The following is a 114,415-nucleotide window of genomic DNA, read 5'->3' as shown; positions in this document are numbered from 1 at the left end:
TTGCCGTTCAGGTCCAGCACATACAGCTTGCGCCCGGCCACCAGCACCTGGTTGCCGTTCAGTTCCAGATCGCGCAGCGCGCCGCCGTCGATGCCGCCTTCCAGCGTCTTGCGCCACAGCTCGAAGCCGTTGCGGTCAAACTTCACCACGGCGGTTTCGGTCACGGCATAAATACTGCCGTCCGTGCCCAGCCGGGCCGCATAGGGTTTGTCGTAATCGCCCAGATCGGCCACGGCCTTCCAGATCACCTGACCGGTCAGCGTGTACTTGACCACCACCAGTTGATCCTGCGAGGTTTGCAGTGAGGAGGAAACCCCGACTGAAATCACCGCGCCCGCCGGGTCGGCCAGCACGCTGTGCACGCTTTCATAGCGGTCTTCCTGATCGTTGGCGGAGGCCCAGCTTTCCCACACCGGCGTCAGCTGGGCGGCAGTGCAGGCGGCCAGCACGGCGGCGATACCGGTCAGGACAGGAAGACGGGTCAGGGTGGACAGGCGCATGGATAATTCTCCGCGTGGCGTAAAGGGGTAAATCGCTGGCGGCTAATGTAGGGAAGCGCGGGTGATAGTTATACAACTGTTTTTGCGAAATGCCGCCAAGGTGCTTGGGAATGGCTGCCATCCTGCATCATTGTCGGACAATGTCCAAGATATTGGATTTGAAAGGAATATCTCTGAGCAATGCTCGCAGCTGTGGAGTAATTGCTCTATTTCCGAGCCGTTCCGGGTTATGATCAGGTCACGGCCTGCCGGACGGCCGCACTACGACAGAAGGGGAAGCGCCATGCGGCTGCGCGGGCTGACGGGGTTGGTGATGGCGGTGTGGACTTTTCCTGCTGCCGCCGATATCCACAAATGGGTGGATGCCCAAGGGCAGGTGCATTTCGGCGACCAGGCCCCGCGCAATGCCCGCAGTCAGGTGATTACGGTCACTCCGAATGTCTATGCCTCGCCGGATATCGACCGGAACCCGCCGGTCATCAGTACCCGTGGGGTGATCCTGTACAGCGCCTCGTGGTGCGGCGTCTGCCAGCGAGCGCGGGCCTATTTCCAGTCAAGGCATATGGCCTTCACCGAATACGATGTGGAAAACTCGGCCACGGGCCGCGCCGATTATGTCCGGCTGCAGATGCAGGGCGTGCCGGTCATCCTGGCCGGAGGGCGGCGGCTCAATGGTTTTTCCCCGGAGTCCTTTGAGATAATGATGAAAAGCCCGGGGCGCTGATCCGAATGCCGCCTCACGCGCCGACCGTACTCACGGCCCCGGCTTTATCCGCCCCATCCACGCCTGAAACCGTCCCTCCGGATCGTACTTCGCCCGAATCCGGTCCAGCTTCGCCAGCTTTTCATCCCGCATGAAGCGCGCCGGACGCCTGCCCAGGTTCTCGTCCGCCAGCTGGATGCCTTGTGAATGCGCCGCCATCGCGCCCATGCACCCGGTCGCCCAGTCTTCATGTTTCGCATCGTCCTCCGCCCGTTTCCATTCCCCGTACACCGCGAAATAGCGTTTCGCCTCCATCGAGAACACCATGTCCGGCCGTTCGGCGGGCGGCTGCCAGTTCAGCCACAGCGCATGGCTGGGCGCGGGCGGCAGCGTGTCGGCGACGCGGCGCAGGCCCGGCAGCAGGTCGTCGATCGGCGCGTCGGTCCACATGTTGTCGGCGCACCAGCGCATGCGGTCGGGGAAGTGGGTGAACGAGGCCCCGCGTGACATCAGCACCGTCGATACCGGCAGCAAGGGCAGCGTCAGGCTGGCCTTCGGCCGCAGCGGACTGTTGCGGATGAAGGACACCGCCTCCCGCGCTTCCTCCCAGCTGTCGGCCAGCACCGGCGCAATCACCTCGATACCCGGCGAGAAGATCCCCAGCGCCTTCGGCGTCAGCAGCATCTGGAATTCCACCGAGCGCGGCACGTTCGGCCCCACCGCATCGGCCCAGCGGAACACTTCTTCCAGATGCACCATGCGGAACACCTGGAACATCAGCGCCGTGACCTTGGGGTGCGGATACAGCCGCAGGTGGTAGCGCACCACCACCCCGAAAAAGCCCGGCCCCGCGCCGCGCGCCGCCCAGTAGAGGTCGGCGTGTTGCTGCGCGTTGGCATGCACCAGCGAGCCGTCGGCCAGCACTACATCCATCCCGATGACGCTCTCGCAAGCCAGCCCCAGCGCCCGCCCGTTCCAGCCGAAACCGCCCTGCAGCAGGTAGCCGCCCAGGCAGACATCCGGCGCGTGCGCCACCGGAAAGAACAGCCCGCGCTTCTTCAGCGCGATATCCAGATCCACGCTCCAGCAACCGGGACCGACGCGGGCGGTCATCGCCGCCTCGTCAATTTCGATCCGGTGCAGGCGCGACAGGTCGATCAGCAACCCGTCCGCGCGCAGGTGGTTCTGCGCCCAGCTGTGGCCGCCGGACACCAGGCTGATCTTCAGGGCTTCCCGCTGCGCGCGCTGCACGGCGGCGATCACATCCTCGGCCGTGTTGGCCTGCACATAGACCTTCGGCCGCACACCGGGGTCGCGGCCGCTGAAGCTGGTGGCCAGTACGGCGGCGTCGAAGCCGGGGGTGGCGCGTTCCCAGACCTTGCCGGGGTTTCGGTTGCGTTTCATGAGACTTCTCCTCGGGATAGTCACGGTAAACCAGTGTTGTCCGTCCCCTCTCCCATTGGGGGAGAGGGCTAGGGAGAGGGGGGACGGTCGCCATAGCGGGAGTCACCACGCGGCCACCGCCGAACCCTCTCCCGGCGCTGCGCGCCACCCTCTCCCAGACCTTGGGAGAGGGAAAAGCACTTGCAATGTTTAATGTCCGTGGCCGAAAGCGGCATACAGGGCGGGCAGGCGCTTGGCGAGATGGTTCATCTCCTCGGCGCAATGGATCAGCAGCGCCTCGGCATCGGCCTTGCCGGGCGCGGCCAGCCAGCCCAGCGCCCGCGCCGCCAGTTGACCGGCTTTGCCCGGCAGCCAGGGCAGCGACAGGTGGCGACCGGCAATCCAGAAGCGCGAGCGCATTTCGCAACCGCCCGGCACCGGCCGCAACTGGTGGATCATCCAGCTGGCGTCCACCGGCAGACCGGTCAGCCCGGCGCGGGCGCAGATCGCCACTTCGCCCTGCGCCGCCAGCCGGGCTTCGTCCAGACCGGCGTCGGCGGGGCGGATGAAGCGGATGGAGAAGCGGCGGCGCTTGCTGCCGATGAACTCCGTCACGTTCGAGGTTCGGCCGATGTAGCGGTCTTCATCGGGCAGGCCGTCGGCCCAGCCGACATGGACATGGGCTTGCGGGTGCCAGAGCTGGTAGCGCTGCGGGTCGTTGCCGTGCCAACCGAACCACCAGTCCCACATGGCGGGAGTGACGCCGGGCATGCTGGTCAGCACGAAGACATGCGCCGAGCCGTCCGCGCCCTGGCTGTAGCCGGTTTCGGCGCGGCCGTAGCCCGGTTCCAGCAGGGAGGGAGCGCTGTCGAGGCCGGGCAGCCAGTCATGCGGCAGCGGTCCGGCGGCCAGGACTTCGCGGACGTGGGCGGGCAAGGGGGCCATGACCGGGTCGTGGAAGTGGTCATAGCTGTTGGCGGAGGCGGTGTCGGTGGGGTATTGCGTCGGGGTGGAGAGGGTGGTCATGGTGGCGTCTCGTGCAATTAGGTCGGTTGGTATAATTAAATTATATCGAATGGTCTAATTTGTCACGGGGGAGGGGGTGCCGTTTGTCGGAAAGGGGGAGGGTAGTGTTTGGATATGCGGGGATTTTGTTTTGAAAGAAGGGATTAGTGTGGCATTGCAGTCAGATGCGATGCATGCTCAGTATCTTCAGATGGCGGACAAAAAGATCAGACCTGTATGGAAACCAGCTACCTCTTGGGGAAAACTATCCAGAATATATTTACTTATCCACTTAAAAAGCCTGGTCCCGCCTGGCAAAACGAGCTGACGACTTCGCTCTGCACGGACATGGTATTTTTAGAGCTTTCCGATGGAGTCTTGGTTGGCGTAGAGCCTTGTGAGGTGAGTATCGATGGTGAACGTTACCCCGCGCTTGGTCTGGCGCTGGAGCTTTGTGAAAGAAACGCAACGAGGCTGCCTCAATCGGACGGGCAGGTTATTGATATTGTGAGTCTAAATGAGGCTGCACCAATCCTTCCCCTGAAAGTGATCGGGATTAGTGAGTCAGATCCAATGGGTGAAGGGGCTATTAGCCAGATACGGATTGAGGGAGTGGCCCTGAGCGGGATTACTATACGGCACATTATGCCGCCGATTACGCTTGGAATAATCGTGGAGTCGGCACCCGTAGGATGGGTTGAGGCACGAAACCCATCATATTGATTTAACGGTGAAAAGATGGATTTCCTTCGTTAACCCATCCTACAAGGTAGCTTCAAACCAACGCCCCCATCACCCTGAACAAAATCTCCCCCTGCTCCTGCAGATACCCCTCCGACTGCACCTCCACCCCGAACACCTCCCGAATCACCTGCGTCTCCAGAAACGGGAAATTCATCATCCCCAGCATCAGCGGAATCACATGCTCCGCCGGGGGAACCGCCTGCGGCTGAGCGCTCACCGCCCGGAAGCTCTCGATCGCCAGTTGCGCCAGCCGGTAAGCAGGCAGCAGATAAGTCTGCAGCAGCCACTGCCAGCGCTCGCCGCCGCTGCCGCTCTCCTGGATCACGATCCGCGTCAGTTCCGGATAGCGCGCCGCATAGCGCACCAGTTGATGCGCCAGCAGCCGCAGCGTTTCCGGGCCGGACCCGGCGCTAAGCGTGGCGCGGAAGGCGGCCAGTTCGTGCTGCAAGGCCTCGAAGCCTTCGCTGACAGCGGCTTCCCACAGGGCGTCCTTCGATTCGAAGTGGTAATGGATCAGGGGCTTGGCCACCCCGGCGGCGGCGGCGATGTCGGCAATGCTGACTCCGGCAAAACCGGCGCGGGCGAATTCGCGCAGGGCGGCGGCGCGGATCAGGGCGTCGGCGTTGCCTTCCTCCTGCGAGGGGCGGCCGCGACGGCGTTTGGGGAGGGGTGTATCGGGTGAAGTCATGGTGAGTGCGGACAAATAGGGGCGGGTGCGCCGACCCCATTGTCCGTCCGGACGGCCGTCCGGTGTCAAGCCTTACATCTGGCTCTGGCAATAGTTCTGGATGCCGACCTTGCCGATCAGTTCGATCTGCGTCTCGATCCAGTCAATGTGTTCTTCCTCGCTGGCCAGGATGGCGGCGAACAGGTCGCGCGAGATGTAGTCGCCAACCTTCTCGGCATGGGCGATGCCGTCCTTCAGGTCCGGCACGGCTTTCAGCTCCAGCTTCAGGTCGCATTGCAGGATTTCTTCCACGTTCTCGCCGATCATCAGCTTGTCCATGTGCTGCATGTTGGGCAGGCCTTCCAGGAACAGGATGCGGTCGATCAGCTTGTCGGCGTGCTTCATCTCGTCGATGGATTCGTGGTACTCGTGGTCGCCCAGCTTGGTCAGGCCCCAGCTTTTCAGCATGCGCGCATGCAGGAAGTACTGGTTGATGGCGGTAAGTTCGTTGGTGAGCGCCTTGTTCAGGTAGGCAATGACCTGGCTGTCGCCTTTCATGGCGGTAACTCCGCAGTTGTCGGGAAGGGATGAGGCTAATCATAGCCCGTGGCGCCGGGCAGGCAACCCGGCGGGGAAGGAATTACGGTAACTGCGATTCAGGCGACGCGGGCGATGTCGATGGCGAGTTCGCTCAAGGTTTCATGGATGACTTCACGGGCGGCGGGGACGCAGCGGCCGCAGGTCTTGCCGACGCTCAGGCACTGGCTGACTTCGCGCAGCGAGCAGCAACCGTCTTCAACGGCGTTCTTGATCTGGGTGTCGGTGACGGCGTGGCAGATGCAAACGTACATGGGCGCTAATCCGCAGAAACGTAATGCGAATTATTATCAATAATGATTGGCGCGCCGTCAAGCCTGTAAAATGAACACCCCGACGGCCAGCAGCGTCATCACCGCAGCGATCAGCCACATCGCCCAACGCGGAAAGCCCAGCGCCTCGCCGTCATCGGCCAGTTCCGGCTCACCGGTGAAGCTCGGGTTGGTCACGACCTTCTTTTCCTTAACTTTCGGCGGTTTCGCCACCTTGGCCGACAGGTCCAGATGCACGCTTTGCCCGGCCATCTTCTTGCGGGCGTACTTGGCGATGTCGGCTTCGCGGGAATAACGGGTGGCTTCCCACAGCACCTGATAGGCCGGTTCCAGTTGCGACAGCAACGCGGGCACCACCAGCTGCGGTCCCTTGCCCAGCATTTCGTCGGAAGCACCCAGGAACAGCAGGAAGTGCTTCACCGGCCGGGAGCTGGCGTCGCAGCGTTCCGGATCGAAAAAGGCCAGCGCCAGCGCCGGGCTGCCTTCGTGGAAGACGGCCGCCGCCTTGACGATGCCCGCCTGGCCGATTTCCAGCCCCGGAAAGGCGGATTCCAGGATATCCAGCCACGAGGCCTGGCTGTTGGCCGGGGAGAGCAGGATCTGGTAACCGGCGTCGCTGCCGCAGGTCATCCAGACCAGTTGGCGGTCAACGTCTATCGGGAACTCAGGGCGCGGCATTCTGGTGTACTCGTGACAGGGGGGTGTAATAGAAACGGCGGTTTTCCTGCTTGCCCAGCGCCAGCTTCAGCAGGGCGTCGGCGGCCTTCAGGCTGTGGCCCTGCTCGCGCTGGCTGTCCAGTTCCTTCTGCAGTTCCTCGGCGCGGCCGCTCATCCAGGTTTCGACGCGGGCGAACAACAGGTCAGCCAGCTCGCGGGTGGGGCGGTCGGGCCACTTGGCCAGCCATTGCCGCGCCACGCCGAACAGCGCCTGCAGGGCGCCGCGGTCGGCGCTGCCCGCGAAGATGCGCTTCAGCAGGCCGGAGCGTTCGAAATGCTGCAGCTCCTTTTCCAGCAGCGAGCGCATCGCCAGCGGCGCGATCAGGTCCAGGCCGATGGTCTTGTTGATGTCGAGGATCTTCTGGCCGGTGCCCATCACCGAGGAGAACAGCAGGTAATTCATGCCGAAGGAAGGGCGGCCCGCTTCTTCCAGGCGCTGGCGCAGCGTGTCCAGCTGGTCGTGGGCGTAGCGGTTGACGAAGTCGGAGAAGTCGGCGGCGGTCAGGTTGTTGTCGAACAGGTCTGCCTTGCTCAGCGCCATCACCCACACCACGTCGCGCAGGTGGTGGCCCTTCTTACGGCGACGGCGGCTGTCGGTCTGGCGCAGCAGGTTGGAAATCTCGTTGGTCATGTGCGCCAGATGGGCGCGCAGGTATTTTTCACCGTTGCGGCGCAGTTCCGCGCCGTCGATCACCAGGAAGCAGACCTGGCTGTTGACCATGTGGCGCAGCGATTCGTCGCGCAGCTTCTGTTCCTTCTTGTCCATCGGCTCGCGTTCCCACCACTCGCCGGGATAGTCCAGCCACTGGATCTCCAGCGGCACGCCGTCGCATTCCTGCACGTGCATGTGGAAACGGAAGGCCTTGGCCTGCTTGATGGTGGCTTCGGGGAACTGGCCGCCCACCAGTCCCTGGAACAGCGCATTCAGGCGCTTGGAGTCGGAAGGATCGGGGGCGCTCAGGTAGTACTGGTGCTCCTTCTGCCAGCGGCTGCTGGCCATGTGCCCCAGATAACTGGCCATGAGCGTGGTCTTGCCGCTGCCCCGGCCGCCGAGGAAGGCGATTTTCAGGGTCTGCTGGGGTTTGTTGTTTTTGGCCATGTGCGGGCAACCCGGGGGTAAAAAGGGCGGTAGCGTTGCGGCGCGGGCGTTCAGGCCCCGCGCAAGCCGGTTAATGTGCCGTAGTTGCAGGCGGGTGACAAGGGGCGCGGGGGTCATCCGTTGCTGTCGACTTGGATTTTTAACCTTGCTCCGTTAAGGTCGGGCGCACAACCACGTTTGCAGGACGCCCTCCATGACCTTTTCCGGCCCCGAAACCGATCCCGACGCCCCGGTGGTGACGCGCGCGGAAGCCTTCCGCTTCTGGCTGAAGCTGGGGTTCATCAGTTTTGGCGGCCCGGCCGGACAGATCGCCATCATGCACACCGAGCTGGTGGAGCGCCGCCGCTGGATCAGCGAGAAGCGCTTCCTGCACGCGCTGAATTACTGCATGGTGCTGCCGGGGCCGGAGGCGCAGCAACTGGCTACCTATATCGGCTGGCTGATGCACCGCACCTGGGGCGGGGTGGTGGCGGGGGCGTTGTTCGTGCTGCCGTCGTTGTTCATCCTGATTGCGCTGTCGTGGGTATATATCGCCTTCGGGCACCTGCCGCTGGTGGAAGGCCTGTTCTACGGCATCAAGCCCGCCGTCACGGCGATTGTGTTGCAGGCGGCGCACCGCATCGGCTCGCGGGCGCTGAAGAACAACCTGATGTGGGGCATCGCCGGGGCGGCTTTCGTGGCGATCTTCGCGCTGCAACTGCCGTTTCCGCTGATTGTGGCCGGGGCGGCGCTGACCGGGTATCTGGGCGGCAGGCTGGCGCCGGACAAGTTCCGCGCCGGCGGCGGTCATGGCGCGGCGGACAAGCATTACGGTCCGGCGGTGATTGATGACCACACGCCGACGCCGGAGCACGCCCGTTTCAGTCGCGGCCGGCTGTCGTGGCTGTTGCTGGCGGGTCTGCTGCTGTGGCTGGGGCCGATGGCGCTGCTGTGCGGCTTGTACGGCTGGAACGGCACGCTGACGCAGATGGGCTGGTTCTTCACCAAGGCGGCGCTGCTGACCTTTGGCGGCGCGTACGCGGTGCTGCCGTACGTCTACCAGGGCGCGGTGGGGCATTACGGCTGGCTGACGCCGACGCAGATGATCGACGGACTGGCGCTGGGGGAAACCACGCCGGGGCCGCTGATCATGGTGGTGGCCTTTGTCGGTTTTGTCGGCGGTTATGTCACACAGGTCTTCGGGCCGGAGCAGCAATTCCTGGCCGGGGCGGTGGCGGCGACGCTGGTGACCTGGTTCACCTTCCTGCCGTCGTTCCTGTTCATCCTGATTGGCGGGCCGCTGGTGGAAGCGACGCACAACGACCTGAAATTCACCGCGCCGCTGACAGCGATCACGGCGGCGGTGGTCGGGGTGATCCTGAACCTGGCGTTGTTCTTCGGCTATCACGTGTTGTGGCCGAAGGGCTTTGACGGGGTGTTTGAATGGGCGTCGGCGGTGATTGCGCTGGCGGCGGCGGTGGCCTTGTTAAAATTCAAGCGCGGGGTGATGGAAGTGATCGCGGCGAGTGCGGTGGCGGGGTTGGCGGTGAAGCTGCTGGCGGGTCTGTAGGTCGGGTTTCAACCCGACAACAGCCTCCGATCGAAGGACATTGTCGGGCTGAAGCCGAACCTACAGGGGGATGAAGCCTCAGGGCGCCAGCCGCTCCACCTTCCAGCTATCACCCTCGCGCACATACACCAGCCGGTCATGCAGGCGGCTGGGCCGTCCCTGCCAGAATTCCACCTTTTGCGGAAGCACCCGGTAACCGCCCCAGTGCGCCGGGCGCGGCGGCGTGTCGCCAAATTGCGCCTGTACCGACTTCAGGGTTTCTTCCAGCACTTCGCGGCCGGCAATCACCCGGCTTTGCGGTGAGGCGTGCGCGCCGTAACGGCTGCCCAGCGGCCGTTGCTGGAAGTAGGCGTCGGACTCTTCCGCCGAGACTTTTTCCACCTTGCCCTCAATGCGCACCTGCCGTTGCAGTTCCAGCCACATGAACAGCATGCAGGCCTGCGGGTTGGCGGCCAGTTCCAGCCCCTTGCGCGATTCGTAGTTGGTGAAGAACACGAAGCCCAGGTCGTCGTATTCCTTCAGCAGCAGGGTGCGGGCGCAGGGCATGCCGTGGGCGTCGGCGGTGGCCAGGATCATGGCGTTCGGCTCGGGAATCTCGGCCAGCCGCGCTTCCTCGAACCAGCGGTGGAACTGGTCGAAGGGGTTGGCCTGCAGGTCCTGTTCGTCCAGGCGTTCTTTCATGTAGTCCTGGCGCAGGTGGGCGATGTTGCTTTTCATGGGCGGAAAATCCTTGGAGTTTGTAAGTCATTCTAGCGCTGTGCGCCGGAGGCTCCAATGCTACGGCGCAATTTGTTTCTTTCCGTTTCCCCGCGTTCTGGACTACGCTAAGGGCAGAACAAGAATTACGGATTCCGGCAACATGCAAGGCCTGCGCGGCATGAGGTTCTGGGTGGCATTCTGTCTGCTGGCGTTCCTGCACGGGCTTGCCATGGCGTCGCTTGTGCACGATGTCGCCGACCCGCAGTTGCGGCTGGGTCACGGCCTGCAGGTATTCGAGGACAAGTCGGCGCAACTGGACTGGCAGCACCTGCCGCCCGCCGGAGCGCAATGGCAGACCATAGACCGCGAAATTCCCCATTTCGGCTATTCCAACAGCGCCTTCTGGGTGCAGGCCCGGCTGCACAACGGCGCGGCATCCGTAACCCCGCGTCTGCTGGAAATCGCCTACCCGCTGCTGGATGACATTACCGTCCTGCTGGTGGATGCGGAAGGGCGGGCAGTGCAGCAATACCATTCCGGCGATGCCGAGCCCTTCAGTCACCGGGTGGTGAAGCACCGCTTGTTCCTGTTTCCGCTGACCTTGCAGCCCGGCCAGGATTACCGGCTGCTGGTGCGCGTGGAAAGCACCAGCGGCCTGCAGATTCCGCTGACCTTGTGGGAACCGCACGCCTTTCTCGATCACGACACCAACCGCCAGGCCGCGCTGGGCTTCTTCTACGGCGCCTTGCTGGTGATGGTGTTCTATAACCTGTTCATCTGGCTGTCGATCCGCGAGAAAAGCTACCTGTATTACGTTATCTTCGTGCTGTGCTTCTGCACGCTGCTGGCGACCCTGGACGGTTTCACCTACCAGTACCTGTGGCCCGACGCCGTATGGTGGAACGGGCGATCGGTGGTGGTGACGCTGTGTCTGGCGCTGGGCCTGAGCATGGTGTTCAGCAAGCATTTCCTGCATACCGAGCGCTACAACCCGTTCATGAACCGGCTGCTGTCGGGCTATGCGGTGGTGATGGCGCTGATGACGCTGGGCGGGCTGGTGTTCCCTTACCGCATCATGATCGTGATCACGTTGGTGCTGTCGATGGGCGTGTCGCTGACCGTCATCACCACCGGCATCCTCAACTGGCGGGCGGGCAACCGGGCGGCGCGCTTCTATGTGCTGGCCTGGGCCTGCCTGGCGTTCATGGTGGTGCTGTACGATCTCAGCCAGCTCGGCTTCATTCCCAAGTCCAGCCTGACCAATATCGGCATCCAGATCGGTGAATTCTGCGAGGTGCTGCTGCTGTCCTTCGCGCTGGCCGACCGCATCAATATTGCCCGGCAGGACCGCATGGACGCGCAGGACAAGGCGCTGGCCGAGGAGCGCCGCGCCAATGCCGAGCGCGAGGAACACCTGCGCACCAAGCTGAAGGCGCGCGACGAGGAAATCCGCGCGCGGCAGGCGGTGTACCAGGCGCAGTCGGAAAGCCGGGCGAAAAGCCTGTTCCTGGCGACGATGAGCCACGAGATCCGTACGCCGATGAACGGCGTGCTGGGCATGACCGAGTTGTTGCAGAACACCGACCTCACCCCGCAGCAGCAGCAGTTCGTGCAGGTGATCAGCGGCTCGGGCAAGGCGCTGCTCAACATCATCAACGACATCCTCGATTATTCCAAGATCGAGGCCGGGAAGATGGACATCGAACAGATCGACATGGATCTGGATAACCTGATGCTGGAATGCGCCTCGGTGTTCTCGCTGACGGCGGAGCAGAAACGGCTGGAATTCCTGGCCTTCGTTGACACCGACGTGCCGGTGTTCATCAATTCCGACCCGACGCGCATCCGCCAGATTTTGCTGAACCTGCTGGGCAACGCCTTCAAGTTCACCCAGAAAGGGCAGGTCAGCCTGCGCGTGCACCGGCTGGCGGAAAGCCGGGCGGGGCAGCCGGTGTTGCGTTTCGAGGTGGCGGATACCGGCGTCGGCATGGATGCCGACCAGCAGGCGCGGCTGTTCCATCCCTTCGAGCAGGCCGACAGTTCCACCACGCGCCGCTTTGGCGGCACCGGGCTGGGGCTGAGCATCTGCCACCATCTGGTGGGGTTGCTGGGCGGCGAGATCGGTGTGCGCAGCCGTCCGGGCGAGGGCTCCGCCTTCTGGTTCACGCTGCCGGTGACGCCCGCCAGCCCCGACTTCGTCCATGACCATCTGGTGCCGCTGACGGCGCTGCACGACCTGCGCATCCTGTTCGTGGACGATTCGCCCGACTTCGCCAACATGATGATGGAGCAGGCCGCCGCCTGGGGCATGAAGCCGGACTTCGCCCACAGCGGCGAGGACGCCCTGATCAAATTGCAGGCCGCCGCCGCGCGAGGCGAGCCCTTCGACATCGCCACCCTCGACATGCGCATGCCGGGCATGAGCGGCATGGAGCTGGCGCTGTGGATGACCACCGACCCGGTGCTGATGAAAACGCGCCGCATCCTGCTGACGGCCATGCGCGTCTATCCCGGCAAGGAGGAGCTGGCGCGGGCGGGGTTGAGCCTGGTGATCCAGAAGCCGACCTCGGCCTCGGTGCTGCGCGACGCCCTGCTGAAACTGCTGGGACGGCAGGAGGAATTCCGCTCGGAGACCGACCGCCGCAGCGATCCCGGCCGCTTCCGCGAATGGCTGGGCGGCAAGCATGTGCTGGTGGCCGAGGACAACGCCGTCAACCAGATGGTCATTGTCGGCATGCTGCGCAAGCTGGGCCTGACCAGCGATGTCGCCAACAACGGCCAGGAAGCGCTGGGACTGTACCGGGCCCGGCCCGCCAGCTATGACCTGGTGCTGATGGACTGCGAAATGCCGGAAATGGACGGCTATGCCGCCACCGAGGCGATCCGGCAGCTGGAACGGGAGCGCGGCATTCCGCCGGGGGTGATCGTGGCGCTGACCGCGCACGCCATGCGCGAGCAGCAACAGCAATGCCTGCAATCGGGCATGGACGACTTCCTCACCAAACCGCTGGAGCTGGAACGGCTGAAACAGTTATTGTTGCGGCTGTTCTGGAAGGAGCCGACTGCGCCGCCTTCCGATCTCTAGCCTGCCGGAGGAATTTCCATGCGTCTTCTTCACACCATGCTGCGCGTCGGCGACCTGTCGCGCTCGCTGGCTTTTTACACCCAGGTGCTGGGCATGCGCCTGCTGCGGCAACAGGATTACCCGGAAGGCCGCTTCACGCTGGCCTTTGTCGGTTACGGCGAGGAGCACGACACCACGGTGCTGGAGCTGACCCACAACTGGGATACCGCCGCCTATGAGATCGGTTCCGGTTATGGCCATATCGCCATTGGTGTCGAGGATGTTTATGCCGCCTGCGAGAAGATCCGCGCGGCGGGCGGCAAGATCGTGCGCGAGCCGGGGCCGATGAAGCACGGCTCCACCATCCTGGCCTTTGTGGAAGACCCGGACGGCTACCGCGTCGAGCTGCTGGGGCTGAAGTAAGCGGCGGATGCTGTCACAATAAGCAGCGGGCTTCCGGCCCGCCTTTGCTCATTCCAAGGAATCAAGAACATGAAGCTTCAAATCCTGAAATTGGCCGTGGTGGCCGGTCTGGCGTTTTCCCTGAGCGGTTGCTTCCTGACCAAGCTCGTAACCATGCCGATGCGCGTGGTCGGTTCCACACTCAGCACGGTGGGCGCGGTGACCTCGGTGGTGCCGGGCGTGGGCAACCAGGTGGATGCGACGCTGGAAAAGGGCGATGCCGCCATTGATGAAGCGGCCGATACCGTCGACAAGGTGCCGCTGTAAGCCGGACGGGCGGCTTCAGGCCAGGTCCAGCTTCATCAGCACTTCCACGGCCTGCAGCCGCTTGTTGACCCCCAGCTTGGCGTAGATGTTCTTGGTGTGGGTCTTGATGGTGCTGAGCGAGACGAACAGGCGCTCGGCAATCTCCTGGCTGGTGGCGCCGCGAATCAGGTGGCGCGCCACCTGCTTTTCCTTGCGGCTGAGGCGGAACACGTCGCCGACCATGCCGCACACCGCCAGGCCCGAGGCGTCGGTGCTAACGCTGCCGCCGCCCGTGCCGATCGCCAGCCGCCGTTTCAATCCCGCCGCCATGCCCAGCTCATGGGCCTGCCGCCGCGCACTGGCTGCCGCTTCCGTTTGCCCCAGCGCCGTCAGGGCGTCCGCCTGCGCCAGCCGGATATCGGTCATCGCCAGCCGCAGCCGTCGCGGTTCCGCCAGACTGACAAGACGTTCCAGCAACGCCAGCGCCTCGGCCGCCTGACCGCGCGCCAGCCATACCCTGGCCAGCATCCGGTACTCCGCCTCGCGTTCCGGCAGCAGCGCATCCAGCGGCAACGGCGTTTCTTCCAGCCAGTCTTCCAGCCGGTCGTGCCGACCCTGCAGCAGCCACAGCCCGGCCAGTTCGGCGGAGAGGGCGGGCAGTTCCACCACGAAGCGTCCCGAATAGCGCGCCAGCATGCCTTCCTGTCCCGGCGTCAGGCCGCCGTCCGGCTGACCGGCCAGCACCCGCGTCGTGGCCAGCAGCACCTGTCCCCAGGCATGCACGTACTGCATGAAGGCGGCGGCCGTCATCTCGACGCCGCGCGCCAGCAGGCGTTCCGCTTCGGCCAGATCGCCGTCTTCCAGCGCCAGTTCACCCAGCCCCAGATGCATCATGCCGACGGCGGGCAGCTCCTGCCAGCCCAGCGCCTCGCAATCGGCCAGCGTCTGCGTGTAAACCAGCCGCGCCTGCTGCGGACGTCCCTCGCGGAAATGGGTGCGGCCCAACCCCAGCGCCGCCAGGATCGGCACCATCAGGTTGCGGTTGGCGGCGGTAATGCGGGCGCAGCGCGCGAACAAGGGCTTGGCGGCGGTCAGGTCGCCCTGCACGTAATGACTGAAGGCGAGGGTGACCATGGCGGCATCGTGCAGCACCCGTCCCGGCGGCAGCGAGGCCAGTGCCTCCTGCACCGACGCCCGTACTCCGGCCAGATCGCCCGCCAGACAGCACTGGCACGCGCGGATCAGCGCCAGCTGCCCCCAGCGCGTGCGTTCCGGCGTGCCCGGGGTCGCCTCGCGGTGCGGCCACAACGCGGCGGTGGCGTCGCGCACATGCCGTTCCACCTCGGGCAGGTTGTCCATGGCCAGCACGCCCCAGGCGCAGGTCATCGACAGGCGCGGATGCCGCGCCAGCAGCTCCGGCGGCAAACGCCAGGCCCAGCCCAGCGCCGTCACGAACCGGCCCAGCGAGAACAGGTCGCCGCTGTGTTCTTCCATCAGCGCGGCGGCCTGCTCGAATTCCCCGGCGGCGATGGCGTGCTGCACCGCCTCGGCATACGCGCCCTGCGCGGCATAGGCCCGGCTGGCGCGACGGTGCAATTCCTGCAGCTGCTCCGGGTGCTGTGCCCGCAAGCGGCTTTGCAGCAGCGAGGCGAACAGGTGGTGGTAGCGGTACCACTGGCGGCGATGGTCCAGCCCCACCAGGAACAGGTTGCCGCGCTCCATCTCATCCAGCCGCTCGCGGGCGTTGGCCGCGCCGGTCACGGCCTCGCACAGCGGCGCGGAAAAGCGTTCCAGAATCGAGGTTTGCAGCAGGAAGTCCTGCATCTCCGGACTGCGGCTGCGCAGCACTTCCTCCATCAGGAAATCGGTAATGTGGCGGTCATCGCCCGCGAACTGGCGGATGAACCCGGCTTTGTCGGGATTGTTGTGCAACGACAGCGCCGCCAGCTGCAGGCCGACAATCCAGCCCTCGGTGCGCGATTCCAGCATCGCCAGTTGCGCGGGCGGCAGGTCCAGCTGCATCAGCGAATTGCAGAAGGTGGCGGTTTCCTCGCCGGTAAAGCGCAGGTCATCGGGACGGATTTCGTACAACTGTCCCTGCCCGCGCAGCCTCGCCAGCGAGAACGGCAGCTCGCAGCGCGAGGCCAGCATCAGGAACAAGCGCGGCGGCCGTTGCTCCAGCAGGCAGGCGATGGCGTCATGCACCGTCGGCTCGTGAATCATGTGCAGGTCGTCCAGCACCAGGCACAGCGGCTCCGGCAGGCGGCACAGCGGATTGATCAGCGTGCGCATCAGCCCTGCCACCGACGGCGGCTGGGTATTGGCCAGTCCCTCGGCGGTGGCCTGGCCGAAGCCGGGAAAACAGGTCTGGATGGCGGCGATGAAATGCTGCATGAAGTGCAAGGGGTCGTTGTCGCCGTCGTCCAGCGACAGCCAGGCCGTGGCCGCGCCGCTGTGGCGCGCCCATTCCGCCAGCAGCGTCGTTTTGCCGTAACCGGCGGGGGCGCAGGCCAGGGTAATGCGCGGCAGGCCGTCGGGCGCGCGCAGGCGCGGGCGGTCCAGCAACCGGGGCGGCCGGTCGGGAATGGTCATCTGGGTGGAAAGGATGTCGTCCATAGCCATCACGTTCTTTTCAGGGACCCGTCGTCTGTCCGCCCTGGGCTTGCAGGGGGACGCGCCGGTCCGGGCATTATTGTTGTTATGGTGGTTTTACAGGCTGGTCGCGCCTGTATAACACCGGCAACGCCCGCAGGCTTGCTAAAAAACGACAGGGGTTGGCGCGAATTAACCGGATGGAATGCATGTTTTCTGAACGGAGCGGCAACGGGGGCACATCGGCGACGACGGTGGTGCGGGCAGGATGGAAAGGCATCATCACATCAGGAAATTTCCGGCGGTTCAACAAAAAAAACGGGCGGCCAAGACGGACCGCCCGTTGACATGGGGGTAATGACCGACCCCGGTCAAACGGTTACAGGCCGGCGGCTTGCAGACGGTTGGCGTGGGCGCGGAACACCGACTTCGGGTTGCTCTCGAAGATGTTGACCAGGCCGAAGTAGCCGTTCACCGCATCCAGGTGGTTCATGCCGTAATCGGCGCGAATGACCTTGCCCAGGCGTTGCGAGCAGGTGCTGACCAGACCGTCATTGGCCTCGCCGCTGAAGGCAAAGGCCAGCGACAGGGTGCCGATGCCGGCGTCCAGCGGATCGAGCACGTTGGTCAACTGCTTGGCGCCGCCCCAGGAGTAGTAACGGATGCCGTTCACCGTGTACGCGCCTTCGCCGCAACCGCTGGGCACGCCCGCCGGGTACTTGCTGTTGAACTTGGTCAGGCCGGCCGTGGTCAGGCTGTCCAGCGCCGCCAGGGTGTCTTGGCTCAGGCTGGTGCTGCCGGTGGCGAAGCTGAGGATGGTGGAGAAGGCATTGGCCACGGAAGCGGCAATGGCTTCGGTGACGGTGCCCGCCGGGGCCACCTTGCGCACGATGTCGGCCACGCGGGAGCCCTTGTTAACGCCGTCCACGCTGGTGACGGAGGCAACCAGGTCCGGGCGCACGGCGGCGACATAACGCGAGGTGGGGCTGCCCTGGCTGTGGCCGATCAGGTTGAACTTGGGCGAACCGGACAGCGCCTTGAAGGTCAGCAGCTGGTTCAGCAGTTGTTCACCGCGCACTTCGTTGCTGTTGCCGGCGGAAACGGCGGGGATGTAGACCTTGCCGCCTTCGGCCGTGATGGTGCTGGGCACTTGATAGAAGTAGTCCGCGCCCAGGAAGTTCTTGAAGCCGAAGATGCCGTGCACTAGCACGATCGGGTACTTGGTGGTGGTGTATCCGGCGTTGGCGGCCGGGGCGAAGGCGGCGGTGACGGCCAGCGCGGCGGCGCAGGCGAGCTTGAGGCTGTTTTTCATGGTGTGTCCCTTGATGATGTTGTTGTTATGTCGGTGGACAGCCGGGGGCGTCTGGCCCCGCGTTGGCGCTGTCTCTCGGTGGGCGGAATTTCAGCCAAAAAGGGGGTGGGGCGGTATCGTCCGGGAGGGGGAAAAAGAGGGGGAAAAAAGGGGGGAGGTGGGGGTTAGTGCTTTATAGCGGCCAGCCGGTGGATGAATATGGTTAAAGTGGGCTTCTAAGCTGGGATTCAAATACAGCCCAGGTAGGGGCAATTTCTATAGCTGCCTTAGGCTCCATGCCAATGAAGGGCAGGCACACGACTGAACCTGTCGGTGAGATTGCAAACATTTCACCGCCACCACTCGATGCAAACCCAAAGTAGCCAGAGGCATATTCTGGAACCTGATACTCAGCGTTGAATGGCTCAAGCTCATCAAGTGCCCAAAACTCACAGTAATATGGATTTTCATCAAGCTCACAGAACATTGGTTTGCCAGTGTTCAGGTACTCCCTGAGGCCTCGAAGGGATGTCTGCATATCAGTGTTCCTTGTCCTGCTTTTGGTTGACGATGCTCATCGGTCAGTTTAGTTGGACACCCTAAACCACACTATACCTCGGCGCCTGCGGCAACCACCGCCTTACCAGCGACTCCGCCTGCACCGGCGAATCCTGCTCCAGCTTGCGCGCCAGATGCTGCGCCGCCTTCAGCATGCCCGCATCCCGCACCAGATCCGCCACCCGGAACCCCACCAGCCCCGTCTGCCGCGTGCCCAGCACCTCACCCGGCCCGCGCAATTCCAGATCCTTCTCCGCAATCACAAAACCGTCACTGGTGCTGCGCATGATCGCCAGCCGCTCCTGACCCATCGCCGACAACGGCGCGTGATACAGCAGCACGCAATAACTGACCGCGCTGCCGCGCCCCACGCGCCCGCGCAATTGGTGCAACTGCGACAGTCCCAGCCGTTCGGCGTTCTCGATGATCATCAGCGAGGCGTTGGGCACGTCCACGCCCACTTCAATCACCGTCGTCGCCACCAGCAGATCCAGCTTGCCGTCCTTGAATTCCATCATGATCGACTGCTTTTCCGCCGGTTTCAGGCGGCCGTGCACCAGGCCCAGTTTCAGGTGCGGCAGCAGCATCTGCAACTCGGCGAAGGTGGCTTCGGCAGCCTGCGCTTCCAGCTGCTCGGATTCCTCAATCAGCGTGCATACCCAATAGGCCTGCCGCCCCTGTTCGCAGTTGGCGCGCACGCGGTCGATCACTTCCTCGCGGCGGGTATCGGCCAGCGCCACGGTGGTGACCGGGGTGCGGTTGGGCGGCAGTTCGTCAATCACCGAGGTGTCCAGGTCGCCGTAGGCGCTCATTGCCAGCGTGCGCGGGATGGGGGTGGCGGTCATCACCAATTGATGCGGGCTGTAGCCGGTGGCCAGGCCCTTTTCGCGCAGCGCCAGCCGCTGGTCGACGCCGAAGCGGTGCTGTTCGTCAATGATCACCAGCCCCAGCTTTTCAAACTGCACGCTTTCCTGGAACAGCGCATGCGTGCCGACCACAATGCGCGCTTCGCCGGACTGCACCCGTTCCAGCGACAGCCGCCGTTCCTTCACACCCTGTTTGCCGCTCAGCCAGGCCACCGGCACGCCCAGCGCACAGAACCAGCGGCTGAAGTTGACGAAGTGCTGTTCGGCCAGGATTTCGGTGGGGGCCATCAGCGCCACCTGCCAGCCGCCGGTGACGGCATGGCAGGCGGCCAGCGCGGCGACCACGGTCTTGCCCGCGCCGACGTCGCCCTGCACCAGTCGCAGCATCGGGTGCGGTTTGCGCAGGTCGTTGGCAATCTCGTTCCAGACGCGGTGCTGCGCACCGGTCAGGCGGAAGGCCAGCCGTTCCAGCAGTTGTGCGGCCAATGGAGTTTCAAAGGGCAGGGCCGGGGCTTTTTGCGCGCGGATGTGATGACGGCGCTGCGCCAGGCTGACCTGATGCGCGGCCAGTTCCTCGAAGGCCAGCCGTTGCTGTGCGGGGTGCGTTCCCGACAGCAGTTGCTCGCGCGGGGTGTCGGCGGGCGGGTTATGCACGGTGCGCAGGGCGTCGATCAGGCGGTAGCGCAACTGCACGGCGTCGGGCAGCAGTTCCGGCAGCGATTGCGGACTCAGCAGCGTCAGCGCCTGCGCCACCAGTTGCCGCAGCTTGGCCTGGGTCAGGCCTTCGGTGGTGGGGTAGATCGGGGTCAGGCGGGCAGGCGGCAGCGCTTCGCCGGGCGTTACGCTCTGGTAGTCGGGGTGATAGATTTCCAGGCCGCTGGCGCCAAGGCGCGCTTCGCCGAAGACGCGCATGCGCTGGCCGGGGCGGAAGTGCTGCTTCTGCCCGGCGTAGAAGTGGTAGAAGCGCAGCGTGATCAGGCCGCTGCCGTCGGAGAATTTCACCACGAAGGAGGTGCGTCGGCCGGTGACGACCTCGGCGGCCAGCACGTCGCCTTCCAGCAGGGCGCTGCGGCCGATGGCCAGCCCGGCGATGGGGGTGATGTGGCTGCGGTCTTCGTAGTCGCGCGGCAGGTGGAACAGCAGGTCCTGCACGGTGCTGATGTCCAGCTTCGCCAGTTTCTGCGCCACGGCGTCGCCGACGCCCTTGAGGTGATGCAGGGCGGTATGGGCCAGGACTTCCATCAGACGGACCGGCTGCCGGGCACGGTCAGCGCGGCCAGGCCGTCCAGCAGCGCCTGCACCGCCTGCGGCCGGGGGAAGCGCCGCCGCCAGACGGCGATGATGTCGCGGCCGGGCGCGGGGTTCACGTCGATGGCGCAGAGGCTGTCATTGAGCAGGTAGGGTTCGCCAATGGCGGGGATCAGTGTCAGGCCGAGGCCGTTGGCCACCATGTGCCGCAGCGTTTCCAGCGAATTGCCGTTGGAGAGGCGGGCATGGCTGACCGGGCAGGCGGAGAGGATCTGGTCGCGGAAGCAGTGGCCTTCGCCCAGCATCAGCATCGGCGCGTCGTCCAGTTCGGCGGCGCTGACCTCGGCGCGTTCGGCCCAGGGATGGCGGCGCGGCAGCAGCAGGCGGAAGCTTTCGTGGAACAGGGTGCGGCTGTGCGTTTCCGGCAGGTCTTCGTCGGTGGCGATCAGGATCACGTCCAGTTCCCCGGCGGAGAGCTTTTCGGTCAGGACGTGGGTGTAGTTTTCTTCGAGATAGAGCAGCAGCGCCGGGGCGCTTTCGTGCAGCGCGGGCACCAGCGTCGGGAACAGGTAGGGGGCGACGGTGAAGATGGCCCCGAGGCGCAGCGGCTGGGCGAATTCGTCGCGTTCGGCGCGGGCCATGTCCTTCAGCAGCGCCGCTTCCTGCAACACCCGTTGCGCTTGCGCGACAATGCGTTCCCCGGCGGGCGTCACCAGCACTTCGTGGCGGTGGCGCTCGAACAGGCTGACATCCAGTTCGTCTTCCAGCTTCTTGATGGCGATGCTGAGCGTCGGCTGCGAGACAAAGCAGGCGGCGGCGGCGCGGGCGAAGTGTTTCACCTCCGCCAGCGTGACGAGGTAGCGCAAATCGGTTAGGGTCATGGAGTGGAATGCGTTCCGGTTTTTTCTCACTTTAACATACTGAATTCCGTCAATTTATGGCAAATGTGCTGATTATCGGCTGCGGCGACACCGGCGGTCGTCTCGCGGTGTTGCTGGCCGGGGCCGGGCATGGGGTCACCGGCGTCCGCCGCTCCGCGCACGCCCTGCCGGGCGTGACGATGTTGCAGGCCGACATTACCCGACCGTTCCGGCTGGATATTGCCCCGCCGGATTATGTCTTCATCCTGCTCAGTCCCGGCGAATCCAGCCGCGAGGCTTACGACCGCTGTTTCCTCGGCGGGCTGGAAAACCTGCAGGCGGCGCTGGGCGGGGCCGTGCCGCGCCGGGTGTTCTTCGTGTCGTCGACCAGTGTTTACGGCGAGTCGGCGGGCGAGTGGGTGGATGAGGCGACGCCGCCGCGTCCGGCCGGGTTCAACGGCGAGGTGCTGTTGCAGGCGGAGGCGCGGGCGGCGGCAGCCTGGCCGGCGGTGTCGGTGGTGCGCTTTGCCGGGATTTACGGCGAGGGACGGTTGCGGCTGTTGCGTTGGGTGCAGGCGGGGCGGCCGGTCGACCCGGCGCTGTGGAGCAACCGCATCCATGTGCAGGACGCGGCGCGGCTGCTGGCCTTCCTGCTGGAGCGCGATCTGGCGGAGCAGCCTCTGGAGCCGCTGTATCTGGGGGTGGACGACCTGCCGGTGTTGCAGGCGGAGGTGCTGGACTGGCTGGCAGCGCGGCGCGGACTGCCGCCGGTGCCGCGTCAACCGGCCGGTGACGGCGGGCAGGGGCGGCGGATCAGCAATGGCCGGATCCGGGCGCTGGGTTTCCGTCCGGTGTTTCCGGATTACCGGGCGGGGTATGGTTCCATCGTTGCGTGATGCCCGTCACCTGACGGCTAAAAGGGCTTCCGGTGATCCCCTGAATGCCGCTGTCCTGTCGGAATCCCGCCGCCGGTTGACCGGGATTCCGACTAGAATGTGTACAAACTAAAAATGGCGGTATGACGCCGCGCAGAGGATGTGATGACGGATATTTTCGGCACTTCCGGGGATGACACCCTGACCGGCTCCAGCGGCGCGGATACGCTTTATGGCTATGACGGCAACGACCGGCTGGATGGCCTGGACGGCGCGGATACCCTGATCGGCGGGCTTGGCGACGATATCTACACGGTGGATGCGCTGGATACGGTCCAGGAGCTGGCGGGTGAAGGCACGGATACGGTCGTGACCGCGATCAGCTATACGCTGGGGAGCTTCCTGGAAAATCTGGTGCTGACCGGCACCGATGCCGTCAATGGCACCGGCAACAGTCTGGACAATCAACTGACGGGCAACGATGCGGACAACGTGCTGGATGGCGGAGCGGGGCTGGATACCGTCATCCTGACGGGACGCATGTCGGACTTCGTCTTCAGCGCGGGGCTGACCGGGCAGCTGACGGCTGTGGCGTCCGGCGTTACCGGCGGTACGGATACGCTGCTGAACGTGGAAGTCCTGTCCTTCAACGACAGTACCTGGAAAGTGGACATGACCGTCCTTGGCGTCATGACCATCAACGGCTCTCCTGTTGACGACAGTTTCGATTTTTCATTATCGCAGGCCGCGCTGGTCATTAACGGGGGGTTGGGATCGGATATCCTGACGGGCGGCGGCGGCAACGATTCCCTCTATGGCGGCTCCGGTTCGGATGCGCTGCAGGGCGGCGCCGGCAACGACCTGCTCAGCGGGCTGGACAGCATCACGCAGTCCTCGGACACCCTCGCGGGCGGTGCGGGCGACGATACCTATCTGATCGACGCCAGCGATGTCATCCAGGAGTTTTCCGGCGGCGGTACCGACACCGTGCAGGTGGCGTTTTCCTATACCTTGGTCACGAACGTTGAAAACGGCATCCTGCTGGGCAGCGGCGACCTGTCCCTGATCGGCAACACCCTGAATAACCGGCTGCAGGGCAACAGCGGCGCCAATTATCTGGCCGGGGCGCAGGGCAATGATGTCTATGTGATTGATGCCCTGGATACGGTGTTCGAAAACTTCAACGCTGGCATTGACACGGTCGAGGCGGGGTTCAGCTATACGCTGGGCGACAACGTGGAAAACCTGGTGCTGACCGGAACCGGCAATATCAACGGCACTGGTAATGATCTGGATAACGTCCTGACCGGTAATGCCGGTAGCAATGTACTGGCCGGGGGGCTGGGCAACGATACTTATTACGGCGATGCGGCGGATACGCTGGTGGAAAATGCCGGCGAGGGCGTCGATACCGTCCATGCCGCCCGCAACTACACGCTGCAGGCCAATTTCGAAAATGCCGTGATGGATAGCGGTCTGGCCCTCATGCTGACCGGCAACGAGCTCAACAATGTCCTGACCGGCGGTGACGGGGACAACACCCTGAATGGCGGTCTGGGCGCGGACACGATGGCGGGCGGGGCAGGGAACGACACCTACTATGTCGACAACACCGCGGATGTGGTGCAGGAAGCGGCGAACAGCGGGCAGGATCAGATTTTTTCGTCAGTCTCCCTGATTGCCGCCTCCGGTGTGGAAAACCTGACGTTGACGGGAACGTCGTCGCTGACCGGGGTCGGCAACAGCCTGGACAATCTGCTGACCGGCAATAGCGGCAATAACCGCCTTTCCGGTCAGGATGGCAATGACACCCTGGACGGCGGTGTCGGCCGGGATACGCTGGAAGGCGGTCAGGGGGATGACACGTTCATGGTCGATTCCTCGCTGGACGTGCTGGTCGAACTGGCCGGGGAAGGCTACGACACCGTCTTCGCCGCCGCCGCCATTACCCTGTCGGCGAATATCGAGAAGGTCGTTCTGACCGGAACGGCCACCAATGCGACTGGCAATGCCGTTGATAATCTCCTGATCGGCAATGCGTCGGCGAATTCCCTGAACGGCCTGTCCGGCAACGACACGCTGGACGGCGGCTTGGGCAACGACACCTATTTCGTGGATTCGGCGGGCGATGTTGTCATAGAACAGCCAGACGCTGGTGTGGATCGGGTGTACTCGGTATTGAGTTATACCTTGGGATCAAATCTGGAGGCCTTGACGCTTCAGGGGTCTGGTGACATCAACGGAACCGGTAACGCCTTGTCAAACACTGTGTACGGGAATGGAGGGAATAACATTTTAACGGGGTTTGAGGGAGATGATACCCTGAATGGAATGGAGGGTAATGACACCATGGATGGAGGCCTGGGTAATGATACCTATTATGTTGACTCGGTTGGTGATGTGGTTATAGAACAAACCGGGGGTGGTGCTGATCGTGTTTACTCCCTGTTGAGTTATACATTGGGAGCGAATCTTGAAACCTTGTCCCTGCAAGGTACTGCTAATATCAACGGGCAGGGGAATAGTTTGTCGAATGTTATCTATGGGAATGCTGGAGATAACCTGCTTTCCGGGCTGGATGGCGACGACACATTGAATGGGCAGGCCGGCAACGACACGCTGGACGGCGGCCTGGGGAATGATAGCTATTATGTTGATTCAGCTGGAGATGTTGTGATTGAGCAGGTAGGTTCTGGCACGGATGTAGTCTATAGTTCCCTGAGTTATACTCTACCCGCAAATGTTGAGGTGTTGTATTTGCAAGGCAGAGCTGATCTTGGCGGAATGGGGAATGAAACTTCCAATATTCTCTATGGAAATGCCGGAAATAATCAGTTGTTTGGTCTGGATGGTAATGACACTTTGTTTGGTCTTGCGGGAAATGACAGCCTGTATGGTGGAAATGGTAATGATACATATTATATTGATTCGGTGGGTGATCTGATAGTGGAGCAGGTTGGTTCAGGCTATGACTGGGTTTATAGCCAGGTTGGCTACACTCTTGCAGATAATGTTGAGGGCTTGGTGTTGCAGGGCGCTTCTGATCTGAGCGGTGTGGGTAATCAACTTTCAAACATTATTACCGGAAATAAGGCTAATAATGTCTTGATAGGTCTGGATGGCAACGACACCCTAAATGGCATGGAGGGGGCAGACACCCTGGATGGAGGCATAGGGAATGATACATATTATGTGGATTCTTCGGGTGATGTTGTAATAGAGATGCTTGATGCCGGCATTGACCGCATATATACGTCAATTAGCTATAGCTTAGGGGAGAACCTGGAGAATCTTATTTTTCTGGGCACCGCTAATTTGACCGGTGATGGAAATGAACTCTCAAACTCCATCACAGGTAATGACGGCGACAACATCTTAACTGGATTTGCAGGCAATGATACTTTGAACGGCCTGTCTGGCAACGATACGATGGATGGCGGCCTGGGCAACGACACCTATTTCGTGGATTCGGCGGGCGATGTTGTCATAGAACAGCCAGACGCTGGTGTGGATCGGGTGTACTCGGTATTGAGTTATACCTTGGGATCAAATCTGGAGGCCTTGACGCTTCAGGGGTCTGGTGACATCAACGGAACCGGTAACGCCTTGTCAAACACTGTGTACGGGAATGGAGGGAATAACATTTTAACGGGGTTTGAGGGAGATGATACCCTGAATGGAATGGAGGGTAATGACACCATGGATGGAGGCCTGGGTAATGATACCTATTATGTTGACTCGGTTGGTGATGTGGTTATAGAACAAACCGGGGGTGGTGCTGATCGTGTTTACTCCCTGTTGAGTTATACGTTGGGAGCGAATCTTGAAACCTTGTCCCTGCAAGGTACTGCTAATATCAACGGGCAGGGGAATAGTTTGTCGAATGTTATCTATGGGAATGCTGGAGATAACCTGCTTTCCGGGCTGGATGGCGACGACACATTGAATGGGCAGGCCGGCAACGACACGCTGGACGGCGGCCTGGGCAACGACGCCTTGATCGGCGGCGCGGGCAATGACACCTATCTCCTGCGTCGCGGCGATGGCGTGGACACGGTGACGGATACGGACGCAACGGCGGGCAACAGCGACCTGCTGTGGTTCAACGACGGCACGGTGGCCCATGACCAGATCTGGCTGCGGCATGTGGGTAACGACCTGGAGGTGAGCCTGCTGGGCGGAACGACGAAGGCGGTGGTGAAGGGATGGTACGCCTCGGCGGACAACCGGGTGGAGACGATCCGCGCCGGTGACGGCCTGAGCCTGTCATCATCGTCGGTGGAGAATCTGGTGAGCGCGATGTCGTCGTTCGGCAGCCGCCCGGGAGGCTCGACCAGCCTGACGACAGCGGAGCATGCGGCGCTGGATAGCGTGATTGCCGCCAACTGGAGTTGACGGTTACGGCCATGAAAAAGCCCGGCATCAAGCCGGGCTTTTTCATGGCGTCCGCCGGGGCATTCAGCCGCCCAGCACCACCACGCCGTCCATTTCCACCAGCGCGCCGCGCGGCAGCGAGGCGACGCCGACGGCGGCGCGGGCCGGATAGGGCTGCACGAAGTAACGCGCCATGATTTCATTGACCAGCGCGAAATTGCCCAGATCGGTCAGGAAGATGTTCAGCTTGACGATGTCCTTCAGGCCGCCGCCGGAGGCTTCACACACCGCCTTCAGGTTGTCGAACACCTGCACGATCTGGGCTTCAATGCCCTCGCGCAGCTGCATGGTCTGCGGGTCCAGCGCGATCTGGCCGGACAGGTAGACGGTGTCGCCGGTGCGCACGGCTTGCGAATAGGTGCCGATGGCGGCCGGGGCGTGGGGGGTGCTGATGATGAGGCGGGACATGGCGGCTCCTGGGAAAGCGGGTTGCGAGTCCCGCATTATTGCAGCATGAAGGTCTTGTATTCCAGTGACTCCAGCACCCGGTCCAGAAAACGGAAGCCGAGCATGATGGTGATGGTCAGCGCCGCCGCAATGCCATAGCCGTAGAACTCCGGCCCCAGCCACAGCGTCAGGGCGGTGAAGGCGGCGTTCAGCGTCACGAACAGGCCGGTCAGGAACAACACGATCCAGCGGTTGTCGAGATAGAAAAAGACGTTGATCACGCCCAGCAGCACCACCTGCAAGCCTGCCGAAATCAGGTTGATGAACAGCAGCGGCAGGTACAGCGGCGAGATGCCCAGCTGCTCCAGGATCCACGGCCCGGCAATGAACAGGCCCAGCGCGGCGATGGTCTGGATCTTGATGATCTGGTAGATGCCCTGGCGCACGGTGTAGACCATCTCGTTGCGCATGTCCTCGATGAATTCCAGCGAACCGCCCGAGCGCACGGCGTCAAAGAACTTGTCGTAGTATTCGACAAAATCGGTTTCCATCTTCACCAGGAACACCGCCATGCCGGGGATGATCGACAGGTAGGCCAGAAACACCGGGATATCGTAGATCACCGAGGCGCGCAACGGCCCGATCACGGCGTGGCTGGTCGGGTCATAGAACCAGAACATGAACTTGTCCAGCCACACGCCCAGGTTATAGAAAAAGCCCACCCCGACCAGGGTCGGGTAGAGGTAGCGCTTTTCGAAGAAGCGGAACTCCAGGAAATGATCGGAGGGATAGTTGCGCAGGATCAGGATCACCATGCCGGTCAGCAGCACGAACTGGCCGAGGACGAAGCCGCCCAGCAGGCCTTCCAGCCCGAACGGTCGCAGCAGCAGCGCCAGGGCCACGGTGGCGCTGTAACCGACGCCGAACAGGCTGACGATGGCCTTGTAGTGCTTCATCCCGGACAGGAAGATGGTGGCGATCCAGATATCGCACATCACCACAAAGCCCGCCAGCATCAGCAACCGGTACATCAGGGTTTGTTGCGGAAACAGGAAGGCGATGGCCGGCGTCGCCAGCAGTCCCGCTGCCAGCGTCACCCACAGCAAGAGCCCGTTGAAGTTGGGCAGGATGATGTCGGCCTTCTTTTCGAACAGCCGGTCGGCGGTGAAGCGGGTGAACGCCAGTTGCACGAAGCCGGTCAGGATCAGGCTGAGCGAGATCAGGTAGGTGACGCTGACCTGGAACTGGGTGATCAGCGAGTCCGGCACCACCACCGACAGACTGAGCACGCCAATCACCAGAATGCCGAGGATGGACAGCACCCACGGTCCGGAGCTGATGATGCCCGCGTAGGTGTAAGCCTGCATGACGCCGATCAGGCTGTCGCGCTTCAGCAGCTTGCGCAGTTCAAAACCGATTCCGGCCATCAGCGTTTCTCCGTGGCGGCTGCGGGGGGCAGGGGCGGCGATTCATCCAGCGCCGTGCGGTAGACTTCGCGATAGCCCGCGAACATCTGCTCCTGCGTGTAGTAACGCTCCACGCGGGCAATGCCGGCGGCCTGGGCGGCCCGCCAGGCCTCGGGGTCATCGAGCAGCCGGATGATGGCCTCGGCCAGCGCCTGCGGATCGGCAATGCCGACGATCTGTCCGGCGAGGCCCAGTTCCCGGTCGGGGCCTTCCAGCCCTTCCACCAACTGGCGGCACGAGCCGACATCGGTGGCGACGCAGGGAACCCCGGCGGCATAGCCTTCCAGGATCACCAGCGGCAGCGCCTCGGAAATGGAGCTCAGCGCCAGCACGCCGACTTGCGGCAGCAAGTCGTCAATGCGTTGGAAACCCAGAAACTTGACCGTGTCGGTCAGCCCGAGACCGGTCGCCAGGGTGTGGCAGTCACGGGCATAGGCGGGGTCTTCGTCTTCCGGTCCGGCAATCCAGGCCTGCACGTCGGGCAGGCGGTTGGCGACGGTGCGCATGGCGCGGATGAAGGTCTTCACATCCTTGATCGGCACCACGCGTCCGATCAGGCAGACCGTGCGCGGCACGCCTTCCGGACGTCTGGCCCGTACCCGTTGCAGGGCGGGCAGGTTGATGCCGTTGGGAATGTTCTCGGTGCGTTCGGCGGGCGCGCCGTCCTGAATCTGGCGCAGGCGGTTGGCTTCGTACAGGCTGATGATGCGGCTGGCGTTGGCGTAGCATTCCCGGCCCAGCGCTTCAAAGAACCGCACCCACAGGTTGCGGAAATAGGCCACTTCCGAGGTGTCTTTTTCCAGCACGCCGCGGTTGTCGCGGATCCATTCCGCCTGGAACAGGTCGATCTTGCGTTCCTTGGTGTAGATGCCGTGCTCCGACAGCAGCAGCGGCCGCCCGGTCATCACTTTCAGCAAGGCCCCCAGAAATCCGGCGTAACCGGTGGAGATGGTGTGGTAGGCGCGCACCGGAATGAAACGGTCGGCAATGTCCATCAGCCGCCACAACGGCGCGTGCATGATGCGCACGGTCCAGAAGTAATCGACAAAGGAGGGGTCGGTGCAATGGGCGCGGTATTGTTCGGTAATGAAGTTCCACGACTCGCGGCTGTACAGGAAATCTTCCTCGCGGTAAGCGCCGCGCGCGCGGTGGCTGAGGATGCGGCCGATCATCGACGGGCAGCCGCCCGCCGCCGGAGGATTGCGGTATTGTTCATGCAGCGCCCGCACTTCGCGGAAGACGGCGGCGTCGCCCGGACGGCTGACCACCGGCGGCTTTTCGCGGCCGTCATGCAGGTAGTGGGTTTCCAGGTGCACCACGTTGTCGGGCAGCTCATAGCGCATGTCGCCGTAGTCTTCCGGACGGCTGCCGATGAAGCACAGCGCGAAAGTGAACTCCGGAAAACCGCGGATGATCTGGTTGACCCAACTGGAGACGCCGCCGCTGACGTAAGGGAAAGTCCCTTCCAGCAACAGGCCGATATCGGCTTGGGTGCCTTGACGGACAATGGTCATGCCGACGGCCCTCCCTGACCCCAGAATCCGGCGGACAGCTGCATGGCGCGGGATTTTCCGTCGGGGCGCAGTTCGCGCATGATTTGACGGGTGGTGTCGAAGTCGCCGCGCTTGAAGGCCAGTTCGGCCAGATAGGGCGCGGCCCGCACGCGGGGAAAGCCCTGGCGGATGGCGGTGGCGAAGGCCCCGGTCGCGCCATTGTAGTCCCCGGCCAGCAGGCGCATGCGTCCGGAAATGACCCAGAGGCCGGTATCGCGCACCTTGTGCGCCAGCGCCTCGCGACAGAAATGGCGCACCTGTCCCAGCGCATAATCGCGCATGTCGCCCTGCACCAGTTCCTGGTAGATCAGTTCCCAGTAAAGCTCGGCCAGTTCGCGGGCGGCCAGATAGCGCGACTCGGTGTCATTCGCGGCGGCCTCATGGCGGCGCAAGGCCTGTTCGATGCGCTGGGTCAGTTGTTGCTCGCGGGCGTCGAGCATGCCGTAGGCCAGCAGCCGCAAGTCATCGGCGCTGTCGCTCATCGCTTCGCGCAGGATGCCGGAAGATTGGCGGGTCGGCACGTTCTGCAAGGCCAGCAAGGCTTTCATCCGCAGCTCCAGCGGTGCGCCGGTATCGCTGATCTGTTGTCGCACCCGACCGGAGCGCCAGCCGCTGACCGGTGTCTTCTTCGGCAGTTCGTAATGCGGCGCGGCCACCGCCTCGAAATCCTCGCGGCGGTGCAACTGCGGCATCCACGCCGCCGCCATGGCGCCGACGGCAAATCCCATCAGCCCCAGTACCGGGATAAAGAAGCAGAGGCTGAACAGCAAGACCAGCACCCAGTTGCGCGGTTGCCGGTACTGCTCCGGCATCAGGCTCCAGGCCAGCGGCGTGATGCAGGCGCAGGCCAGCGCATGCAGGGCGAAATACTGGAGCAGCACCCCCAGTTCGCGGGAGCTCAGCAGGATCAGGGCGACAGCGCTCAGTTCCAGGGAGACGGCCGCCATGCCCAGCTTGACGTTGGGGCTAGCCATGGTGTGCGGTCTCCAGTTGGCAGCGGTCCAGCAGGGCGTGCAGCAACTCGGCCGGCTGCTGGTCGCCGATGCGCTTGGCATGGACGATCACGCCCGACTCGGCCAGGCTGCGATAGCCGAACAAATCCTTCAGCCACTTTTCGGTGCGCAGGAAGTAGCCGGTGACGGCGGCCTCATCGTCCAGCGGCATGACGGTCAGCAGGATGTCGCGGTCGGGCAGGTGCAGATCCCAGATAATGTCCATCTGCCGCCGCTGGCGTCGCGCTTCCGCCGCCAGATCATGCCGGTGCGCCGACTCCGGCACCACCAGCGCGGCAATGCTGGAGCGCAGGCCGCTGATGCGGAACAGATGGTCCAGCCGCAGCACTTCCGCGCCGAATTCCATGGGGCACTCCTGGCCCAGCAGCAGTTGCAGCACCTCGAAGCTGGCTTCGGGAATGCCGATGCTGTCGCTGTAGTAGCCCAGGATCACGTTCAGGAACTGCAGCGTTTCGGCGTTCAGCGACAGGAACGGCAGCCGCTCCACCACCAGGATGCCGAAGCAGCGGCCGTCCGCCGCCAGCAAGGGCGCCGCCACCAGGTAGGCAGTGCGGGCGTGCTGGAGCGAGTCGGTCTGGATATGGCTGAGCTCCCGGCAATCCAGCGCGTAGCTCACCAGCGGGTCGCTGGCGTTCAGGGGGGAAACTTCGCCCAGCACGGCGGCGGGGCGGGTTTCCACCCGTCCGTCGGTCACGCTGTGCAGGCTGGCCACTTCCAGCTGGCAGTTCTGGCTGAGCAGGTTCAGCAGCGTTGCCGCTTCCGGCAGGTCGTGCGGGTTGCGCACGGGCTCATCGGCCAGCGCCCGGCGCATGGCGGCCAGCGAATCCCGCAGCGTCAGCGGCTTCACCAGCAAGTCCTGCTCCAGCCGCTCATGGGACAGCCGCAGCAGGTAGTGTCGCCGGGTCAGCGATTCCAGTCGTTCATTGAGGTAGACGTTGGCCTCGCGCACCCGTTGCAGCCTTGCGGTCCAGACATCCGAGAATTCGCCCGCCACCAGGCTCAGCACCAGCCCTCCCATGAAGTACGAGGAAGGAAACGGGATCGCCGCCGGCGTCACCCACTGATGCAGCACCCAGGTCAGCGCCATCAGCCCGACCGACCCGAAAGCCGCCAGCGTGCCATAGCGCAGCGCCAGCACCGTGCAGACCAGCCACAGCCAGGGAAAGGCCAGCTTGGTCAGCAGCGGATCGTCCGGGTGCGACCACGTCGCCAGCATCAGGCTGCCGATGGTAAAGCCGAGTACTTCGTAGACGGCCTGCCGGCTGTATTGCTTGGGCGCAAACCATGCGGCGAGACGGCCGGGAGTCAGGGTGGGCATACGCGGGTTTCCTGTGGCCAAGGGATTAACGGGCGGGGACCAAGGCCTGGTCCAGCAACTCGTTGACCACTTTCTGGGCGACGCCGCTGACCGCCTCGCGGCTCCAGCCGGTACGGGCGGCGCTGCCGCTCCAGATCACCTGGCCGGTGGACAGGTCGGTGACGGACAGGGTGATGCCGGCGGCGGGTTCGCCGTCCAGTCCCACCTTGTAGCGCCACTCATCCACACTGCCCGCCACGACATAGCGGGCTTGCTGTTCCCGGGCCCAGGCCATCGCCTTTTCCTGGGCGGCGCGGTCGGCTTGGTCAAACAGGGCGTCGCCGCTGCGCGCGGCGGGATAGACGCTGAGGTTGCGCACGCCGTGCACCCGCAGCAGGCTGGCGGTCAGGCTGTCCAGACGCGCCCCGGCCTGCGGGGTTTCGGTGTTGTTGACGGCGGGAGCCAACGCCCATGCCGCTTGCAGATCAACCCCCGGCGAGCGGGTGGTGGAGACCGTGGCGCAGCCGGTCAGGCCGGCGGCGAGCCAGGTGATGGCCAGCAATTTCGCGGTTTTCATGATTCTATCCTCGGGTGCTTCATCATCAGTAAAAAATCCGGTAGTCGAGCCGCAGTTCGCGGGTGTCGTTGCCCTGGTTCAGCCCGGAACGGTCTGCGCGGAACTGCAGCTGCAGGCTGTCTCCGCCCAGGACCGGGCCATGCAGCCCCAGTTCCAGCCGGTAGCCGTTGCCGCTGTTGTCCGAGCGGTTGAAGCCGATTTCGCCGAAACTGCGCCAGCCGCGCGCCAGGCGGTCCTCGGGCAATTGTCCGAAGGCCCAGGCCAAGGCCCACTGCCGATAGTCCGCGGGCATGAAGAACCGGCTGTCGATGACAGTTCCGGCGGGAATCAGTGCGGCGGTCAGCGGAGACACCGTGTTGGCGTCGTCGCTGAACTGCCCGACGCCCAGTTGCAGTTTCAGAACCTGATCCGGTTGCGCGGCGAACAGCCGGAAACCGGTATCGATCGCCATGACGCGCCCCCGTCCCAGACCCTCGCCGGTCTGGGCCTGATAGCGGTGCTGTTCCAGCCGGGCGTTGACCGACAAGCGCCCATCGGGCGTCCAGCGCAACCCGGCGACCGCGCGGTTGTCCATGCCCGCCAGATGCATCGCCAGGCTGTCTCTGCTGCCGCCATGACGGTCCAGCAGCCAATCCAGCGCCAGTGTCCGGTCCATCGTGTAATCCTGGGAAACGCGGAATCCGTTATTGGCGGCCACGCCATCCAACCCGTGCAGGCCGAAATGCCAACGGCTGCGCGGCGTCTGACGGTTCAATCCCACCGACCATTCGCGGCGCGCGGCGGGCTCGGTTCCCCATAGGCCCTGATCCCGGCGCGATGCACGTTCATCGTCAATCGCGAAGACCAGGCGGTTACGGTCGTCCAGCGGCATATTTCCGCCCAGGGCGACACCGCTCAGGTCCAGTCCGCTCTGGCGGCCGCGTCGTGACTGCACATCCAGCCGTCGGCCGTTGGCGGCGCCCAGACGGGTGAAACGGTGATGCAATTCGTCATCGTCCGGCGCTTCATCCTCCAGCGTGCGGAAGGCCAGGTCGGTTGCCAGCCGGTTACGTTGCAAGCGTTCGGCCGCCTCCAGCCGGTCATAGACGGGCAGCTCTTCCACCCGCTGGTTCAATAATGCATCCATGGCTCCGCGATCCCCGGCGGTCAGCGCAAAGCCCAGGTCGGCCCAGCCCGGCAGCGGTTGTGCGGCGGAGGTTTCCGCCGCCAGAGCCATGGCGCTGTCCGTCGCCTCGTGATTCAGCAGCCAGCCCAGCATCAGGTCGCGGCTGAAGGTGTCCGGCGCGGCGCGGCGGCGGGCGGTCAGCTGCCGCCAGGCGCGGTCGGGCAGCATGCGCGGCAGATTCAGCGCCAGCAGGGCATCCTGCAGCTGCTGCCGTCTTTCCGGGCTTTCGGCGTCCAGATATCCGCCGGCGCGGGCGAGGATCAACCGTCGCAGCCGCTCGGCCGCTTCGGGTTGATTGACGGCCTGGAGGGTGTCGGCCAGCGCCAATGCCGCCAACGCATCTTCAGGGTGGCGTTGCTGCCAGGCCAGTTGATAGGGCAAGGCGGTCGCCGGTTGCCGCAAACGTTGCCAGCCGGCAATCCAGGCCGGCCACAGCGCTTCGCTCCGGCGGGCCAGCGTATCCCGCGATACCAGCAATTGCCGCAAGGCCGGGGCGTCATCCTGCGCCAGCAAGACCCCGGCCAACCCCTGGGTCAGCCGGACCGACGCCGGTGACAGTTGCAGGCCTTGACGGTAATCGCGCCTGGCGTCCGCCAGACGGCCCCGCAGCCAGTAATAGCGGGCGCGTTGTTCCAGGAAGGCCGGATTTGCGGACAGACGGGCGCTTTCCACGGCGCTCAGTCCGTCCAGAAAACCGTCAATTGCCGTCCAGGCATGCTCGGACTGCCACAGCGACAGCGCGTTGATCGCGCCGTTATCCCGGCCGAAGCGCCGGTAGAGCCGCTCCTGCATGCCTGCGGCCGCGAGCGGATCGCTATCCTGCAACAGGGAGGCATAGTTCCAGAGGTCGCTTTCCCCGTCCTTGCCTTGGGCTACCAGGACCTGATAGGCGCGGCGGGCGGTCTCGCCGTCATTCAGCAGACGCGACAGATCCGCGTAGGTCTGCCAATAGCCCGTCGCCGCGACCGGCATGCGCGGTTCGACGGCGGCCAGCCCGGCGCGCGCCTCGGCCAGTTGTCCGCGCCGGTATTGCAGCGAGGCGCGCCGCAACAGCCATCCCTCGTTCGTCGGTGTCCTGGCCAGCAGACGGCTCAGGGCGGCAATGGCGGCTTCGTCCTGGCCGCTGCGTTCGGCGAGCGTGGCTTCGGCCTCCAGCACCACCGATCCTGCCTGCCGGTTCTCCAGGGTTTTCAGGAACGCCAGTCCGGCTTCGGGCCTGCCCAGGCGCTCGTAAGTCTCGATCAGCCTCAGCAGGGTATCGCGGTCGCCGGGCCGTTGTCCGGCCAGCCGCTGGCGATAGGCCAGCAGCGCTTCGTCATCCAGCAGCATCGGCGCCAGCCGTCCCACGGCGGACCAACTTTCCTCGCTGCCGCCCAGCCGCGCCAGCTTCAGCCATGCGGCCAGCGCCTCGGCCGGTTGCCCCACCCATTCCGAGACCTGGGCGTAGCGCTTCAGCCAGACGGGGTCCGAAGGGCGCTCCGCAACGGCTTTACGCGCCACTTGCCAGGCGGCGGGCAATTTGCCGCCCGCCACATAAACCTCAAAACCCAGGGTATAGCGGGTATTTTCAAACGGCGTTTGCGGGATGCCCGCCTGTTCCTCCAGCGGCGCGGCGGCCAGCGCCGGACCGCACAGGCCCAGTAACAGGATCGCCCGACAGGATTTCATGGCGTGATTCCAAAGGGGTGAATGCGTTGCTTCAGGAGCAGCGCGACATAGTATTCGGCCAGATCATGCCGGTTGGCGGCCAGCGCCAGCCGCGCCATCGCTTCCAGCAGGATCGGATCATTTTCCAGCAGGGCCTGGTGTTGGGTGGCGGCCTTGAAGGCTTCCGCAGGCTGGTTCCCGGCCTGAAAAAAGCGCAAGGCCTCCAGGAAGAGCGCGCGCGTCTGCGCGGCGTCGGGATGCAAACGCAAGCTCATCAGCAGGATCCGGGCCGCCAGCACCGGATTGTTTTCCGCCAGCGCCAGGTTGGCCGCCCGCCGGTACCAGTCAGCCTGCTGCGGGCGGTCGCTGAAAATCAGCCGCATGTACAGCCGCCGCGCCAGCGTGGTTTCTCCCAGCGCCTGGGCCCGTTCCGCAAAGTGTTCCAGCCGGTCCTGGAAGGCCGGCTCCAGCGACAGCGTGCGCAAGGTCTCCAGGAATTCGCTCTGGCGGCGCAGGAAGGTCGAGCTGTTCGCAGGCGTTGTCCACAGGAAGCGCTCCAGCAGATCCAGGTGCAGCATGGCGGTGCGGAAGCGGTCCTCGGGTTCCAGCGCCGCCGACGATTGCAACAGCGGCGCCAGGGTATGCCATGAACGGTAGATTTCGCCGCTGGCGTAGAGGTGCGATGCCAGCTGCAGCCGGACATGTTCGTCCTCCGGCTTGGCCCGCAGCCAGGCCATGAGGTAGGCGATGGTCAGCGAGTCGCTGGTCGCCGCGTGCTCCAGCCGCCGCTGCAGGATTTGGCCGGGAAACATCATCAGCAGGATCAAGAGCACGGTCAGGCCGAAGACTGCCGTCTGCCCGGGTCCGGAGAAGCGCAGCCGCTGCTCAGCGCGGACAGAGGATCTGGAGCGCAGCGAGATCATGGCGGGCAGTCTCAAGCGTCAGGCGGTCGCCTTGACGGGTGAACGGAAGCGGTTGGTTGTTCCACAGGGGGCGGCACTGCGCGGCATTGGCGAAGCTCAGGCGCAGCGGCGCGTAACCCTGAATGTCCAGGCTCAGGCCGGTGTCCAGCCGCTCCAGCCGGGTGATGCGGGCATTGGCGAACTCCAGGTAGGGCAGGGGCGTGTTTTCACCACCCATCGCCAGCAGGGCATCACCCGTGGTCAGGTGCACGTAGCGGGCGGACGGGCCGGGGGCGGTCCCGGCCACATTCACGCTGCGGCCGAAGTCCGGCAGCCCGGCGGTTGCCGGCAGGCGGACGGTTCGCAGGTCGCCGTTGCCGCGCAGGCGGTATCCCTCCGGCGTGCGCGCCACCACAAAATCATTGAAATCCAGCACCTTGCGGACATATTCGGAGGCGTAAACCGGGTGCAGGGGTTGTGATTCCGCCCAACGGTACACGCTCTCCAGCGCATTCAGGGAGGCGGTCTTCGAGGCGGCGTAGACGTGGTAGTAGATGTCGACCGGCTTGAAGCGGTAGGGCGTTTCGGTCAGCTCGAAGGTTTCGATGACGCGCCGGTAGCCATAGAACGGCCCGGTCCACAGGTTGGTGTAGACGTTCTCGTTCTGGTTCGGGGCAAACACCTGATAGAGGCCTTCGCCGCGCGGCAGGCCGGGTCCGGCGATTCGGGTCCAAGAGTTCTGGGTGCGGGTGATGGTGGTTTCACCGCCATTCATGTTCAGGACTCGGGCGCGGACGGTTTCTGCCAGCGACTCGGGTGTGCTGACGCAGTTCCCGGTCCACAGGAACAACTTCACCGGTTTGGCGGCCGGCGTCAGCCGCCGGTTGATGTAGTTGATCGAACCAGCGATTTCACGGTCGGCGCGGTATTCATAACCGGGGATCGGCAGGTGATAGCTTTCGCCGTTGTCCAGATTGCTTTCCGCCTTGCCCCAATTGAAGGGATGGGAAAAGGAGTGGCTGGCCGCTTCTACCCACGGCAGGCTGAAAATATCCCGGGCCACGGCTTCCAGGGAGGGCGAGCGCGCCGGATACAGGCCGGCCGCACCGGTCTCGCCCTCAATCACCGAAAAGGTGGTCGGCAGGGAGTGTTTTTTCAGGATGACATCCCGCAATACCTCGCCGCTGGCGGGGGCGCCGGGTCGCTCCGCCGCGCTGGCAAAGCCGTCGCCGTCAATATGCACCATCAGCAGGCGACGCCCGTTTTCCGTGGTGATATCGGGGACCGGAACGCGGCTGTCCAGCTTCAGGGCCTGTTGCAGGAAGGTCAACGGATTCAGGTGCCAGCGCTCGCCGTTGTCCTGGCCCGGCAGCGAGCTGACCGTGTAGGGCGCCAGGACAAAGCCGCCCCAGGGGGTCAGCGCGGCGGGATGGAACAACTGCCCGGCCGAGGAGATGATGCCCAGCAGGGGATGAGCGGCCCCCCGCAGGCGCAGTGGTGGAATTTCCCCGGCGCGCGGCGTCACCGGCATTTCAAAGCCCATCATGGGGTCTTGGGTCACGATCCGGAAGTCGCCGGCTTTGGCCGCCTCCACGGTCTGCAGCCCCAGGGATTGCAGGAGCGTGCTGTCATACGCCACGCCAAAACGACCGAACACGGCCAGCGGCACGCCGTTGTCCGTTTGCCGCTTCAGCCAGTCGCCATAGCGGGCGGCGTCGGGGAGCTCGTCGCTGTTGATCCAGCTGACGATGCCGGCGTAGCGACCGACCAGCGGCCAGTCCGGCAGCGGCCCGTTTACCGGGACATAGTCCGGCGTCAGCCCCAGCCGGGCCAGCGGCATGCCCAGAAAGCGCTGGACGTCGGCGTAGTGCAGGTCGGGACTTTCCGCCGGGTTGTAGATCACCAGCACCCGGCGCGGCAATACCTCGATATTCCCGACGCCCAACTGGTCCAGCGCGGGAACGCTGACCCAGGGCACATAGCCTTCGCGGCTGAGGCGAGCGGCGGTTTCACGGGCCAGTTCGCGGTTGGCGGCGGGGACATAGTCAATGACCAGAACCGGCTTGCCGAAGGTGTTCCGCGCGACATCCAGTTGCGTCTTGAGCCACTGGCGGTCTTTTTCGGGGACATCGACAAAACGCCGGGCGCTGTTGTCCCAGCCGTGATACAGCGATTCGGCGGCCACCATCCAGATATCGTCATGCACTTCCGGCAGTATTTCGAAGCCGCGGTTCATGATCAGCCGGGCTTCGGGCCAGCGGCTATGCAGGGCATGGACCAGTTGCGCCAGTCCTGCCTCGCGACGACGAAGGTCTGCCGGGGTTCCCCCCAGCAAGTGATAGCTGTCCAGCGTATCCAGAAAAAAACCGCGATAACCCTGCCGCCATAGCGGCGCAAACACCTGATCCAGGACGAAGGACTGCCAGGCCGGATTGGCCGGATCGACCAGGCGGCTGCCCCAGGCGCGATTGCTGCCGGCCAGCACGCCGTCGGGAATGGCCTTGAACCAGGAGCGGGAAGGATGCACTTCCCCCAGGCTGACGTAAGCGAACAGGGCGCTGGCGGGATGCCGGAAACGCGCGGGGTCGGAAACATGATCCGGATCCACCACCGCGACATCAAACGCCCGCAATTCGGCCAGCGGCGGATGGTCGCCGTAATAGAGCGCCACCGAGGGCAGGGCCGCCGCGAGACCGGAGGCGGGCAAGAAAGCCATGCCCCAGAACAGCAGCATTAGCAGGAACGGCCTCAGGGTCATCGTGACAAGGTTCTCGGCGGCATTAGTCCATATATCCATGAAAAGTAGCAGGTAAATAGCCTGTCAGTATCCTAAAAGTGTGGATTACTTCTCATTATAAGGAATGTGATGTTAATTTGACATTAATGTGTCATCGGCTAATGGGCCGTTACGAAGTGGCGCCCTGATTCAGGCGCGGACGCGGGTGACTTTCTCGACGCCGTTGAGGATGCGGATGCGCTTGATGATGCGGGCAAGGTGCACGCGGTTGCGGACGGACAGGTTCAGGCTGATCACCGCATGCTGCGGTCCCTTTTCCTGCATGCTGATGTTGTCGATGTTGGCTTCGTTGGCGGTCACTTCACGGGCAATTTCGGCCAGCATGCCGCGCTGGTTGGCCAGTTCAATGCGCAGTTCGCTGGGGAATTCGCGGTCGATGGCCCCGGCCCATTGCAGCGGCATGCACTTGTCCGGGTTGTCGCGCAGTTCCGCCACCAGGTTGTGGCAGTTGTCGCGGTGGATGACGATGCCCTTGCCGGCGCTGAGGTGGCCGATGATGCTGTCGCCCGGCAAGGGACGGCAGCAGCGCGCGTAGGACACCACCAGGCCTTCGGTGCCGGAAATGGCCAGATGCCGCGCGCCGGGGCGACTGAGCTCGCGTGCGCCTTCCGGCAACAGCCGTCGCGCCACCAGTTGCGGCGCGCGGTTGCCCAGGCCGATATCTTCCAGCAGATCGTCTAGGCAGGTGAAGCCCAGTTCGGCCACCACGTGGGCCACGGTGGCGGCGGGAATGGCGGCGATCTTTTCACCATAGGCCGACAGGGACTTGTCGAGCAGGCGGCGTCCCAGCTCCAGCGATTGCGACTGCTGCTGGTCTTTCAGGTAATTGCGGATGTTCGCCCTCGCCTTGCTGGTAATCACAAAATTGAGCCAGTGCGGGTTCGGCATCGCGCCGGGGGCGGTGATCACCTCGACGGTTTGCCCGGTCAGCAAGGCCAGGCTGAGCGGCGCCAGACGGCCGTCGACGCGGGCGGCGATGCAACCGTTGCCGACATCGCTGTGCACGGCATAGGCGAAGTCGACGGCGGTGGAGCCCTTGGGCAGCGTCAGGATGCGACCCTGCGGCGTGAAGACGTAGACCTCGTCCGGGAACAAGTCGATCTTGACGTTCTCGATGAATTCCAGTGAATTGCCCGCGCTCTTCTGCAATTCCAGCAGCGACTTCATCCATTCGCGGGCGCGGGCCTGCGAGGTATTGCCGGTATTGTCCTTGTACAGCCAGTGCGCGGCGACGCCGTTGTTGGCCATCGACTCCATCGCCTCGGTGCGGATCTGGATCTCGATCGGCACGCCGCGCTGGCCTTTCAGGACCGTGTGCAGCGACTGGTAGCCGTTGGCCTTGGGAATGGCGATGTAGTCCTTGAACTTGCCGGGAATGGGCTTGTACAGGTTGTGCATGATGCCCAGCGCCCGGTAGCAGGCGTCCACCGATTCCACGACAACGCGAAAGCCGTAGACATCCATGATTTCCGCGAAGGATTTCTGTTTTTCCTTCATTTTCATGTAGATGCTGAACATGTGCTTTTCACGGCCCAGCACGCGGGCGGGCAGGCCTTCTTGCTTCAGGCGCTGTTCCAGCGTCTGGCGGATGGTTTCCAGCATATCCTTGCGGTTGCCGCGCGCCACGCCCACCGCCTTGCGGATCAGCGGCGCGCGCATCGGGAACAGCGCTTCGAAGCACAGGTCTTCCAGCTCAACGCGCACCTGATTCATGCCCAGGCGGTTGGCCAGCGGCGCATAGATGTCCAGCGTTTCCTGGGCGATGCGGCGGCGCTTCTCCGGGGCTAGCACGTCCAGCGTGCGCATGTTGTGCAGGCGGTCGGCCAGCTTGACGATGATCACCCGGATATCCTGGGTCATCGCCAGCATCATCTTGCGCAGGTTTTCGGCCTGGGCTTCGGCCTTGGACTGGGTGCGAACCTTCGCCAGCTTGGTGACGCCGTCCACCAGTTCGGCCACATCCTGGCCGAAACGCGCCGCCAGTTCTTCCTTGGAAATGCCGGTATCCTCAATGACGTCATGCAGCAGCGCGGCCATCAGGCTTTGATGGTCCATGTGCATGTGTCCGAGAATGTCGGCGACGGCGAGGGGATGGGTGATGTACGGGTCGCCGTTGCGGCGGAACTGCCCTTCGTGGGCGGCTTTGGAGAAGAGGTATGCGGACTCGACCTCGGCAATCTGCTCCGGCTTCAGGTAGGTCGCGAGGTATTCGCAGAAGCCTGCGAGTCCGGCACTCATCGGAGGAGTCCCCGGCAGGAGAGCGGGGCAGCCGTCACCGGCTGCCGTCCGTCTCAGAAGGCGTTGTCCAGATTGCCCAGACCCATGCCCAGGTTGATGTCCAGAGCGACGTCGTCTTCCGGCTCTTCTTCCTTGGCGTGCAGGATGGAGCGGTCAACCAGACCAGCGGCGATTTCACGCAGCGCCATCACGGTGGGCTTGTCATTGTCCCAGGCCAGCAGGGCTTCCTTGTTGCCCGTGGACAGCTGGCGGGCGCGACGGGCGGCGACCAGCACCAGTTCAAAACGGTTTTCGACTGCACCCAGGCAGTCATCGACGGTAACGCGAGCCATTGAAAAATCTCACCAGCAACAGGGAAAACCTTGAATATACGCAATTTTCAGACCGACAACAAGCTTTGCAGCCGGTCAAGGTGACGGATGGCTTGCAGCTTCTGGCGGTGGCGGGCGGCGCGAACCACGGCCTTCAGGTCGTCCAGCGCGGTGTCAAAGTCGTCGTTGATGACCAGGTAGTCGAATTCGACGTAATGGCTGATGTCTTCCAGCGCCCCGGCCAGCCGGCGGTCGATGACTTCGTCGCTGTCCTGACCCCGGTTTTGCAGGCGCTGGCGCAGCGCATCACGGCTGGGCGGCACGATGAACACGGTCAGCACGTCCGGAAACTGGCGGCGTACTTGCTGGGCGCCCTGCCAGTCGATTTCCAGGATCACGTCGCGGTCGGCGGCCAGCGCCTTTTCGACGTTGGCGCGCGCGGTGCCGTAATAGTTGCCGAAGACCTCGGCATGTTCCAGGAAGCCGCCTTCACCCACGCGCTGCATGAACTCCTCGACGCTGACGAAGTGGTAGTGCACGCCATCCAGCTCACCGGGGCGCGGTTTGCGGGTGGTGTGCGATACCGACACCTCGACGCAGTCAGTGTTTTCCAGCAAGGCGGTGACGAGGGAGGTCTTGCCGGTCCCGGAGGCGGCGGAGATGACAAACAGGGTTCCGGACATGATGGTCTTCAGTAACAGGTGGATGGGGAAGCGGGCAGGGCGCTATTGAACCATATCGGCGGCCGGGACGGCAGCCGCTTCATTCAATGTTCTGCACCTGTTCGCGCATCTGCTCGATCAATACCTTCAGTTCCACTGACGATTGCGAACTGTCGGCGCTGACCGATTTTGCGCCCAGCGTATTGGCCTCGCGGTTCAGTTCCTGCAACAGGAAATCCAGCTTGCGGCCGACCGCGCCGCCCTGCGCCAGCACCCGGCGCACTTCGCGTCCGTGCGCCCGCAGCCGGTCCAGCTCCTCGGCCACGTCGATTTTCTGCGCGAAAATCACCATTTCCTGTTCCAGGCGTTCCGCGTTCAGTTCGCCGCGCACTTCAGCCAGTCGGTCCAGCAGCCGCTGGCGGAAATGGCTGATGATGCCGGGCAGGCGTTCGGCGGCGCGGGCGCATTCCGCCTCGACCGCATCCAGCCGGGTAGCAATCAGCCCGGCCAGCACGTCGCCCTCGCGTCGGCGCATGGCGGTGAAATCGTCCAGCGCGCGGTCGAACAGCGTCAGCGCGGCGGTGGCCAGGGCCTGCATGTCCGGTTCCCGTGCCATGATCACGCCCGGCATGCGCAGGATATCGGCGGCGTTGAGGGGGGCGGTATGGCGGGCCAGCTTGTCGATCTCGGCGGCGGCGTTCACCAGCTGCGCCGCCAGCGCGTGATTGATGTGGATGGTCGACGCCGCTGCCTCGGCGGGTTCGTGACGGAGCCACACATCCACCTTGCCGCGTTGCAGCTTTGCCCGCAGCCGTTCGCGCAGCGGTATTTCCAGGTCGCGGAGGCTGTCCGCCAGCCGCAGCGACGGCTCCAGATAGCGGTGGTTCACCGAGCGGATTTCGCAGACCAGCAGGCCGAAATCGCCGCGGGTTTCCTGCCGTGCAAAGGCGGTCATGCTGCTAATCATGCAAACTCCGGATCAGACGATACAGTTCTCCGCCGATTGTAGCCGCAAGCCGGTATAATTGCCGCGTTTTGACTATTCCTATACATGTTCCGAGGACCACCATGCCGAATCTCAAAGACGCCCTGTCGACCGCCATTTCCGACCAGGGCTTCCGTCGCAGCGCCGGACGCGCCGCCGACGAACTGCGCCAGATCCGCTTCACCCGCCACTACACCAAGCACGCCGAAGGCTCGGTGCTGGTGGAATTCGGCGATACGCGGGTGCTGTGCACGGCCAGTGTCGAGAATTCGGTGCCGCGCTTCCTGAAGGGCAAGGGCGAAGGCTGGATCACGGCGGAATACAGCATGCTGCCCCGCGCCACCCATACCCGCAACGACCGCGAGGCCTCGCGCGGCAAGCAGGGCGGCCGTACCCTGGAAATCCAGCGCCTGATCGGCCGCAGCCTGCGCGCCATGGTCGACCTGAAAAAACTGGGTGAAAACACCATCACCATCGACTGCGACGTGCTGCAGGCCGACGGCGGCACCCGCACCGCCGCGATTACCGGCGGCGCCGTGGCGCTGGTCGATGCCTTCAGCCACATGCTGAAGCGCAAGACCATCAAGCAGGACCCGCTGAAGCATCTGGTCGCCGCCGTTTCGGTGGGCATCGTCAAGGGCGTGCCGGTGCTGGATCTGGATTACGAGGAAGACTCCGGCTGCGATACCGACATGAACGTGGTGATGACCCAGTTGGGCGGCTTCGTCGAGATGCAGGGCACGGCGGAAGGCAAGTCTTTCAGCCGCCAGGAAGCCGACAGCATGCTGATCCTGGCCGAGCAGGGCATCCAGGCACTGATCGCCAAACAGCAGGAGGCGCTGGGCTGGTAAGAGCGGTCGAAAAGAGGACGGCGTTAACGGAATAAGAACGTTCGTCCTCTAATTATGCCGTTTTATCGGACGAATGGTGTTGCTGATGCAAGTTCTTCTTGCTTGATGCGCCTGAATTAAGTATGTCTATCGCTCAGTTATGAGATGTAATCTTTTAAGAAGTGTATATAATTTGTTCGTGATTGCTGTCGGGCTTTAACGCAAAAGCCGGATTGACCATCAGGGATCGAGAGACAACGATTCACATGCAAGACGACAAGAAAAAAGCCGGCGCCGATGAGGTGCTGGACATAATGGTGCTAACAAGCATAGGGGGAAACTCAGGGTTAGCATCACCTCTGGTGAAGCGCTTGCTTGCGCTGTTTCGCCAGGAAGCTTCCAAACTGGTTCACGGGATTGAATACGCACTGACCACTGAAGATCAGGAGGCGTTGCTGCGCCAATCACATACGCTGAAGTCCTCTTCCGCGTCGATCGGCGCACAACGGCTGTCGCAGGTGGCCAGACATATTGAACAATTTGCACGACAGTCGGAGCTGGCGGAAGTCGGCGCCCTGACCGGTGATTTGCGCATGGAATTTGCCCGCCTTCTGGTGGCGCTGGATGCGATCGAATCACAGCTGGCAACAGTGTCCACGGATCAGCACTGATGTCGGCATCGGCAATCTGGAACCCTGTAATGACCACCAAAATTCTGATTATTGATGATGACCCCATAACACGCCTGCTCGCGGCCGAGAAGCTGACCGAGGAGAATTTCCGCGTGTTTGAAGCGGCCAACGGTCAGCAGGGGTTGTCCCTGATCCAGCAGGTCAAGCCTGACCTGGTGCTGCTGGACGTGATCATGCCGGACATGGACGGTTACGAGGTCTGCAAGGAAATCCGCCGTAACCCGCTGCTGGCCAGCCTGCCGGTGATCATGCTGACCGGCCTGGAAGACACCGCCTCCATCGTCCGCGCCTATGACTACGGCGCCACCGACTTCGTCACCAAGCCGATCAACTGGACCCTGCTGGTCTACCGCATTCATTACATCCTGCGCGCCAGCCGCATTCACGACCAGCTGGCCCATAGCGAATCCAGCCTGGCCAACGCCCAGCGCCTGGCGCATCTGGGCAGCTGGGAATGGTGGCCGGAAAAAGACACGACCCGTCGCACCAGCGAGTATTACCGTATTGTCGGCGTGCGCCGCGACGTGCTGGAAACCTCCATGTACTCGGTGCTGGAGCATGTGCACGAGGAAGACCGCCAGATATTGCGCGACGCCCTGCTGGGAGCGGCCAAGGGTACGGCCTACCAGCTGCAGTTCCGCATCATTGCCGGCAACTCCGGCATGCGCGTGCTGCACGAGCAGACCCAGGTCTTCTACCATCCTGACGGCAGCATCGACCGCATCGAAGGCATCACCCAGGACATTACCGAGCTGGTCGCCGCGCAACAGCGCATCCGCAACCTGGCCTATTACGACTCGCTGACCGGCCTGGCCAACCGCCAGCTGTTCCGCGAACTGCTGCAGCACGAGCTGCTGCGCGCCCGCCGCAACAACAAGCAATGCGCGCTGCTGTTCATCGACCTCGACCGCTTCAAGCGCATCAACGACACCCTGGGCCACGACAAGGGCGACATGGTGCTGCAGGCCATCGCCAGCCGCATCAACACTTGCGTGCGCAGCACCGACCTGATCGCCATCAGCCAGGGCCAGAACGACATGGTTGCCCGTCTGGGCGGCGACGAATTCACCATCGTGCTGACCGACATCAGCCAGCCGGAAGACGCCGCCCAGGTGGCGCAGCGGCTGCTGGAAGTCATTTCCCAGCCGATCACCGTCGGCAAGCAGGAAATCATCGTCTCGGCCAGTATCGGCATTGCCGTGGCTCCGGAAGACGGCGGCGATGTCGAGCAGTTGCTGAAGAACGCCGACCTGGCGATGTACGCCGTCAAGGACAAGGGCCGCAACAGCTACCATTTCTTCGATTCGACGATGAACGAGACGGTGCTGAACAAGTTTGCCCTGGAAAACGACCTGCGCAAGGCGATCGAACAGGATCAGCTGGAGCTGTACTTCCAGCCCAAGGTCAATCCGCTGACCCACGAGCTGGTGGGTGCGGAAGTGCTGTTGCGCTGGAAGCATCCCGAGCGCGGCATGATTTCACCCGCCATCTTCATCCCGGTGGCGGAAGAGTCAGGTTACATTGTCGAGCTGGGGCAGTGGGTGCTGAAGCAGGCGTGCATCATCAACAGCGGCTGGCAGAGCCAGGGCATGCCTATCGTGCCGCTGGCGATCAACATGTCCTCCGCCAATTTCCGGCATCCCGACCTGCTGGCGGGCGTGCAGCGCAGCCTGGACGAATCGAAGCTGCTGCCCAGTTTCCTGGTGCTGGAGCTGACCGAAGGCATCCTGATGCAGGATATCAGTTCCACGATTGATACCCTGCAGGCGCTGAAGACGATGGGTGTGTCGCTGTCGGTGGATGATTTCGGGACGGGTTATTCCTCGCTGCACTACCTGAAGCGTTTCCCGATTGACGAGCTGAAGATCGACCGGTCGTTCGTGCAGGACATCGTGACTGACCCGAACGATGCAGCGATTACGGCGGCGATCATCGGTCTGGCGCAGAACCTGAAGCTGAGCGTGGTAGCCGAGGGTGTCGAAACCACCGAACAGGCGGATTTCCTGTTGCAGCGCGGTTGCATCACCATGCAGGGGTTCCTGTTTGCGCGGCCGATGCCGAAGGGCGAGTTCGAGCGTTTCATGATGCAGAGCTTGCAGATGGCGCAGCAGCACAAGGGTGTGTTCATGGTGGATCAGTAATCGGATCCATCACCATGAAAAAGGGCGCTGTCAGCGCCCTTTTTCATGCCTGGCGTTTACGCCTGCTTCTCCGCCACCGCCACGGTATACACCTTCCCCTGTTTCAGCTTGTCGTAGTTGCCGAACACTTCCTTGAAGGTACGCGCAATGAACTCGCGCAGGCCGTTGATCGTCACCACGTAGAATTTCCCGCCCGGCTTCAGGTGCGCCAGCGCGTCGTACAGATACAGGTAATGCTGCTCGTTGCCTACCTTGGCGGGCAGGTTGGACAGGATGATGTCGAACTTGCGGTCGCCGACCTGGTTGAAGCCGTTGCTCAGGAACACCTCGGTGTTCTTCAGGCCGTTGGCCTCGCAGTTCTTGCGGGCGTAATCCACCGCCACGAAGTCCTTGTCCAGCAGCACCGAGGTGCCTTGCGGGCACTTCTTCGCCATCACCATGCCCAGCACGCCGTAGCCGCAACCCACGTCCAGGCAGTCGGCGTCGGGCTTGAAGTCGACATGTTCCAGCAGCAGGCGCGAGCCTTCATCCACCGCTTTCGGCGAGAAGATGCCCCAGGTGGAACGGAAGGTGTAGTCGTCGCCGAGCACGTTTTCGGAGAAGACAATGTCCTGCCGCCAGCGGGCGAGGGTGGCGGCGTCAACGGTGGTTTTGCTCATGAAGATCCTTACTGGGCGGGCTGGACCGGGGTCGCCCGCATGTCGTGGTAGGCGGCCTCGGAATCGGCCATTTGCTTTTTGCCATTTTCGACCAGTTTCCGGCCTTCCTCAATCAGCGAAGTGCCTTTTTCCTGGTTTTTCTTGGCCTCGTCGATCAGGTCCTGGCCCTTGCTGATCATTTTCTCACCCTTGGCGACGTCGGCTTGCCCGGATTTCCATTGCTTCGAAATGGACTTGGCCTGGTCGCTGCGGGCGGCCAGCTGGTCGCCGAAGGTGGGTTCGGGGCTTGAGGCGCAACCGCTCAGGACAGCGGCGGTCAGGGTCAGGATGGCGAGTCTGCTGTTCATGGTGTTCTCCTTGATGAAAGCGGGCGACGGTTCCGTGTCCGGTCCTTGCCGTAAACGGCGGTCGTCCTGCTTGACGCTAGCAAAGCCCCGTCCGGTCAACAAGTGGTCAGTCTGTGATTCAGTCCGCGTAGTCGATGATCAGCGGCGCATGGTCGGAAAAGCGCTGGTCGCGGTAGACGCTGGCGGCGCGCAGGCGTCCGGCCAGGTCGGGAGAAATCACCTGATAGTCAATCCGCCACCCGACGTTGTTGTCCCAGGCGCGGCCCCGGTTCGACCACCAGGTGTATTCGGCCTGGTCGGGCGCCAGCAGCGTGCGGTGGGCGTCCACATAGCCGACGTCGCCGAACAGCGTGTCCAGCCAGGCGCGCTCGTGCGGTAGGAAGCCGGAGTTTTTCTGGTTGCCGCGCCAGTTCTTCAGGTCGACCTGCTTGTGGGCGATGTTCCAGTCGCCGCAGACCACCAGTTGCCGGTTTTCCGCCCGCCACTGGCGCATGCGCGGCAGGAACTCACCCAGGAACACATCCTTGCGCGCCTGCGCCTCCTCGGAAGCGGAGCCGGAGGGCAGGTACAGCGAGGCCACGGTCAGTTCGCCGTACTGCGCCTCGATCCAGCGGCCTTCGCTGTCGCACAGCGCGAAGCCCAGCCCGCGCGCCACACGGTCGGGCTTTTGCCGGGAATAGATGGCGGTGCCGGCGTAGCCGGGGCGTTCGGCGGGGAAGAATTCGCAGTGCCAGCCGTGCGGCTGGTGCGCGGCCTCGATCTGGTGGGGCAGGATGCGGGTCTCCTGCAGGCAGGCGATGTCCGTGCCGCTCTGGTCCAGCCATTCGAAAAAGCCCTTGCTGCTGGCCGAGCGCAGGCCGTTGACGTTGACGGAAATAATTCGCATGGCTGTATCCCCTTCAAGAAGGCGGCTATGATAACCGTTCCGATCCCCAGCCCTGAAGGAAATCATCATGCTTGAGTATCAGCGCCTGTTCATCAAGCTGGCCATGCACCGCGAAGTGTTGCGCTTCGGCTCCTTTACCCTGAAGTCAGGGCGGGTCAGCCCCTATTTCTTCAACGCCGGGCTGTTTCGTGACGGCATGTCGATCTCGGCGCTGGGCCATTGCTACGCCGAGGCCATCCAGCGTTCCGGGCTGGAATACGATGTCATTTTCGGACCGGCCTATAAGGGCATTCCCATCGCCATCGCCGCGTCGATGCAGTTGAATGACCGTTTCAACATCAACAAGCCGTGGTGTTTCAACCGCAAGGAAGCCAAGGATCACGGCGAGGGTGGGTCGCTGGTGGGTTCGCCGCTGGAAGGCCGTCGCGTGCTGATCCTGGATGATGTGATCACTGCCGGAACGGCGATCGGCGAAGTCATGCACATTCTGGCCGAGCAGCGGGCCAAGGCGGCGGGCATTATCGTGGCGCTGGATCGGCAGGAGCGCGGTGCGGGAGAGTTGTCCGCTATTCAGGAGGTCTACTCCAAGTTCAATGTGCCGGTGTACAGCATCATCAAGCTGGATCATGTGACCGAGTACCTGCGCGAGCATGGCGGCCAGGATGAAACCATCAAGCTGATCCACGCCTATCAGGCGCGTTACGGTTCCAAGGACCGTAACGACTGGTACGCGGACGGAGCCTGATCCATGACCGTCAACCTGCTGGTGGTGATGGATGACATTTCCCGGATCAAGATCAAGAAGGATTCCAGCATCGCCATGCTGTGGGCAGCGGCCCGCCGGGGCTGGACGCTGTGGTATGCGGAGCAGGACGACCTGTACGTGCGTGACGGCGCTGCGTTCGGTCGCCTGAAGCCCTTGCAGGTGTTCGAATCGGCGGAGCGCTGGTACGAATTCGGCGAGGCGGCGGACAAGCCGCTGGCCGACATGCAGGTGATCCTGATGCGCAAGGATCCGCCCTTCGACATGCGCTTCATCTACACCACCTACATCCTGGAACGGGCTGAGGAAGCCGGGGTGCTGGTAGTGAACAAGCCGCAGTCGCTGCGCGACTGCAACGAGAAATTCTTCGCCACCTTCTTTCCGCACTGCATGGCGCCGACGCTGGTGGCTTCGGACATGGCGCGCATCCGCGCCTTTGTCGCCGAGCACGGCGATGTCATCGTCAAGCCGATGGACGGCATGGGCGGCACCGGCATCTTCCGCTTGCAGCAGGGCGGACTGAACATCGGCGCGACGCTGGAAACGCTGACGATGAACGGCACGCTGCCGATCATGGCGCAACGCTTCATTCCCGAGATCGTCAGGGGTGACAAGCGCATCCTGCTGATTGACGGCGAGCCGGTGCCGTACTGCCTGGCGCGGGTGCCGCCGGAAGGGGAAACGCGCGGCAACCTGGCGGCGGGCGGCAGCGGCGTGCCGCAATTGCTGTCGCCACGCGATTACTGGCTGGCGGCGCAGGTCGGGCCGGAACTCCGTCGGCGCGGCCTGCTTTTCGTGGGGCTGGATGTTATCGGCGATTACATCACCGAGGTCAATGTCACCAGCCCGACCTGCATCCGCGAAATTGACGCCCGCTTCGGCTTCGGCATCGCCGACCGGTTGATGGCGGCGATCGACCAGAAACTGGCGCAAGCATCCGCCTGACAGGACACTCCATGTATCAACATACCCGAATTGATGGTTCCGTGATCGACCTGCCGGTCGGCAAGGCGGTTTGTGTCGGCCGCAACTATGCCGCCCACGCCCGCGAACTGGGCAACGCCGTGCCGGACGCACCGATCCTGTTCCTGAAGCCGCGCACCGCCATCGTGCCGCTGTCGCCGTCCTTCGCCATCCCGGCCGGGCGTGGCAGTTGCCATCATGAAACCGAGATTGCGGTGCTGATCGGTCACACGGCGAAAGGCCTGACTGTGGAAGCCGTGCCGGGCGTGATTGCCGGTTACGGCCTGGCGCTGGATCTGACGCTGCGCGACCTGCAGAACGAGCTGAAGAAACAGGGCTATCCCTGGGAAGTGGCGAAGGCCTTTGACGGCGCCTGCCCCTTGTCGCCCTTCCTCTCGCCGGAAGCCTTCGGGGCGGTGGAAACGGCCGGACTGGCGCTGTCGGTGAACGGCGCGCCGCGCCAGAACGGGCTGACGCGCGACATGATGACTGGAATTTACGAACTGGTCGCCTACATCAGCCACATTTTCACGCTGGAACCTGGTGACGTGGTGCTGACCGGAACCCCGGAAGGCGTCGCGGCGCTGGCGTCCGGGGATGTACTGGAGTTGACCTTGCTGAACCGGGGCCAGCCGCTGGCGGTATTTTCGACCCGCGTGGCCTGAGCCTGACGGGCGTCCGCGTGACGCCCGTTGCCTGTTTGACCTTTCCCGCCGAACCATTCGTCGCCTTGTCGGCAAGTATCAATCCAAGCTGCCGAGCATTGCTCATTATTCCGCCGCATAAACGTACAAGAACAACGTGCATCGCGGAGCTTTCCCTCATGAAAAAACTTGCCGTCCTTACCGGCCTGCTGCTGGCCGCCACCCAAGGCTGGGCCGATTCTTCCTGGCCGCTGTCGCAGGGCATGGAGCTGCAATACGATACGCCCGTCAACCGGCTGCAGGTTCTGGGCGCGCACAATGCCTGGAACGACTCCGACGCCACCTGGGCCAACCAGCGCTGGGCGCTGGACAAGTTGATGGACAACGGCGTACGCAATATCGACCTCGATGTCCATGTCGATGATGGCGTGGTCAAACTGTGCCACAGCGAATGCAACCAGATTTACAGCGCCGAGGACAGCTACCCGGGCGAATTGCAGAAGATTGCCAACTGGCTGGCCGCGCATCCCAAGGAAATCATTTTCCTGGACCTGGAAGACCGCGTTGGTAACCAGGCGATGGTGGAAGGGCCGCTGTACAGCATTTTCGGCAGCCTGCTCTACAAACCGTCCGACAAACCCGCCAACCGTTGGGAAACCCCGCGCGAAATGGTCGCCAAGGGCAAGCGCCTGATCGTCAAGGGCGCGAACAACACCTATGACGGCAGCCTGATCTGGGACGGCCGCATTTTCGCCACCGGTGCGGCGGGTGGCTGGAATTCGCGGCCGGTGAAGTACTTTGATACGAATGCCTGCACGCTGGACGGGACGCCCCTGTCGCTGGGCAGCATTTACGCCATTTCCGACAGCAAGCTGGGCAAGGACCTGTTGCCCGATGAATGGGTCGACAATACCGGCACCATCGACAGCAGCAACATTCCCCGATTGCTGGCCTGCGGCGTCAGCAATATCGATGCCGACCGCTGGGATGACACCATGACCGGCGCGGCGGTCTGGAGCTGGGGCGGCGGCGAGCCGAACAATGCCGGTTCCGGCGGCGAGAACTGTGCCGAGCGCCGTTCCGACGGTCGCTGGAACGATGTCAGCTGCGGCAATATCCGCCGCTTCGCCTGCCAGAACGTCGCCAACGCCGATGACTGGCGGCTGACCTCGGGCAGCGGTGCGTGGGATCAGGGCCGCGCCCAGTGCGCCAGCGAGTTCCCGGGCTACCGTTTTGCCGTTCCTGCCAACGCCTACCAGAACGAACGCCTGAAGGCGGTCAGCAGCGGCCAGACGGTGTGGCTGAACCTGTCCGACAAGGCGCGTGAAGGCAAGTGGGAAGCCTACTACGCCGCCAACACCGGCTGGTCTTCCGGCAACTACGCCGCCAACCAGGTGGTGTACCAGACGCTGTACATTCCCGGCGCCAGCGCCGTGACCGTGACTGTTTCCGGCGGTCTGGACGGTATCGGCGACAGCCTGCAGGTCTTCAACGGCAGCCGCCAGCTGCAACGCACGCTGACCGGCACCAATGTCGCCACCACCTTCACCGTCAATGACAACAGCGTCATCCTGCGCCTCAGCAGCGATGCCGCGGTGTCGGGCAATGTCTCGGTGCAAATCCAGAGCACGACGTTGAACGAAGTGCCGGTGTGGCGCTCGCTGGTAAACGGCAAGGGCAAGTGCCTGGACCTGGAAGACCGCAGCACCGCCAACGGCGCCATCGTCCATCACTGGAGCTGCCACGGCGCCGACAGCCAGAAGTGGTGGCAGGACGCGCAGGGCCGCATCCACAGCAAGGCCAATCCCAACCGTTGCATCGATGTTTCCGGTGCGGGCACCGCGAACGGCACCAAGATTGTGCTCTGGGATTGCCACGGCGGCGCGAACCAGGTCTGGCTGCGCGGCGCGGGCAACTCGCTGCGCCCGGCGCATGCTCCGTCCAAGGCGATGGACATCAAGGATGCGTGGTGGGGAGCTTTCGACGGTCAGGATACCCATCTCTGGGACGGCCAGAACAGCTGGGGGCAAAGCTGGTCCTGGCAATAAGCCGGAGGACGGGCGGCGTGAAGCCGCCCGTCAGCTGAAAACAAAAAGGCCGCTGATTCAGCGGCCTTTTTGTTTGGGAGGAAGGATTGAAGGATTACAGCCCGGCGTCAGTGCGCAGCGCCTCGGCCTTGTCGGTCTTTTCCCAAGTGAAGGTGGTGAAGGTGTCGTCACCGACGGTCACGGTTTCCGGCGCGCGGCCGAAGTGGCCGTAGGCGGCGGTGCGGCGGTACATCGGGTGCAGCAGGTCCAGCATCTTGGTGATCGCGTAGGGACGCAGGTCGAAGTGGCGGCGCACCAGTTCGATGATCTTGTCGTCGCTGATCTTGCCGGTGCCGAAGGTGTTGATCGAGATCGAGGTCGGCAGCGCCACGCCGATGGCGTAGGACACCTGGATTTCGCAGCGGTCGGCCAGACCGGCGGCGACGATGTTCTTCGCCACGTAACGACCGGCATAGGCGGCCGAGCGGTCCACCTTCGAGGGATCCTTGCCGGAGAACGCGCCGCCGCCGTGACGGGCCATGCCGCCATAGCTGTCGACGATGATCTTGCGGCCGGTCAGGCCGCAGTCGCCCACCGGGCCGCCGATGACGAACTGGCCGGTCGGGTTGATGTGGAACTGCGTCCCGGCATGCAGCCATTCGGCGGGCAGCACGTGCTTGATCACCAGTTCCATCACGGCCTCGCGCAGATCCTTGTAGGCGATCTCGGGATTGTGCTGGGTGGACAGCACCACGGCGTCAATCGCCACCGGCTTGCCGTTTTCATAACGGAAGGTGACCTGCGACTTGGCGTCCGGACGCAGCCACGGCAGCAGGCCGGTCTTGCGCGCTTCGGCCTGGCGCTCCACCAGACGGTGGGCGTAGCAGATCGGCGCGGGCATCAGCACGTCGGTGTCGTTGCTGGCGTAGCCGAACATCAGGCCCTGGTCGCCGGCGCCCTGATCTTCCGAGCGGGCGCGGTCCACGCCCTGGGCGATATCCACCGATTGCTTGCCGATGATGTTGATGATGCCGCAGGTGGAGCCGTCAAAGCCGACGGTGGAGGAGTTGTAGCCGATGTCGTTGATGACGCCGCGCACCAGGTCTTCCAGATCGACCCAGGCGCTGGTGGTGATTTCGCCGGAGACGATGGCGACGCCGGTCTTGACCATGGTTTCACAGGCGACGCGGGCATATTTGTCCTTGGCGATGATGGCGTCGAGGACGGCATCGGAAATCTGGTCGGCGATCTTGTCCGGATGGCCTTCGGAGACGGATTCGCTGGTGAATACGCTGTAGTCGCTCATGGGGGAAACCTGTGGGAAGCTAGGGGCTGATCGAACCGGCAAAGATAAGGTTTTCAGCCGGGAAGGGCAAGGGAACAGCGAATTCTCGGGGATTTTCTCCGATAATTGCATTTGCCCCTCCACCCCAATTCGGCGACAATTGCGCCTTTCCTCCGAAAGCCCGCTCTGGAGTCTTTTATGACCGCTGCCGCCCTCCCTGAACGTCGTCTCGCCAATGCGATCCGCGCCCTGGCCATGGATGCCGTCCAACAAGCCAATTCCGGTCATCCCGGCGCCCCGATGGGCATGGCGGACATTGCGGAAGTGCTGTGGCGCGGCGTGATGCGGTACAACCCGGCCAATCCCGGCTGGACCAACCGCGACCGCTTCGTGCTCTCCAACGGCCACGGCTCCATGCTGCAGTACGCGCTGCTGCACCTCAGCGGCTTCGACCTCTCGATCGATGACCTCAAGCAGTTCCGCCAGTTGCACAGCAAGACCCCCGGCCACCCCGAATACGGCTATACCCCCGGTGTCGAAACCACCACCGGCCCGCTGGGGCAGGGCATCGCCAATGCCGTCGGCATGGCGCTGGCCGAGAAGACGCTGGCCGCGCAGTTCAACCGCGAAGGCTATCCGGTCATCGACCACTTCACCTACTGCTTCCTCGGTGACGGCTGCCTGATGGAAGGTATCTCGCACGAAGTCTGCTCGCTGGCAGGTACCCTCAAGCTGGGCAAACTGGTCGCCTTCTACGATGACAACGGCATCTCCATCGACGGTGAAGTGGAAGGCTGGTTCACTGACAACACCGTGCAACGCTTCCAGGCCTACAACTGGCAGGTGATCGGCCCCATCGACGGCCATGACAGCGAGGCCGTGCGCAGCGCCATCATCCAGGCCCATGCCGACAGCCAGCGCCCGACGCTGATCATCTGCAAGACCGTGATCGGCTGCGGTTCGCCGAACAAGCAGGGCAAGGAAGACTGCCACGGCGCGCCGCTGGGCGCCGCCGAAATCGCCCTGACCCGCGAAGCCATGGGCTGGGAACACGGCCCCTTCGAAATCCCCGAGGACATCTACGAAGCCTGGGACAACCGCGCCCGCGGCGAAGCGCTGGAACAGACCTGGTCGGCGCTGTACAACGCCTACCGCAAGGCGCATCCCGAACTGGCCGAGGAGCTGGATCGCCGCCTGAAGGGCCGGTTGCCCGCGTCCTTCGACCTGCAGGCCAACGCCTACATCCAAGAAGTGGCCGCCAAGGGTGAAACCATCGCTTCCCGCAAGGCCTCGCAGAACGCCCTGAATGCCTTCGGCCCGCTGCTGCCGGAACTGCTGGGCGGCTCCGCCGACCTCGCCGGCTCCAACCTGACGCTGTGGAGGGGCTGCCACGGCATCCAGGAAAACGCCGCAGGCAACTACGTGTTCTACGGCGTGCGCGAATTCGGCATGAGCGGCATCATGAACGGCGTCGCCCTGCACGGCGGCTTCATTCCCTACGGCGCCACTTTCCTGATCTTCATGGAATACGCGCGCAACGCCGTGCGCATGAGCGCCCTGATGAAGCAGCGCGTCATCCAGGTCTACACCCACGACTCCATCGGTCTGGGCGAAGACGGTCCGACGCACCAGCCGGTCGAACAGCTGGCCAGCCTGCGCGGCACGCCGAACATGTCGGTGTGGCGTCCGGCCGACGCCGTTGAGTCCGCCGTAGCCTGGAAGGCCGCCATCCAGCGCGCCGACGGCCCGACCTGTCTGGTCTTCTCCCGCCAGAACCTGCCGCATCTGGAGCGCGACGCGCTGCAGGTGGAAAACATCGGCAAGGGCGGCTACGTGCTGTCGCCGGAAACCGGCGTGCTGGAAGCGATCATCATCGCCACCGGCTCCGAAATCGATCTGGCGATGCAGGCGCAAAAGGCGCTGACCGCCCAGGGCAAGGGCGTGCGCGTGGTATCGCTGCCGTCCGTGGATACGTTCATGGCCCAGGATGTCGCCTACCGCGAGAAGGTGCTGCCGTCGCAGGTGCGCGCCCGCGTCGTGGTGGAAGCCAGCCATGCCGACTACTGGTACAAGTTCGCCGGTCTGGACGGCAAGGTGATCGGCATGACCAGCTTCGGCGAATCGGCTCCGATCAAGGACCTGTACAAGCATTTCGGCATTACAGTGGAAGCGGTGGTGCAGGCCGTGCAGGACGTTATTGCCTAAATGACCGCTGTCCGTCCGCTCCGCGTCGCCATCAACGGCTACGGCCGCATCGGCCGCAACGTGGTGCGGGCATGGCTGGAGCGCGGCTGTCCGGACAGCCTGCAATTCGTCGCCATCAATGATCTGGGCGACGCGGCGACACTGGCGCACCTGACTCGTTACGACAGCACGCACGGCCGTCTGCACGGCGCGGCGGAACTGGATGGCGACGAGCTGGTGCTGGCGGCCAAAGGCTGCGAGTGCCCGCACCGCATCCGGCTGTTCAGTGAAGCGGAGCCGGAACATTTGCCGTGGGCTGAGCTGAACGTGGATGTCGTGCTGGAATGCACCGGCCAGTTCCGCGCCCGCGACGAGGCCGCCCGGCACCTGCGCGCCGGAGCAGGCAAGGTCATCATTGGCGCCGCGCCGTTTGACGAAGTGGATGCCACGGTCGTCTATGGCGTCAACCACCACACGGTGCGCGCCGAAGACCGGGTGTTGTCCAGCGTGTCCTGCACCACCCACGCGCTGGTGCCGCTGGTGCAGATCCTTGACGAGGCCTTCGGGCTGGAGTCGGCGCTGATGACGGAAATCCATGCCGTCACCACCGACCAGATGGTCCTGGACCGGACGCACCGGGACTGGCGGCGCGGGCGGGCGGCGGGGCACAACGTCATTCCCACCACGTCCAGCAGTATCGGGGCGTTGAAGCGGGTGCTGCCGCACATGGCGGGTCGTGTCGATGGCTATTCGATCCGTGTGCCGACGCTGAATGTCGCGGCCATCGACCTGAATTTCGTCACCCGCGAGCCGGTGACGGTGGACATGATCAACGTCCTGTTCCGCGACCATGCGGCGGGCAGCTACGGGGAAATCCTCGGGTATTGCGACGAGTGGCTGGTGTCCAGCGACTTCAACCACCTGCCGCAATCGCTGTTTTTTGACGCCACCGAAACCCGGGTGGTGGGTCGTCAGGCGAAAGTCCTGGCGTGGTATGACAATGAATGGGGTTACGCCAACCGCCTGCTCGACCTCTGCGGCGTTCTGGCGAAGTTGGCAATTAACTAATTTTAAGGAGTGATTCATGTCTGTCTTGAAAATGGCCGATCTCGACCTGAGCGGCAAGCGTGTCCTGATTCGTGAAGACCTGAACGTCCCGGTCAAGGACGGCAAGATCAGCAGTGACGCCCGCATCGTCGCCTCGCTGCCCACCATCCGCCTGGCGCTGGAAAAGGGTGCGGCGGTGATGGTCTGCTCGCACCTCGGTCGCCCCACGGAAGGCGAGTTCTCCGCCGAAAACTCGTTGCAGCCGGTGGCGGATTACCTGAGCGAAGCGCTGGGCCGTCCGGTGCCGCTGGTCGGCAACTATGTCGACGGTTTCAGCCTGCAGCCGGGCGAGGTCGTGCTGTTCGAGAATGTCCGCTTCAACAAGGGCGAGAAGAAGAACAACGACGAGCTGGCGCAAAAATACGCTGCCCTGTGTGATGTGTTCGTGATGGACGCCTTCGGCACCGCTCACCGCGCCGAAGCTTCCACCCACGGCGTCGCCAAGTTCGCGCCGGTCGCCTGCGCCGGTCCGCTGCTGGCCGCCGAGCTGGAAGCGCTGGGCAAGGCCCTCGACAATCCCGCCGCGCCGATGATCGCGGTCGTCGCCGGTTCCAAGGTTTCCACCAAGCTGGACGTGCTGAAGTCGCTGTCCGATGTCTGTGACCAGTTGATCGTCGGCGGCGGCATCGCCAACACCTTCCTGGCTGCCGCCGGGTATAAGGTGGGCAAGTCGCTGTACGAGGCCGACATGATCGAAACCGCCAAGGAAATCGCCCGCAGCGTCAGCGTGCCGCTGCCGGATGACGTGGTCGTCGCCAAGGCCTTCGCCGCCGATGCCCCGGCCACCATTAAGGCGTTGAAGGAAGTGGAGGATGACGACATGATCCTCGACATCGGCCCGCTGACCGCCGCCCGCTTCGCCAACTTCATCAAGTCCGCCAAGACCATCCTCTGGAACGGTCCGGTCGGCGTCTTCGAATTCGACCAGTTCGGTGAAGGCACCAAGACCCTGGCCAAGGCCATCGCCAACAGCCCCGGCTTCTCCATCGCCGGTGGCGGCGACACCCTGGCGGCCATCGACAAGTACGGCGTTGCCGACCAGATTTCCTACATTTCCACCGGCGGCGGTGCGTTCCTCGAATTCGTGGAAGGCAAGACCCTGCCCGCCGTGGAAGCGCTGCAGCAGGCGGCGAAGCGCCACACCCTGTAATTTTCCGGACCGGCGGCAACGAGGCCGCCGGTCACCCTGATCTGCCCGTCACGCTACATAAGGGAGAATGAACCATGGCACTGATTTCCATGCGCCAGATGCTGGACCACGCCGCCGAGTACGGCTACGGCATCCCGGCCTTCAACGTCAATAACCTCGAACAGATGCGCGCCATCATGGAAGCCGCCGACAAGACCGATTCGCCGGTCATCGTCCAGGCCTCCGCCGGCGCCCGCAAGTATGCCGGGGCGCCGTTCCTGCGCCACCTGATCCTCGCCGCCATCGAAGAATTTCCGCATATCCCGGTGGTGATGCACCAGGATCACGGCACCAGCCCGGCCATTTGCCAGCGTTCCATCCAGTTGGGCTTCAGCTCGGTGATGATGGACGGCTCGCTCGCCGAGGATGGCAAGACCCCGACCGATTACGCTTACAACGTCCGCGTCACCAAGACCGTGGTCGATCTGGCGCATGCCTGCGGCGTGTCGGTGGAAGGGGAGATCGGTTGCCTGGGTTCGCTGGAAACCGGTCAGGCCGGTGAAGAGGACGGCGTTGGCGCGGAAGGCGTGCTCGACCATTCACAACTGCTGACCAGTGTTGAAGAAGCCGCCAGCTTCGTGGCCGATACCGGCGTGGACGCCCTGGCCATCGCCATCGGCACCTCGCACGGCGCCTACAAGTTCACCCGTCCGCCCACCGGCGACATCCTGGCTATCGACCGCATCAAGGAAATCCACGCCCGTATCCCCAACACCCATCTGGTGATGCACGGCTCCAGTTCGGTTCCCCAGGACTGGCTGGCCATCATCAACGAGCATGGCGGCGACATCAAGGAAACCTACGGCGTGCCGGTCGAGCAGATCGTCGAGGCGATCAGGCACGGCGTGCGCAAGGTCAACATCGACACCGACCTGCGCCTGGCCTCCACCGGCGCCATCCGCCGCTTCCTGGCGGAAAACCCGGCCGAGTTTGACCCGCGCAAGTACTTTGCCAAGACCATCACCGCCATGCGTGATATCTGCATCGCCCGCTACGAGGCGTTTGGCGCGGCGGGCAACGCCAGCCGCATCAACCCGATCTCGCTGGAAAAGATGGCTGCCCGCTACGGCAAATAAGCCCCGGCGTGTCAGCTATGAAAAAGGCGGCCTCCGGGCCGCTTTTTTTGTGCCGCTAATTTCTGTACTGACCAATAGGTTTCCCGTCGTGCTGCCGCTAGAATGAGCGCCAGTCATCCTCCGGATAGTCACCCATGAACGGAACGCCGCTGTCCCCCCGGGCTGAAGCCCTGCTCAACGCCCAGATCGCCTACATGATCCGCCGCCTGACCGGCGATGAATACGAGGCCTGGGTGCGCGCCGAGCTGGAAGCCGATCTGCAGAACGCCCGCCTGCTGACCCTGAACCAGGCGATGGAGCCCCGCCTGATCAAGGAGGTGGTGCACCAGTTCGCGCTGGAGCTGGACCTGAGCGGCGGCGTGTTGGAGCTGGTCGCAGCGGTGGCGCGCGCGCTTCATGCCCATCCGGTGCATGCGAACACCACGCTGGGCGATATCCTGAGCGACAACAGCTTTGAGGAAATGCTGGACAAGGTGCTGGAGCTGCGCGACGTTCGCGAACGCCTGGTGCATGAGGTCGTCAGCAACCCGCTTTACGCCGAACTGGCAACCTCGCTGCTCACTGAGGGCGTGCGCGGTTATCTCGATCATGCCGTCGCCACGTCGCGGCTGCCGGGCGCGCGTTCACTGGCGCGCTTCGGCCGTGAAGCGCTGCAAGCCTTGCCCGGCGGTCTTGAGGAAGCGCTGGAAAGCCGGCTGCACGATTACCTGCGCCGGGCCTTGCAGGGCTTGCTGGTCAGCAGCGGCGAAACCTTGCTGGAGTTGGCCGACACCCGGCTGCGCGACAGTATCCTGGATATCTGGGACGCCCTGAAAACCCGGCCGCTGGCCGACGGCCTGCACCAGCTGACGGCGCTGGATCTGGAAGAGTTCTTTGTGCTGGGTTACGAATACTGGCGGGAAGTGCGGCAGACAGATTTTGTCCGTTCCATCATCGACTCGGGGATCGATACCTTCTTTGAACTGTACGGCGACACCAGTCTCTACGACCTGCTGGGCGAGGTCGGGATTGATCATGAAATCATGGTGCAGCAGGCCATGCGCTTCGGCCCGCCGGTGATTGCCGTGCTGCACGAGCGCGGCATGCTGGAGGCCCTGTTCCGGCGGCAGCTGGAAGGGTTTTTCGCCTCGCCGGAAGTCGCCGCCATTCTGGCGGCGGAGTTCACGGCTCCGGCCATGCCTGCTGCGCAGTAAGCAGGCCTACACCAACAGGGTTAATCCCCCGAACACGATAACCAGCCCGATTACCATCAGCCAGCGCAAGTGATTGGGAGGGGAGGGCTGGAATCCAGGGACGGGGGCGACGGGATGCATTTTGAGGTAGTGGTCGATCAGGTGGCCGGCCTCTTCGGGATTCATGCCCATTTCCTGACGGACAATCCGGATGGCTTCGGGCTTCTGGCCCAGTTCGAGCGCCCCGATGGCGTCCAGGGGCAAGGTGGTAGACCTGTCCATCGACTTCATGACGTTTCTCCTTGTTTTCCTTGAGGCCGCCATCCCGGCAACCCCGATGCACAACTATCCATACGTTCAGAATATCACCGGTTTCCGGTAGCTGCCTGAATTGTTGTGGTTTTTTTGTTCTCGGTCACAACTTTCAGCGTTTGTTGGCCCATGCTGGCGCGTAATCCGGCCAAGAATATCTCAGATTCATAGTTTGACAACTTTCAAACTAAAGGGTATGTTTTGACCATCGTACCGCCTGGCGGTCCTTAAACCGGAGATTCCCGATGTCATCCAGCCTGTCCCCCGCCCAGATCCTTGGTCAACCCTTCACCCTGCCCAACGGCGCGGTCGTGAAGAACCGGCTGGCCAAGTCCGCCATGAGTGAAGCCCTGGGCACCACCGACAACCACGTCACCGAAGGGTTGGCCAATCTCTACCGGCGCTGGGCCGACGGCGGCATCGGCCTGCTGATCACCGGCAACGTCATGATCGATCGCCGCGCGCTGGGCGAGCCCAACAACGTGGCGCTGGAAGACGAAAGTGACCTGGAACTGTTGAAGCAATGGGCGGCAGCCGGCACCCGCAATGGGACGCAACTGTGGATGCAGATCAACCATCCCGGCAAGCAGGTGCCGAAAGGGCTGAATGTTGAATCCGTCGCCCCGTCCGCCATCCCCTTCGGCAAGGAAATCGCCGCCTTCTTCGCCACGCCGCGCGAGCTGACCGAGGCGGAAATCCTGGACATCATCGCCCGTTTCGGCCGCACCGCCGCGATTGCCCAAAAGGCCGGTTTCAGCGGCGTGCAGATTCACGGCGCGCACGGTTATCTGGTCAGCCAGTTCCTCTCCGGCCACCATAACCAGCGTACCGACCAATGGGGAGGTAATGCCGAGAACCGCCGCCGCTTCGTGCTGGAAGTGTTCAAAGCCATCCGCGCCGCCACCAGCCCGGATTTCCCGGTGGGCATCAAGCTGAATTCCGCCGACTTCCAGAAGGGCGGCTTTACCGAGGAAGAGTCGCTGGACGTGATCCGCGCCCTGTCCGAGGCCGGGATTGATCTGATCGAGATTTCCGGTGGCACCTATGAAGCGCCGGCCATGGCCGGTGTGAAGGAAGTACCGGTCAAGGACTCCACCCGCCGTCGCGAGGCCTATTTCCTGGAATTCGCCGAGAAGGCCCGTCAGGCCGTGAAGACGCCGCTGATGGTCACCGGCGGTTTCCGGACGGCCGAGGGCATGAGCGAAGCCATTACCAGCGGCGCGGTGGATTTCGTGGGCATTGCGCGGTCGCTGGCCATCGAGCCGGAAGTGCCGAACCGCCTGTTGTCCGGTCAACAGCCCCGCTATCAGGTCAAGCCGATCAAGACCGGCATCAAGCCCATCGACAAGATGGCGCTGATGGAAGTGGCTTGGTACTCTCGCCAATTGAGGCGCATGGCCAACGGCTGCGAGCCGAAGCCGAACGAGTCCGGCCTGGTCTCCTTCCTGATCGGCATGACCGAGAACGGCTGGAATACCTTCAAGACCCGTCGCTTGCGCGCCTGAGTCCAGCCATGAAAAAAGGCCCGTCAGGGCCTTTTTTCATTCCGGCACAGCGGAGGCTTACAGCGCCTCCACCTTCACCAGTTGCTCCTGCAGCGTCGCAATTTCCGTCTTCACCGCCGCCAGCTTTTCCTGCTCCTTCGCCACCACATCCGCCGGGGCCTTGTCGACAAAAGCCGGGTTTTCCAGCTTGCCTGCCAGACGGCCGACTTCCTTCTCCAGCTTGTCCAGCTCCTTGCGCAGGCGCGCGGCTTCGGCGTCAATCAGGCCAGTTGGTGGATCAGGGCAAGGCTGCTGGGCAACGTAGGCTAATTGCTCCAAAAAGCGATCCAGACTGTACGAGGAACCGGCAAGCCCATTAATTGTTTTAGCTTTCAGGAGGAGCTGACTGATCTTGTCATAGCAGCGGCTGGTTTTTTCGAATTTTTCGCGATAATTTTGCCGCATCAATAACTTGCCAAAAGCATCTTCACAATTGTTTATTTTGGGTGACTTGCTACGTCGTGACTCGTACAAGGCGATTAACCAGCATTCCAGCGAATGAATGCAAATACAGAATAATATCTTATCCGCGTAGTGCGCATAAATGGTATTGTGGCATATGAATTCAATCAGTTTATTGCGAATTTTTTCATAAAAATCCGCTTGGTCTTGTGCTGCAAGGCTAATAGGGTGGACGCCGAAATTAGGATGCTCGCAACAGTCTGTGTCAATCTGAATGACGATATAGTCATGATTTATAACTGCTTGTTCAAATTGACTGGATTTCAGATAGGCAATAACCAGCTCCCAGCCACCAAAGCCCTGTTGTTGGCTATCGGTTTCATCGAGTGTTGGTTGTAGAAAGTTGATATCCTCATCAAGATCTGGATACTCAGGAAAGAATCCGCATAACAGATTTTCGATTACTCGGTGATCCGTTATCCCTTCACAAATAAGGCCGAATTTCATTGCAGCTTTCCTTAGAAGTTTTTGGGCAAACCACCGAGATAGCCGCGCATGAACGCTTCAGATAATTTCACAGGTTCGCCATTAGCTGGTGACTTGGGCTTGTCGGCTAAACCGATGCGTTTGAAGCGGGTGTGGCCTTTCTTGTTGCGAGAAGCCACAAACAATCGCTGCTCTTCATCTCCCAAATCTAGTCCGTCTAGGATTGCGGGGTTGTGGGTAGTGACAAAGACTTGCTTGTCATATTTCTTAGATAGATGTACTAGACGCGTAATCAATGCAGTACAGAGTTTGGGATTGAAAGAGGCGTCAATGTTGTCTATGGCAAATATGCTTGGCGTGTTATTTGAACAGAAGAGGGCAGCGTAGAACAAGACAAACAGGAATCCTTCGTTAGCACTACGTTGGTCGAACATAGTTGTGAGGTATTTGTCCTTGATGCTGACCTTGTCTTCTAGGCTGGAAAGATCTTTTGGGACTTCAATTTTTTCAAACCAGTCGAACAGATCTAGGCATTTAAGGACATCCTGAAATGCATCTGCTTCAATTTCTTGCATGACTTTGAGCAACTTGAGTAAGCCTTCGCCATTTATACCCAAGGGTTCAATCTGTCCTTCCCGGTAGAAGTTGCGGAGGGCAGTATTTTCTGGTGAATATAGAATGAAGTCGGGAATAATGGTAAGGTTCTTCTTGATGGTTGCAATATGGTCTTTCTGGCTATTAATGTTTTCTTTTAAAGATATGAGTAGGCTCTCTAGTTGCTTGCCTAGGCTTCTTAAATCATCGTCTTTAGACTTTGAGTATTTCTCTTTACTTGACTCTAATTCTGCTATCTTTTTTTCAAGAAAAAAAGTGGTGTCTTCAGCTTTTTCAATTCTGGTAATAATATCCAAGGCGTCGTCAGGGGTGGCCTCATTGCGTGAGATATCTTTTTGGTACTTGTGTGTTGCACCTAGTCTTTCGATTTTAATTCCGTAATCGAATTCGTCTGCTTTAATTGTAAGGTTGATGATAGAGTCGTTGATGTCATAAAATAATGGCAAGAATTCAACAAGCCTTGCGCCACGGGATACTAGAAACTCGTTATCCAATTTGTCAGCATCGGCAGCACCAAATAATACCAATGCTTCTAAAAAATTGCTTTTCCCTACGCCATTCCCTCCAATAATAACATTGAATCGCCCAGCCTCTACTTCTAGGTCTAGTATGGACTTATAGTTCTCAATTTTGATCGATCTGATCATAGCTAACTCGTTATCGTGTATAATATGTCAAAGGGGGCGAAAGTTGCCCCCTACATTAGCATCCGCGAAAGCTTTTACAAAGCCTCCACCTTCACCAGCTGCTCCTGCAGCGTCGCGATTTCCGCCTTCACCGCCGCCAGCTTTTCCTGCTCCTTGGCCACCACATCCGCCGGGGCCTTGTCGACAAAAGCCGGGTTTTCCAGCTTGCCTGCCAGACGGCCGACTTCCTTCTCAAGCTTGTCCAGCTCCTTGCGCAAGCGCGCGGCTTCGGCCTCGGCGTCAATCAGGCCTTTCAGCGGCACCAGCAGGCTCATGTCGCCCACCAGCTTGGTGGCGGCGAAGGGCAGCTCGGCGCCGGTTTCCAGCCAGGTCAGCGCTTCCAGCCGCGCCAGGAAGGCCAGCTGGCTGCGATACCGCTCCAGACGCACCTGATCCGCCGCGCCACCGTGATGGAACAGCACGGTCAGCGCCTTGGCGGGCGAAATGTTCAGTTCGCCGCGAATGTTGCGGATGGCGCTGATCACGGCTTGCAGCCAGGCCACGTCCTGCTCGGCCTCGACATTGATCTTGCTCTCGTCAGCCAGCGGATAGGCTTCCAGCATGATGCTGTCGGCGGTCTTGCCCACCAGCGGCTTCACGCGCTGCCAGATTTCCTCGGTGATGAACGGCATGATCGGGTGCAGCAGGCGCAGCAGGGTTTCAAGCACCCGCACCAGCGTGCGGCGCGTCCCGGCCTTGGCGGCGGTGGAGGCGTCGCCGGTCAGCACCGGTTTGGTCAGTTCCAGATACCAGTCGCAGTACTCGTTCCACGCGAACTCATAGATTGCCTGTGCCGCCATGTCGAAACGGTAGGCGGCAAAGGCCTCGGTGACGGCCTGTTCGGTGCGCTGCAGGCGACTGATGATCCACTGGTCGGCCACGCTGAGTTCGTAGTTGGCGTGATCAACAGCCACATCCTGGCCTTCGCAGTTGCCCAGCACGAAGCGGGCGGCGTTCCACAGCTTGTTGCAGAAGTTGCGGTAGCCTTCGACGCGCTTCATGTCGAACTTGATGTCGCGGCCGGTGGAGGCGAGGGCGGCGAAGGTGAAGCGCAGCGCGTCGGTGCCGAAGGCGTTGATGCCCTCCGGGAATTCCTTGCGCGTCGCCTTCTCGATCTTCGGGGCGTCCTGCGGCTTCATCAGGCCGGTGGTGCGCTTGGCGACCAGCGATTCCAGATCGATGCCGTCGATGATGTCCAGCGGGTCCAGCACGTTGCCTTTGGACTTCGACATCTTCTGGCCTTCCGAGTCGCGCACCAGGCCGTGCACGTACACGGTCTTGAACGGAATCTGCGGCGTACCGTCCGCGTTCTTCATGAAGTGCATGGTCATCATCATCATCCGGGCCACCCAGAAGAAGATGATGTCGAAGCCGGTCACCAGCACGTCGGTGGGGTGGAAGGTCTTCAGTTCCGGGGTGTTTTCCGGCCAGCCCAGCGTGGAGAAGGTCCACAGCGCCGAGGAGAACCAGGTGTCGAGCACGTCGTCGTCCTGACGCAGGCTGACATCCGCATCCAGACTGTACTTGTCGCGCACTTCGGCTTCGGTGCGGCCGACGTAGACGTTGCCGTGGTTGTCGTACCAAGCGGGAATGCGGTGGCCCCACCACAACTGGCGGGAAATGCACCAGTCCTGGATGTCGCGCATCCACGAGTAGTACATGTTCTGGTACTGCTCGGGCACGAACTTGACGCGGCCGTCTTCCACAGCCTCGATGGCGGGCTTGGCCAGCTCCTTCGCGGAGACATACCACTGGTCGGTCAGCCACGGTTCGACGATGACGCCGGAACGGTCGCCGCGCGGCGCCTTCAGGGCGTAGGGCTCGATCTTGTCCAGCCAGCCTTCTTCCTCGGCCTGCTTCACCAGCTGCTTGCGGGCGACGAAGCGGTCCAGTCCGGCATAGGCTTCCGGAGCCTTCTCGCCGTGCAAGGTTTCGTAGCTGCCGAAGGTCAGCACGGTAAACTCGCTGAGGATCTTCGCGTCCTTGTCGAGGACGTTGATCAGCGGCAGGCTGTGGCGCTTCCCGAGCTCATAGTCGTTGAAGTCGTGCGCCGGGGTGATCTTCACGCAGCCGGTGCCGAAGGCCTTGTCGACATAGCTGTCGGCCACGATCGGCACCAGGCGGCCGGTCAGCGGCAGGCGCACGTTCTTGCCGATCAGGTGCTGGTAGCGTTCGTCGTCCGGGTTGACGGCCACGGCGGTATCGCCCAGCAGCGTTTCCGGGCGGGTCGTCGCCACCACCAGATAGCCGCTGCCGTCTTCCAGCGTATAGCGGAAATGCCACAGCGAGCCTTTCTCTTCTTCACTGACCACCTCCAGATCGGAAATGGCGGTGTGCAGTTTCGGGTCCCAGTTCACCAGCCGCTTGCCGCGGTAGATCAGGCCGTCCTCATACAGGCGCACGAAGGCTTCCTTCACCGCGTTCGACAGGCCGTCGTCCATGGTGAAGCGTTCGCGGCTCCAGTCCACCGACGAACCGAGGCGGCGGATCTGGCGGGTAATCGTGCCGCCGGATTGCGCCTTCCACTCCCACACCTTGTCGAGGAATTTGTCGCGGCCCAGGTCGTGGCGGGTGATGTTCTGCAAGCCCAGCTGGCGCTCCACCACCATCTGCGTGGCGATGCCGGCGTGGTCGGTGCCGGGCTGCCACAGCGTGTTGCGGCCGGTCATGCGGTGGTAGCGGATCAGGCTGTCCATGATGGTGTTGTTGAAGCCGTGACCCATGTGCAGCGAGCCGGTGACGTTGGGCGGCGGAATCATGATGCAGTAGGGCGCACCCTGGCCGCTGGGGGCGAAGTAGCCCTGTTTTTCCCAGTGTTCGTACCAGCGTTGTTCGAGATTGGAAGGATTGAAGGAGGAGTCCATGGTCATGGGGAAATACCGGAGTCAGTCTGAAGGCGGAAATGGGGGAGATGTTAGCAAAAAGTCGGGGCCAACGGGCAGGCCGTACGGGTGCGGGGCGGGATTGTCGGGAACTTTCCGTCGTGTGCGGGCGGGGGAAGGCACGGGGGAGGCGTCCCCCGTGACATGGGCCGGATTACTCCGGCTTCTTCAGCGAATCTTGCAACAAGCGATTCATCTCGCCATGCAGCCATTTGCGCAGTTCGACGCGCACCGAATCCAGCTGCTGCTCGATCAGATCGTCGGCGTTTTGCAGGAAGCTGCGCTTCAGCTCCTGCTCGACCGGCCCGGCAGCGATGGCTGAAGATACCGGCAGCGCCGACGTGCGGGTGGGACTGGCGATAATCCGTTCTTGGGTATGGCCGCCCAGCGAGGAGCAGACATCCAGCAGTTCATCGAACACATTCTGGCGAAATTCGACGGGGGAGCGCTGCCAGCGCAGCGGGAAGTTGGTGCCTAATTCAACAGCCATGCTTACCTCATACCTCGTTGTGATCCAGACTGAAGCCCAGTTGCTTGTAGTTTTGCCAGCGCTGGCGGGCCGCTTGCCGTGACGCATCGTCCGGTGCGAACAGTTCCAGCACGCGCTGGTAGCGCTCCGGGTGCTCCACCGGGCGACTGCTGACATTTAAGCAGATATCCCCGAACGGCGCTGCCGATTTCGGACCAAACCGCACCGGAGCGGACAAAACGTCATCAACGCCGATGCGCTGGTGCGGCAGGAAGCTTTCGGCGGGGAAGCTCCACAGCCATTCATCCAGCGCGGCGGCCTGCGCCTCGTCCCGGGTCTGGATGAACAGGGTCTTGCCCTCGGCGACCGCCCGCGCCGCCAGGCGGCAGGCGGTCTGCATCAGGCGTTCCGGCGAATCCTGCTTCAGCAGGTAGAAACTAGCCCGCGACACAGTCATGCAGGTATTGCATCAACAGGGGCACCGGACGGCCGGTCGCGCCTTTCTGCGCGCCGCTGATCCACGCCACGCCCGCGATGTCCAGATGCGCCCAGGTGTATTCCTTGGTGAAGCGCTCCAGGAAACAGGCGGCGGTGATCGCGCCGCCGTTCGGGCCGCCGCTGCTGATGTTGGCCATGTCGGCGAAGGGGGAGTCCAGCAGTTCCTGATAATCGGACAGCACCGGCATCCGCCAGGTGCGGTCGTTGCCGGCCAGCCCGGCGTTGAGCAACGCCTCGGCCAGTTCGTCATGCGGCGTGAACAGGCCGGAAACGACCTTGCCCAAGGCGACAACACAGGCGCCGGTCAGGGTGGCGATATCGATCACCACCGCCGGGTCGAAGCGCTTGATGTAGGTGAGGGCGTCGCACAGCACCAGACGGCCTTCGGCGTCGGTATTGAGGATTTCCACGGTCTGGCCTGACATCGTGGTGACGATGTCGCCGGGGCGGGTGGCGTTGCCCGCCGGCATGTTCTCGGCGGCGGCGATGACGCCGACGACATTGATCGGCAGCTTGCTTTCGGCCAGGCCCTTCATCACGCCCAGCACCGACGCCGCGCCGCACATGTCGTACTTCATCTCGTCCATGGCCGCGCCCGGCTTCAGCGAAATGCCGCCGGTGTCAAAGGTGATGCCCTTGCCGACCAGCACCACCGGCTTGTCGCCTTTCTTGCCGCCGTGATATTCGATCACGATCAGCTTGCCCTCTTCCGCCGAGCCCTTGCTGACGGCCAGGAACGCGCCCATGCCCAGCTTTTCCATGTCGCTTTCGCCCAGCACATCCAGCTTCATCTTGCGCTGGCCCTTGACCAGCGCCTTGGCCTGTTCGGCCAGATAGGTCGGGTGGCAGATATTCGGCGGCTGGTTGCCCAGGTCGCGCGCCAGGCCCTGGCCGGAAGCCACGGCTTCGCCCCAGGCAATCGCAGTTTGTCCGGCGGCCAGTTCGGCTTCGTCGGCCACGGCCAGCAGCATCTTTTCCAGACCGGGCTCGGTGGATTTCTTGCTCTTGTAGTGATCAAAACGGTACGCGGTTTCCAGCGTCGCCCGCACGATGTCGCCCAAGGTCTGCGCCGGTGTGCGGTTCTGCACGCGCAACTCGCCCAGATAGCTGACCACGGTGCGGATCTTGCTGTTCAGCGCCTTGAAGGCGGCAGCGGCGACTTTCTGGAAGGCGCGGTTGTTCAGGTCCTTGGCGTCGCCGGCTCCGACCACGATGATCTGGCGGCTTTCCAGTCCCGGCAGGCCGAAAACAGGCAGGGTCTGGCCGGTCTTGCCCTCGAAGCCAGCATTGGTCAGGATCGTGGTCAGACGGCCCTCGCTGGCGGCGTCCAGGGTCTTGCCGGCGGCGGTCAGGCCGTCGGTGGTGGCGGGAATGATGATGGCGCCGGCGGCGGCCTGGGCGGGATGCGCGGCGGCAATCAGTGCAAATTCCATTAGAACCTCTATCAAATATGGTCGATAATCCGGAATCGGACATTACTAGCATATTTGCACCAGAAGGCAAGGCGGCATCACGTGATAATTCGTCGTTATCTGGCGGGCCAGCTGCTGGTCTCTGCCCTGGCGGTAACCTCCCTGTTGACGTTCATTCTCATGGGCGGCCGCGTCATCAAGTATTTCGGCATGGCCGCGCAAGGCAAGCTCGATGTCGAGCTGTTGTCAGCGGTTTTGCTGTATCGCCTGCCGGGCTTCCTGGAGCTGATCATCCCGCTGGGACTCTTTATTGCGGTTCTTCTGGTGTTCGGCCGGCTTTATGTCGATAACGAGATGGCCATTCTGGCGTCCAGCGGCATCAGCCGGTGGCAGCTGGCCGGGCACCTGCTGCCGGCGGTTGTCCTGGTTACCGCCTTGGTCAGCATCTTTTCCCTCTATTTTTCGCCGCGCGGCAATCTCGCCTCGGAATCCTTGTTCGCTGCACAGGCCAAGCGCAATACCTTTGACCTGATAAGGCCGGGCCAGTTCCAGAGGGTCGGTGAGCGCATACTGTTTGCGCGTGAGATTACGCCTGACAAGACGCGCCTGCTGCAAGTCATGATGTTTGAGGAGCGGCCCGGCGCGCAGCGAAGCCGGGTCATGGTCATGGCCGAGAGTGCGCGCCGCTATCATGATGAATCGACCGGCCTTTCGTATATCGAACTGGAGCACGGCGATCGTTATGAACTGTCGGCAGACAGCCCGCGCTATTCCCGACTGCGTTTCGCCGTATACCGAATGCGGGTGGCCGATCCGGCTGATGTCGGGGAGATAACCCGCGCCCGTACCTTGTCTTCCCGGGAGGTTTTTGACCATCGGGCCGAAGACAAGCTGATCATGGGGGAGTGGCTGTGGCGGGTCAGCATGCCGCTGATCGTCCCCATCGCCGCCTTGCTGGCGTTGCCCCTGTCCCGCGTCAGTCCCAGGCAGGGGCGTTTTCTCAAGCTGTTCCCGGCCATCCTCCTGTACATCAGTTATGTGGTCCTGATCGCGGCGGCCCGTAACGCCATTGAAAAAGGGAAGCTCGGCTCTGCGGGGATCTGGGGAATCCATCTCGGCTTTTTCCTGTTGGGGTTGCTGATGCTGGGCTGGGAGGATATCCAGCTCTGGCTTCGTCGCCGTCGCCTGGCGGATGATGGGGGTGCGGCATGAACCTGCTGCCGATGTATGTCAGCCGTACGGTGCTGTTTGCCATGTTGCTGGTGCTGTTCCTGCTGCTGGGGCTGGATCTGGTTTTTTCTTTTATTGCCGAGATGGAGGAAATCAAGGGCAACTATCAGGCCCTGCAGGCCTTGCAGGTTGTCGCCCTTGAGCTGCCTTACCGTTTGTGCGACATCCTCCCGGTTTCAGGATTGGTCGGCGGGATTATCGGACTGGGGCTGCTGGCCAGCCAGTCCGAACTGACAGTGATGCGCGCCTCGGGAGTCAGCGTAGGGCGTATCGTCTGGTGGACAATGCGCCCCGCCCTGGCCTTGGTGATGTTGGGACTGCTTGTGGCGCAGTACGGTATTCCCGTCAGCAATCAAAAATCGGAAACCATCAAGGCCAGGGCCTTGGGGCAGGATTATCACGCCGGATTCCTGAGCGGATTCTGGCATCGTGAAGGCAATGACTTCATTCACATGCAGCAAGTCGAACCCGGCGGGCGCTTGCATGCAGTCACTTTCTACCGGCTGAGTCAGGATGGCCGTTTGACAGAAATGACCGGGGTCAGGGAGGGAAAGCCATTAAGTACGGGCGGCTGGCGTCTACAGGGGGTCTACTCGGTTTTTCTGGGGACAGATGGCGCGGCGCGGGCGGGAAGTGGTCATGATTTCGGCTGGAAGCCGGAGCTGACGCCCGATTTCTTGAGGCTTGTCACAGTATCTCCCGAGTATCTCCCGTTAACTAGTCTTTACAGCTATGCCCGCTATCTGGAGGGGCAAGGCTTGGGAGCCGGAATCTACTTTCTTGAATTCTGGAAGAAAGCGCTGGCCCCGCTCGCGACATTGTCCATGGTCCTGATCGCCTGTACGTTCATTTTCGGTCCGTTGCGTTCCGTGACCATGGGATTGAGGATCGTTACCGGGGTCTTGGCCGGTCTGGGATTCCGATATCTCCAGGATATATGCGGCTATGCCAGTCTGGTTTATGACTTTTCGCCCTTGCTGGCGGTGCTGGTTCCCGTAGGTCTTTCACTGGGTTGGGGTCTGCACGCGCTCAGACGCGTCCGTTAGCCACAGCGGATGCAGGGCTTTGCATCCGCCTGCAATTAAGGCTAGAGTGGTAATAGTTATCCGGTACAAAAAAGTTCCCTAGCGGAAAAATCATAACAACCAAGAGAGTGCTTGCCTTGCTAGTCTGGACTTCTGCACAGGCCACCGATATCGGGGCAAAACGAAAGATCAATGAGGATGCCGTCCTTTCCAGGCCCGATATAGGGCTTTGGGCGGTAGCTGACGGTATGGGCGGCCACGCCGCGGGTGATGTGGCAAGCCAAGCGGTCATCGACGCCCTGCTGCAAACCAACCCTGACAAGGATCTTTCGGATTTTGTCGACACCATTGAAGACAAGATCCTGCTGGTGAATCAAAACCTCCGGCGCCATGGCCAAGAAGCCTTGGGCGGCCGCACATTAGGCACCACGGTTGTCAGTCTCTTTATCGTGGATGGTATGGGCGCCTGCATCTGGGCGGGCGATTCCCGCCTGTACCTTTATCGTGACGGAGAGCTGAAGCGGATTTCCCACGATCATTCGGCGGTACAGGAAATGATCGATTCCGGAATGATTACCCCGGATCAGGCGGCGCATCACCCGCATCGGAATGTGATTACCCGGGCGGTTGGTGGTGGCGACAAGCTCTATCCAGAGCTTCGTGTGTTTAATGTACAAGCTGGTGATTGGTATTTACTCTGCAGCGATGGCTTCTATAATGAAGTCAGCGAGGATGTAATGTCATCACTGATTGTGCAGGATACGCTTGAAGCCTCCGTAGCCAAACTCATGGAAAAAGCCTTGGCCCATGGTGCGGCGGACAATGTTTCCCTGATCGTCGTCAAAGTGTCGGAGGCATCATGATTCAGGATTTCCCGCAAGCGAATGCCAGATTGGCCGAAGTTGCCCGCCATTGGGCCGACGGCGAAGTCACGCATGAAACGTGGCGTCGTGAGCGGCGTAATATCCTGCGTGAGATTTGCTCGAAACGAGCGGATTATCAAGCGCGGAGCCCTTTGCCTGTGGTTCAGGCCCCCCGTCCGGTTGAGGCGCCTGTCGCTCCGGTTCAGGCCGAGTCCAAAGTATCGGTTGCGGTGGTCGATCCCGCTTCGGATATCGCCAACGACGAGGTGCTGACGCTTGCCCTGTTGTTGGTTGCTGTTGTCATGGGCGCGCTTTTCGTTTTTTTCCTGGCGTGATCGGGACTTCGCTCCGAAAACCCCTGGTTTTGTCCGACACCATCCATTCCCTGTACGATCGTACTGCTTTATGCTTGAGTGCTAATCTCAGGTGGAAGCAACATGAGCCAGTATCATCCGGAAGCCGTTCCCACGGCTAATCTGATTGAACGCACCAGTCGAACCGCCGGCGAACTTGTTCGTGATCATCGCCCGTTGGGGCGTGAGGCGCTGAATGCGATAGTCAACCTGCCGATCCTGCCATGGATATTGTTTCCGCTGAAGCCTGAACCTGAAACACATTCTGAATTCCTGCCCGGCAGTTATCCCAGCCTTTGGGAATATTTTTCCGCGATGGCGCAAGTATTGGTGCCTACAGAGCGGAAATCCTTTTCCTATGGCACATTGGCGGTTCTGCCGCCAGACTATATCTGGCCCCAGTCCAAGCGCCAGACCAAGTGGTTCTTCATTAACGGCATCTGCACCAGTCCCTCCATGGCGCTGCTGGAGGCGAGGGAAGTCGCGCTGGCCTTCCAGCGGCCGATACACCTGATTCATACGCCGACTGCGGGCTTCGTGCGCGATATTGCCGGAGCCTTGAATGCACGGGCCTTGCGCAAGGACGGACGGCTTTCCCGTCCGGCTTTCAATATTGTCCGTAATGCCATGGTCAGTCATGATCAGGTCGTCCTGATTACGTATTCGCAGGGCGCCATCGTGGCCAGTTATATCGCCCGCAAGTTGCTGAAAGATCCTGAAATGCGCAAGCATGCCCACAAACTGGAGATCTACAGTATTGGCGGCGCGGCAGACAGCCTGCATATCGACTATGCGCTGACGGCCGAGCATGGCCGCACGGTGCCCTACGTTGAGCACTTCGCCAATGGCAAGGACTTCTTCGCCCGGGTTGGTATTCTCGCCAAGTACCACAGCACCAGCGGGCCGATTTTTTTTGTGGCGGATCGCAAGGGGCACATGCTGAACCCGCATTACATCAAGGGAATCGTGCGCGGGGATTATTGCGAGGGGCGCTCGAGGCTGAGCAAATACGCGAATGGCGGTGAACCAGGGCCGGATGACTATATCCCGTTTGATCGGCGGCGGTAGCGACGGCTGGACTTGCTGCCTTTGGTCATAACGGCCAAGGCGGTGAGTCCCATGCGGGTGATGATTCAAAACGAAGAAAGTCTGGGAGTATGAATAAATGGTCGGGGTGAGAGGATTCGAACCTCCGGCCACTGCGTCCCGAACGCAGTGCTCTACCAGGCTGAGCTACACCCCGATGGTCTTTTCACGCGATTGCATGAAGGAGAGGGCGTGCATTTTAGCACGCACGCCGCAGAAATAAAGTGTTTTTTAACTGGTTCTGTTCAATCCCAGATCAAGTAAACCGAGCAGGGCATCCCGGAAGCGTGACTCCGGGACGGGATCCAGCGCCCGTCGGGCGGCCTCGGTTTCCTCCTGGGCCTTCTGCCGGCAATACGCCAGTGCGCCGGAGTCGCGGATGATACGGAGGATTTCGGGCAGGTTTTCCAGTCCGCCGGTGCGAATGGCGGTGCGGATCAGGTCGCCATCGGCAGTGTCGGCGATTTTCATGGCCTGGATCAGCGGCAGGGTGGGTTTGCCTTCGGCCAGATCATCGCCCACATTTTTACCCATTTCCGCCGCGGTGCTCTCATAGTCCAGCACATCGTCAATTATCTGGAAGGCGGCGCCGAAATGCATCGCGTAATCATGCAGGGCCTGGCGCAGGGCCGGATTGCCAAGAATGGCTCCGCCCTCGGCAGCGGTCACGAACAATTGCGCCGTTTTGCCGTAAATGACTTCCATATAGCGCTGCTCGGTCGTGTCCGGGTCGCGCTTGTTGATCAGCTGCATGACCTCGCCTTCAGCAATCACCAGCGTGCCGTCAGCAATCAGGCGGGCGATTTCCGGAACTTCCAGATCCAGAATCAGTTGAAACGCACGTGAAATCAGAAAGTCGCCGACCAGGACCGCCGTGGCGTTGTTCCAGGCGGAATTGACCGTGGCGCGTCCGCGCCGCAGATCGGATTCGTCAACAACATCGTCATGGATCAGCGTGGCCGTATGCAGCATTTCGATAATGGCGGCCAGCGGGATGTGCTTGTCGCCCTGATAGCCGGTGGCCCTGGCGGCCAGCAGGCTGAGCAGGGGGCGCAACCGCTTGCCGCCGCCCTCAACCAGATAATGACCGACTTGCATCACCAGGGGGACGCGCGAGTCCAGATGGTTAAGGATATAATGGTCGACGGCGGCAAAGTCCTCTGCCACCGTGGCCAGAATGTTCTGAAAGTTCATTGTTATAGCCAGTGATTGACGCCTGCGCGTATCGTATCAGCCCGGCCGCCTCAGGACTACCGCACATTTTAACGTGTGGAAGTGGCCGGCGCTTGCGCATGGAGACTCTTTTGCGTACAATCGCGCACCTTGCGATTTTTCTCCCCGTGGGCTTTGTGGTCACGGGCTTACGGAGTTAGCGAAGTATGTACGCGGTTATCAAGAGTGGCGGCAAGCAGCATCGCGTTGTTGAAGGCGAACTGCTGAAGGTGGAACTGATTGACGCCGAGCCGGGCCAAAATATCACCATCGAAGATGTGTTGATGGTCGTCAACGGCGCTGATATCAAGATCGGTGCTCCGGTTGTTGAAGGCGCCAAGGTAGTTGCCGAGGTGGTGGGTCATGGTCGTCATGACAAGGTGCGTATCGTCAAGATGCGTCGCCGCAAGCACTATCGCAAGCAGCAGGGTCATCGTCAGTGGTTCACTGAACTGAAGATCACTGGCATTACTGTCTAAGATTGAGGAATTACCGACATGGCACATAAAAAAGCTGGTGGTTCCACCCGTAACGGCCGCGATTCAGAAGCCAAACGACTGGGTGTGAAGATGTATGGTGGCCAGCAGGCCATTGCTGGCAACATTATTGTTCGTCAGCGTGGCACCCAGTTCTGGCCGGGTGAAAATGTTGGCATCGGGCGTGATCACACCCTGTTTGCCAAGGCTGATGGTGTCATCAAGTTTGTCACCAAGGGCCCCTTCCAGCGCAAGTATGTTGTGGTGGAAGCTGCCGCCTGATCGCGGCATGACTGAAAAGCCCCGTTCATCGGGGCTTTTTCATTGGTGGGTTCAAAACTGCGCGGGCAAATATCATGCGTTTTGTAGACGAAGCAATCATCCAGGTGGATGCCGGGGCGGGTGGAAACGGTTGTGTCTGTTTCCGGCGCGAGAAATTCATCCCTTATGGCGGGCCGGATGGCGGCGATGGCGGCAAGGGTGGCAGCATCTACATGGTGGCGGATTCAGACTCCAATACGCTGGTGGACTACCGCTATACCCGTAAATTCCGCGCCGAACGTGGTCAGGGCGGAATGGGCGCCAATTGCAGTGGCAAGGGTGGCGCGGATGTGATCCTGAAGGTTCCGGTCGGAACCACGATTGTGGATGAAGCGACCGGTGAAGTCCTGGGCGACTTGGTGGAGGCCGGGCAACGCTTGCTGGTGGCGCAGGGCGGCCGTGGCGGTTTGGGAAATATCCATTTCAAGAGCTCGACCAATCGGGCTCCCCGCAAATCCACCTCCGGGCAACCCGGCGACTCCCGGCAGTTGAAGCTGGAGTTGAAGGTTCTGGCGGATGTCGGCCTGTTGGGGCTGCCCAATGCCGGCAAGTCCACTTTTATCAGGGCGGTATCCGCGGCCAAGCCCAAGGTGGCGGATTATCCCTTTACCACGCTGGTGCCCAATTTGGGGGTGGTTGATATCGATCGCCATCGCTCATTTGTCATGGCGGATATTCCGGGGCTTATTGAGGGGGCATCAGAGGGGGCGGGGCTTGGTATCCGCTTCCTCAAGCATCTGGCGCGGACTCGCTGCCTGTTGCATCTGGTGGATGTGGCTCCGATAGATGGTTCTGATCCGGTCGCCAATGTGCAGGTGATTGCCGGGGAGCTGGATAAATTTTCCCCGACACTGGCGTCGCTGCCGCGCTGGCTGGTGCTGAACAAGGTGGATCAGGTGTTGCCTGAAGAACGCGACGCCCTGTGCTCCGATATCGTTACCCGTCTGGGGTGGACTGGGCCGGTCTTCCAGGCCTCGGGACTCACGGGCGAAGGGGCGATGCAGGTTTGTTACCGTCTGATGGAGTCCATTGAGGAGCAGCGTCGGATCGAGGCTGAAGATCCGGAGGCGGCTCTCAAGGAGCAGGCCAAGCGCCAGTTGCTGGAGCAGGAATCCCGTACGCGTATTGAGGAGCTGCGGGCGCAGCAGCGCGCCGCATGGCAGGCCCGCAAGGATGCCGGCTTCGATGATGAAGATGATGAAGACTGGGATGATGAGGATGGTCCCGAAATTATTTATCAGCGCTGAAAAACGGAGCGGATCATGACGGAAAATCGGGAACGCCTGCAGAAGGCCAAGCGTTGGGTCGTCAAGATCGGCTCAGCGTTGCTGACGGCCAATGGTCAGGGGCTGGATCAGGAGGCCATGGCCAGCTGGGTGCGGCAGATGGCGACTCTGGCTGATCGGGGCATTGAGTTGATTCTGGTCTCCTCCGGCGCTGTGGCGGAAGGCATGGTTCGCATGGGGCTGCCCGGCCGTCCGTCGTCCTTGCATGAGTTGCAGGCCTGTGCGGCGATCGGCCAGATGGGATTGGTCCAGGCCTATGAATCCCACTTCCGGACACACGGCCTGAAGACTGCGCAAATTCTGCTGACGCATGAAGATCTGGCTGACCGCACCCGCTACCTGAATGCGCGTTCTACTCTCAATGCCTTGGTCACTTGGGGTGTAATTCCGGTTATCAATGAGAACGACACCGTCGCCACGGATGAAATCCGCTTTGGTGATAACGACACGCTGGCTGCACTGGTGGCCAACCTGATTGATGCCGAAGTGTTGATTATCCTCACGGATCAGGAGGGCATGTTTGATCGAGATCCGCGCCACAACCCCGATGCGGTGCTGCTGCCGGAGGTCAGGGCGCTGGATGATGCCTTGATGGCGATGGCTGGCGGCGGCGGTGTTCTGGGCAGGGGAGGGATGGTGACCAAGGTTCGCGCAGCGCGGTATGCCGCCCGCTCCGGCTGCAGTACGGTGATTGCCAGCGGGCAGAGCCAGGATGTGCTGGTCAATCTGGCGGGCGGCGCTGTGCTGGGGACCTTGCTGCTTCCGGACGAGGATCGTCTGGACGCTCGTAAGCAGTGGTTGGCGGCGCATTTACAGACGGCTGGCCGGTTGGTGCTGGATGATGGTGCTGTCCAGGCTTTGCGTAATCATGGCAGTAGCTTGTTGCCGGTTGGTGTTGTTCAGGTTGAGGGTGGTTTTTCCCGGGGGGAGGTCGTCGCCTGTGTTGATGTGCATGGGCGGCAGGTTGCTGTGGGATTGGTGAATTATGGCGCGGAAGATGCGGCCAAAATTATCGGGAAGACCAGCGAGCGCCTTGTTGAAGTGCTTGGTTACATGGATGAAGAGGAGTTAATGCATCGGGATAATCTGGTGGTTCTCTGACGGGACCACTGGCGAGCGCACGGAGTAGCGGGCGCTGTCTGGTACACGCCGGACAAACAAAAAGGCCTGACAATGTCAGGCCTTTTGTATTTGGCGCGCCCGGAGAGATTCGAACTCCCGACCCTCTGGTTCGTAGCCAGATACTCTATCCAACTGAGCTACGGGCGCTTGAGGTCGCACATTCTACATGTATTTTTTTGCCTGTCAATCGAAAAGTTTTAAAAAGCCAAACATTATTCGAAAGTGTGAAACAGTTACAAAAAAGTACAAACTGGCGGAGAGAGAGGGATTCGAACCCTCGATGGGCTTTTGGCCCATACTCCCTTAGCAGGGGAGCACCTTCGGCCTCTCGGTCATCTCTCCGCGAGGAGGCGAATAATACCATGATGAAATCAAAATTAAAGAGGGAAATGGTTGAAAACACTGTTTTTTAACCTGTAAAGGAAGGTTTGCCCTAAAAATTGTAGGACAGGTTGTTTGTGTGGCGGGGCTTGCATGGTCTAGATTGTAATAGTGCGGGGCCTGTCCGCAGTTGTTGCAAATTGCCCCCGGTTGGTGACTTTGTCGGCTGTCGGGTGCTAGAATCGGCCCTCATCCGGTTTATGGTTGTGATCCGCTGACAGAGGTCACATGAATTTTTAGACCATGTCTATCCGAGGGAAGAATATGGAACGTAAATTGAAGCTGGGCGTTGCCAGTCTGGGAATGGGCCTTGTGATGGGGTCGACAGTCGCCAGTGCCGATATAGCTCTCAATCCCCAGGCAATCCAGTACGATGCTTTCTCGCTGATCCCTGTTTTGGGTGCCAAGACGGGGGTGGATAACAACCTGTACAATTTGAGCAAGAGCGAAGTTTCCTCTTCCTTTATTGAGTTGAATCCCGCATTGGCTCTTGTGGCGCGTGAGCGCAACAACCAGTATCAATTGGCGTACACAGGAACCGCGCGTTCCTATGCGAATGCCAGTGATGACAGCTTCTTTGACCAGAACTTTGTTGCGAATGCCCATGTCGAGCCGAATGCCCGTCTCCGGGTGGATGCCGGGGCTGCCTACAAGATGCTCCATGATGATCGTGGCGCAGGGCGCAGTTCGGGAATGGGCTTGCAGTACATTCTTGATATGGGTGAAGTCGACAAGTTCAATGTGACTTCTGTCAGTGTCGGCATGCAGTATGGCGCCCCTGACGCGATGGGGCGGTTTACCTTGGGTTATGGCATTGACCAAAAACGGTATTCTCGCGGTGTGGTCAACACCCCCAGCTTTGGTGCGGGCACCACATTTGATGTCTCCGGTACTCGGGACAACGACGCCAAGAATCTGGGCGCCGGCCTGACTGTGCATGTGACAGCCAAGACCGCCCTCGGTGTCGAATACGAGTCGTCTCGTACGGACTATAAGGGCGTGACGCCGGATACCAAGGACAATCGTATTTATGGCACCGTGGTTTGGGAAAATACGGCCATGACAACCGGTAAGTTCCGTATTGGTGACGGTAAGCGTGATATTGCCACCGGCGGTAAGGAAAAGAAGGTGGTGTGGGACTTGGGTGCTATTTGGACGCCGTTTGAAGCGGATCGTGTTGATATTTCCGCGGGTCAGCGTGCATATGATGGTGATTCGGCAGGCAGCACTACGATTGCCAAGAACTATTCCGTGACATGGCAGCATTCCTGGATTGATCGTGTCAGCACATCTCTTACGCTCGCGCGGACGGATGAGCAATACCTCGATTCATTCGCCAAGGAATTCCGTAATGCCACAACTGATGTGATTGGCGTAGGTGTCAATTATCAAATGCGCCGGTGGTTGATCTGGAATGTCGGGGTGACGAATAAAGACCGTTCTTCGAGTGACAAGTCCTACGAGTTGAAGCGTAATGTCTATGGTGTGGGTGCACAGGTAAGCCTGTAAGTACCCCTGAGTAATGACATATGCCTTTGCTATTAAGCCTGCTTTGGGTTTTGATCATGGCATGCGCTCCTGCGCATGCCGGGTTCTTTGATGACCTCTTCCGTGGCGGAGTTCCTGCCGCCTCGTCTTCCTCCTCATCTTCAGTAGTACCTTCCGATCCCGCGGTATCAGCGCAGCCTGCCATGGACGCGGTCGTGCCCCTGCGTGGGGGTTCTGACTATCGGCTAGGGGCTGGGGACAAGATATCCATTACGGTATTCAACGAGAAAGAGCTGAGTATTGATGTTCGTTTGAGTGATGCCGGCTCTTTCCTTTATCCGTTTATTGGTGAGGTTTCGGCAAGGGGCTTGACCATCGCTGAGCTTCAGAGATATCTGGCCTCTCAATTGTCCGATGGGTATCTGGTTGATCCCAAGGTTTATGTGAATATCACGGAATACCGGCCTTTCTTTGTAAACGGTGAGGTGACCAAGCCCGGCGGCTATTCCTACCAGCCGGGTTTGACGGTGCGAAAGGCCATTTCGATCGCTGGCGGTTTCACTCCCCGCGCTTCGTTGTCCAAGATATATGTGATCCACGAAGATGACGCTTTGGGTCTGCCTCGGCAAACGACGTTAAATAGTCAGCTTCGGCCGGGCGATATCATTACGGTTGATCAAGGCTTCTTCTGATTACTGGTGAATTATGGATTATGCAGGTAACTCTTCATCCTCGGCGATGGATGAGGGGCAATTGGACATCAAGCAGTATTTGAATGTACTGCGTCGATATAAGTGGGGCATTCTGGGGCTGTGTCTGTCCGTAACCCTGGCCGTCGTCTTCCTGGTTTTTTCCATGAGGCCGATTTACAGCGCCAGTACGACGCTTCTGATTGAGCAAAAACAGTCCAAGGTTGTTGCCAGTATTGATGATTGGTCGTCGGGTGATATGACGTCCAAGGAGTATTTGCAAACCCAGTTCGAGGTTCTCAAGTCGCGTGACCTCGCTGAGCGAGTTGTCCGGGAGTTGCGCATTGCTGAACAGCCCGAATATGCCGTCGCGGGAGAGCCGGGAGAAGGCACTGCTCTTTTCGACTGGCGCTCTTTTTTGCCTCAAGGACATCAGAAAAGCATAGCTCCGTCAGAGGAAGATAAATTCAATCTGCTGGTCTCGCGTTTCATTAAACACTTGTCGATTGAGCCTGTCAGAAATACGCAGTTGGTAAGGATCAGTTTTGAATCTGCAGACCCTCGTTTGGCGGCAAATGTGGCCAACGCGATGGCCCGTGCATATATCGCCAGCCAGATGGAGGTTCGTCTGGCAATGACCGAGCAGGCGGCATCTTGGCTCGCATCCCGGTTAGGGGTGCTGAAGAACAATCTTGAGTTGTCGGCCAAGAATCTTCAGGATTATCGTGAAAAAAATAATCTGATTGATACAGGGGTTAGCGGCGGAATCTTTGCCATTACCTCCAGTCAGATTCAGGAATTGAATCAGCGTCTCGTGGCTGCTCAATTCAATGAAAGTCAGGTTAGCAGGAGGTATGGCGCCAAACATCCAGCCGCCCAGCAAGCCCGCATCGATGTTTCTGAGGCTGAAAAAGCATTGCACTCCGCCAAGGACGCGGCAATGGAGGTTGCAAAGCGGCAATTCCGGTTGCAGGAACTTGAGCGGGAAGTCGATGCCAATCGGGCATTGTATGACGCCTTTTTTACGAGAATCAAAGAGGCCAATGAAAGCCTGCAATTGGAAACTTCCAATGCGCGGGTCATTGATTTGGCAAAAACCCCGAGTGTTCCTGTCAAACCGCAGAAAGGGCTTATCATTGGATTGGCTGCGGTGCTGAGTCTCTTTTTGGCGGCGGGTATTGCCTTCCTGCTGGATTATCTGGATACGACATTCAAGGATCCGGAAGAGGTCGAGCGCAAGCTGGGGGTTTCCATGCTGGGCATGGTGCCTTTCGTGGTAACGCGTAAGCCAAAGCGCAGGAAGCCCGGCGATTCAAAGCAGCCGATCATGTTCCTTGATGCGAAAATGAGCGGATATGCCGAAGCAATTCGTACGATTAGAACGAGTGTTGTGCTGTCCGGCATTGATAAGTCGCACAAAACCATATTGCTGACATCCAGTGTTCCCAGTGAGGGTAAGACAACAACTTCCATTAATTTGGCGGTTGCGCTGGGGCAAATGGAAAAAGTGCTGTTGATTGATGCGGATATGCGCCGTCCTTCGATTGGCAAAACTTTGGATATTCCTGCAAACAGCCCCGGCTTGGCCAATATGGTCACGGGGACTGCAGAGCTCGATGACTGTATTTTGCACATGGAGGATGCAAATATCGATATTCTGACGGCTGGATTGGTTCCCCCGAACCCTTTGGAGTTATTGTCATCGCATAGATTTGCAGAGTTGCTGCGTTCGCTGTGTGAACGCTACGATCGGATCATTATTGATTCGGCTCCGGCGCTGCTGGTGAGTGACTCCTTGGTCATTTCACGGATTGTCGATGCGGTTCTGTATGTCGTGCGATCGGATGCGACCTCTCACGGTACGGCGCGATCCGGTATTGCTCGGATGAAGGCTGCAAATGCGCCCCTGATCGGCGTAGTTTTGAACAAGGTCAATATGCGCAGAGCTGCCCAGTATTACGGTGCTTATACAGGCTATTACAATTACGGCTATTCGTATGGATATGGCAGCCGTAAAGCGCCTGACGCATCAGAGGGTGATTAAGCTTTAGGAGGCGTGGCTGCGTGGTAATGGGCTCAGGGGTGGATCGGGTCTGGTTGAAGCCATAAAGTCGCGCGTTCTGTCTGCTTGTGTTTTGAATTCAAGAACCGCCTGCTGCATCGCATCAGGCGGTTTTTTTTGCGCCCGTGGTGCTGATTATTTGCGGTTGGCTATATGCGAATATTGGCCTGGATAATGCTTTTCGTTGGATCCAGGACGGTGGTTAGGCACAACGCTATCCTGTTTGATTGATGGATTGGTTGTGTTGTCTCTGGCTTGACGGTATTGCAGGCTGCCAAGGAGCGAAGGGAGGTGTGTCGCGAAGAATATGGGCATTGTAAGGCGAATCTTATAGGCTCTTACGGGGCCTGCCAGCGGGTTTCAGTAATTCGGAAATAAAAAAGGGAGCCGAAGCTCCCTTTTCTTTCTGCGCCAGTATTACTTGGCGGCAGGGGCGGCAGCGGCCGGAGCAGCAGCAGCCGGAGCAGCGGCAGCGTCAGCAGCCGGAGCAGCAGCGGCCGGAGCGGCAGCGTCAGCAGCCGGAGCGGCGGCCGGAGCAGCAGCTTCAGGAGCCGGAGCGGCGGCCGGAGCAGCAGCTTCAGGGGCCGGAGCGGCTTCAGCAGGAGCTTCTTCTTTCTTGGCGCAGCCAGCGAAGGCGAGGGCGGCGGCAACGGAGGCGGCAATAGCGAGGTTCTTGAATTGCATGATGGTTCTCTCTCATGTTGAGTTAAGGATGCGGAAGTACCTGAGGCAGCAGCGCTACCACGAAGCCAATTCACCAGCATCCGATTTGCGGCGAGTGAACTTTAACATCAGACGGGAAGAAATGCACTATTTTTGTTCTACAATTTGTGAGGGAAGATGAACCGCTGTCGGATTATTGGTCGAAAGTGACATAAATGTGACGGGCTGTCGGGAGGGATGCCGGGGTGGTGGCGAGGGCTGATTCCTGCTTCTTAAGGAGGTGCTCCAAGGCAGTAGGGGAGTCCGGGAGGAGGGAGAGGGCCGCGACACTCGAAACGCGGATGGCATTCTGAACTGCCCATTCTTCCAGGAGATCCTGGATGCAGGTGATGGCCGATTTCGCTCCATCAAGACCGCAGTCAGTCAGGAGGATGGCATAGCTGTTATTCGCAATTCGGGCGGTTACATCGCATCGGCGCAAGCGTGTTTCGAAAAGTGAGCCTAACTGGTGCTCCGCCAGCCTGTGCAATGCTCGATTACTGCGTTTGCTCAGGTGTTCAGGCATGACGAGTTTGAGCGTCACCAATGAGAAGGGCGCCAAGTGTCTTTGCTGATAGGGGATAAAGAAGCGTGCCGCCTGCATCAGGGTGCTCAGGTTGTTCAGTCCCGGTATGAGGTCGGAGGACGGGATGGAGGCGCTTAACAGGGAATAATGTTGCTGGAGGGTGGTGATGGCCACAAGCAGGGGGAGCAGGGCCAGCATTGATGCCAGTATCGGAGCGCTGGTGCTGAATCCCATGGCAATGCTTTGTGCGGCAAGCATGAAGCCGCAGATCGCTAAACCGCGGCGCCCGGGCAGTTCCATCAGTGGTATCAGGGTGAGCGCGAGGTTGCTGATGAGCCCATGTTGGGGAATCTGATTATTGAGATGTGCGAGCATGATAGCCAGCAAAAAATCAGGGGTTATGCGCAGCAAGCGGAGTGTGGTGCTGGTGGTGAAAAGGCCAAGCATCAACTGCAGGACAATATATGTGCCAACCATGACGATAAATGGTTGCCTTGTACCTTCGTCGAGTTGAGGGATAAAGGTTAGCAGCGATAAGGCGACCAAGCCACGGGATGCGGAGCAGAGCCTGGAGGTCGTCGTTGCAAGTGAGGTTCCTTGGGGGTGTGTCATGGTGTCCCGGTTTAATCTGGGGAGCTTCTTGTAAAATGTTTCCCGCAGGCGCCGCCTTGCATGGAGATAACGAAAGCGCGTCTGCTAGAATCGAGCCATTATACGCCCAACCTTATAACAGTCAGTATGAATTACAAACGCTTTGTTGCCCTGACGCGAGAGTGTTGCGTGGCGGGTTGTCTCTTGGTTTTGGTCGGGTGTTCAGCATTGGTTGACCGCAAGGTTGCCGATTTTGGAGCGGGGTTTACCGCCGCTATTCGGGATAGCGATGATCCCGCGATGGTGGAGCAGGGGTTACCTTCCTATTTGCTGTTGCTAGATGCCTTGGTTAACGGCAGTCCGGATAAGCCAATTTTGTGGCAGGCGGCGTCTTCCTTGAATTCGGCCTATGTCGGCGCATTCATCCATGATGAGGCAAGGGCCCGGCAAATCAACGAGAAGGCGATGAAATACGGTTTCAAGGCATTATGCTTGCGTGATCAGCGCTTGTGTAATCCCAGGGCTGTTTCGCCGGATGACCTCAATGTGATTTTGAGCAGTCTGACTAAAAAGGATGCGGGAGTCTTGTTTGCGGCGGCAGGGGCCTGGGCCGGATGGATTCAATCGCACGCGGATGACTGGAACGCCGTGGCTGATCTTTCTCGTGTCGAAATGATGATGCGGCGGGTTATTGCGCTGGATGATGCGTTTGAAGAAGGTATGCCCCATCTCTATCTGGGGGTTTTGGCGACTGTGCTGACGCCGGCCTTGGGCGGGCGTCCCGAGGAGGGCAAAAAGCATTTTGAACGAGCGGTCGAGTTGTCGGGCGGGAAGAATCTGGTCGCCAAGGTTTATTACGCCAAGCAATATGCCCGCGGCGTTTTTGATCGTGAACTGCATGACAGGCTGCTGAATGAAGTCTTGGCGACGGATCCTCATGCACGCAATTTTACGCTGAGCAATATGCTGGCCCAAGCCGAGGCCAGGACGTTGCTTAAGTCGGCAGATGACTTTTTTTAGTTTCAGGCGGGGAAGGGGTAATGAAAAAAATCGGATTGTTATGCATCGGCATCATTGCGGGCATGCTCAGTGCGGAGTCATCTGCGCTGACATTGAAAATAGCAACCTTGTCGCCTGATGGTTCCGGGTGGATGACCAAAATGCGCGCCGGTGCTGGCGAGGTGGATAAGCGGACACAGGGCCGGGTGCAATTCAAATTTTATACCGGCGGCACCATGGGTAATGACCGGTCCGTGCTGAGTAAAATCAAGATCGGCCAGTTGCAGGGCGGCGCTGTAACCGCCGGCAGCCTGACCGACTTTAACCGTGATGTGCAGATTTATGCCATGCCATTGAAATTCAAGAATTTCAATGAAGTCGACGCTGTGCGTGGAAAGATGGATTCAATGTTGTCCCGCTCCCTGGAGCAGGGCGGCATGGTCAATTTCGGTTTCGCTGAGGCCGGTTTTGCCTATGCCATGTCGAAAACCGGCCCGATATCGTCGGTGGCGGAGCTCCGCAAGCACAAGGTCTGGATTCCGGAGAATGATCCGCAATCGGCTGAAGCGCTCAAGGCCTTCCAGGTTTCGCCCATTCCGCTGTCGTTGGCCGACGTATTGCCGGGCTTGCAGACCGGCATCGTCGATACCGTTGCCTCATCCCCGATCGGTGCGCTGGCATTGCAGTGGCATACGCAGGTTCGTTATGTGACGGAGTTGCCGTTGAGTTACATCGTGGGGGTGCTGGCGATTGATCAGAAGGCATTCGCGAAAATTGATCCGGCTGACCAAGCCGTGGTCCGGGAAGTGATGACGCGCGTTTTCCGTGAGATCGACAAGCAAAACCGTCAGGATAACCTGGCGGCGTGGGAGGCGCTGCAAAAGCAAGGGATCAAGGCGGTCAGGCCTTCCTCGCAGGAAGTAGAGGAGTGGGAAAAGGATGCCCAGATTGCCGGTGAGCGGATTGTGAAGGCGGGTATCGTGTCCCCGCAGGTCATGCAGGTGCTGGAGGAAAATCTGAAGCAGCTGAGGTCCGGCCGCAAGCAATGAACGTTCTTCACATGTTGCTGAAAGCCCTGCATCGGATTGAAGACGGTATTCTGGCCTTGCTGCTGGTGGTGATGATCGGGTTGGCCGTGGTGCAAATCGGCCTCCGCAACCTGTTTGACAGCGGCTTGTTATGGGCGGATTCATTGCTGAGGGTTCTGGTGCTGTGGATCGCGCTGATGGGAGCCATTGTCGCCAGTCGTGAGCATCAGCATATCAGCATGGATCTGATAACCCGTTTCCTCTCGGAAAAGGCGGCTCGCTATGTTGGCTCACTGACGGACATGTTTGCTGCCGGGGTTTGCTTTTTGTTGGCATGGCACTCCTATGACTTTGTGATTATCGAGCGTGAGTCGGCATCCTTCACTTTTCCCGGTGCGCCGTCGTGGCTGTGTGAGTCGATCATGCCGGTTGCGTTTGCCATCATGGCATTGCGTTATTTGGCTCATGGCGGACTTGCTTTCGCCGGCGCCCGGCGCGGGGGTCAGCAATGATCCTGATGCTTTGTCTGGCCTTGGTTGTGTTCGCCTTGCTGGGAGCCCCGTTGTTTACTGTTCTGGCGGGTGCCGCAATGCTGGGCTTCTGGCATGATGAAATTCCCCTGACGGTCATGGGGGTGGAAATCTACCGGATCGTCGAGACGCCCGTGCTGCTGGCGCTGCCGCTGTTTACCTATGCGGGCTATATTCTGGGGGAGGGACAGACCTCACATCGCCTGGTGCGTTTGACGCGAGCTTTCCTCGGGTGGTTGCCGGGGGGATTGGCGATCGTCGCCTTCACCACCTGCGCTTTCTTTACGGCGTTTACCGGTGCCAGCGGTGCGACCATCGTGGCCATGGGGGCGTTGCTTTACCCCGCATTGCGCCAAGCCGGTTATGACGAGCGTTTTTCATTGGGCTTGGTGACGACCTCGGGCTCCCTGGGATTATTGCTGCCTCCGTCCCTGCCCCTGATCCTGTACGCCATTATTGCCCAGCAAATGCCGCAAGGGGCGGGTGTGACTATCGACGCGGTATTTCGCGCCGGTCTCTTCCCGGCGCTGCTGATGGTGGCTCTGCTCAGCCTTTTTGGTTATTGGGTGACCAAGCGCCGGCCGGTGGAGTTGCAGCCCTTTTGCTGGAGGGAGCTCGGTCGTGCCCTTGTGGAGGCCAAATGGGAACTGCCTTTGCCGGTGTTTGTCCTCGGGGGGATTTACGGCGGGGTCTTTGCGGTCTCTGAGGCGGCGGCTGTGACCGCCCTTTACGTCACGTTTGTTTCGCTGGTTGTCTATCGCGAAGTTCGTCTAACGCGCCTGATTGCCTTGATGCGTGAGGCGATGGTGATGGTTGGGGGGATTTTGCTGATCCTTGCGGTAGCGACGGCGCTGACCAACTGGTTTATCGATGCCGAGGTTCCATCCAAGCTGTTCGCGCTGGTGAAACAGTATATCGACAGCAAATGGGCATTCTTGCTGTTGTTGAATGTGTTCCTGCTGATCCTGGGGTGTTTCCTGGATATTTTCTCGGCCCTGGTGATCATGGTGCCGCTGCTGCTGCCCATGGCGGCCGGATTCGGCATTCACCCTGTGCATTTGGGGATCATCTTTCTGGCCAATATGGAGATAGGCTATTGCACGCCGCCAGTCGGGATGAACCTGATGATTGCCAGCTACCGCTTCAAGAAACCGATGCTGGACTTGGCGGCCAGCACCCTGCCTTTCCTGGGAGTATTGATGGTGGCCGTCTTGATCATTACGTTTGTCCCGGTGCTGAGCCTGGCGCTGCTTTGAACGGGCAGGGTTCGCCGGCGTGCGGCAGCAGGCTGCATACCTCATCGTTTCGATGCAGCCTGCTAACCAGTTGTTGAATATTCAGGGCGTATCCGGCGCCGTTGCTGGAGGCGGGATGCCATTGCTGGGATCGTTGGATCGTCGACATCACGGTTTCGCGTGCTGCGGATGACAGCCTCGGCCATACGATCAGGCCGGTTTCAATAATGTCGTACATGCTGGACGGACGCCAGGGACCCAGCTGGTTGCCTCGCGCCAAGGCGGTGTCGAATTCGTGGTCGAACTCGCCGGCAATGGATTTTGCCCGAGCCAGGCGCACCCAGAGATCGGGTCTGGCGGGACTTAATGCGCAGGCCTGGCGCAAGGCGTTGAGCGCCGGGGCTTTCCAGTCCTGGACGCCGGCTTGGGCGCTGCCCCAAAGATAGGCGTTGCCCAGCGTCAGCTGGAAGTCGGCGTTTGAAGGGGAAAGGGTCGTGGCCAACGTGGCGTAGCGCCTGGCGCTTGCCAGTTGCTCGGTCGAGGGCGTAAAAACCTGACCGCTCTGGTTTTTGAGTCTGTTCTGGTATTCCCAGGCTTCAAGATAGCCTCTGGCCATGAAGTCGTTGTAGCCGGCGTAGCTGCCGGACAGGAACCACCCGGCCAGTAGCAAGGTGACTCCGGCCGTCAATACAACGACGATGTTCGGCCTGTTGCGGGGTTTTCCTGAAGATTTTCGGGCCTTCGGTGACATGCCTGGAGTCCATGGAGCCTGCAATTCGGCTTATATACCACAGGCTGTACACTTTTGTTAGGCGGTATCTTTTATCGGCAGCTTTTTTGCCGTAGAATAACCGCCCTTTATGGCGATAAGCCTAACCGTTCTGGTGGATAAAGTTATGGTAGTTATTCGTTTGGCTCGTGGCGGCGCAAAGAAGCGTCCTTTTTATCAAGTTGTTGTGACTGACAGCCGCAGCGCCCGTGACGGTCGTTTCATTGAACGCGTTGGTTTCTTCAATCCGGTGGCTCGCGGCAATGCTGAACGCGTCCGTATTGATGCCGACCGTTACCAGTACTGGATCAGCCAAGGCGCCCAGCCCTCTGAGCGTGTTGCCCAGCTGGCCAAGGCCACTGCTGCCTGATACGCATGTCCGACATTCCGTCCCCCGACCAGCTGGTTGAGGTGGGTCGTCTTCAGGCGGCATATGGTATCAAGGGTTGGGTTTGGGTTTATTCGAATACGGATCCCATTGCCAATATTTTTGCCTATGCACCCTGGTATGCCCGGATTGACGGGCGCATGCAGGAACTGCGTGTGGCGGAATGGCGGGAGCAGGGCAAGGGTCTGGTCATCCGCATTGATGGCGTGACCGACCGTAATGGAGCGGAGGGCCTGAAAGGCACCGTTCTGTGGGTGAACAAGTCGTGTTTGCCCGAGTTGCCGGACGGCGACTATTACTGGTCCGACCTGCTGGACCTTTCCGTATTTCTGGACGACGGTCGCCTGCTGGGGCAGGTTCACAGTCTTATGGAAACCGGTTCGAATGATGTGCTGGTGATCCGCCCCGTTGCCGGCAGCATCGACGATCGCGAGCGTCTGGTTCCCTGGTTGCCTGAGCGGGTTGTCAGACATGTGGATCTGGCCTCGCGACGTGTTGTTGTCGATTGGGATCCGGAATTCTGAACCGGAACGCGGAGACCCGCCCGATGTGGTTTGGCGTGATCACGCTCTTCCCCGAGATGTTTGCCGCCATTCGCGACTTTGGGATGACCGGTCGGGCGGTCAGCCAGGGAAAAGTGTCCATTCGCTGCTGGAATCCGCGTGATTTCACCGAGGACAATTATCGCCGCATTGATGAACGTCCATACGGCGGCGGTCCCGGGATGGTGATGATGCCCGAGCCTCTGGAGCGCGCCATTGCAGCGGCGCGTGTCGAGGCTGAGGCGGCCGGTTTTGCTCCGCGGGTGATTTATCTGTCGCCTCAGGGGCGTAGGCTGGATGAGCCGGCGGTCGTGGAGCTGGCGGAAAATGCCGCATTCATTCTCTTGTGCGGTCGTTACGAGGGGGTGGATGAGCGCCTGATCCGCCGCTGCGTCGATCAGGAATGGTCGATTGGCGACTATGTGCTGTCCGGTGGCGAGCTGCCGGCCATGGTGCTGATGGATACGGTTATCCGCCGCATTCCGGGGGTGCTGGGGCATAGCCAGTCGGCCGAACAGGACTCCTTTGTGCAAGGTGTGCTGGATTGTCCCCACTATACGCGCCCCGAAATTTATGAAGGCGAGGCGGTTCCCTCCGTGCTGTTGTCCGGGGATCACGCCGCCATCCAGCGCTGGCGCTGGCGGGAAAGCCTGAAGCGAACACTGTTGCGTCGTCCCGAGCTTCTGGACGATGCGCCGTTGAACAAGGAGCAACGCCGTATACTTGCCGAACTGCGTTCGGAAGCGGCTGAGCCCTCGGTCAGTCCCGATAAGGGGCTGTAATGAAATGAGTTGCATGCGCCGGGCTTGTCCCACAGCCTCTGCAGCCGTATTGGAGAACTGCCATGAGCGGTAAGCATCCGCTGGTTCAAGCTGTTGAACAAGCCCAACTGAAACAGAACATTCCCTCCTTTGCCCCCGGCGATACCGTTATCGTTCAGGTGAAGGTCAAGGAAGGCGATCGTGAGCGTCTGCAGGCCTATGAAGGCGTGGTTATCGCCATCAAGAATCGCGGCCTGAATTCTGCGTTCACCGTGCGCAAGATTTCCAATGGCGTTGGCGTCGAGCGTGTGTTCCAGACGCACTCTCCGGTCGTTGCCGGTATCGAAGTCAAGCGTCGCGGCGCTGTGCGTCGCGCCAAGCTGTACTACCTCCGTGATCGCGCCGGCAAGTCGGCCCGTATCAAGGAAAAACTCACTGCCCGTGCTGATTAAGACGGAAACGGTGTATAAAAATGGGCGGCCTGCGGGTCGCCTTTTTTTTGCGGGAGTGAAAATGGTCCAGCCAGATCGAAAGCCGGTTTCGACCCGGCCTCGTCGGGGGAGGGGGCGTCCCCTGGCGCCGGTATCCCTGCCTGACGGGGCGACGGGGGTAGAGCTGGATTGGTTGCGCGACCGCCTGATTGCCCGGGCGCTGAGTCCGCACACGGTCAATGCCTATTTGACGGACCTGAAACAATTGGCGCAATGGGCCGGTCGCCCGTTGTCGGTGCTGGGAGAGGCAGATCTGCAAGGGTACTTGGGTGCCTTGGGGGATCAGGGGGCGAATCCCCGCTCCATGGCGCGTAGCCTGTCCGCCATGAAGCGATTCTATCGGCTCGGGCTTGCAGAGGGGCTGCTGTCCGTGGATCCTTCCGTGCGGCTCGAATCGCCGAAAACCGGGCGTCCCCTGCCGAAGGATCTTTCAGAGGCGGATGTGGAGGCCTTGCTGGCGGCCCCCGAGGCCTCGACGCCAAACGGCCTGCGTGACCGGGCCATGTTCGAGGTGCTGTACGCTTGCGGCCTGCGGGTTTCCGAGCTGGTCGGACTGATGGTGGACGAACCCAACCTTCGCGCCGGTTTCTTGCGAGTGCGGGGCAAGGGCGCCAAGGAGCGCCTGATCCCGCTGGGAGAGGTGGCGCGCGACTGGCTGTTGCGTTACCTGACGGAAGGGCGGCCGGAGTTGGTGCGGGGGCGTCCGACGGACGCATTGTTTCCCAGCCGTCAGGGCGGCTTCATGACCCGCCAGAATTTCTGGTATGCCATCAAGGCGTATGCCCGGCAGGCCGGTATTGATCGGCCGCTGTCGCCGCACACCTTGCGCCACGCCTTTGCCACGCATTTGTTGAATCATGGCGCCGATTTGCGTGTGGTACAGATGTTGTTGGGGCATACCGATCTGGCGACCACTCAGATTTATACGCATGTGGCCCGCGCCCGCCTGCAGGCGTTGCATGCCGAGCATCACCCCCGGGGGTGATCGGGATACACAAACCTTGTGGCGGCAGGCGTCCACCTGGGTCAGACTTGATGAAATTATGAGGAGAGCATCATGAATCGCACCATGCTTTTGCTTTCGGCGCTGGCCTTGGCGGCCTGCGCGCCGAATGACAAGCCGCTCAAGACGCAGATGATCTCTGCGGCTGAATCCGCTCCCGCGGCATCTCCAGCAGCCGCACCGTCGGCGCCGGACGTCCAGATGACGTCGGACCAGTTGGCCGAGAAGAATATTCGGGCGGCGTTGGCCGAGGCGGCTCCCCAAGTCAAGGTGGATGCGGTGCGTCCTTCCAGCCTGAAGGGGATGTACGAAGTCAAGGTCAAAGGCTATGGCCCTTCTTACGTCTCCGCCGACGGCAAATACATGCTGCAAGGGGAGTTGTTCCGGATTGACGGCAAGGAACTGGTGAGTGAAACCGAGCAAGTACTGACCGAGGAGCGCAAACAGGCCCTGGCGGCGGTGCCGCTGAAGGATATGTTGATTTATCCCGCCAAGGGCCAGCGTAAGGCGGCGGTTTATGTCTTTACAGACGTCGACTGCGGTTATTGCCGCAAGCTGCACTCTGAAATCAATGAAATCAATGCATTGGGGATTGAGGTTCGCTATCTGGCGTTCCCTCGAGCCGGTTATCCATCGCCTTCCGCCAGCAAGCTGGAGGCTGTGTGGTGCAATGCCAACCCCTTGCAGGCGCTGACGTTGTCGAAGCAGGGGCAGAATGTGGTCAGCCCGGCCTGCGCCAATCCGGTCAAGGCCCAATATGAGCTGGGGGCGCAGGTCGGCGTTCACGGTACACCGGCCATTTTCACCGAGTCCGGTGCGCAGGTTGGCGGCTATCTGCCGCCCAAGAGCCTTGCGGATGAGCTGGGCATCAAGTAACGGTGGGGCGGCGGGTACATTTTCCCGCCGATCCGTTATATCATCGCTGTTTTTGCAACACTGTCCGCTCTGCGGAAAATCGCACAGGTGATCAGGTGAAACCGGTTAAAGTCGGCATCGTCGGGCTGGGAACAGTCGGCGGCGGTGCATTCAATTTGCTGAAAGAAAATGCGGCGGAAATCAGCCGTCGCACAGGCCGCTACATCCAGGTTTCCCATGTCGGCATCCGCCGCGACTCCGGCAAGTACGATCTGCACGGCGTCAAGGTCAGTCAGGATATCTTTGCCGTCGTCAACGATCCGGAAGTGGATATCGTGGTGGAAGTGATCGGCGGCACTACCACCGCGCGCGAGCTGGTGCTGACCGCCATCGCCAACGGCAAGCACGTGGTCACCGCCAACAAGGCGCTGCTGGCCGAATTCGGCAATGAAATCTTTGCCGCCGCCGAAGCCAAGGGCGTGTACGTGGCCTTTGAGGCCGCGGTCGCCGGCGGCGTGCCGATCATCAAGGTGCTGCGCGAAGGCCTGGCGGCCAACCGCATCGAGTGGCTGGCCGGCATCATCAACGGCACCGGGAACTACATCCTGACCGAAATGCGCGACAAGGGCCGCGACTTCGCCGATGTGCTGAAGGAAGCGCAGGCGCTGGGTTATGCCGAAGCCGACCCCACCTTTGACGTGGAAGGCATCGATGCCGCGCACAAGCTGACAATCCTGGCGTCGATCGCTTTCGGCATTCCGCTGCAGTTCGCCAAGGTCTACACCGAAGGCATTACCAGGCTGACCCGCGAAGACGTCAGCTATGCCGAGGAACTGGGTTACCGCATCAAGAATCTGGGTATCGCCCGTCGCACGCCGGAAGGCATCGAGCTGCGCGTGCATCCGACGCTGATCTCCGCTGACCGCCTGATCGCCAATGTCCATGGCGTCAAGAACGCGGTGCTGGTGCAGTCCAACGCCGTCGGCCCGACGCTGTATTACGGCGCGGGCGCGGGCGCGGGTCCGACCGGGTCGGCCGTGGTGGCGGATATTGTCGATGTCGTGCGGTCGCTGAGCAGCGACAACAACAGTTATGTGCCGCACCTGGCCTTCCAGCCGAATGAGCTGGCCGATACGCCGATCCTGCCGGTGGAAGCCATCCGCACCGCCTATTACCTGCGCCTGCAGGCCAATGACAAGCCGGGCGTGCTTGCCGATGTGACCCGTATCCTCAGCGAAAACGGCATCAGCATCGAGGCCATCCTGCAGAAGCCCGCCCACGAAGCGGGCACGGTGCCGGTGATCATCCTGACCAAGCCGGTGATCGAGCGCGAGATGAACCGCGCCATCGGCAGTCTGGAAGCCCTGACCGATATCGTCGCCCCGGTGGTGCGCATCCGTCTGGAAGCCCTGGACGCCTGAAGACTTTTTCCTCCCCCGCGGCAACGGGGGAGCGTACGACGCAACGAGAGACCCATCATGAGTTTTGGACAACGTTACACCGGCCTGATCAACAAGTACCGCGACCACCTGCCGGTTTCTGACGACACCCGCATCATTTCGCTGGGTGAGGGCAATACGCCGCTGATTCGCTTGAAGAATATTCCTAAGCTGATCGGCAAGGACGTGGATATCTACGTCAAGTACGAAGGCCTGAACCCGACCGGTTCGTTCAAGGACCGCGGCATGACCATGGCCGTGACCAAGGCCGTGGAAGAAGGCAGCCAGGCCGTGATCTGCGCCTCGACCGGCAACACCTCCGCCGCCGCCGCCGCTTACGCCGCGCGCGCCGGGATCAAGGCCTTCGTGCTGATTCCGGAAGGCAAGATCGCCATGGGCAAGCTGGCCCAGGCGATGATGTACGGCGCCATCACCCTGCAAATCCGCGGCAACTTTGACGACGGCATGGAACTGGTGAAGCAAGTGGCGAAGGAAGCGCCGGTGACGATCGTCAACTCGGTCAACCCGTTCCGCCTGCAAGGCCAGAAGACCGCTGCCTTTGAAATTGTCGAAGAACTGGGCCGCGCGCCGGACTACCACTGCCTGCCCGTCGGCAACGCCGGCAACATTACCGCGCACTGGATCGGCTACTGCGAATATTCCACCCCGGCCGGTCAGAAAGTTACTGAGTCGTGCTCGTTCTGCAACGGCCATTGCCGCTATGCCGGTGGTCCGGTGATCGGCAGCCGTCCGAAGATGATCGGCTATCAGGCTGCCGGTTCCGCACCGTTCATGCGTGGCGGCGCCGTCGCCAACCCGGAAACGGTCGCTACTGCCATCCGCATCGGCAACCCGCAAAGCTGGGCGCAAGCCTGGAAGGTGAAGGAAGAGTCGGGCGGCTGGTTTGACGAACTGGCCGATCAGGACATCCTTGATGCCCAGCGCATGCTGTCGATGTACGAAGGTATCTTCTGCGAACCGGCTTCGGCGGCGTCCATTGGCGGCGCGATCCGCGACATCAAGAACGGTCGCATCCCCGAAGGTTCCACCATTGTCTGTACCCTGACCGGCAACGGTCTGAAGGATCCGGACACCGCCATCCAGCAGTGCAACAACAGCGCTACGTTGTTGACCATTGATGCCACGCTGGCGCAAGTGCGTGATTCGATCCTGCAAGCGATGAAGCTGTAATTTCGTCGCATTGACGTTGCGGCAGAGGGGCGCGAGGAATCGCGCCCCTCTGCATTCCGGATGTCCGCCAGTATTATTGAACGGGTTTCCCCCGCCCCAGGTTTCCGCCGCCATGCCCCCCAAGCTGTTGAAAGTCCGTCCGGTTCCCGCCATCCCTTCTGCCCTGCAAGGCCTGCACCCGGTGCTGGCGCGGGTCTATGCCGCGCGCGGGGTGCAGTCACTGGAGGAGTTGCAGCACCGTTTGAAGTCGCTGGCCTCATCAAACCAGCTGAAAGGCTTGCCGGTGGCGCTGGACTTGCTGGCGACCACCTTGCGGGAACAGCAGCGCATCCTGATTGTCGGCGACTTCGATGCCGACGGTGCGACCAGCACCGCGCTGGCCGTGCTGGCGCTGCGCGCGATCGGCGCGCGCTACGTGGATTATCTGGTGCCGAACCGCTTCAAGTTCGGTTACGGGCTGACCCCGGAAATCGTCGACGTCGCGCTGGCAGAAAAGCGGCCGGACCTGATCATCACCGTCGATAACGGCATTTCCAGCCGCGAGGGCGTGGCGCGGGCGAAGGCCGCCGGGGTGCGGGTGCTGATTACCGACCACCACCTGACTGGCAAGGATCTGCCCGATGCCGACGCCATCCTCAACCCCAACCAGCCGGATTGCCCGTTCCCCAGCAAGAACCTGTGCGGCGTCGGCGTGGTGTTCTACCTGCTGGCCAGTCTGGTGACGCACCTGAAGGGGCAGGGCTGGTTCGAGGGGCGTGTCGCGCCGAACATGACCGATTACCTGGACATCGTGGCGCTGGGCACCGTGGCCGATGTGGTGCCGCTGGACGCCAACAACCGCATCCTGGTGGCGCAGGGGCTGGAGCGTATCCGCCAGGGCAAGTGCCGTCCGGGAATCGCCGCGCTGCTGCGGGTGGGCAAGCGCGAGCTGTCGACCCTGCAGGCGGATGACCTCGGCTTCACCATCGCGCCGCGCCTGAACGCGGCCGGGCGGTTGGACGACATGGCGCATGGCATTGAATGCCTGCTGGCCGATTCGCCGATGATGGCGCAGCAACTGGCGGAAGAGCTGGATGCGCTGAATATTGAACGCCGCGAAATCGAATCGGCGATGCAGCGCGAGGCCCTGCGCATCCTCGACCGGCTGGACTGGGCGCCGGAAACCCTGCCCAGCGCGGTGACGTTATACGAGCCGGGCTGGCATCAGGGCGTGATCGGTATTGTCGCCGGGCGGTTGAAGGACCGCTTTCACCGGCCGTGCATCGTCTTTGCGCCGGCGGATGACAGCGGCCTGACCATCAAGGGCTCGGCGCGCTCCATTCCCGGCATCCACATGCGTGACGCCATTGAGCGGGTGGCAACACAATATCCCGGTCTGATCACCCACTTCGGCGGTCACGCGATGGCGGCGGGGCTGACCCTTCCGGCGGACAACTTCTTCGAATTCAGCGAGCGCTTCCGCGAAGCGGTGACGGAGGTGGCGACGGAAGAACAGCTGACCGCCAGCCTGATGACGGACGGCGAACTGGACCCCACGCACCTGTCCCTGACGCTGGCGGAACAGCTGCGGCAGGGCGGACCGTGGGGGCAGGCCTTTCCCGAGCCGCTGTTCACCGGCGAGTTCATTCGCGTCGATCACCGCGTGCTGAAGGAGAAGCACATGAAGCTGACGCTGAAGCATCCCGGCCACGGTGCGACCCTGGAAGCGATCGCCTTCAACACCGACATGGTGGACTGGCACGAGCCGCCGGAACGGCTTTTGCTGGCCTACCGGCTGGATGTGAACACCTTTCGCGGAGAAAGCCGCGTGCAGATGAAGGTGGAGTATTGGGAGCCGCGCCCGATTTAGGTTAAAATCCGCCCCTTATTTTTTTGCAGCTTGTAGACCGTCATGGAAATCAATCCCTACGTCCGCCATATCAAAGACCTTGCCGAGCGCGGAAACACGCTCCGGGGGTATCTTTGACTACGACCTCAAGAAAGAGCGTCTGGAAGAAGTCCTGAGGACCCTGGAAGATTCCGCCATCTGGAACAACCCCGAGGAAGCGCAGGCGCTGGGCAAGGAGCGTTCCGCGCTGGAAAACAGCGTCGGTGTTCTGGACAAGCTGACGGTGCAGCTGACCGACGCCCAGGCGATGCTCGATCTGGCCGTGGAAGCCGATGACGAGTCACTGCTGGAAGATGTGCAGGCCGAACTCGACTCTGCCGAAAAGATGGTGGCCGACCTCGAATTCCGCCGCATGTTCAGCAATGAAATGGACCCCAGCAACTGCTTCGTCGACATCCAGTTCGGCGCGGGCGGCACCGAGGCCCAGGACTGGTCGGGCATGCTGATGCGCATGTACCTGCGCTGGATTGAACGCCACGGCTTCAAGGGCGAACTGCTGGAAGTGTCCGAAGGCGAAGTGGCGGGCATCAAGAGCTGCACCATCCGCGTGGAAGGCGACTATGCCTTCGGCTGGCTGCGTACCGAGACCGGCGTACACCGTCTGGTGCGCAAGTCGCCGTTCGACTCCGGCAACGGCCGTCATACCTCCTTCGCCGCCGTCTTCGTGTCGCCGGAAGTGGACGACAACATCGAGATCGACATCAATCCCGCCGATGTCCGCACCGACACCTACCGTGCCTCCGGGGCGGGCGGCCAGCACATCAACAAGACCGACTCCGCCGTGCGGCTGACGCACGTGCCGACCAATACCGTGGTGGCCTGCCAGAACGAACGTTCGCAGCACGCCAACCGCGACCGCGCCTGGAAGCTGCTGCGCGCCAAGCTCTACGAGCTGGAAATGCTGAAGAAGAACGCCGCCAAGCAGGCGCTGGAAGAAACCAAGTCCGAGAACGGCTGGGGCAGCCAGATCCGTTCCTACGTGCTGGACCAGTCGCGGGTGAAGGATCTGCGGACCAACATCGAGCATTCGCGGCCGGATGCGGTGCTGGACGGCGACCTGGATGCGTTTATTGAAGCCTCCCTGAAGATGGGACTGTAACCACGAGATGACCATGACCGACACCACCCCGAACGCCGCGCCCGCCGTTGACGAAAACAAGCTGATCGCCGAGCGCAAGCAGAAGCTGTCGGAGATGCGGGAGCAGGGCAACGCCTTCCCCAATGACTTCCGTCGCGACGCCTATGCCGCCGACCTGCAAACCCGTTTTGCCGAACCGGACAACGAGGCGCTGGAAGCCGACAAGCAGTACTTCTCGCTGGCGGGCCGCATCATGCTGAAGCGGGTGATGGGCAAGGCCAGCTTCACCACCATCCAGGACATGTCCGGCCGCATCCAGCTGTACATTGCCCGTGATGCCGTGGGGGAAGACGTCTATGCCGCGTTCAAGAAGTGGGACATGGGCGATATCGTCGGCGCGCGCGGTTATGTCTTCAAGACCAAGACCGGCGAGTTGTCGCTGCACGTGGAAGAGCTGCGCCTGCTGACCAAGTCGCTGCGGCCGCTGCCGGACAAGTTCCACGGCATGGCCGACCAGGAAATGAAGTACCGCCAGCGCTACGTCGACCTGATCGTCAGCGAGGACACCCGCAAGACCTTCCGCATCCGCTCGCAAGTGATCGACGGCATCCGCCGCTTCATGGCCGGTCGCGATTTCATGGAAGTGGAAACGCCGATGATGCACGTCATTCCCGGCGGCGCGGCGGCCAAGCCGTTCAACACCCACCACAACGCCCTCGACATGCCGCTGTTCCTGCGCATTGCGCCGGAGCTGTACCTGAAGCGGCTGGTGGTGGGCGGTTTCGAGCGCGTGTTCGAAATCAACCGCAACTTCCGCAACGAGGGCGTGTCCGCCCGTCATAATCCGGAATTCACCATGATCGAGTTCTATCAGGCCTATGCGGACTACCGCGACCTGATGGACCTGACCGAGGAAATGCTGCGCACCGTGGCGCTGGACGTGTTCAAGCACAAGCCGGAAGCCGAACGCACCCTGATCGAGTACCAGGGCGAGGTCTTCGACTTCGGCAAGCCGTTCGAGCGTTTGTCGATGGTCGATTCGATCCTGAAATACAACCCGGACCTGACCCGCGAACAATTGTGGGACTACGATCAGGCGGCCGAGATTGTGCGCACCAAGCTGAAGATGGCCGTGAAGTCGATCTGGGGCATCGGCAAGCTGCATACGCTGATTTTCGAGGAAACGGTGGAGACGCAACTGCGCCAGCCGACCTTCATCACCGAATACCCGGCCGAAGTGTCGCCGCTGGCGCGTCGCAACGACGACAATGCCTTCATCACCGACCGCTTCGAGTTCTTCATTGGCGGCCGCGAGATCGCCAACGGCTTCTCCGAGCTGAACGACCCGATCGACCAGGCCGAGCGCTTCATGCAGCAGGTGGCCGAGAAGGATGCCGGGGATGACGAGGCGATGCACTATGACGCCGACTATATCCGCGCGCTGGAATACGGCCTGCCGCCGACGGCGGGCGAGGGCATCGGCATCGACCGCCTGGTGATGCTGTTCGCCAATGCGCCGTCGATCCGCGACGTGATCCTCTTCCCGCACATGCGGCCGGAAGCCTGATCCGTTGCTGGAAAACAAGTACCCCGCCACGTGCGGGGTTTTTGCTTAATTGGGAGTGTCTTTTCGGGAGGGGTGATTGGGGTGACCGGGATGGTCTTTCCAGAAGCGTTCCATCATCAAGTAAGTAAACGAGGCCGACCAGCCGATCATGACGAGGCCCAGCAGCGACTCCATGCCCGCAATCAGCCGCACATGCTGTACCGGCAGCAGGTCGCCGAAGCCGAGCGAGGTATAGACCACCACCGAGAAGTAGACATAGTCGAAAAACTGGCTGGCGGCAACGCCGCTGAAGGATCCCAGCGGCATCTGCTCGCTGAGCAGGTAATAGGCGCTGGCGAATATCCAGACTTCGATGGTGTGGGCGAGGAAGACGCCGTAAATCACGGCCAGGATGCGCAGGCGGGGTTGTACCTTCAGGCGCGGCAACAGCAGCGAGATCAGGCGCAGGGCTTCATAATGCACCATGACGGTAGCCAGGACCAGAAAGAAGCCGACCAGCGTGGCGAGCAGGAAGTTGAATTCGGAGGTCATGAGGCCGTCGGATGGCGGAAATTTTATAGGGCTATTCTAGGGACGGGCCACGGGCGGCGGCAAGCGGCTTATTCCGGGCGGTTGTTATCCGCCGACGCCTGCCAGCTTTCCGGAATGTCGCCTTCAGCCAGAATCAGCAGCACGGCGCGGATCCGCGCCAGCAGGTGTTGTTCCCATTGCCAGAAAGCATGCATGCCGGTTCTCCGGTCTTGTCGGTGGTTTCCTGACCAGTGTAGAACGTCCGGACGTACCTGACAATTCGCCTTGCTTCCCCGCCGTAATGGGGCTAATACTTCCCGGGAACAACTCTCTTTTGCCGGGACTGCCGCATGTTGCCACGCCTGAAAACGGATGCCGGGTTAATGGTTGCCTTGTGGCTGGCGGCGTGGCCCGTGCTGGCGGCCGAATGGTCGGTGCGGGTGCTGACCGCGGATGGCCAGCCGCTGCCGGATGCCGTGGTCTGGGTGTCGCCCGGAGCGCCGCCCTTGTCGCCAGCCCCGTCGGTGATGGATCAGATCGATAAGCGTTTCAAACCGTTCGTGTTGCCGGTGCAGGCCGGTACGCAAGTGGATTTCCCGAATTCGGACTCGATCAACCATCATGTCTATTCCTTTTCCCCCGCCAAGCGTTTCGAGCTGAAACTGTTTCCGGGCAGTCACAACGCCCATACGGTGCTGTTCGATAAGCCGGGGCTGGTAACCCTGGGCTGCAACATTCATGACTGGATGCTGGCCTACATCCTGGTGCTGCCCACGTCTTCCTTCGGGCAGACCAATGCCGAGGGCGAGGTGCGGTTGTCCGCGCCGGACAGTGCGGCGAAAGAGATCAGCGTCTGGCATCCGCGTCTGGCCTCGGCTCCGGAACCGCTGGTGCAGAAGCTGTCCGCCACGCCGCTGGTGATCCGGCTGGCGCAGCCGCTGAAGCCCGATCCCCGCCGCCGTCCGCACGGTTATGACTGAGGAGGCGCCATGTACGGTCTGCGCCGCTCGATTTTCCTGTTCTTTGTCGGGTTGCTGTCGCTGGCGCTGTGTGTCAATTTTGTCCTGGTTTATCGCAGCACCTGGTCGCATACCCGCGCGCAGGTCGAGCGTCAATTGCATGCCGGTTGGCAGGTTTTCGGCAATGAGCTGAATGCCCGCCGTCAGGCGCAGACCGCGATGGCGGGCCTGATCACCCAGGACTTCGGCCTGCGTTCGGAGATCGCCACGTTTTCCGACCGCGCCAACGTCGAGTCGCTGCGGGTCGTGCTGGATAACTTCCGTCAGCGCAGTTCGGCAGACCTGGCGCTGGCGACCGATGCTTCGGGCAAGGTGCTGGCGGCGACGGATGCCCGCTTTGCATCCGGGTCGCTATTCCGTCTGCCCGTCGGGCCGAATGCCGGGCAGCAGGACATGCTGCAGGTGCGTGATGATCGGCTGTACCACGTCTTTGTTACCCCCATCTATGCTCCGGCTCCCAACCTGATCGGCTGGTTCGTGCTGGGTTTTGCCCAGAGTGATGAAACCACGCGCCACCTCTCCGACCTGACCGGTCTGCAGGTATCGTTCGTGCAACGGCAGGGAAGGCAGATGCGGGTGTTGGCCAGCAGTCTGGACCGGGCTGACCGCGATAGTCTGCAAATGCTGGACTGGCCGCGTCCGCGAGTTGCCCGCGCCTTGCAGGCGGATGACCAGTTGCTGTATGCCGCGCCGCTCCAGGGACCGGACGGGGATCTGGATGTGGTGCTGCAACGATCCTTGTCGGAGGCGATGCAGGGCTACCGGCCGTTGTTCTGGCAGCTGACGCTGATGGCCGGGGTGACGCTGGGGTTGACCGTTCTGGGAGCCTTCTTTATTGCGGGGTCGGTCAGCCGGCCGTTGTCGGAGCTGGCGCGTTATGTGCGCCGTCTGGGCAGCGGCGACTATGCCGCCGCGCCGCCGCCGCCGTCACGGGGGGAAGTGCAGGAGCTGTTTGCGGAATTCGACACCATGCGTCAGGCCATTGCCGAGCGCGAGTCGCAGATTGCCTATGCCGCTTACCATGACCCGCTGACCGGATTGCCGAACCGCTTGCGCTTCCAGCAGTGGCTGCAGGACGGGATCGCCGCGCAGCCGCAGCAGGCGGCGGCGGTGGTGGTGCTGGGGCTGAACCATTTCAAGGATATCAACGATACCCTGGGGCATCACAGCGGCGACCGGGTGCTGCAACAGATCGCCCAGCGCTTGCTGGCGCAGCAACGGCCGCAAGACCGGGTGGCGCGATTTTCCGGCGATGCCTTCGTCATCCTTCTGAGCGGTGTGGAGCGGCACGAGGTGCTGGCGCTGGGCCTGCATTACAAGCAGGTTCTTGACCAGCCGGTAGTGATCGAGAATATCGCGATGACCGTTAACGCCGCCATGGGTATCGGGCTGTATCCCGAGCATGCGGAAAACCCGGCAACGTTGTTGCAGCGGGCCGAGATCGCCATGTATGTCGCCAAGGAAAAACGCTTGCCCTGCGCGCTCTACAGTCATCAGCAGAACCGCTACAGCCTTTTGCGGCTGTCGCTGATGAGCGAGCTGTGCGGCGCGATCGAGCGTGGGGAGCTGGTGTTGCATTACCAGCCGAAGCTGGACTTGAAGCTTCAGCGAATTACCGGCGTGGAATGCCTGGTGCGCTGGCAGCATCCCGTGCACGGGCTGATTTTTCCGGATGACTTCATTCCGCTGGCGGAGCAGACCGGGAATATCCGCTATCTGACGCTGTGGGCGATCCGCACCGCGTTGGCCCAGTGCGCTCGCTGGCGACAGCAGGGCATGGAGTTGATGATGGCGGTGAATATTTCTTCGGTAGACCTGCAGGATCCGGCGCTGATCGGCAATGTCGCCGATGCCCTGGCCGCCAGCGGCCTGACCGCCGACAGCCTGTGGCTGGAGGTGACGGAAAGCGCCGTGATGCACGATATCGACAAGGCGGTTGAGCTCTTGGGCGGCCTGCGGCAACGGGGCGTGCGCCTGGCGATTGATGATTACGGTACGGGTTACTCCTCGATGGCGCAGCTGAAGCGGCTGCCGGTTCAGGAGATGAAAATCGACAAGTCCTTCGTGATGGATCTGACCCATAATGAAGACGATGCCATCATCGTGCGCTCCACGATCGAGCTGGGTCATAACATGGGGCTTAGCCTGGTGGCGGAAGGCGTGGAAAGCGAGGAAATCATCCAGCTGCTGTCGCGTTACGGCTGCGATATCGCCCAAGGCTACTGGATTGCCAGGCCGATGGCGGCGGAGGCGTTCGAGCACTGGTGGCGGCAGCGGATGAGCGAGCGGCCAGACAAGGCGGAGAGAGCATGAACAGAATCGGGGCGGGTGGCGTGATCCTGCTGGCCGCGATGTCCGCGCACGCACTGGATGGGGAAGTGCACGGCCTGGTCGATATCCGGGCGGCACGCAGCGACAGTGATGCGGGCTGGCTGTACGGCGGGCTGGACAAGCAGCGCTTTGACCGCGGCCACGACGGCTTGCGGCTGGGGCAGGCGGTATTGTCCGGCAAGCTGACGGAGGGTACGGTCAGCGGCCATGTGTGGCTGAACGGTTATGAGCAGCGGGACGAGGCGGCCGGGGTGGGCGAGGCATACCTGCAATGGCGACCGGTGCCTGCCAGCGCCTGGCGCTGGAAGGCCAAGGCGGGAATGTACTTTCCCGAGCTGTCGCTGGAAAACCACGGCCCGGGCTGGACCTCGGAATACCTGATCAGCAGTTCCGCCATCAACACTTGGGTGGGTGAGGAGCTGCGGTCGCTGGGTGCGGAGGCGACTTTGCAATACAACGGCGCGCAGGCCGGAACACCTCACGACTGGCAGGCGACGGCCGGGGCTTTTCGCTGGAATGACCCGGCGGGCGGTTTACTGGCGTGGCGCGGCTGGTCGGTCGGCGACCGCGTGACGGCCGCCGGAGAAGCGTTGCCTTTCCCCGACCTGCCGGTATTCAAGGCGGGCGGTTATTGGGCGGGACAGATGCAAGGCATCAAGCCGTTCCGGGAAATCGACAATACGACCGGTTACTACGCCAGCGTCGGCTATCGCTATCAGGACCGGCTGGCGCTGACGCTGATGCGCTACGACAATCGCGGCGACCCCACCGGTTTTGAAGACGGCCAGTGGGCTTGGGATACCACCTTCAACCATCTGGGGCTGGCGTGGTATGGCGAATCCACGACGGTGCTGGCCCAGGTGATGAGCGGCCGGACCGTGATGGGCTATGTCCCTTTCCACGACCTGATCGCCGATTACCGCTCGTGGTATGTGCTGGCCAGCCATCAGCGCGGCCAGCACCGGTTCAGCGTGCGTTATGACTGGTTTGCGGTGAAGGATCGCGACGGCCAGGCGGCGGACCCCAATGAGGAATACGGCCAAGCGCTGGCGGCAGGCTGGAACTGGCAGTTCTGCCGGCGAATGGACGCCGGGCTGGAATGGTTGCGGCAGGACAGCGACCGGGAGTCACGGCTGCTGCTGGGTCTACCCGCGGAACGCACCGAAGACCTGTGGCAGGGCAGGGTGCGCTGGTGGTTCTGACGACGCGCCTGAAGCGGGCCTTTCCCCCTGTGGCTTCGCCCACCGCCACCGTCTTGATCCTGGGCAGCATGCCCGGTGAAGCCTCCCTGCGCGCGCAACAGTATTATGCGCATCCGCGTAATGCCTTTTGGAGCATTCTGGAAGCAGTGACCGGAGTGCCTGCGGGTGCCGACTATGCCGATCGCGTGGCGGCGCTGTCCGCCGCCGGGATCGCCTTGTGGGATGTGCTGCATGCCTGTGAGCGGGAAGGCAGCCTGGATGCCGCCATTGTCGATGCGACCAGTGTTCCCAATGATTTTACGGCATTCTTCCGCGTGCATCTGGCTATCAGCCGGGTGCTGTTCAATGGCGCCAAGGCCGAGCAGTGTTTCCGCAGGCAGGTGATGGGGCGACAGGAGATTCCGGAGGGGTTGCAGTTGATCCGTTTGCCGTCAACCAGCCCTGCTCATGCCGGGGTATCGCGAATACACAAGCAAGCGGCATGGGCGGCGGCGCTGGCGTCTCCCGGCTACAATTTCCCGAATGACCCGGCTGCGGATTTTCTGTAATCATCACCCTGTCGTTCACTGCCCTCTTTTGTGATGGAAATAACCATGAAATTCAATCATCTCGCGCTTCCGCTGTTAACCGTTCTGCTCTTGTCGCCGCTGGCCCGGGCAACCGACCTCAAGGCGGTCGGTCAGCAATTGATGAACAAGGGCGTGGAAAGCGCGGTTTCCGGTGCTGTCAGCGGCACGGGTGGCAAGCAGATCGCCAAGGACACCCAGCAGGCGGTTCAGGACCAGGCCAAGCAGGAGGCCGCCACAGCATCCGCTGAGTTTGCCAAGAATGCTCCGGCAGCGGAAACCAATCCGCTGGGCTCGATGGCCACCGGGATGGCGGCTCAGGCGGCCAGCGCCAAGGCGGGCCAACTGGTCAAGGGGAGCAGTAGTGCGCTGGCCGGTCAGGTGGCCGGAGATGCCGTGAAAGGCGCCGCGGGTATGATTGACCAGAAACTGAAGGGGTCGCCCGAGCCTGTGCCCGCCGCCGCGCCTGTCGCCGCCCCCGTTAAGGAGGCCGCACCGGCAGCCAAAAAGACGTCCAAGGCCAATAAGGCCAAGACGAAAAAGAAGAAGCATTGAGGATGCCGCAACGCCAGGGCATGGCTGGTTGCCAGCGGTGCCCGGCGTTTGGGCTGAAACGTGCGCGAACGTGAGTGCCCGCTGAAAGTGGTGGGCCCGCAGGGACTTGAACCCTGGACCAAAGGATTATGAGTCCTCTGCTCTAACCGACTGAGCTACAGGCCCGCTCGAAGTGACGCGGGATTATATGCCAGCTTCCCGCCAAACGATAGTGTAAAAACAATCCCTTAGGCGCGCATCAGCAGCGTCCCGTGCGCCTTGAAATAGGCCCGGTGCCGCTTCCAGTCCGGCATCCGCTCCTCCACCAGCCGCCAGAAACGCTCGCTGTGGTTCATCTCCGCCAGATGACACAACTCGTGCAGCACCACATAGCGGATCGCCTCCGGCGACGCCTTCGCCAGATGCAGGTTGAAATTGAGGTTGCCTCGCCCCGAACAACTGCCCCAGCGCGACCGGACCTGCTTCAACCGGAAAGAGGGCGGCTCCTTCACCCACGGCATGCCCGCCGTCAGCGCCGCGATTTCACGCGTAATCAACGCCTCCAGCTCGACCGCATACCAGCGATACAGCACCTGCGGCGTTTTCTCCGGATCTGGCCGCGAACTGAACAGCCGCAGCTCCCCGTCCTCCAGCCGCAGCCGGTCCCGCACCTTGTCATGCGGTAATACCCGCAACGGATAGGGCCGTCCCAGGAACAGGTGCTGCTCGCCATCGACATAGCGCAAGGGGGGGTAGGGTGAAGCCGCGACCGGCTGCTCCGCCAGCCCGGCCAGATGCCCGCAAATCCAGTCCGCCTTCTCGCGCACCAGCCGGTGCACCGCCGACGGATGCACCCGCGGCGGCACCGACGCCAGCACCAGCCCGTCCGCCCGCACCTTCAACGACACCACCCCGCGCGTACTACGCCCCGCCGTCAGCCGGTAACGGATGATCTGACCCTCGTGGCTAATCTGGAAATCGGAGGACATGGCAAGCCATAGCACGGTAGAAAGACAGAATTATCGCCGAAATAACGCCCCCATGAAACGTACATAAACTGTCCGAAGCCACTGTCTGAGCCACAAGCCCCCTAACGAAGCCTGAAAGTCGCACCGGTCCAACAGCGTACGACCGGCCCGCGAGTTTGGCGCAGGACAACGGCTTTGCCTACTTTCCCCAAGAGGAAAGTAGGGCCCGCGGCAGGCGGATGCCCAAGAACATTGAGCGGGTTGACCCCAATGACCACCCATTCCCCAAAAAAGACAAATGTCCCTTAATCTAGACACTGTTAAATTACCCCCACGCAATGGCAAAATCCCCCGCCAACCCCGGTCACCCGCCAGAGAGGAACTCCCCCATGAACGCCCACTACCCGCACCTGCTCCAGCCCCTGGACCTCGGCTTCACCCAACTGCGCAACCGCGTCGTCATGGGCTCCATGCACACCGGCCTCGAAGACCGCTTCTACAATTACCCCAAGCTGGCTGCCTACTTCGGTGAACGCGCCCGGGGCGGCGTCGCCCTGATCATCACCGGCGGCATCTCCCCCAACCGCGAAGGCTGGCTGCTGCCGCTGGGCGGCACGCTCAACCAGCTGGGCGACGTCATCAATCACCGTCTGGTCACCCACGCCGTGCACAAGGAAGGCGGCAAGATCCTGATGCAGGTGCTGCACGCCGGTCGTTACGGCTACCACCCCTTCGTGGTGTCGGCCACCGCCAAGAAATCGCCCATCTCCATGTTCAAGCCGCGCGAGATGTCCTCCTCGAAAATCTGGAAGACCATCGCCGCCTACGGCCGCTGTGCGCGTCTGGCGAAGCTGGCCGGTTATGACGGCATCGAGATCATGGGCAGCGAAGGCTACCTGCTCAACCAGTTCCTGTGCGCGCGCGTCAACCAGCGCGATGATGAGTGGGGCGGCGACATCCACGGCCGCATGAAGCTGGCGGTGGAAATTGTCAAGCGCATCCGCAAGGTGGTGGGCAATGACTTCATCCTCGCCTTCCGCCTGTCGCTGCTGGACCTGGTGGAAGGCGGCAACACCCGCGAGGAAGTGATCGCCGTCGCCAAGGCGCTGGAAGCCGCCGGCATCAACATCCTCAACACCGGCATCGGCTGGCACGAGGCCCGCGTGCCGACCATTGTCACCTCGGTGCCGCGCGCCGCCTTCGCCGATGTCACCGCCGACATCAAGAAGGAGCTGCGCATCCCGGTGATGGCCTCCAACCGCATCAACATGCCCGACACCGCCGAAGCCATCCTCGCCGACGGCAAGGCCGACCTGATCCAGATGGCGCGGCCGTTCCTGGCCGATGCCGACTGGGTGAACAAAGCCGCCGGCGGCCGCGCCGATGAAATCAACACCTGCATCGCCTGTAACCAGGCCTGCCTCGACCACACCTTCCAGAACAAGCGCGCCAGCTGCCTGGTCAATCCGCGCGCCTGCCATGAAACCGAACTGGTCTATCTGAAGACTGCCAAGCCGCGCAAGGTTGCCGTGGTTGGCGCCGGTCCGGCCGGTCTGTCCGCCGCCACCGTCGCCGCCGAGCGCGGCCATCAGGTGACGCTGTTCGAGGCTTCCGGCCAGATCGGCGGCCAGTTCAACATCGCCAAGCAGGTGCCGGGCAAGGAAGAGTTCCACGAAACCATCCGCTACTTCGGCCGCCGCGTCGAGCTGACCGGCGTCACCCTGAAGCTGAATACCTTCGTCACCCGCGAGGAGCTGGAAGCGCCGGGTTTTGACGACATCATCGTTGCCACCGGCATCGCGCCGCGCCTGCCGAAGATCGAGGGCGTCAACCATCCCAAGGTGCTGTCCTACCTGGACGTGCTGCGCGACAAGAAGCCGGTCGGCAAGCGTGTGGCGGTGATCGGCGCGGGTGGCATCGGCTTCGACCTCAGCGAATTCCTGCTGCACGACCCGGCGGTGCCGCTGCCGATCACCGTGAAGCAATGGCATGAGGAGTGGGGCGTCGATACTTCCAACCAGACCGTCGGCGGGCTGGTGGAGCCGCATCAGGCCGAGCCGCTGCGCCAGATCTGGCTGCTGCAGCGCAAGACCACCAAGGTTGGCGCCGGGCTGGGCAAGACCTCGGGCTGGGTGCACCGCGCCGTGATGCAGAAGAACGGAGTGCAGATGATGTCCGGCGTGGAATACAAGGCGATCCGCGATGACGGCCTGCTGATCGCCATCGACGGCAAGGAGCAGTTGCTGCCGGTGGACAACGTGGTGATTTGCGCCGGGCAGGAAAGCCTGAAGGAGATCATGCCGCCGGAAGGCGCGTCAACCAAGGCGAAATTCCACCTGATCGGCGGCGCGGCATTGGCCAGCGAACTGGACGCCAAGCGCGCCATCCGCGAAGGCGCGGAGCTGGCGGCCCGCCTGTAAGCGTCAAGGCTGCCGGCGTCCGGGCGGGGCGTCGGCAGCGCTTTTCTTGAGTTGTTTCCGGCGGCGTGTCATGCTGGAAAATATCCCCTGACCGCCTGTGCCTATATGCGTTTCCTCGTCATTTTCCTGCTGTTGCTGCCCGCCGTGACCCTCGCGGCGGAACCGTTCGCGCGCCTTGCTTCCGCCCGTTGGGAAGGGGAGGAGCAGGTCGTCATCACCAAGGGAGACAACCTCAGCGCCATTGCCGGGCGGCGCGGACTGACGCCGGAAGCGCTGATCCGCCACAACGGCCTGGACCCCAAGAAAAAACTGAAGATCGGCGACACCCTCACCGTGCATTACTCGCACCTGATTCCCGACGGCCTGCCGGAAAGCGGCATCACCATCAATGTGCCGCAGCGGCTGCTGTACTGGCGCGGGCAGGGGGAGTTGAAGGTCTATGCGCTGGGTCTGGGCAAGCCGAGCTGGCCGTCGCCGGTGGGGCCGTGGAAGGTCGCCAACAAGCAGGAAAACAAGACCTGGAACGTGCCGAAGTCCATCCAGGCGGAGATGGCGCGCGAGGGCAAGCCGGTGAAGACGCATGTGCCGCCGGGACCGGACAATCCGCTGGGCAAGCACTGGCTGGGGCTCAGCATCGGCGGTTACGGCATCCACGGCACCATCGCGCCGTCCAGCCTGTACCGCTTCCGCTCGCACGGCTGCATGCGCATGCACAACGACGACATCGCCGATCTCTACCCGCGCGTGGACAAGGGGTTAACAGGTCTTAACAGTTATTGGCCGGTTTTGCTTGAAATTCGACCAGATGGCCCTATATATATCGAAGTACACCCCGATATTTACCAGCGCAAGGTGAACGGCCCGGCGGAACTGCGCCAGCTGGCCGACGCGCAGCAGGTGTCCGGCCGCATCGACTGGACGCTGGCTGACACCGCCTTGAAAGCTGCTGCGGGCGAACCGGTGGAGATCACCCTCAAACCGGTCGCGCCGTAGCTTTTGCCGTTTTTTTTGCACGAGGTTGCCTATGATGAAGCTGAATGCCGCGATCACCCGACGGGAATGTCTGCGCGGACTGTCCGCTGCGGCGCTGGGCGGCTTGTTGCTGCCGCGCTGGGCCGGAGCCAGCCTGCTGGCCGATCAGGGGGAGCGGCGTTTGTCCTTCGTCCATACCCATACCGGGGAACGGCTCAGCCGCGTCTACTGGGCGGAAGGCAATTACCTGCCTGAGGTGCTCAACGAATTCAATTTCCTGATGCGCGACTTCCGCAACGGCGAAGTCATGGCCATGGACCGCAACCTGCTGGACCTGCTGGCCACCTTGCAGGCGCGCCTCGACCGCCCCTGTGATTTCCACATCATCTCGGCCTATCGCTCGCCGCAAACCAATAACATGCTGCGCGCCAACTCCAACGGCGTGGCCAAACACAGCATGCATCTGGACGGCAAGGCGATGGATATCCGTGTCCCCGGCGTGCAACTGGCGAATTTGCGCGACAGCGCACTGGACCTGCGGGCGGGCGGCGTCGGCTATTATCCCGGCTCCGACTTTGTTCACGTCGATACCGGCCGCGTCCGCAGCTGGGGCGGCTGAACCGCCGTCCTAAGCCCGGCCCTTGCGATACTGGCTGGGCGTGACACCTTTGCAGCGCTTGAAGGCGTGCAGGAAATTCGACACTTCCGAATAACCCAAGCGGGCGGAAATATCCTCCATGGTCATGCCGGGAATGGCCAGCATTTCCTCGGCCAGCGCCATGCGGATTTCATCCACCAGCTGCCGGAACGACACCCCCTCGTCATCCAGATGCCGCCGCAAGGTGCGCGAACTCATGCACAGCCGCGCCGCCACCGTTTCCATGTCCGGCATCAGTCGCGGTTGCCGCAACAATTCTTCCCGCACCCGTCCCGCCTGGCCGGAGCGCGCCTTGCGCCGTTCCAGCAGGTCGCGGCACTGGGTTTCGCAGATGCTGGCGGTCAGCGTATTCGCCTGCGGAATTGACAGGTCGAGGAAGGAGGGGCCGAACACCACCGCGTTTTCCGGCTGCTCGTAAAGCGGTGTTACGCCGAAGGTCTTGATGAAGGGGGTAAGGTCGCGCGGTGCGGCGCCGGTGAACCAGGCGGCCTGCAAGGGCATGCGCACGCCGAACAGGTCTTCCACCAGCGCGATGATGCAGGCCATGTCCCGTTCCAGCAGGAAGGCGCGGCAGGCGGAGGGGATGGCGCTGCTGTCCAGCACCAGCCGCGCCCGGTCCGGTTCTTCCTCGAAACGCACCCGCACAAAGGCAAAGGACAGGTCGAGGTAACGCATGCCCATCTGGATGGCGTCGCGCAGCGTCGGGCTGCTGATCAGCGCATAGCCCCAGATGCCGTAGCTGGTCAGGTGATAGCGCAAGCCCGCCGCCAGCCCCATGCCGGGACGGAAGCCGCCGCAGGCGTCGAGCAGGTTGTCGACGATGCGCAACTCCTGCCGCGCGTCGATTTCACGGGTATTGTCCTCAAGGTGCGCCACCGGGATGCCGGTGCCGCGCAGGCATTGTTCCGGGGTGACGCCGTAATCGGCGGCCAGACCGGTCAGGATGCGGGCGCTGCTGATGCTGCGCCGTTCGGGCCAGGGAGACATGGAGCTGTCCGGAAGTCACAGGGAGATGTCCGAATGTACCATAAACACCAAAACGTCGGACAGGTAGTCTCGCTATACTGCGTTATTCGAATTCCACAGGTGCGTTTCCATGATTCAGACCGGCATTGCCATCATCGGCAGCGGCTTCGGCGGCGTCGGCATGGCCATCCGCTTGCAACGGGCGGGCTTCCACGATTTTGTCATCCTGGAGAAGGAAGGGGATGTCGGCGGCTGCTGGCGCGACAACACCTATCCCGGCGCCGCCTGCGATGTGCCGTCGCATCTGTACTCCTATTCCTTCGAGCCGAAATTCGACTGGAGCCGCAAGTTCGCGCCGCAACGGGAAATCCACGCCTATATCCGCCATTG

Annotated in this window: 103 protein-coding genes and 4 tRNA genes (2 of these 107 only partly in view); 57 read left to right on the top strand and 50 right to left on the bottom strand. The window is 61.7% G+C overall.

Annotated features, from left to right (window positions below; translation table 11 throughout):
* Positions 1–500: the 5' portion of an NHL repeat-containing protein gene (locus EV700_RS03120; RefSeq protein WP_130410884.1), read on the bottom strand. The gene continues 673 nt to the left of window position 1, outside the view; the window shows 500 of its 1,173 coding nt (coding positions 1–500); the start codon lies at positions 498–500; its stop codon lies beyond the left edge, outside the window.
* A 283-nt stretch (positions 501–783) separates the two neighbouring features.
* Here EV700_RS03120 and EV700_RS03115 point away from each other — a divergent pair, with 283 nt between their 5' ends.
* On the top strand, positions 784–1,224 hold the full coding sequence (locus EV700_RS03115; RefSeq protein ID WP_165391309.1) for a DUF4124 domain-containing protein: 441 nt from the start codon (positions 784–786) through the stop codon (positions 1,222–1,224).
* 30 nt (positions 1,225–1,254) lie between these two features.
* Here the strand turns inward: EV700_RS03115 and EV700_RS03110 are convergent, their stop codons facing one another.
* Positions 1,255–2,607, bottom strand: coding sequence for an FAD-binding oxidoreductase (locus EV700_RS03110; protein WP_130410882.1), 1,353 nt, complete (start codon positions 2,605–2,607; stop codon positions 1,255–1,257).
* A gap of 189 nt (positions 2,608–2,796) precedes the next feature.
* Positions 2,797–3,612, bottom strand: coding sequence for a DAPG hydrolase family protein (locus EV700_RS03105; protein WP_165391308.1), 816 nt, complete (start codon positions 3,610–3,612; stop codon positions 2,797–2,799).
* Positions 3,613–3,828: 216 nt separating this feature from the next.
* Between EV700_RS03105 and EV700_RS03100 the strand changes: the two genes are divergently transcribed.
* Positions 3,829–4,314, top strand: a complete 486-nt coding sequence (locus tag EV700_RS03100) for a hypothetical protein (protein ID WP_130410881.1) — start codon at positions 3,829–3,831, stop codon at positions 4,312–4,314.
* A gap of 52 nt (positions 4,315–4,366) precedes the next feature.
* Here the strand turns inward: EV700_RS03100 and EV700_RS03095 are convergent, their stop codons facing one another.
* The 5 genes from EV700_RS03095 to EV700_RS03075 all read right to left on the bottom strand — a co-directional run bounded on the left by EV700_RS03095 (position 4,367) and on the right by EV700_RS03075 (position 7,687).
* Entirely contained in the window at positions 4,367–5,023 is a 657-nt protein-coding gene (locus tag EV700_RS03095) for a TetR/AcrR family transcriptional regulator (protein WP_130410880.1), read from the bottom strand.
* Positions 5,024–5,095: 72 nt separating this feature from the next.
* The gene (bfr, locus tag EV700_RS03090; protein WP_130410879.1) at positions 5,096–5,560 is read right to left on the bottom strand and encodes a bacterioferritin; all 465 of its coding nucleotides are present in this window, start codon (positions 5,558–5,560) and stop codon (positions 5,096–5,098) included.
* Between the two features lie 98 nt (positions 5,561–5,658).
* The gene (locus EV700_RS03085) at positions 5,659–5,853 is read right to left on the bottom strand and encodes a bacterioferritin-associated ferredoxin (protein WP_130410878.1); all 195 of its coding nucleotides are present in this window, start codon (positions 5,851–5,853) and stop codon (positions 5,659–5,661) included.
* 57 nt (positions 5,854–5,910) lie between these two features.
* Positions 5,911–6,549: a hypothetical protein gene (locus EV700_RS03080; protein ID WP_130410877.1), complete on the bottom strand. Its 639-nt coding sequence runs from the start codon at positions 6,547–6,549 to the stop codon at positions 5,911–5,913.
* Positions 6,536–7,687, bottom strand: a complete 1,152-nt coding sequence (locus EV700_RS03075; RefSeq protein ID WP_130410876.1) for a TRAFAC clade GTPase domain-containing protein — start codon at positions 7,685–7,687, stop codon at positions 6,536–6,538. Before EV700_RS03075 ends, EV700_RS03080 begins: the two co-directional genes overlap by 14 nt.
* 193 nt (positions 7,688–7,880) lie before the next feature.
* On the opposite strand from EV700_RS03075, the gene chrA reads away from it, so the two are divergent.
* Positions 7,881–9,236, top strand: coding sequence for a chromate efflux transporter (gene chrA, locus EV700_RS03070; RefSeq protein WP_130410875.1), 1,356 nt, complete (start codon positions 7,881–7,883; stop codon positions 9,234–9,236).
* 78 nt (positions 9,237–9,314) lie between these two features.
* Here chrA and pdxH read toward each other — a convergent pair whose 3' ends face one another.
* Positions 9,315–9,953 carry a pyridoxamine 5'-phosphate oxidase gene (gene pdxH, locus EV700_RS03065; protein ID WP_130410874.1) on the bottom strand — a complete coding sequence of 213 codons (639 nt, stop codon included), beginning with the start codon at positions 9,951–9,953 and terminating at the stop codon, positions 9,315–9,317.
* A 142-nt stretch (positions 9,954–10,095) separates the two neighbouring features.
* On the opposite strand from pdxH, the gene EV700_RS03060 reads away from it, so the two are divergent.
* From EV700_RS03060 to EV700_RS03050, 3 genes are all read left to right on the top strand, one after another.
* On the top strand, positions 10,096–13,020 hold the full coding sequence (locus EV700_RS03060) for a hybrid sensor histidine kinase/response regulator (protein ID WP_165391307.1): 2,925 nt from the start codon (positions 10,096–10,098) through the stop codon (positions 13,018–13,020).
* Between the two features lie 18 nt (positions 13,021–13,038).
* On the top strand, positions 13,039–13,422 hold the full coding sequence (gene gloA, locus EV700_RS03055; protein WP_130410872.1) for a lactoylglutathione lyase: 384 nt from the start codon (positions 13,039–13,041) through the stop codon (positions 13,420–13,422).
* 69 nt (positions 13,423–13,491) lie between these two features.
* Positions 13,492–13,728 (top strand): DUF6726 family protein, encoded by a 237-nt coding sequence (locus EV700_RS03050; RefSeq protein WP_130410871.1) that lies wholly within the window; start codon positions 13,492–13,494, stop codon positions 13,726–13,728.
* Positions 13,729–13,743: 15 nt separating this feature from the next.
* On the opposite strand, the gene EV700_RS03045 is transcribed toward EV700_RS03050, so the two are convergent.
* The 5 genes from EV700_RS03045 to EV700_RS03025 form a co-directional block, all read right to left on the bottom strand.
* The gene (locus EV700_RS03045) at positions 13,744–16,323 is read right to left on the bottom strand and encodes a winged helix-turn-helix domain-containing protein (RefSeq protein ID WP_130410870.1); all 2,580 of its coding nucleotides are present in this window, start codon (positions 16,321–16,323) and stop codon (positions 13,744–13,746) included.
* Positions 16,324–16,678: 355 nt separating this feature from the next.
* Complete coding sequence (locus EV700_RS03040; RefSeq protein ID WP_130410869.1) at positions 16,679–17,611, bottom strand: esterase/lipase family protein; 933 nt, start codon at positions 17,609–17,611, stop codon at positions 16,679–16,681.
* A gap of 202 nt (positions 17,612–17,813) precedes the next feature.
* The gene (locus EV700_RS03035) at positions 17,814–18,128 is read right to left on the bottom strand and encodes an SMI1/KNR4 family protein (protein ID WP_130410868.1); all 315 of its coding nucleotides are present in this window, start codon (positions 18,126–18,128) and stop codon (positions 17,814–17,816) included.
* A gap of 61 nt (positions 18,129–18,189) precedes the next feature.
* Entirely contained in the window at positions 18,190–20,256 is a 2,067-nt protein-coding gene (recG, locus tag EV700_RS03030) for an ATP-dependent DNA helicase RecG (protein WP_130410867.1), read from the bottom strand.
* The gene (locus EV700_RS03025) at positions 20,256–21,143 is read right to left on the bottom strand and encodes a LysR substrate-binding domain-containing protein (RefSeq protein WP_130410866.1); all 888 of its coding nucleotides are present in this window, start codon (positions 21,141–21,143) and stop codon (positions 20,256–20,258) included. The genes recG and EV700_RS03025 overlap by 1 nt, the downstream gene beginning before the upstream one ends.
* A gap of 56 nt (positions 21,144–21,199) precedes the next feature.
* On the opposite strand from EV700_RS03025, the gene EV700_RS03020 reads away from it, so the two are divergent.
* Positions 21,200–22,018: an SDR family oxidoreductase gene (locus tag EV700_RS03020; protein ID WP_130410865.1), complete on the top strand. Its 819-nt coding sequence runs from the start codon at positions 21,200–21,202 to the stop codon at positions 22,016–22,018.
* Positions 22,019–22,162: 144 nt separating this feature from the next.
* Entirely contained in the window at positions 22,163–26,392 is a 4,230-nt protein-coding gene (locus EV700_RS03015; protein WP_130410864.1) for a beta strand repeat-containing protein, read from the top strand.
* A gap of 63 nt (positions 26,393–26,455) precedes the next feature.
* Here the strand turns inward: EV700_RS03015 and EV700_RS03010 are convergent, their stop codons facing one another.
* From EV700_RS03010 to EV700_RS02950, 13 genes are all read right to left on the bottom strand, one after another.
* The gene (locus tag EV700_RS03010; RefSeq protein WP_130410863.1) at positions 26,456–26,839 is read right to left on the bottom strand and encodes a RidA family protein; all 384 of its coding nucleotides are present in this window, start codon (positions 26,837–26,839) and stop codon (positions 26,456–26,458) included.
* A gap of 35 nt (positions 26,840–26,874) precedes the next feature.
* Positions 26,875–28,245, bottom strand: coding sequence for an exopolysaccharide Pel transporter PelG (pelG, locus tag EV700_RS03005; protein WP_130410862.1), 1,371 nt, complete (start codon positions 28,243–28,245; stop codon positions 26,875–26,877).
* Positions 28,245–29,798 carry a GT4 family glycosyltransferase PelF gene (pelF, locus tag EV700_RS03000; protein WP_130410861.1) on the bottom strand — a complete coding sequence of 518 codons (1,554 nt, stop codon included), beginning with the start codon at positions 29,796–29,798 and terminating at the stop codon, positions 28,245–28,247. The genes pelG and pelF overlap by 1 nt, the downstream gene beginning before the upstream one ends.
* Complete coding sequence (locus tag EV700_RS02995; protein ID WP_130410860.1) at positions 29,795–30,811, bottom strand: tetratricopeptide repeat protein; 1,017 nt, start codon at positions 30,809–30,811, stop codon at positions 29,795–29,797. The genes pelF and EV700_RS02995 overlap by 4 nt, the downstream gene beginning before the upstream one ends.
* Complete coding sequence (locus EV700_RS02990) at positions 30,804–32,168, bottom strand: PelD GGDEF domain-containing protein (protein WP_130410859.1); 1,365 nt, start codon at positions 32,166–32,168, stop codon at positions 30,804–30,806. The genes EV700_RS02995 and EV700_RS02990 overlap by 8 nt, the downstream gene beginning before the upstream one ends.
* Before the next feature lie 25 nt (positions 32,169–32,193).
* Entirely contained in the window at positions 32,194–32,724 is a 531-nt protein-coding gene (locus EV700_RS02985) for a penicillin-binding protein activator LpoB (RefSeq protein ID WP_130410858.1), read from the bottom strand.
* A 25-nt stretch (positions 32,725–32,749) separates the two neighbouring features.
* Positions 32,750–35,557 (bottom strand): tetratricopeptide repeat protein, encoded by a 2,808-nt coding sequence (locus tag EV700_RS02980; protein ID WP_130410857.1) that lies wholly within the window; start codon positions 35,555–35,557, stop codon positions 32,750–32,752.
* The gene (locus tag EV700_RS02975) at positions 35,554–36,459 is read right to left on the bottom strand and encodes a tetratricopeptide repeat protein (protein ID WP_130410856.1); all 906 of its coding nucleotides are present in this window, start codon (positions 36,457–36,459) and stop codon (positions 35,554–35,556) included. Before EV700_RS02975 ends, EV700_RS02980 begins: the two co-directional genes overlap by 4 nt.
* Positions 36,422–39,235 carry a bifunctional glycoside hydrolase/polysaccharide deacetylase family protein gene (locus EV700_RS02970; RefSeq protein WP_130410855.1) on the bottom strand — a complete coding sequence of 938 codons (2,814 nt, stop codon included), beginning with the start codon at positions 39,233–39,235 and terminating at the stop codon, positions 36,422–36,424. Before EV700_RS02970 ends, EV700_RS02975 begins: the two co-directional genes overlap by 38 nt.
* Before the next feature lie 129 nt (positions 39,236–39,364).
* On the bottom strand, positions 39,365–41,473 hold the full coding sequence (spoT, locus tag EV700_RS02965) for a bifunctional GTP diphosphokinase/guanosine-3',5'-bis pyrophosphate 3'-pyrophosphohydrolase (RefSeq protein WP_130410854.1): 2,109 nt from the start codon (positions 41,471–41,473) through the stop codon (positions 39,365–39,367).
* A gap of 53 nt (positions 41,474–41,526) precedes the next feature.
* Entirely contained in the window at positions 41,527–41,805 is a 279-nt protein-coding gene (gene rpoZ, locus EV700_RS02960) for a DNA-directed RNA polymerase subunit omega (RefSeq protein WP_130410853.1), read from the bottom strand.
* A 47-nt stretch (positions 41,806–41,852) separates the two neighbouring features.
* Positions 41,853–42,467: a guanylate kinase gene (gene gmk, locus EV700_RS02955; protein ID WP_130410852.1), complete on the bottom strand. Its 615-nt coding sequence runs from the start codon at positions 42,465–42,467 to the stop codon at positions 41,853–41,855.
* A 79-nt stretch (positions 42,468–42,546) separates the two neighbouring features.
* A complete protein-coding gene (locus tag EV700_RS02950; RefSeq protein WP_130410851.1) occupies positions 42,547–43,413 on the bottom strand; it encodes a YicC/YloC family endoribonuclease in 867 nt (288 codons plus the stop codon).
* Positions 43,414–43,514: 101 nt separating this feature from the next.
* Here EV700_RS02950 and rph point away from each other — a divergent pair, with 101 nt between their 5' ends.
* The 3 genes from rph (at position 43,515) to EV700_RS02935 (ending at position 47,094) form a co-directional block, all read left to right on the top strand.
* A complete protein-coding gene (rph, locus tag EV700_RS02945) occupies positions 43,515–44,282 on the top strand; it encodes a ribonuclease PH (RefSeq protein ID WP_130410850.1) in 768 nt (255 codons plus the stop codon).
* A gap of 245 nt (positions 44,283–44,527) precedes the next feature.
* Positions 44,528–44,932 (top strand): Hpt domain-containing protein, encoded by a 405-nt coding sequence (locus EV700_RS02940; protein WP_130410849.1) that lies wholly within the window; start codon positions 44,528–44,530, stop codon positions 44,930–44,932.
* A 29-nt stretch (positions 44,933–44,961) separates the two neighbouring features.
* A complete protein-coding gene (locus EV700_RS02935; RefSeq protein WP_207224557.1) occupies positions 44,962–47,094 on the top strand; it encodes a two-component system response regulator in 2,133 nt (710 codons plus the stop codon).
* Between the two features lie 56 nt (positions 47,095–47,150).
* Here the strand turns inward: EV700_RS02935 and EV700_RS02930 are convergent, their stop codons facing one another.
* The 3 genes from EV700_RS02930 to EV700_RS02920 form a co-directional block, all read right to left on the bottom strand.
* A complete protein-coding gene (locus EV700_RS02930; protein ID WP_130410848.1) occupies positions 47,151–47,753 on the bottom strand; it encodes a class I SAM-dependent methyltransferase in 603 nt (200 codons plus the stop codon).
* Between the two features lie 8 nt (positions 47,754–47,761).
* Complete coding sequence (locus tag EV700_RS02925) at positions 47,762–48,100, bottom strand: hypothetical protein (RefSeq protein ID WP_130410847.1); 339 nt, start codon at positions 48,098–48,100, stop codon at positions 47,762–47,764.
* Positions 48,101–48,218: 118 nt separating this feature from the next.
* Entirely contained in the window at positions 48,219–48,986 is a 768-nt protein-coding gene (locus EV700_RS02920; protein WP_130410846.1) for an exodeoxyribonuclease III, read from the bottom strand.
* 67 nt (positions 48,987–49,053) lie between these two features.
* On the opposite strand from EV700_RS02920, the gene pyrE reads away from it, so the two are divergent.
* The 4 genes from pyrE to EV700_RS02900 all read left to right on the top strand — a co-directional run bounded on the left by pyrE (position 49,054) and on the right by EV700_RS02900 (position 53,404).
* A complete protein-coding gene (gene pyrE, locus EV700_RS02915; protein ID WP_130410845.1) occupies positions 49,054–49,731 on the top strand; it encodes an orotate phosphoribosyltransferase in 678 nt (225 codons plus the stop codon).
* Positions 49,732–49,734: 3 nt separating this feature from the next.
* On the top strand, positions 49,735–50,694 hold the full coding sequence (gshB, locus tag EV700_RS02910; RefSeq protein ID WP_130410844.1) for a glutathione synthase: 960 nt from the start codon (positions 49,735–49,737) through the stop codon (positions 50,692–50,694).
* A gap of 11 nt (positions 50,695–50,705) precedes the next feature.
* On the top strand, positions 50,706–51,377 hold the full coding sequence (locus EV700_RS02905) for a fumarylacetoacetate hydrolase family protein (RefSeq protein ID WP_130410843.1): 672 nt from the start codon (positions 50,706–50,708) through the stop codon (positions 51,375–51,377).
* 158 nt (positions 51,378–51,535) lie between these two features.
* Positions 51,536–53,404: an RICIN domain-containing protein gene (locus EV700_RS02900; protein ID WP_207224556.1), complete on the top strand. Its 1,869-nt coding sequence runs from the start codon at positions 51,536–51,538 to the stop codon at positions 53,402–53,404.
* Positions 53,405–53,498: 94 nt separating this feature from the next.
* On the opposite strand, the gene metK is transcribed toward EV700_RS02900, so the two are convergent.
* Complete coding sequence (gene metK / locus EV700_RS02895; protein WP_130410842.1) at positions 53,499–54,689, bottom strand: methionine adenosyltransferase; 1,191 nt, start codon at positions 54,687–54,689, stop codon at positions 53,499–53,501.
* Positions 54,690–54,866: 177 nt separating this feature from the next.
* On the opposite strand from metK, the gene tkt reads away from it, so the two are divergent.
* From tkt to EV700_RS02870, 5 genes are all read left to right on the top strand, one after another.
* A complete protein-coding gene (tkt, locus tag EV700_RS02890; protein ID WP_130410841.1) occupies positions 54,867–56,873 on the top strand; it encodes a transketolase in 2,007 nt (668 codons plus the stop codon).
* Positions 56,874–57,920: a type I glyceraldehyde-3-phosphate dehydrogenase gene (locus EV700_RS02885; RefSeq protein ID WP_130410840.1), complete on the top strand. Its 1,047-nt coding sequence runs from the start codon at positions 56,874–56,876 to the stop codon at positions 57,918–57,920.
* Between the two features lie 16 nt (positions 57,921–57,936).
* Complete coding sequence (locus EV700_RS02880; protein ID WP_130410839.1) at positions 57,937–59,109, top strand: phosphoglycerate kinase; 1,173 nt, start codon at positions 57,937–57,939, stop codon at positions 59,107–59,109.
* 74 nt (positions 59,110–59,183) lie between these two features.
* Positions 59,184–60,224, top strand: a complete 1,041-nt coding sequence (fba, locus tag EV700_RS02875; protein WP_130410838.1) for a class II fructose-bisphosphate aldolase — start codon at positions 59,184–59,186, stop codon at positions 60,222–60,224.
* Positions 60,225–60,358: 134 nt separating this feature from the next.
* Positions 60,359–61,417: a hypothetical protein gene (locus tag EV700_RS02870; RefSeq protein ID WP_130410837.1), complete on the top strand. Its 1,059-nt coding sequence runs from the start codon at positions 60,359–60,361 to the stop codon at positions 61,415–61,417.
* Positions 61,418–61,423: 6 nt separating this feature from the next.
* Here the strand turns inward: EV700_RS02870 and EV700_RS02865 are convergent, their stop codons facing one another.
* On the bottom strand, positions 61,424–61,687 hold the full coding sequence (locus EV700_RS02865; RefSeq protein ID WP_130410836.1) for a hypothetical protein: 264 nt from the start codon (positions 61,685–61,687) through the stop codon (positions 61,424–61,426).
* A 266-nt stretch (positions 61,688–61,953) separates the two neighbouring features.
* Here EV700_RS02865 and EV700_RS02860 point away from each other — a divergent pair, with 266 nt between their 5' ends.
* Positions 61,954–63,213, top strand: coding sequence for an NADH:flavin oxidoreductase/NADH oxidase family protein (locus EV700_RS02860; RefSeq protein ID WP_130410835.1), 1,260 nt, complete (start codon positions 61,954–61,956; stop codon positions 63,211–63,213).
* Positions 63,214–63,270: 57 nt separating this feature from the next.
* On the opposite strand, the gene EV700_RS02855 is transcribed toward EV700_RS02860, so the two are convergent.
* The 6 genes from EV700_RS02855 to EV700_RS02830 form a co-directional block, all read right to left on the bottom strand.
* Positions 63,271–64,161, bottom strand: coding sequence for a hypothetical protein (locus EV700_RS02855; protein ID WP_130410834.1), 891 nt, complete (start codon positions 64,159–64,161; stop codon positions 63,271–63,273).
* A gap of 11 nt (positions 64,162–64,172) precedes the next feature.
* The gene (locus EV700_RS02850; protein ID WP_130410833.1) at positions 64,173–65,402 is read right to left on the bottom strand and encodes an AAA family ATPase; all 1,230 of its coding nucleotides are present in this window, start codon (positions 65,400–65,402) and stop codon (positions 64,173–64,175) included.
* Between the two features lie 74 nt (positions 65,403–65,476).
* Positions 65,477–68,311 (bottom strand): valine--tRNA ligase, encoded by a 2,835-nt coding sequence (locus EV700_RS02845; protein WP_341272930.1) that lies wholly within the window; start codon positions 68,309–68,311, stop codon positions 65,477–65,479.
* A gap of 166 nt (positions 68,312–68,477) precedes the next feature.
* Positions 68,478–68,813, bottom strand: coding sequence for a hypothetical protein (locus EV700_RS02840; protein WP_130410832.1), 336 nt, complete (start codon positions 68,811–68,813; stop codon positions 68,478–68,480).
* Between the two features lie 7 nt (positions 68,814–68,820).
* Positions 68,821–69,249 carry a DNA polymerase III subunit chi gene (locus EV700_RS02835; RefSeq protein ID WP_130410831.1) on the bottom strand — a complete coding sequence of 143 codons (429 nt, stop codon included), beginning with the start codon at positions 69,247–69,249 and terminating at the stop codon, positions 68,821–68,823.
* Entirely contained in the window at positions 69,230–70,723 is a 1,494-nt protein-coding gene (locus EV700_RS02830; RefSeq protein ID WP_130410830.1) for a leucyl aminopeptidase, read from the bottom strand. Before EV700_RS02830 ends, EV700_RS02835 begins: the two co-directional genes overlap by 20 nt.
* An 81-nt stretch (positions 70,724–70,804) precedes the next feature.
* On the opposite strand from EV700_RS02830, the gene lptF reads away from it, so the two are divergent.
* The 5 genes from lptF (at position 70,805) to EV700_RS02805 (ending at position 75,241) form a co-directional block, all read left to right on the top strand.
* Positions 70,805–71,914, top strand: coding sequence for an LPS export ABC transporter permease LptF (lptF, locus tag EV700_RS02825; protein ID WP_165391306.1), 1,110 nt, complete (start codon positions 70,805–70,807; stop codon positions 71,912–71,914).
* Positions 71,911–72,978 (top strand): LPS export ABC transporter permease LptG, encoded by a 1,068-nt coding sequence (lptG, locus tag EV700_RS02820; protein WP_130410828.1) that lies wholly within the window; start codon positions 71,911–71,913, stop codon positions 72,976–72,978. Before lptF ends, lptG begins: the two co-directional genes overlap by 4 nt.
* Before the next feature lie 116 nt (positions 72,979–73,094).
* Positions 73,095–73,820, top strand: coding sequence for a PP2C family protein-serine/threonine phosphatase (locus EV700_RS02815; RefSeq protein WP_207224555.1), 726 nt, complete (start codon positions 73,095–73,097; stop codon positions 73,818–73,820).
* On the top strand, positions 73,817–74,155 hold the full coding sequence (locus EV700_RS02810) for a hypothetical protein (RefSeq protein ID WP_130410826.1): 339 nt from the start codon (positions 73,817–73,819) through the stop codon (positions 74,153–74,155). The genes EV700_RS02815 and EV700_RS02810 overlap by 4 nt, the downstream gene beginning before the upstream one ends.
* 102 nt (positions 74,156–74,257) lie before the next feature.
* Positions 74,258–75,241: a hypothetical protein gene (locus tag EV700_RS02805; protein WP_130410825.1), complete on the top strand. Its 984-nt coding sequence runs from the start codon at positions 74,258–74,260 to the stop codon at positions 75,239–75,241.
* Positions 75,242–75,339: 98 nt separating this feature from the next.
* On the opposite strand, the gene EV700_RS02800 is transcribed toward EV700_RS02805, so the two are convergent.
* Both EV700_RS02800 and EV700_RS02795 read right to left on the bottom strand, forming a co-directional pair.
* A tRNA-Pro gene (locus tag EV700_RS02800) sits at positions 75,340–75,416 on the bottom strand.
* 74 nt (positions 75,417–75,490) lie between these two features.
* Positions 75,491–76,459: a polyprenyl synthetase family protein gene (locus EV700_RS02795; protein WP_130410824.1), complete on the bottom strand. Its 969-nt coding sequence runs from the start codon at positions 76,457–76,459 to the stop codon at positions 75,491–75,493.
* Positions 76,460–76,638: 179 nt separating this feature from the next.
* On the opposite strand from EV700_RS02795, the gene rplU reads away from it, so the two are divergent.
* The 4 genes from rplU to proB all read left to right on the top strand — a co-directional run bounded on the left by rplU (position 76,639) and on the right by proB (position 79,655).
* Positions 76,639–76,950 carry a 50S ribosomal protein L21 gene (gene rplU / locus EV700_RS02790; RefSeq protein ID WP_130410823.1) on the top strand — a complete coding sequence of 104 codons (312 nt, stop codon included), beginning with the start codon at positions 76,639–76,641 and terminating at the stop codon, positions 76,948–76,950.
* A gap of 18 nt (positions 76,951–76,968) precedes the next feature.
* The gene (rpmA, locus tag EV700_RS02785; protein ID WP_130410822.1) at positions 76,969–77,229 is read left to right on the top strand and encodes a 50S ribosomal protein L27; all 261 of its coding nucleotides are present in this window, start codon (positions 76,969–76,971) and stop codon (positions 77,227–77,229) included.
* A gap of 74 nt (positions 77,230–77,303) precedes the next feature.
* On the top strand, positions 77,304–78,515 hold the full coding sequence (gene cgtA / locus EV700_RS02780; RefSeq protein WP_130410821.1) for an Obg family GTPase CgtA: 1,212 nt from the start codon (positions 77,304–77,306) through the stop codon (positions 78,513–78,515).
* A 15-nt stretch (positions 78,516–78,530) separates the two neighbouring features.
* A complete protein-coding gene (proB, locus tag EV700_RS02775; RefSeq protein ID WP_130410820.1) occupies positions 78,531–79,655 on the top strand; it encodes a glutamate 5-kinase in 1,125 nt (374 codons plus the stop codon).
* 91 nt (positions 79,656–79,746) lie between these two features.
* Here the strand turns inward: proB and EV700_RS02770 are convergent.
* Both EV700_RS02770 and EV700_RS02765 read right to left on the bottom strand, forming a co-directional pair.
* A tRNA-Arg gene (locus tag EV700_RS02770) sits at positions 79,747–79,823 on the bottom strand.
* A gap of 104 nt (positions 79,824–79,927) precedes the next feature.
* Positions 79,928–80,018, bottom strand: a tRNA-Ser gene (locus EV700_RS02765).
* 303 nt (positions 80,019–80,321) lie between these two features.
* Between EV700_RS02765 and EV700_RS02760 the strand changes: the two genes are divergently transcribed.
* From EV700_RS02760 to EV700_RS02750, 3 genes are read left to right on the top strand one after another with little or no spacing between them, the layout of a single operon-like run.
* Positions 80,322–81,566, top strand: a complete 1,245-nt coding sequence (locus EV700_RS02760; RefSeq protein WP_165391305.1) for an outer membrane beta-barrel protein — start codon at positions 80,322–80,324, stop codon at positions 81,564–81,566.
* A gap of 20 nt (positions 81,567–81,586) precedes the next feature.
* On the top strand, positions 81,587–82,237 hold the full coding sequence (locus tag EV700_RS02755) for a polysaccharide biosynthesis/export family protein (protein WP_207224554.1): 651 nt from the start codon (positions 81,587–81,589) through the stop codon (positions 82,235–82,237).
* A gap of 13 nt (positions 82,238–82,250) precedes the next feature.
* Entirely contained in the window at positions 82,251–84,278 is a 2,028-nt protein-coding gene (locus tag EV700_RS02750) for a GumC family protein (RefSeq protein ID WP_130410818.1), read from the top strand.
* 435 nt (positions 84,279–84,713) lie between these two features.
* On the opposite strand, the gene EV700_RS02745 is transcribed toward EV700_RS02750, so the two are convergent.
* Positions 84,714–84,980, bottom strand: a complete 267-nt coding sequence (locus EV700_RS02745; protein WP_130410817.1) for a hypothetical protein — start codon at positions 84,978–84,980, stop codon at positions 84,714–84,716.
* A 172-nt stretch (positions 84,981–85,152) separates the two neighbouring features.
* On the bottom strand, positions 85,153–86,070 hold the full coding sequence (locus tag EV700_RS02740; RefSeq protein ID WP_130410816.1) for a hypothetical protein: 918 nt from the start codon (positions 86,068–86,070) through the stop codon (positions 85,153–85,155).
* Between the two features lie 192 nt (positions 86,071–86,262).
* Between EV700_RS02740 and EV700_RS02735 the strand changes: the two genes are divergently transcribed.
* The 4 genes from EV700_RS02735 to EV700_RS02720 are packed head-to-tail and all read left to right on the top strand — an operon-like array spanning position 86,263 to position 89,928.
* Complete coding sequence (locus EV700_RS02735) at positions 86,263–87,135, top strand: TRAP transporter TatT component family protein (protein WP_207224553.1); 873 nt, start codon at positions 86,263–86,265, stop codon at positions 87,133–87,135.
* A gap of 20 nt (positions 87,136–87,155) precedes the next feature.
* Entirely contained in the window at positions 87,156–88,163 is a 1,008-nt protein-coding gene (locus tag EV700_RS02730; protein WP_130410815.1) for a TRAP transporter substrate-binding protein, read from the top strand.
* Positions 88,160–88,654, top strand: a complete 495-nt coding sequence (locus tag EV700_RS02725; RefSeq protein ID WP_207224552.1) for a TRAP transporter small permease — start codon at positions 88,160–88,162, stop codon at positions 88,652–88,654. Before EV700_RS02730 ends, EV700_RS02725 begins: the two co-directional genes overlap by 4 nt.
* The gene (locus EV700_RS02720; RefSeq protein ID WP_130410813.1) at positions 88,651–89,928 is read left to right on the top strand and encodes a TRAP transporter large permease; all 1,278 of its coding nucleotides are present in this window, start codon (positions 88,651–88,653) and stop codon (positions 89,926–89,928) included. Before EV700_RS02725 ends, EV700_RS02720 begins: the two co-directional genes overlap by 4 nt.
* On the opposite strand, the gene EV700_RS02715 is transcribed toward EV700_RS02720, so the two are convergent.
* A complete protein-coding gene (locus EV700_RS02715) occupies positions 89,891–90,658 on the bottom strand; it encodes a tetratricopeptide repeat protein (protein WP_130410812.1) in 768 nt (255 codons plus the stop codon). The two genes, EV700_RS02720 and EV700_RS02715, sit on opposite strands and share 38 nt — an antisense overlap.
* 145 nt (positions 90,659–90,803) lie before the next feature.
* Here EV700_RS02715 and rpsP point away from each other — a divergent pair, with 145 nt between their 5' ends.
* From rpsP to lysS, 11 genes are all read left to right on the top strand, one after another.
* The gene (rpsP, locus tag EV700_RS02710; protein WP_130410811.1) at positions 90,804–91,046 is read left to right on the top strand and encodes a 30S ribosomal protein S16; all 243 of its coding nucleotides are present in this window, start codon (positions 90,804–90,806) and stop codon (positions 91,044–91,046) included.
* A gap of 5 nt (positions 91,047–91,051) precedes the next feature.
* Positions 91,052–91,588 carry a ribosome maturation factor RimM gene (rimM, locus tag EV700_RS02705; RefSeq protein WP_130410810.1) on the top strand — a complete coding sequence of 179 codons (537 nt, stop codon included), beginning with the start codon at positions 91,052–91,054 and terminating at the stop codon, positions 91,586–91,588.
* 23 nt (positions 91,589–91,611) lie between these two features.
* On the top strand, positions 91,612–92,388 hold the full coding sequence (trmD, locus tag EV700_RS02700) for a tRNA (guanosine(37)-N1)-methyltransferase TrmD (protein ID WP_130410809.1): 777 nt from the start codon (positions 91,612–91,614) through the stop codon (positions 92,386–92,388).
* Positions 92,389–92,450: 62 nt separating this feature from the next.
* The gene (rplS, locus tag EV700_RS02695) at positions 92,451–92,819 is read left to right on the top strand and encodes a 50S ribosomal protein L19 (protein ID WP_130410808.1); all 369 of its coding nucleotides are present in this window, start codon (positions 92,451–92,453) and stop codon (positions 92,817–92,819) included.
* 61 nt (positions 92,820–92,880) lie between these two features.
* Positions 92,881–93,843, top strand: coding sequence for a site-specific tyrosine recombinase XerD (xerD, locus tag EV700_RS02690; RefSeq protein WP_130410807.1), 963 nt, complete (start codon positions 92,881–92,883; stop codon positions 93,841–93,843).
* Between the two features lie 72 nt (positions 93,844–93,915).
* Positions 93,916–94,737, top strand: coding sequence for a DsbC family protein (locus tag EV700_RS02685; protein ID WP_130410806.1), 822 nt, complete (start codon positions 93,916–93,918; stop codon positions 94,735–94,737).
* A 95-nt stretch (positions 94,738–94,832) separates the two neighbouring features.
* Positions 94,833–96,137, top strand: coding sequence for a homoserine dehydrogenase (locus EV700_RS02680; RefSeq protein ID WP_130410805.1), 1,305 nt, complete (start codon positions 94,833–94,835; stop codon positions 96,135–96,137).
* A gap of 57 nt (positions 96,138–96,194) precedes the next feature.
* Complete coding sequence (gene thrC / locus EV700_RS02675; protein WP_130410804.1) at positions 96,195–97,346, top strand: threonine synthase; 1,152 nt, start codon at positions 96,195–96,197, stop codon at positions 97,344–97,346.
* 112 nt (positions 97,347–97,458) lie between these two features.
* A complete protein-coding gene (recJ, locus tag EV700_RS02670) occupies positions 97,459–99,195 on the top strand; it encodes a single-stranded-DNA-specific exonuclease RecJ (protein ID WP_130410803.1) in 1,737 nt (578 codons plus the stop codon).
* A gap of 42 nt (positions 99,196–99,237) precedes the next feature.
* Positions 99,238–100,333 (top strand): peptide chain release factor 2 gene (gene prfB, locus EV700_RS02665; protein ID WP_130410802.1). Its coding sequence is split into 2 segments (ribosomal slippage): positions 99,238–99,309 and positions 99,311–100,333, totalling 1,095 coding nucleotides; the frame shifts between segments, so codons are not numbered across the junction.
* A 7-nt stretch (positions 100,334–100,340) separates the two neighbouring features.
* The gene (gene lysS / locus EV700_RS02660; protein WP_130410801.1) at positions 100,341–101,879 is read left to right on the top strand and encodes a lysine--tRNA ligase; all 1,539 of its coding nucleotides are present in this window, start codon (positions 100,341–100,343) and stop codon (positions 101,877–101,879) included.
* Between the two features lie 45 nt (positions 101,880–101,924).
* On the opposite strand, the gene EV700_RS02655 is transcribed toward lysS, so the two are convergent.
* Together EV700_RS02655 and EV700_RS17180 are read right to left on the bottom strand one after the other, a co-directional pair.
* Positions 101,925–102,410 carry a potassium channel family protein gene (locus EV700_RS02655; protein WP_130410800.1) on the bottom strand — a complete coding sequence of 162 codons (486 nt, stop codon included), beginning with the start codon at positions 102,408–102,410 and terminating at the stop codon, positions 101,925–101,927.
* Between the two features lie 68 nt (positions 102,411–102,478).
* A complete protein-coding gene (locus tag EV700_RS17180) occupies positions 102,479–102,604 on the bottom strand; it encodes a hypothetical protein (protein WP_278044875.1) in 126 nt (41 codons plus the stop codon).
* A gap of 135 nt (positions 102,605–102,739) precedes the next feature.
* Here EV700_RS17180 and EV700_RS02650 point away from each other — a divergent pair, with 135 nt between their 5' ends.
* Genes EV700_RS02650 through EV700_RS02630 form a run of 5 tightly spaced genes read left to right on the top strand, consistent with a single transcriptional unit; the run spans position 102,740 to position 108,062 of the window.
* Positions 102,740–103,369 carry a methylamine utilization protein gene (locus tag EV700_RS02650; protein ID WP_130410799.1) on the top strand — a complete coding sequence of 210 codons (630 nt, stop codon included), beginning with the start codon at positions 102,740–102,742 and terminating at the stop codon, positions 103,367–103,369.
* Positions 103,370–103,378: 9 nt separating this feature from the next.
* On the top strand, positions 103,379–105,721 hold the full coding sequence (locus tag EV700_RS02645) for a putative bifunctional diguanylate cyclase/phosphodiesterase (protein ID WP_130410798.1): 2,343 nt from the start codon (positions 103,379–103,381) through the stop codon (positions 105,719–105,721).
* Positions 105,718–106,941 carry a hypothetical protein gene (locus tag EV700_RS02640; protein WP_130410797.1) on the top strand — a complete coding sequence of 408 codons (1,224 nt, stop codon included), beginning with the start codon at positions 105,718–105,720 and terminating at the stop codon, positions 106,939–106,941. The genes EV700_RS02645 and EV700_RS02640 overlap by 4 nt, the downstream gene beginning before the upstream one ends.
* Positions 106,932–107,489: a DNA-deoxyinosine glycosylase gene (locus tag EV700_RS02635; protein ID WP_207224551.1), complete on the top strand. Its 558-nt coding sequence runs from the start codon at positions 106,932–106,934 to the stop codon at positions 107,487–107,489. Before EV700_RS02640 ends, EV700_RS02635 begins: the two co-directional genes overlap by 10 nt.
* Positions 107,490–107,534: 45 nt before the next feature.
* Positions 107,535–108,062 (top strand): hypothetical protein, encoded by a 528-nt coding sequence (locus EV700_RS02630; RefSeq protein WP_130410795.1) that lies wholly within the window; start codon positions 107,535–107,537, stop codon positions 108,060–108,062.
* A gap of 88 nt (positions 108,063–108,150) precedes the next feature.
* On the opposite strand, the gene EV700_RS02625 is transcribed toward EV700_RS02630, so the two are convergent.
* Positions 108,151–108,227, bottom strand: a tRNA-Ile gene (locus tag EV700_RS02625).
* A 62-nt stretch (positions 108,228–108,289) separates the two neighbouring features.
* Positions 108,290–109,030 carry a M48 family metallopeptidase gene (locus tag EV700_RS02620; RefSeq protein WP_130410794.1) on the bottom strand — a complete coding sequence of 247 codons (741 nt, stop codon included), beginning with the start codon at positions 109,028–109,030 and terminating at the stop codon, positions 108,290–108,292.
* A 368-nt stretch (positions 109,031–109,398) separates the two neighbouring features.
* On the opposite strand from EV700_RS02620, the gene EV700_RS02615 reads away from it, so the two are divergent.
* The 3 genes from EV700_RS02615 (at position 109,399) to mepK (ending at position 113,020) form a co-directional block, all read left to right on the top strand.
* Positions 109,399–111,429, top strand: a complete 2,031-nt coding sequence (locus EV700_RS02615; RefSeq protein ID WP_130410793.1) for an NADPH-dependent 2,4-dienoyl-CoA reductase — start codon at positions 109,399–109,401, stop codon at positions 111,427–111,429.
* Between the two features lie 105 nt (positions 111,430–111,534).
* Positions 111,535–112,422 carry a L,D-transpeptidase family protein gene (locus EV700_RS02610; protein ID WP_130410792.1) on the top strand — a complete coding sequence of 296 codons (888 nt, stop codon included), beginning with the start codon at positions 111,535–111,537 and terminating at the stop codon, positions 112,420–112,422.
* A 31-nt stretch (positions 112,423–112,453) separates the two neighbouring features.
* Positions 112,454–113,020, top strand: coding sequence for a peptidoglycan L,D-endopeptidase MepK (mepK, locus tag EV700_RS02605; protein ID WP_207224550.1), 567 nt, complete (start codon positions 112,454–112,456; stop codon positions 113,018–113,020).
* A 9-nt stretch (positions 113,021–113,029) separates the two neighbouring features.
* Here mepK and EV700_RS02600 read toward each other — a convergent pair whose 3' ends face one another.
* On the bottom strand, positions 113,030–114,046 hold the full coding sequence (locus tag EV700_RS02600; protein WP_130410791.1) for an AraC family transcriptional regulator: 1,017 nt from the start codon (positions 114,044–114,046) through the stop codon (positions 113,030–113,032).
* Positions 114,047–114,155: 109 nt separating this feature from the next.
* Between EV700_RS02600 and EV700_RS02595 the strand changes: the two genes are divergently transcribed.
* Positions 114,156–114,415 carry the beginning of a flavin-containing monooxygenase gene (locus EV700_RS02595; protein ID WP_130410790.1) on the top strand. 1,219 nt of this gene lie beyond the right edge of the window, so only the first 260 of its 1,479 coding nucleotides appear in the window; its start codon is at positions 114,156–114,158; its stop codon lies beyond the right edge, outside the window.

Source organism: Fluviicoccus keumensis (genome assembly GCF_004217445.1).
Taxonomy (GTDB): Bacteria; Pseudomonadota; Gammaproteobacteria; order Pseudomonadales; family Moraxellaceae; genus Fluviicoccus; species Fluviicoccus keumensis.
Note: the sequence above shows the minus strand (reverse complement) of the source record. Positions and strands in the feature narration are given on the sequence as shown.

Coding starts and splice junctions, on each gene's coding strand:
- EV700_RS03115 (WP_165391309.1), top strand. CDS start 784: ATGCGGCTGCGCGGGCTGACGGGGTTGGTGATGGCGGTGTGGACTTTT.
- EV700_RS03110 (WP_130410882.1), bottom strand. CDS start 2,607: ATGAAACGCAACCGAAACCCCGGCAAGGTCTGGGAACGCGCCACCCCC.
- EV700_RS03105 (WP_165391308.1), bottom strand. CDS start 3,612: ATGACCACCCTCTCCACCCCGACGCAATACCCCACCGACACCGCCTCC.
- EV700_RS03100 (WP_130410881.1), top strand. CDS start 3,829: ATGGAAACCAGCTACCTCTTGGGGAAAACTATCCAGAATATATTTACT.
- EV700_RS03095 (WP_130410880.1), bottom strand. CDS start 5,023: ATGACTTCACCCGATACACCCCTCCCCAAACGCCGTCGCGGCCGCCCC.
- bfr (WP_130410879.1), bottom strand. CDS start 5,560: ATGAAAGGCGACAGCCAGGTCATTGCCTACCTGAACAAGGCGCTCACC.
- EV700_RS03085 (WP_130410878.1), bottom strand. CDS start 5,853: ATGTACGTTTGCATCTGCCACGCCGTCACCGACACCCAGATCAAGAAC.
- EV700_RS03080 (WP_130410877.1), bottom strand. CDS start 6,549: ATGCCGCGCCCTGAGTTCCCGATAGACGTTGACCGCCAACTGGTCTGG.
- EV700_RS03075 (WP_130410876.1), bottom strand. CDS start 7,687: ATGGCCAAAAACAACAAACCCCAGCAGACCCTGAAAATCGCCTTCCTC.
- chrA (WP_130410875.1), top strand. CDS start 7,881: ATGACCTTTTCCGGCCCCGAAACCGATCCCGACGCCCCGGTGGTGACG.
- pdxH (WP_130410874.1), bottom strand. CDS start 9,953: ATGAAAAGCAACATCGCCCACCTGCGCCAGGACTACATGAAAGAACGC.
- EV700_RS03060 (WP_165391307.1), top strand. CDS start 10,096: ATGCAAGGCCTGCGCGGCATGAGGTTCTGGGTGGCATTCTGTCTGCTG.
- gloA (WP_130410872.1), top strand. CDS start 13,039: ATGCGTCTTCTTCACACCATGCTGCGCGTCGGCGACCTGTCGCGCTCG.
- EV700_RS03050 (WP_130410871.1), top strand. CDS start 13,492: ATGAAGCTTCAAATCCTGAAATTGGCCGTGGTGGCCGGTCTGGCGTTT.
- EV700_RS03045 (WP_130410870.1), bottom strand. CDS start 16,323: ATGGACGACATCCTTTCCACCCAGATGACCATTCCCGACCGGCCGCCC.
- EV700_RS03040 (WP_130410869.1), bottom strand. CDS start 17,611: ATGAAAAACAGCCTCAAGCTCGCCTGCGCCGCCGCGCTGGCCGTCACC.
- EV700_RS03035 (WP_130410868.1), bottom strand. CDS start 18,128: ATGCAGACATCCCTTCGAGGCCTCAGGGAGTACCTGAACACTGGCAAA.
- recG (WP_130410867.1), bottom strand. CDS start 20,256: ATGGAAGTCCTGGCCCATACCGCCCTGCATCACCTCAAGGGCGTCGGC.
- EV700_RS03025 (WP_130410866.1), bottom strand. CDS start 21,143: ATGACCCTAACCGATTTGCGCTACCTCGTCACGCTGGCGGAGGTGAAA.
- EV700_RS03020 (WP_130410865.1), top strand. CDS start 21,200: ATGGCAAATGTGCTGATTATCGGCTGCGGCGACACCGGCGGTCGTCTC.
- EV700_RS03015 (WP_130410864.1), top strand. CDS start 22,163: ATGACGGATATTTTCGGCACTTCCGGGGATGACACCCTGACCGGCTCC.
- EV700_RS03010 (WP_130410863.1), bottom strand. CDS start 26,839: ATGTCCCGCCTCATCATCAGCACCCCCCACGCCCCGGCCGCCATCGGC.
- pelG (WP_130410862.1), bottom strand. CDS start 28,245: ATGGCCGGAATCGGTTTTGAACTGCGCAAGCTGCTGAAGCGCGACAGC.
- pelF (WP_130410861.1), bottom strand. CDS start 29,798: ATGACCATTGTCCGTCAAGGCACCCAAGCCGATATCGGCCTGTTGCTG.
- EV700_RS02995 (WP_130410860.1), bottom strand. CDS start 30,811: ATGGCTAGCCCCAACGTCAAGCTGGGCATGGCGGCCGTCTCCCTGGAA.
- EV700_RS02990 (WP_130410859.1), bottom strand. CDS start 32,168: ATGCCCACCCTGACTCCCGGCCGTCTCGCCGCATGGTTTGCGCCCAAG.
- EV700_RS02985 (WP_130410858.1), bottom strand. CDS start 32,724: ATGAAAACCGCGAAATTGCTGGCCATCACCTGGCTCGCCGCCGGCCTG.
- EV700_RS02980 (WP_130410857.1), bottom strand. CDS start 35,557: ATGAAATCCTGTCGGGCGATCCTGTTACTGGGCCTGTGCGGTCCGGCG.
- EV700_RS02975 (WP_130410856.1), bottom strand. CDS start 36,459: ATGATCTCGCTGCGCTCCAGATCCTCTGTCCGCGCTGAGCAGCGGCTG.
- EV700_RS02970 (WP_130410855.1), bottom strand. CDS start 39,235: ATGGATATATGGACTAATGCCGCCGAGAACCTTGTCACGATGACCCTG.
- spoT (WP_130410854.1), bottom strand. CDS start 41,473: ATGAGTGCCGGACTCGCAGGCTTCTGCGAATACCTCGCGACCTACCTG.
- rpoZ (WP_130410853.1), bottom strand. CDS start 41,805: ATGGCTCGCGTTACCGTCGATGACTGCCTGGGTGCAGTCGAAAACCGT.
- gmk (WP_130410852.1), bottom strand. CDS start 42,467: ATGTCCGGAACCCTGTTTGTCATCTCCGCCGCCTCCGGGACCGGCAAG.
- EV700_RS02950 (WP_130410851.1), bottom strand. CDS start 43,413: ATGATTAGCAGCATGACCGCCTTTGCACGGCAGGAAACCCGCGGCGAT.
- rph (WP_130410850.1), top strand. CDS start 43,515: ATGCCGAATCTCAAAGACGCCCTGTCGACCGCCATTTCCGACCAGGGC.
- EV700_RS02940 (WP_130410849.1), top strand. CDS start 44,528: ATGCAAGACGACAAGAAAAAAGCCGGCGCCGATGAGGTGCTGGACATA.
- EV700_RS02935 (WP_207224557.1), top strand. CDS start 44,962: ATGACCACCAAAATTCTGATTATTGATGATGACCCCATAACACGCCTG.
- EV700_RS02930 (WP_130410848.1), bottom strand. CDS start 47,753: ATGAGCAAAACCACCGTTGACGCCGCCACCCTCGCCCGCTGGCGGCAG.
- EV700_RS02925 (WP_130410847.1), bottom strand. CDS start 48,100: ATGAACAGCAGACTCGCCATCCTGACCCTGACCGCCGCTGTCCTGAGC.
- EV700_RS02920 (WP_130410846.1), bottom strand. CDS start 48,986: ATGCGAATTATTTCCGTCAACGTCAACGGCCTGCGCTCGGCCAGCAGC.
- pyrE (WP_130410845.1), top strand. CDS start 49,054: ATGCTTGAGTATCAGCGCCTGTTCATCAAGCTGGCCATGCACCGCGAA.
- gshB (WP_130410844.1), top strand. CDS start 49,735: ATGACCGTCAACCTGCTGGTGGTGATGGATGACATTTCCCGGATCAAG.
- EV700_RS02905 (WP_130410843.1), top strand. CDS start 50,706: ATGTATCAACATACCCGAATTGATGGTTCCGTGATCGACCTGCCGGTC.
- EV700_RS02900 (WP_207224556.1), top strand. CDS start 51,536: ATGAAAAAACTTGCCGTCCTTACCGGCCTGCTGCTGGCCGCCACCCAA.
- metK (WP_130410842.1), bottom strand. CDS start 54,689: ATGAGCGACTACAGCGTATTCACCAGCGAATCCGTCTCCGAAGGCCAT.
- tkt (WP_130410841.1), top strand. CDS start 54,867: ATGACCGCTGCCGCCCTCCCTGAACGTCGTCTCGCCAATGCGATCCGC.
- EV700_RS02885 (WP_130410840.1), top strand. CDS start 56,874: ATGACCGCTGTCCGTCCGCTCCGCGTCGCCATCAACGGCTACGGCCGC.
- EV700_RS02880 (WP_130410839.1), top strand. CDS start 57,937: ATGTCTGTCTTGAAAATGGCCGATCTCGACCTGAGCGGCAAGCGTGTC.
- fba (WP_130410838.1), top strand. CDS start 59,184: ATGGCACTGATTTCCATGCGCCAGATGCTGGACCACGCCGCCGAGTAC.
- EV700_RS02870 (WP_130410837.1), top strand. CDS start 60,359: ATGAACGGAACGCCGCTGTCCCCCCGGGCTGAAGCCCTGCTCAACGCC.
- EV700_RS02865 (WP_130410836.1), bottom strand. CDS start 61,687: ATGAAGTCGATGGACAGGTCTACCACCTTGCCCCTGGACGCCATCGGG.
- EV700_RS02860 (WP_130410835.1), top strand. CDS start 61,954: ATGTCATCCAGCCTGTCCCCCGCCCAGATCCTTGGTCAACCCTTCACC.
- EV700_RS02855 (WP_130410834.1), bottom strand. CDS start 64,161: ATGAAATTCGGCCTTATTTGTGAAGGGATAACGGATCACCGAGTAATC.
- EV700_RS02850 (WP_130410833.1), bottom strand. CDS start 65,402: ATGATCAGATCGATCAAAATTGAGAACTATAAGTCCATACTAGACCTA.
- EV700_RS02845 (WP_341272930.1), bottom strand. CDS start 68,311: ATGACCATGGACTCCTCCTTCAATCCTTCCAATCTCGAACAACGCTGG.
- EV700_RS02840 (WP_130410832.1), bottom strand. CDS start 68,813: ATGGCTGTTGAATTAGGCACCAACTTCCCGCTGCGCTGGCAGCGCTCC.
- EV700_RS02835 (WP_130410831.1), bottom strand. CDS start 69,249: ATGACTGTGTCGCGGGCTAGTTTCTACCTGCTGAAGCAGGATTCGCCG.
- EV700_RS02830 (WP_130410830.1), bottom strand. CDS start 70,723: ATGGAATTTGCACTGATTGCCGCCGCGCATCCCGCCCAGGCCGCCGCC.
- lptG (WP_130410828.1), top strand. CDS start 71,911: ATGAACCTGCTGCCGATGTATGTCAGCCGTACGGTGCTGTTTGCCATG.
- EV700_RS02810 (WP_130410826.1), top strand. CDS start 73,817: ATGATTCAGGATTTCCCGCAAGCGAATGCCAGATTGGCCGAAGTTGCC.
- EV700_RS02805 (WP_130410825.1), top strand. CDS start 74,258: ATGAGCCAGTATCATCCGGAAGCCGTTCCCACGGCTAATCTGATTGAA.
- rplU (WP_130410823.1), top strand. CDS start 76,639: ATGTACGCGGTTATCAAGAGTGGCGGCAAGCAGCATCGCGTTGTTGAA.
- rpmA (WP_130410822.1), top strand. CDS start 76,969: ATGGCACATAAAAAAGCTGGTGGTTCCACCCGTAACGGCCGCGATTCA.
- cgtA (WP_130410821.1), top strand. CDS start 77,304: ATGCGTTTTGTAGACGAAGCAATCATCCAGGTGGATGCCGGGGCGGGT.
- proB (WP_130410820.1), top strand. CDS start 78,531: ATGACGGAAAATCGGGAACGCCTGCAGAAGGCCAAGCGTTGGGTCGTC.
- EV700_RS02760 (WP_165391305.1), top strand. CDS start 80,322: ATGGAACGTAAATTGAAGCTGGGCGTTGCCAGTCTGGGAATGGGCCTT.
- EV700_RS02755 (WP_207224554.1), top strand. CDS start 81,587: ATGCCTTTGCTATTAAGCCTGCTTTGGGTTTTGATCATGGCATGCGCT.
- EV700_RS02750 (WP_130410818.1), top strand. CDS start 82,251: ATGGATTATGCAGGTAACTCTTCATCCTCGGCGATGGATGAGGGGCAA.
- EV700_RS02745 (WP_130410817.1), bottom strand. CDS start 84,980: ATGCAATTCAAGAACCTCGCTATTGCCGCCTCCGTTGCCGCCGCCCTC.
- EV700_RS02735 (WP_207224553.1), top strand. CDS start 86,263: ATGAATTACAAACGCTTTGTTGCCCTGACGCGAGAGTGTTGCGTGGCG.
- EV700_RS02730 (WP_130410815.1), top strand. CDS start 87,156: ATGAAAAAAATCGGATTGTTATGCATCGGCATCATTGCGGGCATGCTC.
- EV700_RS02725 (WP_207224552.1), top strand. CDS start 88,160: ATGAACGTTCTTCACATGTTGCTGAAAGCCCTGCATCGGATTGAAGAC.
- EV700_RS02720 (WP_130410813.1), top strand. CDS start 88,651: ATGATCCTGATGCTTTGTCTGGCCTTGGTTGTGTTCGCCTTGCTGGGA.
- EV700_RS02715 (WP_130410812.1), bottom strand. CDS start 90,658: ATGTCACCGAAGGCCCGAAAATCTTCAGGAAAACCCCGCAACAGGCCG.
- rpsP (WP_130410811.1), top strand. CDS start 90,804: ATGGTAGTTATTCGTTTGGCTCGTGGCGGCGCAAAGAAGCGTCCTTTT.
- rimM (WP_130410810.1), top strand. CDS start 91,052: ATGTCCGACATTCCGTCCCCCGACCAGCTGGTTGAGGTGGGTCGTCTT.
- trmD (WP_130410809.1), top strand. CDS start 91,612: ATGTGGTTTGGCGTGATCACGCTCTTCCCCGAGATGTTTGCCGCCATT.
- rplS (WP_130410808.1), top strand. CDS start 92,451: ATGAGCGGTAAGCATCCGCTGGTTCAAGCTGTTGAACAAGCCCAACTG.
- xerD (WP_130410807.1), top strand. CDS start 92,881: ATGGTCCAGCCAGATCGAAAGCCGGTTTCGACCCGGCCTCGTCGGGGG.
- EV700_RS02685 (WP_130410806.1), top strand. CDS start 93,916: ATGAATCGCACCATGCTTTTGCTTTCGGCGCTGGCCTTGGCGGCCTGC.
- thrC (WP_130410804.1), top strand. CDS start 96,195: ATGAGTTTTGGACAACGTTACACCGGCCTGATCAACAAGTACCGCGAC.
- recJ (WP_130410803.1), top strand. CDS start 97,459: ATGCCCCCCAAGCTGTTGAAAGTCCGTCCGGTTCCCGCCATCCCTTCT.
- lysS (WP_130410801.1), top strand. CDS start 100,341: ATGACCATGACCGACACCACCCCGAACGCCGCGCCCGCCGTTGACGAA.
- EV700_RS02655 (WP_130410800.1), bottom strand. CDS start 102,410: ATGACCTCCGAATTCAACTTCCTGCTCGCCACGCTGGTCGGCTTCTTT.
- EV700_RS17180 (WP_278044875.1), bottom strand. CDS start 102,604: ATGCATGCTTTCTGGCAATGGGAACAACACCTGCTGGCGCGGATCCGC.
- EV700_RS02650 (WP_130410799.1), top strand. CDS start 102,740: ATGTTGCCACGCCTGAAAACGGATGCCGGGTTAATGGTTGCCTTGTGG.
- EV700_RS02645 (WP_130410798.1), top strand. CDS start 103,379: ATGTACGGTCTGCGCCGCTCGATTTTCCTGTTCTTTGTCGGGTTGCTG.
- EV700_RS02640 (WP_130410797.1), top strand. CDS start 105,718: ATGAACAGAATCGGGGCGGGTGGCGTGATCCTGCTGGCCGCGATGTCC.
- EV700_RS02630 (WP_130410795.1), top strand. CDS start 107,535: ATGAAATTCAATCATCTCGCGCTTCCGCTGTTAACCGTTCTGCTCTTG.
- EV700_RS02620 (WP_130410794.1), bottom strand. CDS start 109,030: ATGTCCTCCGATTTCCAGATTAGCCACGAGGGTCAGATCATCCGTTAC.
- EV700_RS02615 (WP_130410793.1), top strand. CDS start 109,399: ATGAACGCCCACTACCCGCACCTGCTCCAGCCCCTGGACCTCGGCTTC.
- EV700_RS02610 (WP_130410792.1), top strand. CDS start 111,535: ATGCGTTTCCTCGTCATTTTCCTGCTGTTGCTGCCCGCCGTGACCCTC.
- mepK (WP_207224550.1), top strand. CDS start 112,454: ATGATGAAGCTGAATGCCGCGATCACCCGACGGGAATGTCTGCGCGGA.
- EV700_RS02600 (WP_130410791.1), bottom strand. CDS start 114,046: ATGTCTCCCTGGCCCGAACGGCGCAGCATCAGCAGCGCCCGCATCCTG.